The 113,094-nt window shown below is 72.6% G+C and carries 96 protein-coding genes, 2 tRNA genes and 1 pseudogene (1 of these 99 only partly in view); 56 read left to right on the top strand and 43 right to left on the bottom strand.

The genetic code is table 11. From position 1 onward, the window contains the following. Positions 1-124: the end of a Na+-dependent transporter gene (locus L3K22_RS01615; protein WP_263309850.1), read on the top strand. It extends 815 nt beyond the left edge of the window; 124 of the gene's 939 nt are visible here — the last part of the coding sequence; its start codon lies off the left edge, out of view; its stop codon occupies positions 122-124. Between the two features lie 96 nt (positions 125-220). Then, positions 221-2,035, top strand: coding sequence for an ABC transporter ATP-binding protein (locus L3K22_RS01610; protein WP_263309849.1), 1,815 nt, complete (start codon positions 221-223; stop codon positions 2,033-2,035). Here L3K22_RS01610 and L3K22_RS01605 read toward each other — a convergent pair. After that, positions 2,025-2,951, bottom strand: a complete 927-nt coding sequence (locus L3K22_RS01605; RefSeq protein ID WP_263309848.1) for an arsenic resistance protein — start codon at positions 2,949-2,951, stop codon at positions 2,025-2,027. The two genes, L3K22_RS01610 and L3K22_RS01605, sit on opposite strands and share 11 nt — an antisense overlap. Before the next feature lie 91 nt (positions 2,952-3,042). Here L3K22_RS01605 and L3K22_RS01600 point away from each other — a divergent pair, with 91 nt between their 5' ends. From L3K22_RS01600 to L3K22_RS01585, 4 genes and pseudogenes are all read left to right on the top strand, one after another. Continuing rightward, a complete protein-coding gene (locus L3K22_RS01600; protein ID WP_263309847.1) occupies positions 3,043-4,263 on the top strand; it encodes an SPFH domain-containing protein in 1,221 nt (406 codons plus the stop codon). Between the two features lie 31 nt (positions 4,264-4,294). Next, a complete protein-coding gene (locus L3K22_RS01595; RefSeq protein ID WP_263309846.1) occupies positions 4,295-5,632 on the top strand; it encodes a TFIIB-type zinc ribbon-containing protein in 1,338 nt (445 codons plus the stop codon). A gap of 42 nt (positions 5,633-5,674) precedes the next feature. Continuing rightward, positions 5,675-5,995: a hypothetical protein gene (locus L3K22_RS01590; protein WP_263309845.1), complete on the top strand. Its 321-nt coding sequence runs from the start codon at positions 5,675-5,677 to the stop codon at positions 5,993-5,995. After that, a pseudogene (locus L3K22_RS01585) lies at positions 5,995-6,495 on the top strand (FAD-binding protein); the annotation flags it as partial. The gene L3K22_RS01590 and the pseudogene L3K22_RS01585, both read left to right, overlap by 1 nt. A gap of 39 nt (positions 6,496-6,534) precedes the next feature. Here L3K22_RS01585 and L3K22_RS01580 read toward each other — a convergent pair. After that, positions 6,535-7,416 carry an NAD(P)-dependent oxidoreductase gene (locus tag L3K22_RS01580; RefSeq protein WP_263309844.1) on the bottom strand — a complete coding sequence of 294 codons (882 nt, stop codon included), beginning with the start codon at positions 7,414-7,416 and terminating at the stop codon, positions 6,535-6,537. A 71-nt stretch (positions 7,417-7,487) separates the two neighbouring features. Here L3K22_RS01580 and L3K22_RS01575 point away from each other — a divergent pair, with 71 nt between their 5' ends. Both L3K22_RS01575 and L3K22_RS01570 read left to right on the top strand, forming a co-directional pair. Continuing rightward, positions 7,488-8,702, top strand: coding sequence for an endonuclease/exonuclease/phosphatase family protein (locus tag L3K22_RS01575; protein WP_263309843.1), 1,215 nt, complete (start codon positions 7,488-7,490; stop codon positions 8,700-8,702). Then, positions 8,699-9,559, top strand: coding sequence for a sulfurtransferase (locus L3K22_RS01570; protein WP_263309842.1), 861 nt, complete (start codon positions 8,699-8,701; stop codon positions 9,557-9,559). Before L3K22_RS01575 ends, L3K22_RS01570 begins: the two co-directional genes overlap by 4 nt. A 12-nt stretch (positions 9,560-9,571) precedes the next feature. On the opposite strand, the gene L3K22_RS01565 is transcribed toward L3K22_RS01570, so the two are convergent. Then, a complete protein-coding gene (locus L3K22_RS01565) occupies positions 9,572-11,365 on the bottom strand; it encodes an alpha/beta hydrolase (protein ID WP_263309841.1) in 1,794 nt (597 codons plus the stop codon). A gap of 61 nt (positions 11,366-11,426) precedes the next feature. On the opposite strand from L3K22_RS01565, the gene L3K22_RS01560 reads away from it, so the two are divergent. Then, positions 11,427-12,368, top strand: coding sequence for an NAD(P)-dependent oxidoreductase (locus tag L3K22_RS01560; RefSeq protein ID WP_263309840.1), 942 nt, complete (start codon positions 11,427-11,429; stop codon positions 12,366-12,368). A gap of 17 nt (positions 12,369-12,385) precedes the next feature. On the opposite strand, the gene mtnN is transcribed toward L3K22_RS01560, so the two are convergent. Next, on the bottom strand, positions 12,386-13,108 hold the full coding sequence (gene mtnN, locus L3K22_RS01555) for a 5'-methylthioadenosine/S-adenosylhomocysteine nucleosidase (RefSeq protein WP_263309839.1): 723 nt from the start codon (positions 13,106-13,108) through the stop codon (positions 12,386-12,388). 124 nt (positions 13,109-13,232) lie between these two features. On the opposite strand from mtnN, the gene L3K22_RS01550 reads away from it, so the two are divergent. Beyond that, a complete protein-coding gene (locus L3K22_RS01550; protein ID WP_263309838.1) occupies positions 13,233-14,168 on the top strand; it encodes an alpha/beta hydrolase fold domain-containing protein in 936 nt (311 codons plus the stop codon). A gap of 9 nt (positions 14,169-14,177) precedes the next feature. Here L3K22_RS01550 and L3K22_RS01545 read toward each other — a convergent pair whose 3' ends face one another. Continuing rightward, complete coding sequence (locus tag L3K22_RS01545) at positions 14,178-14,885, bottom strand: lysoplasmalogenase family protein (RefSeq protein WP_263309837.1); 708 nt, start codon at positions 14,883-14,885, stop codon at positions 14,178-14,180. A 133-nt stretch (positions 14,886-15,018) separates the two neighbouring features. After that, on the bottom strand, positions 15,019-16,776 hold the full coding sequence (argS, locus tag L3K22_RS01540) for an arginine--tRNA ligase (RefSeq protein ID WP_263309836.1): 1,758 nt from the start codon (positions 16,774-16,776) through the stop codon (positions 15,019-15,021). Between the two features lie 81 nt (positions 16,777-16,857). On the opposite strand from argS, the gene L3K22_RS01535 reads away from it, so the two are divergent. From L3K22_RS01535 to L3K22_RS01500, 8 genes are all read left to right on the top strand, one after another. Further along, a complete protein-coding gene (locus L3K22_RS01535; protein ID WP_263309835.1) occupies positions 16,858-17,277 on the top strand; it encodes a YccF domain-containing protein in 420 nt (139 codons plus the stop codon). Between the two features lie 2 nt (positions 17,278-17,279). Further along, positions 17,280-17,783: a flavin reductase family protein gene (locus L3K22_RS01530; protein ID WP_263309914.1), complete on the top strand. Its 504-nt coding sequence runs from the start codon at positions 17,280-17,282 to the stop codon at positions 17,781-17,783. Beyond that, the gene (locus tag L3K22_RS01525; RefSeq protein ID WP_263309834.1) at positions 17,780-18,715 is read left to right on the top strand and encodes an alpha/beta hydrolase; all 936 of its coding nucleotides are present in this window, start codon (positions 17,780-17,782) and stop codon (positions 18,713-18,715) included. The genes L3K22_RS01530 and L3K22_RS01525 overlap by 4 nt, the downstream gene beginning before the upstream one ends. Beyond that, on the top strand, positions 18,712-20,172 hold the full coding sequence (locus tag L3K22_RS01520; RefSeq protein WP_263309833.1) for an alcohol acetyltransferase: 1,461 nt from the start codon (positions 18,712-18,714) through the stop codon (positions 20,170-20,172). The genes L3K22_RS01525 and L3K22_RS01520 overlap by 4 nt, the downstream gene beginning before the upstream one ends. Next, the gene (locus tag L3K22_RS01515; RefSeq protein WP_263309832.1) at positions 20,169-20,834 is read left to right on the top strand and encodes a DUF6320 domain-containing protein; all 666 of its coding nucleotides are present in this window, start codon (positions 20,169-20,171) and stop codon (positions 20,832-20,834) included. The genes L3K22_RS01520 and L3K22_RS01515 overlap by 4 nt, the downstream gene beginning before the upstream one ends. Positions 20,835-20,947: 113 nt before the next feature. After that, complete coding sequence (locus L3K22_RS01510; protein ID WP_263309831.1) at positions 20,948-22,645, top strand: DUF7937 domain-containing protein; 1,698 nt, start codon at positions 20,948-20,950, stop codon at positions 22,643-22,645. Between the two features lie 49 nt (positions 22,646-22,694). Continuing rightward, on the top strand, positions 22,695-23,993 hold the full coding sequence (locus tag L3K22_RS01505) for a uracil-xanthine permease family protein (RefSeq protein WP_263309913.1): 1,299 nt from the start codon (positions 22,695-22,697) through the stop codon (positions 23,991-23,993). 343 nt (positions 23,994-24,336) lie between these two features. Beyond that, positions 24,337-26,235, top strand: a complete 1,899-nt coding sequence (locus tag L3K22_RS01500) for a BCCT family transporter (RefSeq protein WP_263309830.1) — start codon at positions 24,337-24,339, stop codon at positions 26,233-26,235. A 54-nt stretch (positions 26,236-26,289) separates the two neighbouring features. Here the strand turns inward: L3K22_RS01500 and ocd are convergent, their stop codons facing one another. From ocd to L3K22_RS01480, 4 genes are all read right to left on the bottom strand, one after another. Further along, positions 26,290-27,300 (bottom strand): ornithine cyclodeaminase, encoded by a 1,011-nt coding sequence (gene ocd / locus L3K22_RS01495; RefSeq protein WP_263309829.1) that lies wholly within the window; start codon positions 27,298-27,300, stop codon positions 26,290-26,292. Positions 27,301-27,424: 124 nt separating this feature from the next. After that, positions 27,425-28,447, bottom strand: coding sequence for an alcohol dehydrogenase AdhP (gene adhP, locus L3K22_RS01490; protein WP_263309828.1), 1,023 nt, complete (start codon positions 28,445-28,447; stop codon positions 27,425-27,427). A 109-nt stretch (positions 28,448-28,556) separates the two neighbouring features. Then, complete coding sequence (gene exaC, locus L3K22_RS01485; RefSeq protein WP_263309827.1) at positions 28,557-30,080, bottom strand: acetaldehyde dehydrogenase ExaC; 1,524 nt, start codon at positions 30,078-30,080, stop codon at positions 28,557-28,559. 79 nt (positions 30,081-30,159) lie between these two features. Beyond that, complete coding sequence (locus L3K22_RS01480) at positions 30,160-31,428, bottom strand: sigma-54-dependent transcriptional regulator family protein (protein WP_263309826.1); 1,269 nt, start codon at positions 31,426-31,428, stop codon at positions 30,160-30,162. 237 nt (positions 31,429-31,665) lie between these two features. On the opposite strand from L3K22_RS01480, the gene L3K22_RS01475 reads away from it, so the two are divergent. Together L3K22_RS01475 and L3K22_RS01470 are read left to right on the top strand one after the other, a co-directional pair. Further along, positions 31,666-33,282, top strand: coding sequence for an NAD-dependent epimerase/dehydratase family protein (locus L3K22_RS01475; protein ID WP_263309825.1), 1,617 nt, complete (start codon positions 31,666-31,668; stop codon positions 33,280-33,282). A gap of 212 nt (positions 33,283-33,494) precedes the next feature. Next, positions 33,495-33,647, top strand: a complete 153-nt coding sequence (locus L3K22_RS01470; protein WP_263309824.1) for a hypothetical protein — start codon at positions 33,495-33,497, stop codon at positions 33,645-33,647. 10 nt (positions 33,648-33,657) lie between these two features. On the opposite strand, the gene pulA is transcribed toward L3K22_RS01470, so the two are convergent. Beyond that, positions 33,658-39,558 carry a pullulanase-type alpha-1,6-glucosidase gene (gene pulA / locus L3K22_RS01465; protein ID WP_263309823.1) on the bottom strand — a complete coding sequence of 1,967 codons (5,901 nt, stop codon included), beginning with the start codon at positions 39,556-39,558 and terminating at the stop codon, positions 33,658-33,660. Positions 39,559-39,770: 212 nt separating this feature from the next. Here pulA and glsA point away from each other — a divergent pair, with 212 nt between their 5' ends. The 4 genes from glsA to L3K22_RS01445 are packed head-to-tail and all read left to right on the top strand — an operon-like array spanning position 39,771 to position 43,585. Next, a complete protein-coding gene (gene glsA, locus L3K22_RS01460; RefSeq protein ID WP_263309822.1) occupies positions 39,771-40,805 on the top strand; it encodes a glutaminase A in 1,035 nt (344 codons plus the stop codon). Continuing rightward, entirely contained in the window at positions 40,802-41,281 is a 480-nt protein-coding gene (locus L3K22_RS01455; protein WP_263309821.1) for a GNAT family N-acetyltransferase, read from the top strand. Before glsA ends, L3K22_RS01455 begins: the two co-directional genes overlap by 4 nt. Before the next feature lie 10 nt (positions 41,282-41,291). After that, on the top strand, positions 41,292-42,122 hold the full coding sequence (locus tag L3K22_RS01450) for a DUF5926 family protein (protein WP_263309820.1): 831 nt from the start codon (positions 41,292-41,294) through the stop codon (positions 42,120-42,122). Next, positions 42,119-43,585 carry a glycosyltransferase family 2 protein gene (locus L3K22_RS01445; RefSeq protein ID WP_263309819.1) on the top strand — a complete coding sequence of 489 codons (1,467 nt, stop codon included), beginning with the start codon at positions 42,119-42,121 and terminating at the stop codon, positions 43,583-43,585. The genes L3K22_RS01450 and L3K22_RS01445 overlap by 4 nt, the downstream gene beginning before the upstream one ends. Here L3K22_RS01445 and L3K22_RS01440 read toward each other — a convergent pair whose 3' ends face one another. Further along, positions 43,586-45,580, bottom strand: coding sequence for a hypothetical protein (locus L3K22_RS01440; protein ID WP_263309818.1), 1,995 nt, complete (start codon positions 45,578-45,580; stop codon positions 43,586-43,588). It lies immediately after the preceding gene. A 79-nt stretch (positions 45,581-45,659) separates the two neighbouring features. Between L3K22_RS01440 and L3K22_RS01435 the strand changes: the two genes are divergently transcribed. The 6 genes from L3K22_RS01435 to L3K22_RS01410 all read left to right on the top strand — a co-directional run bounded on the left by L3K22_RS01435 (position 45,660) and on the right by L3K22_RS01410 (position 50,509). Next, positions 45,660-46,064, top strand: a complete 405-nt coding sequence (locus L3K22_RS01435; RefSeq protein WP_263309817.1) for a GntR family transcriptional regulator — start codon at positions 45,660-45,662, stop codon at positions 46,062-46,064. A 34-nt stretch (positions 46,065-46,098) separates the two neighbouring features. Continuing rightward, on the top strand, positions 46,099-46,620 hold the full coding sequence (locus tag L3K22_RS01430) for a GNAT family N-acetyltransferase (protein WP_263309816.1): 522 nt from the start codon (positions 46,099-46,101) through the stop codon (positions 46,618-46,620). A gap of 312 nt (positions 46,621-46,932) precedes the next feature. Then, complete coding sequence (locus tag L3K22_RS01425; RefSeq protein WP_263309815.1) at positions 46,933-48,417, top strand: 13E12 repeat family protein; 1,485 nt, start codon at positions 46,933-46,935, stop codon at positions 48,415-48,417. A gap of 88 nt (positions 48,418-48,505) precedes the next feature. Next, a complete protein-coding gene (gene pheA / locus L3K22_RS01420) occupies positions 48,506-49,483 on the top strand; it encodes a prephenate dehydratase (protein ID WP_263309814.1) in 978 nt (325 codons plus the stop codon). Position 49,484: 1 nt separating this feature from the next. Beyond that, a complete protein-coding gene (locus tag L3K22_RS01415; protein ID WP_263309813.1) occupies positions 49,485-50,024 on the top strand; it encodes a YdeI/OmpD-associated family protein in 540 nt (179 codons plus the stop codon). Between the two features lie 137 nt (positions 50,025-50,161). Next, on the top strand, positions 50,162-50,509 hold the full coding sequence (locus tag L3K22_RS01410; RefSeq protein ID WP_263309812.1) for a hypothetical protein: 348 nt from the start codon (positions 50,162-50,164) through the stop codon (positions 50,507-50,509). A 2-nt stretch (positions 50,510-50,511) separates the two neighbouring features. On the opposite strand, the gene L3K22_RS01405 is transcribed toward L3K22_RS01410, so the two are convergent. Beyond that, entirely contained in the window at positions 50,512-51,666 is a 1,155-nt protein-coding gene (locus L3K22_RS01405) for a diacylglycerol/lipid kinase family protein (RefSeq protein ID WP_263309811.1), read from the bottom strand. A 62-nt stretch (positions 51,667-51,728) separates the two neighbouring features. Between L3K22_RS01405 and serS the strand changes: the two genes are divergently transcribed. Together serS and L3K22_RS01395 are read left to right on the top strand one after the other, a co-directional pair. Next, on the top strand, positions 51,729-53,000 hold the full coding sequence (gene serS, locus L3K22_RS01400; protein WP_263309810.1) for a serine--tRNA ligase: 1,272 nt from the start codon (positions 51,729-51,731) through the stop codon (positions 52,998-53,000). Between the two features lie 94 nt (positions 53,001-53,094). Further along, positions 53,095-53,961: an HAD family hydrolase gene (locus tag L3K22_RS01395; protein ID WP_263309809.1), complete on the top strand. Its 867-nt coding sequence runs from the start codon at positions 53,095-53,097 to the stop codon at positions 53,959-53,961. 90 nt (positions 53,962-54,051) lie between these two features. Here the strand turns inward: L3K22_RS01395 and L3K22_RS01390 are convergent, their stop codons facing one another. Then, positions 54,052-55,032 carry an NAD(P)H-quinone oxidoreductase gene (locus tag L3K22_RS01390; RefSeq protein WP_263309808.1) on the bottom strand — a complete coding sequence of 327 codons (981 nt, stop codon included), beginning with the start codon at positions 55,030-55,032 and terminating at the stop codon, positions 54,052-54,054. A 29-nt stretch (positions 55,033-55,061) separates the two neighbouring features. Next, positions 55,062-56,039, bottom strand: a complete 978-nt coding sequence (locus L3K22_RS01385) for an MDR family oxidoreductase (protein ID WP_259881618.1) — start codon at positions 56,037-56,039, stop codon at positions 55,062-55,064. Positions 56,040-56,283: 244 nt separating this feature from the next. Here L3K22_RS01385 and L3K22_RS01380 point away from each other — a divergent pair. Beyond that, positions 56,284-56,371, top strand: a tRNA-Ser gene (locus L3K22_RS01380). 283 nt (positions 56,372-56,654) lie between these two features. Here the strand turns inward: L3K22_RS01380 and L3K22_RS01375 are convergent. Then, entirely contained in the window at positions 56,655-57,449 is a 795-nt protein-coding gene (locus tag L3K22_RS01375) for a DUF1684 domain-containing protein (RefSeq protein WP_263309807.1), read from the bottom strand. Between the two features lie 216 nt (positions 57,450-57,665). On the opposite strand from L3K22_RS01375, the gene ptsP reads away from it, so the two are divergent. Beyond that, positions 57,666-59,384: a phosphoenolpyruvate--protein phosphotransferase gene (ptsP, locus tag L3K22_RS01370; protein WP_263309806.1), complete on the top strand. Its 1,719-nt coding sequence runs from the start codon at positions 57,666-57,668 to the stop codon at positions 59,382-59,384. 79 nt (positions 59,385-59,463) lie between these two features. On the opposite strand, the gene L3K22_RS01365 is transcribed toward ptsP, so the two are convergent. The 4 genes from L3K22_RS01365 to ku all read right to left on the bottom strand — a co-directional run bounded on the left by L3K22_RS01365 (position 59,464) and on the right by ku (position 62,281). Next, a complete protein-coding gene (locus L3K22_RS01365; protein WP_010550035.1) occupies positions 59,464-59,736 on the bottom strand; it encodes an HPr family phosphocarrier protein in 273 nt (90 codons plus the stop codon). Between the two features lie 345 nt (positions 59,737-60,081). Then, positions 60,082-60,705, bottom strand: a complete 624-nt coding sequence (locus L3K22_RS01360) for a TVP38/TMEM64 family protein (RefSeq protein WP_263309805.1) — start codon at positions 60,703-60,705, stop codon at positions 60,082-60,084. A 95-nt stretch (positions 60,706-60,800) separates the two neighbouring features. Then, positions 60,801-61,112 carry a putative quinol monooxygenase gene (locus L3K22_RS01355; protein WP_070499820.1) on the bottom strand — a complete coding sequence of 104 codons (312 nt, stop codon included), beginning with the start codon at positions 61,110-61,112 and terminating at the stop codon, positions 60,801-60,803. Positions 61,113-61,282: 170 nt separating this feature from the next. Further along, positions 61,283-62,281: a non-homologous end joining protein Ku gene (gene ku / locus L3K22_RS01350; RefSeq protein ID WP_263309804.1), complete on the bottom strand. Its 999-nt coding sequence runs from the start codon at positions 62,279-62,281 to the stop codon at positions 61,283-61,285. A 101-nt stretch (positions 62,282-62,382) separates the two neighbouring features. On the opposite strand from ku, the gene L3K22_RS01345 reads away from it, so the two are divergent. Both L3K22_RS01345 and L3K22_RS01340 read left to right on the top strand, forming a co-directional pair. Continuing rightward, a complete protein-coding gene (locus L3K22_RS01345) occupies positions 62,383-64,887 on the top strand; it encodes an ATP-dependent DNA ligase (RefSeq protein WP_263309803.1) in 2,505 nt (834 codons plus the stop codon). Positions 64,888-65,377: 490 nt separating this feature from the next. Further along, a complete protein-coding gene (locus tag L3K22_RS01340; RefSeq protein WP_010550042.1) occupies positions 65,378-65,581 on the top strand; it encodes a cold-shock protein in 204 nt (67 codons plus the stop codon). 100 nt (positions 65,582-65,681) lie between these two features. Here the strand turns inward: L3K22_RS01340 and L3K22_RS01335 are convergent, their stop codons facing one another. Beyond that, positions 65,682-68,006, bottom strand: a complete 2,325-nt coding sequence (locus L3K22_RS01335) for a family 78 glycoside hydrolase catalytic domain (RefSeq protein WP_263309802.1) — start codon at positions 68,004-68,006, stop codon at positions 65,682-65,684. Positions 68,007-68,100: 94 nt separating this feature from the next. Between L3K22_RS01335 and L3K22_RS01330 the strand changes: the two genes are divergently transcribed. The 7 genes from L3K22_RS01330 to L3K22_RS01300 all read left to right on the top strand — a co-directional run bounded on the left by L3K22_RS01330 (position 68,101) and on the right by L3K22_RS01300 (position 74,536). Further along, positions 68,101-68,811 carry a M50 family metallopeptidase gene (locus L3K22_RS01330; RefSeq protein WP_263309801.1) on the top strand — a complete coding sequence of 237 codons (711 nt, stop codon included), beginning with the start codon at positions 68,101-68,103 and terminating at the stop codon, positions 68,809-68,811. 104 nt (positions 68,812-68,915) lie between these two features. Beyond that, positions 68,916-70,400 carry a lipase maturation factor family protein gene (locus L3K22_RS01325; protein WP_263309800.1) on the top strand — a complete coding sequence of 495 codons (1,485 nt, stop codon included), beginning with the start codon at positions 68,916-68,918 and terminating at the stop codon, positions 70,398-70,400. A gap of 49 nt (positions 70,401-70,449) precedes the next feature. Continuing rightward, complete coding sequence (locus L3K22_RS01320) at positions 70,450-71,067, top strand: biotin transporter BioY (protein ID WP_263309799.1); 618 nt, start codon at positions 70,450-70,452, stop codon at positions 71,065-71,067. Between the two features lie 87 nt (positions 71,068-71,154). Further along, complete coding sequence (locus tag L3K22_RS01315) at positions 71,155-71,829, top strand: DUF1801 domain-containing protein (protein ID WP_263309798.1); 675 nt, start codon at positions 71,155-71,157, stop codon at positions 71,827-71,829. Between the two features lie 256 nt (positions 71,830-72,085). Beyond that, complete coding sequence (locus L3K22_RS01310) at positions 72,086-73,822, top strand: NAD-binding protein (RefSeq protein ID WP_263309797.1); 1,737 nt, start codon at positions 72,086-72,088, stop codon at positions 73,820-73,822. Between the two features lie 41 nt (positions 73,823-73,863). Beyond that, positions 73,864-74,340 (top strand): peroxiredoxin, encoded by a 477-nt coding sequence (locus L3K22_RS01305; protein ID WP_263309796.1) that lies wholly within the window; start codon positions 73,864-73,866, stop codon positions 74,338-74,340. Positions 74,341-74,447: 107 nt separating this feature from the next. After that, a tRNA-Ser gene (locus L3K22_RS01300) sits at positions 74,448-74,536 on the top strand. Positions 74,537-74,596: 60 nt separating this feature from the next. Here L3K22_RS01300 and L3K22_RS01295 read toward each other — a convergent pair. Beyond that, on the bottom strand, positions 74,597-75,397 hold the full coding sequence (locus L3K22_RS01295) for a GntR family transcriptional regulator (RefSeq protein WP_062948624.1): 801 nt from the start codon (positions 75,395-75,397) through the stop codon (positions 74,597-74,599). Positions 75,398-75,662: 265 nt separating this feature from the next. Here L3K22_RS01295 and L3K22_RS01290 point away from each other — a divergent pair, with 265 nt between their 5' ends. The 5 genes from L3K22_RS01290 (at position 75,663) to ppc (ending at position 81,964) form a co-directional block, all read left to right on the top strand. Then, positions 75,663-76,616 (top strand): transporter substrate-binding domain-containing protein, encoded by a 954-nt coding sequence (locus L3K22_RS01290; RefSeq protein WP_263309795.1) that lies wholly within the window; start codon positions 75,663-75,665, stop codon positions 76,614-76,616. Positions 76,617-76,662: 46 nt separating this feature from the next. Then, positions 76,663-77,439, top strand: coding sequence for an ectoine/hydroxyectoine ABC transporter permease subunit EhuC (gene ehuC, locus L3K22_RS01285; protein WP_263309794.1), 777 nt, complete (start codon positions 76,663-76,665; stop codon positions 77,437-77,439). Next, complete coding sequence (gene ehuD / locus L3K22_RS01280) at positions 77,436-78,095, top strand: ectoine/hydroxyectoine ABC transporter permease subunit EhuD (protein WP_263309793.1); 660 nt, start codon at positions 77,436-77,438, stop codon at positions 78,093-78,095. The genes ehuC and ehuD overlap by 4 nt, the downstream gene beginning before the upstream one ends. Continuing rightward, positions 78,088-78,885 carry an ectoine/hydroxyectoine ABC transporter ATP-binding protein EhuA gene (gene ehuA, locus L3K22_RS01275; RefSeq protein ID WP_263309792.1) on the top strand — a complete coding sequence of 266 codons (798 nt, stop codon included), beginning with the start codon at positions 78,088-78,090 and terminating at the stop codon, positions 78,883-78,885. The genes ehuD and ehuA overlap by 8 nt, the downstream gene beginning before the upstream one ends. A gap of 250 nt (positions 78,886-79,135) precedes the next feature. Further along, positions 79,136-81,964 (top strand): phosphoenolpyruvate carboxylase, encoded by a 2,829-nt coding sequence (gene ppc / locus L3K22_RS01270; protein WP_263309791.1) that lies wholly within the window; start codon positions 79,136-79,138, stop codon positions 81,962-81,964. Between the two features lie 189 nt (positions 81,965-82,153). On the opposite strand, the gene L3K22_RS01265 is transcribed toward ppc, so the two are convergent. Genes L3K22_RS01265 through L3K22_RS01255 form a run of 3 tightly spaced genes read right to left on the bottom strand, consistent with a single transcriptional unit; the run spans position 82,154 to position 84,347 of the window. Beyond that, positions 82,154-82,753 (bottom strand): GNAT family N-acetyltransferase, encoded by a 600-nt coding sequence (locus tag L3K22_RS01265; RefSeq protein WP_263309790.1) that lies wholly within the window; start codon positions 82,751-82,753, stop codon positions 82,154-82,156. After that, complete coding sequence (locus L3K22_RS01260; RefSeq protein WP_263309789.1) at positions 82,750-83,856, bottom strand: App1 family protein phosphatidate phosphatase; 1,107 nt, start codon at positions 83,854-83,856, stop codon at positions 82,750-82,752. Before L3K22_RS01260 ends, L3K22_RS01265 begins: the two co-directional genes overlap by 4 nt. A gap of 5 nt (positions 83,857-83,861) precedes the next feature. Further along, on the bottom strand, positions 83,862-84,347 hold the full coding sequence (locus tag L3K22_RS01255; protein WP_263309788.1) for a GNAT family N-acetyltransferase: 486 nt from the start codon (positions 84,345-84,347) through the stop codon (positions 83,862-83,864). Positions 84,348-84,503: 156 nt separating this feature from the next. Here L3K22_RS01255 and L3K22_RS01250 point away from each other — a divergent pair, with 156 nt between their 5' ends. Next, entirely contained in the window at positions 84,504-85,019 is a 516-nt protein-coding gene (locus L3K22_RS01250; protein WP_263309787.1) for an arsenate reductase/protein-tyrosine-phosphatase family protein, read from the top strand. A 54-nt stretch (positions 85,020-85,073) separates the two neighbouring features. Here the strand turns inward: L3K22_RS01250 and L3K22_RS01245 are convergent, their stop codons facing one another. The 6 genes from L3K22_RS01245 to L3K22_RS01220 form a co-directional block, all read right to left on the bottom strand. Further along, on the bottom strand, positions 85,074-86,510 hold the full coding sequence (locus L3K22_RS01245) for a hypothetical protein (RefSeq protein WP_263309786.1): 1,437 nt from the start codon (positions 86,508-86,510) through the stop codon (positions 85,074-85,076). Positions 86,511-87,006: 496 nt separating this feature from the next. After that, complete coding sequence (gene pgm / locus L3K22_RS01240; protein WP_263309912.1) at positions 87,007-88,644, bottom strand: phosphoglucomutase (alpha-D-glucose-1,6-bisphosphate-dependent); 1,638 nt, start codon at positions 88,642-88,644, stop codon at positions 87,007-87,009. 108 nt (positions 88,645-88,752) lie between these two features. Beyond that, the gene (locus tag L3K22_RS01235) at positions 88,753-89,544 is read right to left on the bottom strand and encodes a hypothetical protein (RefSeq protein WP_263309785.1); all 792 of its coding nucleotides are present in this window, start codon (positions 89,542-89,544) and stop codon (positions 88,753-88,755) included. Between the two features lie 71 nt (positions 89,545-89,615). Further along, positions 89,616-90,638, bottom strand: a complete 1,023-nt coding sequence (locus tag L3K22_RS01230; RefSeq protein ID WP_263309784.1) for an inorganic phosphate transporter — start codon at positions 90,636-90,638, stop codon at positions 89,616-89,618. Further along, entirely contained in the window at positions 90,639-91,274 is a 636-nt protein-coding gene (locus L3K22_RS01225) for a DUF47 domain-containing protein (protein ID WP_263309783.1), read from the bottom strand. Positions 91,275-91,574: 300 nt separating this feature from the next. Further along, the gene (locus L3K22_RS01220) at positions 91,575-92,201 is read right to left on the bottom strand and encodes a hypothetical protein (protein WP_263309782.1); all 627 of its coding nucleotides are present in this window, start codon (positions 92,199-92,201) and stop codon (positions 91,575-91,577) included. A 24-nt stretch (positions 92,202-92,225) separates the two neighbouring features. Between L3K22_RS01220 and L3K22_RS01215 the strand changes: the two genes are divergently transcribed. Continuing rightward, positions 92,226-92,876, top strand: coding sequence for a PH domain-containing protein (locus L3K22_RS01215; RefSeq protein WP_263309781.1), 651 nt, complete (start codon positions 92,226-92,228; stop codon positions 92,874-92,876). 86 nt (positions 92,877-92,962) lie between these two features. Here the strand turns inward: L3K22_RS01215 and L3K22_RS01210 are convergent, their stop codons facing one another. Further along, complete coding sequence (locus tag L3K22_RS01210; RefSeq protein WP_263309780.1) at positions 92,963-93,646, bottom strand: hypothetical protein; 684 nt, start codon at positions 93,644-93,646, stop codon at positions 92,963-92,965. 124 nt (positions 93,647-93,770) lie between these two features. Here L3K22_RS01210 and L3K22_RS01205 point away from each other — a divergent pair, with 124 nt between their 5' ends. Further along, positions 93,771-94,937, top strand: a complete 1,167-nt coding sequence (locus L3K22_RS01205; RefSeq protein WP_263309779.1) for an ROK family transcriptional regulator — start codon at positions 93,771-93,773, stop codon at positions 94,935-94,937. Between the two features lie 71 nt (positions 94,938-95,008). Here the strand turns inward: L3K22_RS01205 and L3K22_RS01200 are convergent, their stop codons facing one another. The 4 genes from L3K22_RS01200 to L3K22_RS01185 are packed head-to-tail and all read right to left on the bottom strand — an operon-like array spanning position 95,009 to position 100,588. Continuing rightward, the gene (locus L3K22_RS01200) at positions 95,009-96,424 is read right to left on the bottom strand and encodes an ABC transporter substrate-binding protein (protein ID WP_263309778.1); all 1,416 of its coding nucleotides are present in this window, start codon (positions 96,422-96,424) and stop codon (positions 95,009-95,011) included. A gap of 10 nt (positions 96,425-96,434) precedes the next feature. Further along, complete coding sequence (locus L3K22_RS01195) at positions 96,435-97,382, bottom strand: carbohydrate ABC transporter permease (RefSeq protein WP_053918071.1); 948 nt, start codon at positions 97,380-97,382, stop codon at positions 96,435-96,437. Positions 97,383-97,394: 12 nt separating this feature from the next. Next, positions 97,395-98,309 carry a carbohydrate ABC transporter permease gene (locus tag L3K22_RS01190; RefSeq protein WP_263309777.1) on the bottom strand — a complete coding sequence of 305 codons (915 nt, stop codon included), beginning with the start codon at positions 98,307-98,309 and terminating at the stop codon, positions 97,395-97,397. Positions 98,310-98,341: 32 nt separating this feature from the next. Beyond that, positions 98,342-100,588, bottom strand: coding sequence for an alpha-galactosidase (locus tag L3K22_RS01185; protein WP_263309776.1), 2,247 nt, complete (start codon positions 100,586-100,588; stop codon positions 98,342-98,344). Between the two features lie 94 nt (positions 100,589-100,682). On the opposite strand from L3K22_RS01185, the gene L3K22_RS01180 reads away from it, so the two are divergent. Both L3K22_RS01180 and L3K22_RS01175 read left to right on the top strand, forming a co-directional pair. Further along, a complete protein-coding gene (locus L3K22_RS01180; RefSeq protein WP_263309775.1) occupies positions 100,683-100,805 on the top strand; it encodes a hypothetical protein in 123 nt (40 codons plus the stop codon). Positions 100,806-100,901: 96 nt separating this feature from the next. After that, complete coding sequence (locus L3K22_RS01175) at positions 100,902-102,113, top strand: pyridoxal phosphate-dependent aminotransferase (protein ID WP_010550077.1); 1,212 nt, start codon at positions 100,902-100,904, stop codon at positions 102,111-102,113. A 31-nt stretch (positions 102,114-102,144) separates the two neighbouring features. Here L3K22_RS01175 and L3K22_RS01170 read toward each other — a convergent pair whose 3' ends face one another. After that, complete coding sequence (locus tag L3K22_RS01170) at positions 102,145-102,534, bottom strand: DUF1304 domain-containing protein (RefSeq protein ID WP_263309774.1); 390 nt, start codon at positions 102,532-102,534, stop codon at positions 102,145-102,147. 109 nt (positions 102,535-102,643) lie between these two features. Between L3K22_RS01170 and L3K22_RS01165 the strand changes: the two genes are divergently transcribed. Both L3K22_RS01165 and L3K22_RS01160 read left to right on the top strand, forming a co-directional pair. Continuing rightward, positions 102,644-103,240, top strand: a complete 597-nt coding sequence (locus tag L3K22_RS01165; RefSeq protein ID WP_263309773.1) for a TetR/AcrR family transcriptional regulator — start codon at positions 102,644-102,646, stop codon at positions 103,238-103,240. Next, positions 103,237-103,659, top strand: a complete 423-nt coding sequence (locus tag L3K22_RS01160; RefSeq protein ID WP_010550080.1) for an organic hydroperoxide resistance protein — start codon at positions 103,237-103,239, stop codon at positions 103,657-103,659. Before L3K22_RS01165 ends, L3K22_RS01160 begins: the two co-directional genes overlap by 4 nt. A gap of 92 nt (positions 103,660-103,751) precedes the next feature. Here L3K22_RS01160 and L3K22_RS01155 read toward each other — a convergent pair whose 3' ends face one another. The 6 genes from L3K22_RS01155 to L3K22_RS01130 all read right to left on the bottom strand — a co-directional run bounded on the left by L3K22_RS01155 (position 103,752) and on the right by L3K22_RS01130 (position 111,646). Next, the gene (locus tag L3K22_RS01155; protein WP_263309772.1) at positions 103,752-104,729 is read right to left on the bottom strand and encodes a zinc-binding dehydrogenase; all 978 of its coding nucleotides are present in this window, start codon (positions 104,727-104,729) and stop codon (positions 103,752-103,754) included. Between the two features lie 200 nt (positions 104,730-104,929). Continuing rightward, complete coding sequence (locus L3K22_RS01150) at positions 104,930-106,396, bottom strand: FAD-dependent oxidoreductase (protein WP_263309771.1); 1,467 nt, start codon at positions 106,394-106,396, stop codon at positions 104,930-104,932. Between the two features lie 119 nt (positions 106,397-106,515). After that, the gene (locus tag L3K22_RS01145; protein WP_263309770.1) at positions 106,516-107,436 is read right to left on the bottom strand and encodes a formate transporter FocA; all 921 of its coding nucleotides are present in this window, start codon (positions 107,434-107,436) and stop codon (positions 106,516-106,518) included. A gap of 176 nt (positions 107,437-107,612) precedes the next feature. Continuing rightward, positions 107,613-108,638: a transglutaminase family protein gene (locus tag L3K22_RS01140; RefSeq protein WP_263309769.1), complete on the bottom strand. Its 1,026-nt coding sequence runs from the start codon at positions 108,636-108,638 to the stop codon at positions 107,613-107,615. After that, positions 108,631-110,886, bottom strand: coding sequence for a circularly permuted type 2 ATP-grasp protein (locus L3K22_RS01135; RefSeq protein ID WP_263309768.1), 2,256 nt, complete (start codon positions 110,884-110,886; stop codon positions 108,631-108,633). Before L3K22_RS01135 ends, L3K22_RS01140 begins: the two co-directional genes overlap by 8 nt. A gap of 82 nt (positions 110,887-110,968) precedes the next feature. After that, positions 110,969-111,646 carry an AIM24 family protein gene (locus L3K22_RS01130; protein ID WP_263309767.1) on the bottom strand — a complete coding sequence of 226 codons (678 nt, stop codon included), beginning with the start codon at positions 111,644-111,646 and terminating at the stop codon, positions 110,969-110,971. A gap of 160 nt (positions 111,647-111,806) precedes the next feature. Here L3K22_RS01130 and L3K22_RS01125 point away from each other — a divergent pair. After that, the coding region (locus tag L3K22_RS01125) for a serine/threonine-protein kinase (protein ID WP_263309766.1) at positions 111,807-113,094 on the top strand (1,288 nt) is incomplete at its 3' end.

Raw genomic sequence — 113,094 nt, 5'->3', positions numbered from 1 at the left:
CGCCGTCGGCTTCGTGATGCTCGTGCCCTATGCGCTCGCCGCCGGCTGCGTCCGTCGACGCCGGGCGGGGGAGCGGGCCACGCTCGGGGTGCTGCTGGGGATCGTCGGACCGAAGGACGAGTGAGCAGGCACGAGGGAGCCGGCCGGTTCGCTCAGGGCGTCGCGCCCGGGTGAGGCGGCTCATGGACCGCGCCGCGCCGCCTCCGTAAGGTGGTGGGACGTGGCATCCCTCCTGCGCATCGTGCGCTTCACCCGTGCTCTCGCCCCGCTGTACGCCGCGATCATCGTCTGCTCGGTGCTCACCGCGGCGGCGGCGCTCGCCGTCCCCTTCCTGATCGGGCACGCGACCGACACGGTCGCCGGGGCCGTCGGCGGGCAGACCCCCACCTCCGCCGCCGTGCGCGCCGTGGTGCTGATCGCGGCCGCCGTGCTGGTCGCGGAGCTGTTCAACACCGTCGTGTCGAACATCGGCGGCTGGTTCGGCGACGTGATGAGCAACCGGATGCGCACGATCCTCTCGGTGCGCTACTACGACAAGCTCCTCCACCTGCCCCAGCGCTGGTTCGACGGGGAGATCACCGGCACGATCGTGGCGCGGCTGAACCGCTCGATCACCGAGATCACGAACTTCGCGAAGATGATGTCGAACTCCTTCGCGTCGATGCTGATCACCACGGTCGCGGTGCTCGCGATCAGCGCCTGGTACGCCTGGCCGCTGGCCGCGCTGCTGCTGATCGTGTTCCCGCTGTACGTGTGGCTGACCTCGCTCACCTCCGTGAAGTGGCAGCGGCTCGAGGGGGAGAAGAACGAGCAGGTCGACATCGCCTCCGGCCGCTTCGCCGAGGTCGTCGGCCAGATCCGGGTCGTGAAGTCCTTCGTGCGCGAGCGCTCGGAGCTCGAGGACTTCCGTCGGCGCTTCTGGTCCACCGACGCCACCACCCGCGCCCAGTCCACGCACTGGCACCGCATGGACGTGATCCGCCGCGCGGTGCTGAACCTCGTCTTCTTCGGCATCTACGTGATCATCTTCGTGCGCACGGTCCAGGGCGCCTTCACACTCGGCGAGATGGTGCTGCTGGTGCAGCTGATGAGCATGGCCAAGGCCCCGGTGGAGTCGATGAGCTGGGTGATCGACTCCTCCCAGCGCGCCATCGCCGGGTCCAAGGACTACTTCCGCGTGATGGAGACCGAGGTCGACCCGCGCACCGCCGCGATGCTCGCCCGGGCCGAGGACGACGTGCCGCCGCCGGCGATCGAGCCGGTGCCCGGCGCCCCGGTGGTCCGCTTCCGGGACGTGTCCTTCGCCTACGAGGACGGCGAGGACGTGCTGCACGGGATCGACTTCTCCGTCGCCCGCGGGGAGAAGGTCGCGCTGGTCGGCGAGTCCGGCGGCGGGAAGTCCACGATCGTGAACCTGCTGCTGGGCCTGTACGAGCCCCGCGCGGGCGAGATCGAGGTGGTGGGACGCACCAGCACCGAGCTGCCGTTGGACGAGCTGCGCTCCCGCATCGGCGTCGTCTTCCAGGACGCCTCCCTGTTCTCCGGCACCCTGCGGGAGAACATCGCCTACGGCCGGCCCGGCGCGAGCGACGAGGAGGTGGCCGACGCGGCCCGCCGCGCCAACGCCGACAGCTTCGTGCGCCGCTTCCCCGGCGGCTACGAGCAGGTGATCGGCGAGCGGGGGCTGAAGCTCTCCGGCGGGCAGCGCCAGCGCATCGCGGTGGCGCGCGCGATCCTCAAGGACGCGCCGGTGCTCGTGCTCGACGAGGCGACCTCGGCCCTGGACACGAAGGCGGAGCGGCAGGTGCAGAAGGGCCTGGACGAGCTGATGGAGGGCCGCACCTCCCTGATCATCGCCCACCGCCTCTCGACCATCGCGGCCGTGGACCGGATCATCACCCTCGAGGACGGACGGATCGACGAGATCGGCACCCCCGCCGAGCTCGCCGCCTCCGGCGGGATCTACGCCCAGCTGCTGGACCTGCAGAACAGCGGCGACCGCAAGCGCCTGGCACGGTTCGACATCACCGGCTGATCAGCCGCGGCACCACCCGCACCAGCACCACCATCCCGATCAGCTCGACGAGGGTCTGGGTGACCACGGCCGCGGGGGCGAGCGGGGTCGGCATCGCGAGCGCCAGCGGCAGCACCACGAGCGAGTTGCGGGTCGCGCCGGAGAAGGTCACGGCGGTGGCGGTGGGGGCGTCCAGGCGCAGCAGGCGCGCGATCAGCAGGCCCGCTCCCGTGGCGAGCACGAGGAAGGCCGCGTAGACGGGCACGAGGGCGAGCAGCGCGCCGCCCGCGCCGAGCACCCGCGGGGTCTGCGAGGCGGTGACGGCGAGCAGCACCAGGATCATCAGCGGCACCATCGCCGGGGCGAGGTCGAGGCGGGGGACCAGGCGCTGCAGCAGCGCGGCGGCCAGCAGCGGCAGGAGCACCAGCAGCACGAGCGCCCGGAGGAACGGGGCGGGGTCGATCGCGGCGGTCGCCGCGCCGCCGCCGAGCAGCGGGAGCAGCACCGGCAGCGCCAGGATCTGCCCCAGCATCAGCATCGGGGTCGCGGCCAGGAGCTTCTCGTGCGCGCCGCGGGCCAGGGCCGTGAACACCACGACGTAGTCGATGCACGGGGCGAGCAGCACCAGCAGCGCGCCGAGGAGCAGATCGGGCGAGCCGGCGAGCGGGCGGGTCAGGGCCCACACGATCAGCGGCACCGCGAGCAGGTTCACCGCCAGTAGCGCGAGCAGGAAGCGGGGGCCTGCGAGGGCGGCGCCCAGGCGGGTGAGGGGGATGCCGTGGAAGGTCACCAGCAGCAGCGCGGCGATCGCGGATTCGACGGCGAGCTCGAGGGCAGGGGCGGTGCCCGGCGCCGCGACACCGAGCAGGACCCCGGCCGCGATCGCGGCGAGATAGAGGGGGACCTGTCGGCGCTCGAGCAGCCGCAGCAGGTCCATGGGGGAACTGTAGCCGGGCGCCCAGCGGGCGCCCGGGGACGGGCGGTAGCATGGCCGCGATCACAACGTCGGGGGCGACGAAGGAGCTCACATGGGATTCATCCAGGCATTCAAGGGCGCGGTCGGCGGGATGCTCGCCGATCAGTGGAAGGACTTCCTCACCGTCCCGAACGGGCTGCCGCAGACGGCGGCGCTGTTCCCGGCGGTCCCGCAGGGCACCAACGCCGGCCGCGGCTCGAACACCCGCGGCTCCGAGAACGTCATCACCAACGGCTCGAAGATCCTCGTGCCCCAGGGGTACGGGCTCATCACCGTGGTCGACGGCCGCGCGACGGGCCTCATCACCGAGGCCGGCGGCTACGAGTTCAACGACTCCTCCCCGGACGCCCGCTCCGTCTTCGCGGGCGACGACCTGCTCGCCTCGACCGTGGGCACCTCCTGGGAGCGATTCAAGTACGGCGGACGCCCCTCCTCGCAGCAGCTCGCCTTCTACGTCAGCCTCAAGGAGATCCCCGACAACCGCTTCGGCACCCAGTCGGAGATCTACTGGGACGACGCGTATCTCAATGCGCAGGTCGGCGCGGTCACGCGCGGCTCCTACACGCTGCGGATCATCGACCCGCTGCTGTTCGTGCACAACTTCGTGCCCGCCTCGTTCATCTCCGCGAACGCCCCGGTGTTCGACTTCTCCGACCCCGACAACGCGGCCGGCAACCAGATGTTCCAGGAGGTCGTCGGCTCCCTCGCCCAGGCGTTCTCCCGCTACACGAACGATCCCGACAAGGGCAACCGCATCTCCCGCATCCAGGGCGACTCGGTCGGCTTCGCCCAGTCGCTCTCGGCCGCCGTCGAGGAGGGCTACCGCTGGTCCAGCGACCGCGGGCTCGCGATCGTGAAGACCGCGATCGTGTCGATCGAGTACGACCAGCGCACCCGCGAGCTGCTGGCCGACGTGCAGAAGGCCGACGCGCTCTCCGGCGCCCGCTCGCAGTCGTTCATGAACCAGGCCGCCGCGCGCGGCGTGCAGGCTGCGGGTGAGAACGGCGGCGGCGCGGGACTGGCGATGTTCGGGGCGGGCATGGGCGCCGCCGGCGGGATGGTCAACCCCGTCCAGCCGTGGGCGCCGCCCGGCCAGCAGGGCACCCCGCAGCAGCAGGCCCCCGCCGAGGGGCAGCAGGCCCCGCAGCAGCAGGCCGCTCCCGCGCAGGAGGACCCCGTCGCGAAGCTCGCCCAGTACAAGCAGATGCTGGAGCAGGGGCTGATCAGCGAGGAGGACTACGAGGCGGCGAAGAAGGCCGCGCTCGGCCTCTGAGTCGCGCCCGCACTCCCGGAGCACTCCCTCGATGACCTCGCCCCCTCCGCAGGATCCGCAGGGCCCGCCGTGGGCGCGCCCGCCGCAGCCGCCGTCGGTGACCGACGACGGCGGCTCCGGCGCCCCGATGCTCGGGGACGAGGCCGTCGCGCGCGCCGCCGAGGCCGCCGCCGGCCACAGCTCTGAGCGGATCATCGACACGAGCTCCGGCCGTGACGACGGGCTGAACAAGTGCCCCCGCTGCGGCAGCACCGAGATCCAGTACTCGCTGACCGCGAAGGCGCTGGTGTGCTCGTACTGCCGCCACAGCTGGAACGAGGACATCGCCGAGCAGCGCTTCGGGCTCGACTCCTCGATCGCGGAGCTGCGCGGCCACACCATGGCCTCCGGCACCGCGGACGTGCGCGAGGACCTCACCACCGTGACCCTGAAGTGCCAGGGCTGCGGCGCGGAGATCGTCCTCAACGTCGACCAGCAGATGCAGGCACGCTGCCACTGGTGCCGTCAGACCCTCTCGATCAACTCGCAGATCCCCAACGGCGCGGTGCCGGACGCGGTGCTGCCCTTCCTGCTCACCCGCGAGGAGGCGGTCGAGCGGATCGACGCCTTCGCCGGGAAGCGCAAGACTTTCGCGCTGGGCCGCTTCACGCGGGAGTTCGTGCCCGAGAACGTGATGGGCGTGTACATCCCGTATCTCGTGGTCGACGGGAACATGCACGCCGTGCTGCGCGGCACCGGCGAGGTGACCACCCGCGAGTACACGGTCCGGCGTCGCGTGGGCAAGGACGACTACGTCACCGAGACCTACTACGACGCGGACGTCTACGCCGTCCAGCGCGCCTTCGATCTGCTGGTCGACGACCTCACCGTCGAGTCCGCGAGCCGGTTCGACGCGGACGAGGACCATCAGGCGACCAACAACATCCTCAACGCCGTCCAGCCCTACGACACCGAGAACGCGGTCACCTACAACTCGAACTACCTCAAGGGCTTCACCTCCGAGCGGCGCGACCTGAACATCCAGGACGTCGACGCCGAGGTGGAGGACAAGTTCCTCGCGATCGCGCGGGCGAAGGCCGCCCCCACCATCTCCCGCTACGACCGCGGGGTGCGCTGGAAGGAGGAGGGCGTGGCCGTGCACGGCACCCGCTGGGTGTCGATCTACGTGCCTGTGTGGCTGTACAGCTACGCCGACTCCGCCAAGGGCGAGGGCGCGCTCACCCACTACATCGCCGTCAACGGCCGCACCGGCACCACGATGGGCTCCGTGCCCGTCTCCCATCCGAAGATCTTCGCCGCCTCCTGCGCCGCGGGCACCGTCGCCGCCGTGGTCGGCGCGCTCGCCGGCCTCGCCTACATGTTCTTCTGATGAGCACGCCGACCACGACCGACCACCCCCGAGGAGGCCCGCATGCACCCGCTGCTCGCTGAGATCGCCGCGGACCCGACCGCCGCGATGCTGCTGGCCGACTCCGGGGACGGCGCCGCCGGGATCGCCTTCCCCTTCCTGCTGGGCCCGGCGGTGTTCCTGGGGACCTACATCGGCATCTACCGCTATTACCGCAACCGGGACAAGCGGCACGAGTTCGAGAAGAAGACCGACGTCGCCGTCGGCAATCTCCGCACCGGCGACCGGCGCGTCGGCAGCAACAACCGGCAGAAGAGCCGCACCATGTCCGGCGCCAACAGCCGCGACCATCTCGAACGGGTCCGGCGGATCAGGGTGGAGTGATGGCGGGGTCGGAGGTCGTCGTCGGAGCCGGGCTCTCGGGCCTGGTCGCCGCGACCGAGATCGCCGACGTCGGGCGGCGCGTGCTGCTGCTGGAGCGCGAGGGGGAGCAGGACCTCGGCGCGCAGGCGTGGTGGAGCTTCGGCGGGCTGTTCCTCGTGGACAGCCCCGAGCAGCGCCGCCTCGGGATCAGCGACTCCCTCGAGCTCGCCCGTCAGGACTGGCTGGGCTCCGCCGCGTTAGAGGAGCCCGACGGCTCCGATGATCACTGGCCGCACCGCTGGGCGGAGGCGTACCTGCAGTTCGCGGCGGGGGAGAAGCGCGAGTGGCTGCGGTCGATGGGGCACCGGCTCTTCCCCGTCGTCGGCTGGGCCGAGCGGGGCGACGGCCGAACCGAGGGACACGGCAACTCCGTGCCGCGCTTCCACCTCACCTGGGGGACGGGGCCGGGCCTCGTCGAGCCCTTCGCCCGACGACTCCCCGCGCGGCGCCGGCTCGACCGGCAGGCCGGGCAGGGATCCTGGCCGACCTGCGCTGAAACCTCACTCGCCGGTGCGCTCGGCCTCCGGGAGCAGGATCGTCGAGAAGTCGTCCTCGCCGTGGCCGGCGGCGATCTCCGCGTCGAGCGAGGCCAGGGCGCCGCGCAGCGCGGGCAGGTCGCTGCCGGGACGGGCAATGCCGTCGGACGCAGCGCCGTCAACCGTGTCGATCATCAGCCGGGCGTCCTTCGCGATGGCGTCCGCGGTGAAGTCCCCTCCCTCGGTGCTGCGCTCTTTGCGCACGAACGGGCCCTTCATCCCCGCGATGAACGCGAGCCCCGTGGAGCCGAGCATGTCGAGGGTCGCCTCCGCGGAGGTGCCGGTCGCCTCGCCGAGGGCGAGCGCCTCCCGCAGACCCTGCGCGGAGACGGCCAGCGCCAGGTTCGCCAGCAGCTTCCCGACGGCGGCCTCCCGGCCGGAGCCGACGCCGCGCAGCCGCTCCGGATCCGCCCAGGGGGCGACGAGTTCGAGCACCTGCTCCCGCCGTGCGTCGTCGGGGGTGCCGACGTAGACGCCGAGCGTGCCCTGCCGGGCCGGGCCCAGGGTGCCGACCACGGGCGCACCCACGTAGCTGGGGACCGCGGCGGCGAACTCGTCGGCGTCGGCGGGGGAGACGGTGGTGGTGTCCACCCAGGTCACGCCGTCAGGGATCAGGGACGGGACGATCACCGTCTCGCGCACCGCGTCGGGGCCGAACAGCGAGGTGACGACCAGCTCGGCGCCCGCGACGGCCTCGACGGCGGTGCCGGCGACCGCGGCGCCCGCCTCGGCGAGGCGCTGCGTGCGGGAGGCGGTGCGGTTCCAGACGGTGAGCTCGTGGTCGGGAAGCAGATGGAGGGCCAGCTCGGTGCCCATGCGGCCGGTGCCCAGGAACGCGATTCTCATGCCGCCAGTGTGCCACCGGGCCGTCCACAGCGGCCTGTCGTCCGGTCCCGGGAACGTGCACAATGGAGATCATGACTCCTCGCCTCTCCCGCCGCCGGGCGCTCGTCGCCGCCGCCGCTGCCGGGCTCGGACTGCCCGCCGCCGCCACCGCGGCGGAGCCCGCGCGTCGGGGCGGCGCGTTCCAGACGCTGCGCGCCGCGACCTACAACGCCTCCCTGAACCGCGGCCGTGAGGGGCAGCTGCTCGAGGACCTCGCCACCGGCGAGGACGCCCAGATCCGGGCGGTCGCCGAGGTCATCCAGATCAACAACCCCGACATCCTGCTGCTCAACGAGTTCGACCACGACGACGAGGGCCGCGGCGCGGACCTCTTCCGCGAGAAGTACCTCGAGGTGCCGCAGAACGGGCAGAGCCCCGCCTTCTACCCCTACGCCTTCACCGCCCCCGTGAACACGGGCGTCCCCTCCGGCCTGGACCTGAACCGCGACGGCACCGCCGGCGGCCCGGACGACGCCTGGGGGTTCGGCCAGTTCCCCGGCCAGTACGGGATGGTGGTCCTCTCCCGCTACCCGATCCTCACCGATCAGGTGCGCACCTTCCAGAACCTGCGCTGGGCGGACATGCCGCACAACCTGCTGCCCACCGAGTTCTACGGGCCGGAGATCTCCCCGCAGCTGCGGCTGAGCTCGAAGTCGCACTGGGACGTGCCGGTGCAGATCGGCACGGACGTCCTCCACGTCCTCGCCGCCCACCCCACCCCGCCGAGCTTCGACGGCCCCGAGAAGCGCAACCAGCGACGCAACCACGACGAGATCCGGCTGTGGGTGGACTACCTCCAGCCCGGCCGTCGCTCGCAGTGGATCGTCGACGACGCCGGGTCGCGCGGCGGCCTGGAGCCCAGCGCCCCCTTCGTCATCCTCGGCGACTTGAACTCCGATCCGGCCGACGGCGACTCCTGGCCCGGTGCGATCGAGCAGCTGCTGCGCCATTCCCGCGTCCAGGACCCGAAGCCCACCAGCGACGGCGCCGTCGAGGCGGCCGAGCTGCAGGGCGGCGCGAACGCCGAGCACGCCGGCGAGTCGCGGTACGACACCGCCGACTTCGCCGAGCCCACCCCCGGGAACCTCCGCGTGGACTACGTGCTGCCCGCCCGCGAGCTGCAGATCGCCTCCTCGGCCGTGTACTGGCCGCGCCGGGGTGAGCCGGGCAGCGAGCTGACCGGCAGCCACCCCTTCCCCACCTCCGATCACCGCCTGGTGCGGGTCGACCTGCAGGTGAAGGCGTGAGCCCGATCTCCGCCCCGCTCCTCGACGTCGCCGCGCTGCACGCGCTGATCGACGAGATCGGGCAGGAGGGTCGCCCCCTGGTCCTGCTCGACGTGCGCTGGGCGCTCGACGGCAGCAAGGGCGAGCACGACCACCTCGCCGGGCATCTCCCCGGCGCGGCCTATGTCGACCTCGGCACCGAGCTCGCGGCCCCGGCGCGCCCCGAGGCGGGCCGGCACCCGCTGCCCGACCCCGCGGACTTCGCCGCGACCCTGCGCCGTCTCGGCGTCACCGAGGACTCCCGCATCATCGCCTACGACGACACCGACGGCGGCCCTGCCGCCCGCCTGGTGTGGATGTTGCGCGCCCTCGGCCACGAGGCCTCCGTGCTCAGCGGCGGCCTGCACGCCTGGAACGGACCGCTCGAGAGCGGGCCCGTCACCCCGGAGCCCGGGGACGTGCCGGTGCGGGACTGGCCCGCGGACCGGATCGTGAGCGCCGACGAGGTCGCGCAGCTCGCCGCCTCCGGGGAGGCCGTCGTGATCGACGCCCGCGCCCCCGAGCGCTACCGCGGCGAGGTCGAACCGATCGACCCGCGCGCCGGCCATGTGCCCGGCGCGGTGAACCTGCCCTATGCCGGCAACCTCGATCCGGAGCGGCGCTTCCTTCCCCCCGAGGAGCTGCGGGAGCGCTTCGAGGCGGCCGGCGTCACCGCGGACGGCGAGACCGTCGTGTACTGCGGCTCCGGCGTCACCGCCACCCACGACCTGCTCGCGCTCGAGGCCGCGGGCTTCCCGCGGGTGCGGCTCTTCCCCGGCTCCTGGTCGCAGTGGAGCACGGACCCCGAACGGCCCGCCGTCGTCGGCCCGAACCCCTGAGCCCCTTCCGGCTCACGCTCCCGGGTTGATCTCCCGGATCGCCGCGATGATCTCGCGGTGCCGGCGTCGCTGCGCGGGATGCTGCTCCTCGGGCACGTCCTGGCCCAGCACCGCCGCCCAGATCGGGACCATCTCCTCGTGGTACGAGTGGCCGTGCCCGCCCGGCGCCGCGATCGACAGCGGCATGTCCGAGGCGACCTGCCAGAAGGTGATCCAGGGGAACCATCGCATCGCCGGGGTGACGTCGTGCCCCACCCGCTCCTGGAGCCACGCAGGCTCCCGCCACAGCAGCGAGGGGTCGAACCACACCACCGGGTCCGAGGGATGCTGGGCGAAGACCACGCGCGGGCTCTCCCACGGCACGTACAGCCCGCCCCAGTAGTTGCGGTCCAGGTCGCGCGGTCGGGTGACCACGCGGACGTGCCGGCCGTCGTCGATGATCGGCGCGACGGCGGGGGAGCCGGGCCGTGCGCGCTTCGTCAGCTGCTCCCACAGCGGCGTGAAGCTCGGGGTGCCGGTCCACACCGCCCCGTCGACCGTGCGCAGCAGCTCGGGCAGGTCGCGGAACGCGGCGGTGCCGCCGAAGGCGCCCAGCGACTCGCCCGCCACGTACAGGCGCGGACGCCGCTGGGGCGGGAGCTGCGCCATCCGGCGCCGCACGCCCTGGACCAGCAGCGCGCCGGCGCGCTGCGGGGAGCGGCGGTCGGCGAGATAGGTGAGGGGGCTCGGGAAGTACGAGTACTGGAGGGAGGCGGTCGCGCAGTTCCCCGCGGTGAGGAACTCGATCGCGGACAGCGACCACTCCTGCAGCCAGCCGGTGCCGGTCCCGGTGAACAGCACCAGCACCTCCCGGTCCCAGGCGCCGGTGCGGTCCAGCTCCGCGATCACCGCCTCGACCGTGTCCTCGAGGGTGCGGGAGCCGGACTTCGCGGCGTACACGCGGATCGGCTCGGCCGCCTCACGGCCGACGGTGCGGGAGATCGTGGCCGCCTCCGCGCCGGCGGAGACGATCTTGCGGCCGGGCGCGCCGAGGGACTGCCAGGTCTCCAGCGATCCCGGCCCGCCCGAGCGCAGCGCGGAGGTGGGGCGGGGCACGTCGGGGGAGATCAGCCGGTTCGCGGCGTCGGCCCGTTCGATCATGCCCTCGAGCACCCGCCCGCGGATCAGCCGGTCCACCACCACCGCGACCGTCGCGGCGGTCAGCAGTAGCGAGGCGACGCCGACCACACGCGCCGGCAGGTAAGGGCGCAGCAGTGAACGGTAGAAGCGCGCGGTCGCGACGGTGGACCGGGCGGCGAGGAGCGCGGCGAGGGAGAACCCGGCGCCGGCCGCGGTGCCGACCAGGTGCGTGGCGAGGTTCTTGGGCTCCTGGTGGACCAGAAGGCTGATCTCCCGCTGCCGCATCACCCCGCGCACCCACGAGTAGGCGGTGATGCCGACGAGGGCGCACGCCCCCGCCCAGCGGGCGCGGCGGCGATGGTCCGGGGCGATGTCCACCTCGAGGCCGATCGCGGCGCCGGCGCGGCGCACGGCACGGCCCGCGATAGTGCCGGCGGCGTAGCCGTAGACCTCCGACAGCCCGATGTTCGCCGCCCACATCCACCAGGTGCGGGGCAGCAGGCTCGGGGAGGTCGAGATCCATGCGGTCAGCGAGGCGCCGAGGAATCCGCCGGTGTCCAGCGGGGCGGCGATCGCCGAGCGGCGCGCCCCGCGCCGCGCCCGACGGGTGGTGCGGCGCAGCGCTCGCGCGGCGCCGCCGGTGAGGCCGGTCAGGGAGGACAGTGCCGAGGCGGGGCCGAAGCGCATGGGGGAAGGCTAACGGAGGACCCCAGTCAGGCGCGATGCGCTCCCTCCGTACCCTGGTGCCATGAAGATCCTGCTTCCCGACACCATGCCGCTGGACCCGACGCTGCCGGAGGGCTGGGAGGCGGTCGTGGTCGACGCCCGCGCCGAGATCCCCGCCGCCCACCACGACGCCGCCGCGCTCGTGGTCTGGGGCTCCTCCCGCCGCCATCTCGCCTCCGCCGCCGCGGACCTGCCGCAGCTGCGGCTCGTGCAATCCCTCGCCGCCGGGGTAGAGGGGATCCTCGCCGCCGGCTTCGCCGACGACGTCGTCGTCGCCACCGGCGCGGGCCTGCACTCGAGGACCGTCAGCGAGCACGCGCTCGCCCTGCTGCTCGCCCTCGTGCGGCGACTGCCCGAGGCGGGCGAGGCGCAGGCGCGGCACGTGTGGAGCGGCGAGCTCGGCGGCCTGCAGCCCCTGCACCCCGAGGGCCGGCTCACCACGCTGCTCGGCGCGCGCGTGCTGGTCTGGGGCTTCGGCAGCATCGGGCAGACCCTCGCCCCGATGCTGCAGGGCCTCGGCGTCGAGGTGCGCGGCGCCGCTCGCAGCGCCGGCACCCGCGCGGGCGTCGAGGTGATCTCCGAGGCCGATGTGCCCGCTGCTCTGCCGGACACCGACGTGCTGGTGAACATCCTGCCCGCCACCGAGCGCACCGCCGGGATCGTGGGTCGCGAGGTGCTCGCCGCGCTGCCGGACCACGCGATCCTCGTCAACGTCGGCCGCGGCGCGACCGTCGACCAGGTCGCGCTGCGCGAGGCGCTCGAGGCGGGGACCCTCGGCGCGGCCGCTCTCGACGTCACCGAGCCCGAGCCGCTCCCGGAGGGCGATCCGCTGTGGGAGGCGCCGCGCCTGCTGATCACCCCGCACGGCGCAGGAGGCCGGCCCGTCGGCGCCGACGAGCGGATCGCCGCGAACCTCCGCGTCCTGGTCGAGGGCGGCGAGGTGCTGCACCCGGCCGCGCGCTGACGCCGCGCCGGGGCGCCTCAGCCGGCGAGATCGGCGGCGAGGCGCTCGACGGCCCGGGCCGAGGTCTCCGCGACCACGTCGATCTCGAGGTGGAACTGCTGACCGGCGGCGGGACCGCACAGGTCCGAGACGGCGCGCAGCGCCACGAAGGGCACGCCGAGCGCCCCGGCGGTGCGGGCGGTGGCGGTGGTCTCCATGTCGGCGCTGAGCGCGCCGGGGAACCGCTCCCGCATCGGGTCCGCCAGCGGGGCGGTGACGAAGGCGTCGCCGGCGAGCATCAGCCCGCGCCGCACCGCGGCCGCCTCGGCGCGGGCGGCGCGCTCGGCCCGGTCCGCCCAGGCCGTCTCGGCCACGATCCGCTCGGGCCCGCCGGGCAGCTGCCCGGGGGCGTAGCCGAAGGCGGTCGCGTCCGCGATCGACCAGGCGAAGGACTCGCCCACGATCACGGTGCCGACCTCCACGTCGGCGGCGAGACCGCCGCAGGAGCCGGCGGCGACCACGAGGGCGGGGGAGAGGGTGAGGATCCCCCAGGTCGCGGCCGCGGTCGCGGCGGCGACGCCGATGCCGGTGGTGACCACCACCGCGTCCGTGCCGGCGAGACGACCGCGGACGGCCGCGACCGGGGCGGGGAAGGGGACCTCGACCGGGGCGGGGTCCTCGAGGCGGGAGGTCAGCGGTGCGGCCTCCTCGGGCATCGCGACGAGGACCAGCAGGGGAGCGGGGGCGGAGGTCTCAGGCATGCTCGAAGCGTACCGGCGGAACGGAGCCCGGCCGGTGCCGCTCCCGCACCGTCCAGGCGGGTTCGTTAGTCTGGGCGGACCGGCACAGAGGCGGCCCGAGCGGCCGCGGACAGGAGGGCAAGCGATGGGTCGCATCCGAGACGCCGTGGTGACGGGGGCTCGCGCCGCCGCGAGGATCCCGATCCCCTCCGCCCTCACCCATCAGGCGCTGCGCGAGGCCCGCAGCCCGCAGCCTCCCTCGCACGTGCTGAAGTCCCATGCGATCGAGCAGGAGATGATCGGCCGCACCCGCACCGTGTGGCTGGACCGCCACCACCGCGGCAACGGCCTGATCATCCACCTGCACGGCGGCGCCTACGTCTCGGGCCCCTTCACCAGCGACTGGGCCTGGCTCTCCCGCCAGGTCGAGGCGCAGGACTGCGCCGGGCTCATGGTCGACTACCGCAACGCCCCCGACCACCAGCACCCCGTCGCCCGGGACGACGTCGAGGCGGTCCTCGCCGCGCTCGCGGCGGACGGACGGCTGGGCGAGGGCCGGTGGGTCCTCAGCGGCCAGCACTCCGGCGGCGGGCTCGCCGTGGTCGTCGCGCGGCGACTGGTCGAGCAGGAGTCCGAGGCGCTCGCGCCGGTGCCCGCCCCGGCCGCGATCGTGCTGATGTCGCCCTGGCTGGACCTGGAGCTGTCCGCCGCGTGGATGAGCGAGACGGACCAGTCCGATCCGGTGCACGAGCGGCGCCTGCTGCGCGATGCGGCCCGCCGCTACGCCGGGCGCACCCCGCTGGACGATCCGGACCTCTCCCCGATCAACCGGGGCCTGGAGGGCCTGCCGCCGCTGCACCTGAGCGTCGGCCAGAAGGACCTCTTCGCCTCCGACGCGCGGGTCGCGCGTCTCCAGCTCGAGGAGAACGGCGAGGAGGTCGCCTATCGGGAGATCGGCGGCCGCCTCGGTCTGCAGCTGATCCCCCGCAAGGGCGAGGACATCGAGCGGCTGCACCGCGAGCAGTCCGAGCTGATCGGCCGTGCCCTTGGCCGGAAGGATCAGGAGGGCCGGCAGGGCTGAGCGGCCCCGTCAGCCCTCGAGAATCACGAGCGAGGGGGCGGGGGCGGCGACGGTCCAGCGGTGCCGCGGCATCGCCTTCACCAGCCCCGCCACGAGCAGAGCGTGGCCCACCAGGTAGGTCAGCATCACCAGCTCCGTGCTGAACGCGATCGCGGCGCCGGCCAGGAACCAGTCCATCCCCAGCAGCGAGCTCGACAGCAGGAACAGGGTGCCTCCCGTCCAGGTCAGGCCGTTGCCGCCGGCGGAGAGGAAGGCCATCGTCGCCAGCGCCACCGCATAGGCGGCCACCATCGGCAGCAGGGAGCCGGCCCCGTCCGCGCAGGCGACGAACAGCCCGATCACCACGGCGCCGTAGGGGATCGCGAGCGCGATGCGCATCGGGTCGCGGGAACGGGTCCACAGCGGCACGAGGGCGGCCGAGTAGCAGATCAGCGCGCCCAGGAAGCCGACCACGGCGAGCATCCCGCTGCTCTCGACGGGGACCTGCCCCACGCTGTCTCCGATCCATGCGCAGACCAGGGCGCCGAGCATGAGCCCCGTCGTGCGGGAGCGGTACGGGGCCGCGGTGAGCACCACGGCGATGAGCAGCGGGGCGAACATCGGCTGGGTGATCCGGCCGATCAGATCCGCGTCGGCCAGGAGCGCGCCGAGGTGGACCAGTGCGAGGAGCGCATAGGCCCCCCACAGGGCGCGATGGGCCGAGCGGATCGTGGACACCGTCCCAGCGTAGGAAGCAGATCCTGGCTCTGACCAGGGATCGACCGCCGGACTGGGGCACGTTTGGGTAACGGCGGACACGGTTCGGTCACGACCGGGGAGGGATGTCCGAATTGCCGCGCCGGGGGTGCCCTCACATCTGCTGCGGCGCCTCCACCCCGAGCGCGTCGAGGCCCTCGACGAGCACCCGCTCGGCGAGCTGCGCGAGGGCGAGACGACCCGCGCGCACCTCCGCGTCGTCCTCCTTGAGGATCGGGGAGGCGTCGTAGAACGCGGTGAACGCCTGCGCGAGGGAGAAGAGATAGGCGCACAGTCGGTGCGGCTCGTACTCCGCGCCGACGGAGGCGAGGACCGGGCCGAACTCGAGCAGCTGCAGCGCGAGCGCCCGCTCCGCGTCGTTGACGACGAGCGGCGCGTCCGCGGCGGTGACGCCGGCCGTCTCGGCCCGTCGGCCGATCGAGCGGATCCGGGCCACCGCGTACTGGAGATAGGGCGCGGTGTTGCCGGTCAGCGCCAGCATCCGGTCGAGGTCGAAGGTGTAGTCCGAGTCGTGCGCGGTGGAGAGGTCTGCGTACTTCACGCCGCCGATCCCGATCGCGTGCGCGATCTGCTCGCGCTCCTGGTCGGAGAGGTCGGGGCGCAGCTCGTCGATGACGGTGCGGGCCTTCGCCACGGCCTCCTCCAGCAGCGCCATCAGCCGCAGCGAGGCGCCGGAGCGGGTGCGCAGGATCTTGCCGTCCTCACCGAGCACGGAGCCGATCTTCACATGGGTCGCCTCGACCTCGTCCGGCAGCCAGCCCGCCTCCCGCGCGGTGGCGAACACCATCCGGAAGTGCAGCTCCTGCGCGGTGCCGACGACATAGGCGATGCGGTCAGCCCCGAGGTCCCGCACGCGATGGCGGATCGCGGTGAGATCGGTGGTGGCGTAGCCGTAGCCTCCGTCGGTCTTGCGGATGATCAGCGGCAGCGGCTGCTCGTCGCGCCCCGTGAAGCCCTCCGGGAACACGCACAGCGCCCCGTCGGAGATCCGGGCGATCCCGGCGGCCTCCAGATCGTTGCAGGTGGTCTCGAGCTGGTCGTTGTAGGTCGACTCGCCGGCGAGGTCCTCGTCGGTCAGCGTCACGTCCAGCATCTCGTAGATGCGGTGGAAGTACTCCTTGGACAGCCCCACCAGGTGCCTCCAGATGCGCAGCGACTCGGCGTCTCCGGACTGGAGGGTCGCCACGCGCCGACGCGCCCGCGCGGCGAAGCCGGATGCGCCGTCGGCGGCGGCCTCGGAGGCGTCGAACTTCGCGCGCGCCGCCTGGTAGAAGGCGTTCGGGTCGGTCTTCAGCAGCTCCGCCTCGGCGCTGTCCTCGCCCACCTCGAGGAGGTGCTCGATGAGCATCCCGAAGGGGGTGCCCCAGTCGCCGATGTGGTTCTGGCGCACGACGGTGTGGCCGAGCTTCTCGAGGGTCCGGGCGATCGAGTCGCCGACGACGGTGGTGCGCAGGTGGCCGACGTGCATCTCCTTGGCCACGTTCGGCGCCGAGTAGTCGAGCACCACGGTGTCCGGGTGCTCGGGAGCGGGCACGCCGAGCCGGGCGTCGGCCGCGAGCTCGGCGGCCTGCGCGGCGACCCAGTCGGTGCGCAGGCGGATGTTCAGGAAGCCGGGACCGGCGATCTCCGGGGTCTCCGCCATGTCCGAGAGGTCCACGGCCGCGAGGATGTCCGCGGCGATGTCGCGGGGCTTGCGGCCGAGGCGCTTGGCCAGTCCCATCGCGGCGTTGCACTGGAAGTCCGCGAACTGCGAGGGGCGGATGATCGGATCGGCGTCCGCGAACTCGGGCCCGAAGGCGGCGGCGAAGGCGGACTGGAAGCGCTCGGTCAGCGCGATCTCGGGAGCTGGCATGGCTCCCAGAGTAGTGGCCCTCCCGCACGGTCGGGGGACAGCCCCCTGGCCGCGGACAGCAGCGGTGCCTACCCTGGCCCCATGCGTTCCCTCCTGAGCCTGGTCCTGAACATCATCTGGCTGCTGACCGCCGGCTGGTCGCTCTTCCTCGGCTATCTCCTCGCCGGGATCCTGGCCTGCCTCCTCGTCCTCACGATCCCGTTCGGACTCGCGTCCTTCCGCATCGCGGGCTTCGTGATCTGGCCCTTCGGCCGCGAGGTCGTCGACACCGGCCGCAGCGGCGCCGCCGGCACGATCGGCAACGTGGTCTGGTTCGTGATCGCCGGCTGGTGGCTCGCGCTCGGCCACGTCGTCACCGCGCTCGCCCAGGCCGTCACCATCATCGGCATCCCGCTCGCGTGGGCGAACCTCAAGCTGATCCCCATGACCTGCTTCCCCTTCGGCAAGGAGATCCTCGACGCGGACTCGGCCCGCGCCCGCATGCTCCCCACGGCGCGGTGAGCATGGCGCATCACGGCGTCGACCAGGACGAGTACCGCCGCCTCAGCGACCTGCTCGCCGTGGGCCTGGCCGTGGTCAGCACCCGGCAGGGGCCCCACGACCTGCTCGTCACCGTCGACTCCTATCTCGACATCTCCTACGACCCGCCGACGATGGGTCTGGCCCTGTACGGACTCTCCCGCGCCGCGGAGGCGGTGGAGGAGGCGGGCCACTGCTGCCTGAGCCTGCTCGCCGAGGACCAGCAGGCGCTCGCCGACCGCTTCGGCACCCCCGGCGCGCCGCTGCAGGGGATGCTCGCCGGGATCGAGGCGGGGCGCACCGCCGACGGGGACGCGATCCTCCCCGGCGCGCTCGCCCACTTCGCGCTGCGCATCGAGCAGGGCGTCGACGCTGCCACTCACCGCCTCCTGATCGGTCCCGTCGTCGAGATGGGACAGGGCGGTGGCGGTGCCGAGGCGGGCCCCGCGATCCGCTTCGCGGGGGAGAAGCGGGAGCTGCGGCCGTGAGCGCCCTGCTGCGCCTGGCCCTGCGCGCGGTCGCCCGGGCCGGCCGCTTCGACGTCCGCGAGGACTACCAGCGCGTCCGCACCCTCCAGCGGCGTCTGGCCGCACTGCCGACGGCCCGCTACCGAACCCCCACCTGGGACACCTTCTCCGACGCCCCCGACGGGCACCGCGTGCCGGTGCGGGTGTTCGCGCCGACCGAGCGGCGCCGCGAGGACCTGCTGCTGTTCTTCCACGGCGGCGGCTGGGTCACCGGCGACATCGAGAGCTACACCCCCGCCTGCGCCACCATGGCGGACCTCACCGGCTGCCACGTCGCCTCCGTCGACTACCGCCTCGCCCCCGAGCACCCCTTCCCCGCCGGGCTCGAGGACTGCTACGGCGTCGCACGCGGCCTGCTGGAGGACCCGGGCCGGGCGGGTCTGACGGACCCGGACCGGATCGTCCTGGTCGGAGACTCGGCGGGAGGGAACCTCGCTGCCGCCGTCTCGCTGCTGCTGCGCGAGAGCGGCCACCGCGTCCCCTCGCGCCAGATCCTGCTCTACCCGGTCACCCACTACGACCACGACCCCGCCACCTCCCCCTTCGAGTCCGTGCGCCGGCTCGGCGACCGCTACCGGCTCACCAGCACGGAGGTCCAGGACTATCTCGACCTGTACGTCCCGTACCCCGCGCTGCGCCGCAGCCGCCTGGTCGCCCCGCTGATGGCCGAGGACCTCTCCGGGCAGCCGGACACCCTCGTGCTCAGCGCGGGCCTGGACCTGCTGTGCGACGAGGGGGAGGCCTACGGCCGGGCGCTCGCCGAGGCCGGGAACCGGGTGCGGGTCCATCGCCTCGAGGAGGCGCTGCACGGGGTGATCACCCTGCCCCGCTTCGCGCGCCCCCTGAGGGAGGCGTACGAGGTGATCGACGAGTTCCTGGAGCAGGGGCCGTGAAGCTCTCCCTGCCGGTCCGGCGACGGCACTGGGTGCGCCTGGACAACGCCTCGAACATCTTCCTCGCCGCCCGCAGCGACGTGGACACCAAGGTCTTCCGCATGGCCGCCGAGCTGGACCACGAGGTCGACCCGGCGCTGCTGCAGGAGGCCCTTGAAGCGACCTACGAGCGCTTCCCGCTCTACCACGCAGTGCTGCGCCGCGGCGTGTTCTGGTACTACCTCCAGGACAGCGACCTCCGCCCCGTCCTCGAACCGGAGACCGAGCACACCTGCGCCCCGATCTACCAGGCCGACCGCCGCACCCTGCTGTTCCGCGTCGTCCACCATCGCCGCCGGGTGAGCCTCGAGGTGTTCCACGCCCTCTCCGACGGGACCGGGGCGCTGTGGTTCCTGACCGCCCTGCTGGAGGAGTACTGCCGTCGCCGCTTCGCCCCCGAGGACACGGCCGACGCGGCGGGCTCGGTCGAGCCGGAGGTCCACGAACTGGCCGCCGACTCCTTCGCCCACCACTTCCGTCGGCGCACACGGGCCGAGCGCGCCGCCCGGGCGCGGGAGGAGCAGGAGCGGGCCGCGCACGAGGAGGAGTTCAGCCGCGAGGCCGCCTCCGCGATGCTGCGCGCCGGGGAGGAGGAGCCCGAGATCGCGGAGGAGCCTGCGGGAGAGGAGACCGACGCCCCCGACCCGGCCCCGCCCGCGCCGCGACGGGTGCTGCGCCTGCGCGGCACCCGCACCCCCGACCACCGCACCCGCGTCCTCGAGCTGACGATGCCCGTGGCGCCCGTGCTCGCCCTCGCGAAGGGGGAGGGCGTGGCGATGTCGATGTTCCTCACCGCCGCGTTCTTCGAGGCGATCCGCCGCACCGGCGTGCTGGAGCGGGACGCCCGCGGCGCCCGCACCCTCGCCGCCTCGGTGCCGGTGAACCTGCGCCAGTTCTTCCCCTCCGACTCGGCACGCAACTTCTTCGCCACGATCACCGTCTCCCACACCTACGGCGCCGGCGGCGACTCCCTCGGCGAGGTCGCCCGGCAGCTCCAGCAGGACTTCGGCGCCCAGGCGCGGCCGGAGGCGCTCGAGGGGAGGCTGCGCCGCCTGATCCGGGTGGAGCGCGCTCCGCTGGCCCGGATCGTGCCCCGCCCGCTCAAGGACGTGCTGCTGGGGCTGGCCAACCGGGCGAACAACCGCTCGCTCACCGTCGCGATCTCGAACCTGGGCCGGGTGACGCTGCCCGAGGCCGCCGCCCCGCACGTCGGCCGGATGCTCTTCCACGTCTCCGCCGCCCGGCCCCAGTTCTGTGCCATCTCCCACGCCGGCCTGCTCACGATCTCCTTCACCTCGCCCTTCGTGGAGACGGAGCACGTGCGGGAGTACGCGCGGATCCTCACCGAGGCCGGCATCGAGGTGTCCGTGGCCGCGTCCCGGACCACCGAGGCGGAGCTCGCGGAGGTGGGGCGATGAGGAGATGCCCCGACTGCGCGGTCGGCGTCGAGGGGGAGTGGACCCGCTGCCCCCTGTGCGCGGCGACGCTCGAGGGCACCGCTGCGCCGAGCCCCTATCCGGCGGTGCCGCTGCGCTTCCGGCGCCGCCGCGTGCTGCGCGTGCTCACGCTGACCTCGCTGGCGGTGATCGCGCTGTCCTTCCTCGCCCAGCTGCTGTTCCGTCCCGAGGAACAGGGCCTGGGGGCGCTGCGCTCGGTGTGGCTGGGCGTGGTCGCGACCTGGCTGGTGGTGCTGGTCGCGGTGGGCAAGCGCCGCAACCTCGCGAAGTTCATCGTCTATCTCGTCGCGCTCGCCGGCGGCGTCTGCGTGTACTGGGACTACCTGACCGGCTGGGACGCCTGGTCCCTCACCTTCGTGGTGCCGATCCTGTGCGCCGCCTCCCTGATCGGACTGGTGATCACGGTGCGGGCGGTGCGGATGCAGGTGGGCGACTACATCGTCTATCTCGGGCTGACGGTGCTGCTGGGGCTCACCCCGATCGTGTTCCTGGCGCTGGGCTGGGTGGGCACCGTGATCCCCTCGGCGATCTGCGGCGGTCTGAGCGTGCTCTCCATCGTGCTGCTGCTGACGGTGCGCGGCGGCGCGGTGCGGCACGAGCTGGCCACGCGCCTGCACCTGTAGCGAAGATCCCACGGCGCGCCGACGGTCCCTGCGCCCCCGCGCTCCCTAGGATGCGAGGGGCAGACTTGCGCCCGGGCGGCCGTCCGGGCGACGAACAGCAGGAGAGAAGGTCGATGGACAGGGATCCGCGCTCGGAGGAGGACCAGGACGCCGACTGGATCTTCGCCATCGACGACCCCCACAGCCTCCCCACCGACCGCCTCCCCGGCCGCGAGGAGTTCGACCGCTACGCCCAGCCGCTGCTGGCACGCCGCGGGCAGGGCCCGGCGCTGCCGGACCGAGACCGCCCCGGCACCGAGCCCGACGCGGTCACCGGCGCGATCCCCGCGGTGGAGGGCGAGGAGGACGGCTCCGACGGGACCGACGACGACACCGTCGCCCCGCTCGCCCGCCCCCGCGTCGTCTCCTATGCCCGCTCGGGCACCACCCCGAACGCCGAGGACGACGAGATCCCGATCGCCGGCTTCCAGCTGCCGGAGCGCTTCAAGGACCTGGGCCTGTTCGACGCGCTGCGCGACGTGCTCGCCCTGATCTGCCTCACCTCCGCCCTCACCACCACCTTCACCGTCGCGGACAACCCGGTCCTGGATCTGCTGGGCCGGATCTCGATCGGCGTCGCGCTCGCCGCGCTGGTCGCCGTCCACGCCCTGCGCTGGATCCCCGCCGCGCCGCCGCTGCGCGCGATCCGCACGCTGCGCGTGGCGGGCATGGCCCCCGCCCTCGTCATCGCCCTGCTCGTGCTCGGCGCCGACCTCGTGCTCTCCCTCCCGGTGCTCTTCGCCCCCCTGCCCGACGGGCCCCCCGTCGGGATCGGCGTCGGCGTCTCCCTGCTGCTGCTCGGCGCGATCCTCGGCATCGAGCCGCGCGCCCACGAGGGCTATCTCCCGCAGGAGCGGGCTCGCCGCGCCGCTCGGCGGCTGCTCCTCGGGGTCGGGATCGCCGCGGCCGCCGCGCTGCTGCTGGCGCTGGTGATGATCGTCGGCCGCCTGTTCACCACCGGCTGGGCGTTCTCGCTGATGACCTTCGCGAACACGCTGATCTCCACGCTGCTGCTGGCCGTGGTGCTGGCCTCCGCGCTGCGCCGGGAGCGCTCCTGGTACGTCTTCTCCACCGCCGTCGTCGCCGCTCTCGCGGTCGGGGCGTTGGCCGACAACACCCTCGGGCTGCAGTTCGCCGCCCCGATCAGCGTCGCTCGCGGCTTCGTCTACCTGCCATTCCTCTTCGCCGCGCTGGGGCTGATGGTCTCCCGCTCCTTCGTGCGCTCCATGCCGCTGTCCTTCCGCCGCACCGACTGGCTGGTGTACTCGGTGCGCGCCCTCGAGCTCAGCGCCCTGATGCACTCCGCCGCGGTGCTGTGGCACCTGATGGGCGCCCTCGCGGCGACCTCCGTGCCCCGCCCCGGCGGCCCCGTCCTGCACCTGGTCGACGCCGCGGTCTGCGCCTGCTTCGTGCTGGTCTCCGTCTTCGGCCGCACCGCGCTGCTCTCCCGTCCCGCGGTCAGCGCCCGAGCCAGCGGGGTCGTCGCCTCGCTCGTCCTGGTCGTCGTCGGCTTCCTCGACGTCATCGTGAGCTCGATCGCGACCGCGAGCGGCGCGGGCCTGACCACCGGCGGCGTCGCCCTCGTGCTCGGCATCGCCACCGCGCTCATGCTCACGGTCCCCGCCCCCGTGCGGGACGAGTTCGGCGCCCCGGACATCACCCGCATGTTCGCCGACTTCCGCGCCCGCGACAACGGTCGCGTCTCCCTCCTCGACCTGGTCCCGGACGTCACCGAGGCCACCGCCGAGCGGAAGACCTTCCCCGGCCGCTGACCGGCCCGCCGTCCCTCCCCACCCCTGGAGAACCATGTTCCGCTAGAGCCTGCACGGAGACGGCCGCACCGTCGCCTCCGACGCGATCGTCCTGCCCGAGGAGCGGCTCGCCTGGCCGCTGACGATCGGGATCGGCGCCCAGCACGTCATCGCCATGTTCGGCGCGACCTTCCTGGTCCCGGTCATCACCGGCTTCCCGCCCTCGACCACGCTGCTCTTCTCCGGCCTCGGCACCCTGCTGTTCCTCACGATCACGAAGAACCGGGTGCCCAGCTATCTCGGCTCCTCCTTCGCGTTCATCGCCCCGATCACCGCCTCCACCCAGGCCGACTCGATGGGCGCCGCGCTCGGCGGGGTGCTCGTCACCGGCGTGCTGCTGGCCCTGCTGGGCCTGCTCGTGCAGCGGATCGGCACGGGCTGGATCGGCCGGCTCATGCCGCCGGTGGTGATGGGCTCGATCGTCGCGCTGATCGGCCTGAACCTGGTGCCCACCACGTACCAGAACAACTTCTCGCAGGCCCCGGTCACCGCGACCCTCACCCTGATCGCGATCCTGCTGTGCACCGCCCTGTTCCGCGGACTGCTGGGACGCATCAGCGTGCTGGTCGGCGTGGTCGTCGGCTACCTGATCGCGCTCGCCCGCGGCGAGGTCGACTTCACCGCGGTGCGGGAGGCGGCCTGGCTGGGTCTGCCCGAGTTCCACCACCCGGAGTTCAACCTCGGCCTGATGCCGATCTTCCTGCCCGTGATCGTGGTGCTGCTGGCGGAGAACGTCGGCCACGTGACCAGCGTCGGCACCATGACCGGGAAGAACCTCGACCACATGGTGGGGCGCACCCTCTTCGCCGACGGCGCCGCGACCGCGCTGTCGGCCACCTTCGGCGGCTCGCCGACGACCACCTACGGCGAGAACATCGGCGTCATGAGCGCGACCCGCGTCTACTCCACCGCCGCCTACTGGGTCGCAGGCCTGGTGGCGATCGGCCTGTCCCTCTCCCCGAAGGTCGGCGCGCTGATCAACACCATCCCACCGGGCGTGCTCGGCGGCGTGACCTTCGTGCTCTACGGGCTGATCGCGATCGTCGGCTTCCGCATGTGGATCGACGGGAAGGTCGACTTCGCCCGCCCGAAGAACCAGCTCACCGCCGGCGTCGCCCTCGTCATCGCGATCGCGGACCTGCACTGGGAGGTCGGCGGCTTCGCCTTCACCGGCATCGCGCTCAGGACCGTGGCGGCGCTGGTCGTCTTCCACGGCATACGCGGGATCGGCCGCCTGACCGGCACCGAGCGCGGCCCGGCCGACGGGCGCGCCGACCAGGATCGGGCGCCTGCTCGACGCCGGCGATGAGGCGCGACTGGAGCGCACCGGCGTGCTCGCGGTCGGGGTCGTCGGCTTCGTGGGCCTCGTCGCCCTCGCCCGAGTACCCGCCGGGCTCATGGTCCCGCTGATCGAGGCGCCGTACCTGGCGTGGCTGCTCTGACGCTCGCGAGTGTGATGCGCCACGTGTCCGGGGTCGGGCATGTGAGTTCCCCGACCGTCGCGACGGACGGCGCAACAGCGCGTGGAAGCGTGCTGAACTGCGCAGATGCCGGTTGTCCGACCTTCGGACTCCGGATCGGCCTGTTCTCTCCATACCCCGGGCATCCTGCACAGTTGGTGGGAATCCGATAATCGACAAGAAGGGACCGCTATGAGCAGCTCAGGTCACGGCCAGGGAGCGGAGGCGCCCGCGCAGGGCTCCGACATCTCCGCATGGCCCGAAGAGCTCCCCAGGACCGTTCATCTTCCCCGGTCCCAGCAGATCGCCACCGACGACTCCGACGACGAGATCACCGAGAAGCTGCGCCGACAGGGCGCGCGCATCAGCAAGGGCACGATCGCGCCGGCCGTGTTCTGGCCCGCGATGGTCGTCGTGCTCGGCGTCGCGCTGCTGGCGATCGTCTTCCCCGAGACCTCCGGATCGGTGATGGAGAAATCCCAGAACTGGATCGTGGCGAACCTCGGCTGGTTCTACATGCTGGCCATCGGCATCTTCGTCGCCTTCGCGATCATCGTCGCGCTGTCCCGGTGGGGCTCGATCCGGCTCGGCCGTGACGACGACGAGCCCGAGTTCGGGCTGATGTCGTGGTTCGCGATGCTGTTCTCCGCCGGCATGGGCGTGGGGCTCGTCTTCTACGGCGTCGCCGAGCCGCTCGGCTACACGACGAACAGCCCCAAGCCGGGCTGGGACGTCGAGGGCGCAGAGGCCTCGGGCCTCGCGATGGCGCAGACCTTCCTGCACTGGGGCCTGCACCCCTGGGCCGCCTACGCCGTGATCGGCCTGGCGATCGCGTACGCCATGCACCGCCGCGGCCGTCCCGTCTCGATCCGCTGGGCCCTCGAGCCGATCTTCGGCGACCGGGTGAAGGGTTGGATCGGCGACGTCATCGACGTGCTCGCGATCTTCGGCACCGTCTTCGGCATCGCGACCTCGCTGGGCCTCGGTGCCCAGCAGATCGCCGCCGGCATGCAGGTCATCGGCCTGGTCGACGAGGTCTCCACGAACTTCCTGGTGATCCTGATCGTGGTGATCACCTTCATCGCGACCCTCTCCGTGGTCTCCGGCGTCGGCGTCGGCATCAAGTGGCTCTCCAACGGCAACCTGACCCTCGCGGGCCTGCTCGCCGTCGCGGCGCTGCTGTTCGGCCCCACCGTGTTCATCTTCCAGAACTTCGTGGAGTCCCTCGGCATCTACCTCAGCGAGGTCTTCCACCTGACCCTCGACGTCGGCGCGTATACCCGCTCCGAGGAGGCGCAGAGCTGGTTCGCCGGCAACACCCTGTTCTACTGGGGCTGGTGGATCGCCTGGGCGCCGTTCGTCGGCGTGTTCATCGCCCGCATCTCCAAGGGGCGCACCGTGCGCCAGTTCGTGGCCGGCGTGCTGCTGGTCCCCACCCTGGTGGGCATGATCTGGTTCTCGATCTGGGGCGGCAACGGCCTGTTCCGCCAGTGGTTCGGCACCGGCGACCTCGGCGACATCACCGCCGAGGAATCGATGTTCCGCATCTTCGAGCAGTTCCCCGCCACCCAGCTGCTGTCGGTGCTCGGCATCATCGTGGTCGCGGTCTTCTTCATCACCTCCTCGGACTCCGGCTCGCTGGTGGTGGACATGCTCGCCTCGGGCGGCCATCCGAACCCGCCGATGTGGTCCCGCGTGCTGTGGGCGCTGCTGGAGGGCCTGCTCGCCGCGGCGCTGCTGCTCTCGGGCGGCCTGACCTCCCTGCAGGCCGGCTCGCTGATGACCGCGCTGCCGTTCAGCGTGATCCTGCTGCTGATGTGCGTGGCGCTGGTGAAGGCGCTGAGCCTGGACCGGGCGGTGCTGGCCGAGCACGAGCGCCTCGCCCGCCTGGAGCGGGTCACCGCGCACATCACCGACGAGGTGAGCCGCACCCACGCCTCGACCGACGAGATCGCCTCGCTGGTCGACGACCGCATCGACTACCGCCTCACCCGCACCCGCGGCGGCATCGGTCGCGGCGGTCACCGCACGCGGGTCGAGGGTAGGAAGAGCGCGCCCAGCGCGCCGAGCGCTCCGCCCGCGGAGGACTGACCCTCCCGCCTCCCGTGCCGACGGCCGGCGCCCTGCTGAGGGCGCCGGCCGTCGTCATGTCACGAGGGAGAAGAGGTCCTTCGGGTCGTCGGGGTCGGCGACGAGGTCCACCCATCCCAGCAGGTCCGTGCCCTCGGTCGCGTCCAGCGCGCAGCGCAGCGCCGAGAAGTCCCCGAGCGCGAAGCCGACGGAGTCCAGCACCGTCACCTCGGCGTCGGAGGTGCGGCCCGAGGCGTCCCCGGCGAGGATCCGCCACAGCTCGGTGACCTCGACGTGGGCGGACAGCTGCTGGATCTCGCCCTCGATCCGGGTCTGCGGCTCGTACTCGACCACCACCCGCGCCTCCTCGAGGATCGTCGGGTCCAGCTCGGTCTTGCCCGGGCAGTCGCCGCCGATGGCGTTGAGGTGCATGCCGGGACGCACCTGCTCGCTGTGCAGCACCGCGGCCCGGGCCTTGTCCGCCGTGCAGGTGGTGACCACGTCGGCGCCCTCGAGCACGTCCTCGATCGAGCTCGCGGCGTGGATCTCGAAGCCGAGCGGGACGAGATTGCGCCGCACCTTCTCCACCGCCGCCTCGTCGAGGTCCAGCACGCGCAGACGGTCGATCCCGAGCACGGTCCGCATCGCGAGCGCCTGGAACTCGGCCTGCGAGCCCGCCCCGATCAGGGCGTGGACGCGGGTGCCGGGCAGGGCGAGCTCGCGCGCGGCGAGCGCCGATGTCGCGGCGGTGCGCAGCGCGGTCAGCAGCGTCATCTCGGAGAGGAGGATCGGGTAGCCGTTGTCGACGTCGGCGAGCACGCCGAAGGCCGTCACGGTCTGCAGCCCGCGGGCGGGGTTGTGCGGGTGGCCGTTGACGTACTTGAAGGAGTACAGCGATCCGTCGCTGGTCGGCATCAGCTCGATCACCCCGTGCGGGCTGTGGCTGGCCAGTCGCGGGACCTTCTCGAACTCCTCCCAGCGCAGCAGGTCGGACTCCAGGTATCGCACCATCCCCGCGAGGATGTTCTCGAGGCCGTCGCGGCGGATCCAGCGGACGGTGCCGGGGACGTCGAGCAGGTGAGGCATCGTTCTCATCTCCTGTCGGGGGGCGCGTCGTCGCGCGGGGGTCGAGGAGTGCTCCACCCCCAGCGTAGGCCGGCGGGCGGGCCGACCGGCGCGGAACCGGTCGACCCGCCCGTCGGCGGCGTGCTCAGTACTCGATGACGACGCGGCCGTCGATCTTGCCCTCCTTCATCTCGCCGATGATCTGGTTGATGTCCTCGAGCGAGCGGCGCGAGTAGGTGGGGTGGATCTTCCCGGCCGCGTAGAACTCGATCGCCTCGGCGAGGTCCTGGCGGGTGCCGACGATCGAGCCGCGGATCGTCAGGCCCTTCAGCACGATGTCGAAGATCGGGGCGGGGAAGTCGCCCGGGGGCAGGCCGTTGAACACGATGGTGCCGCCACGGCGGGTCATCCCGATCGCCTGCCCGAAGGCCTTGGGGTGCACGGCGGTGACGAGAACGCCGTGGCTGCCGCCGACCTGCTCCTGGATCGCCTCGACCGGGTCGACCTGGTTCGCGTCCACCACGACCTCCGCGCCGTGCTTGGTGGCGAGGTCGAGCTTCTCCTGGGCGATGTCCACCGCGATCACGCGCATGCCCATCGCCACCGCGTACTGCACCGCGATGTGGCCGAGTCCGCCGATCCCGGAGATCACGACCCACTGCCCGGGCTGCACCTCGGTGCGCTTGAGACCCTTGTAGACCGTCACCCCGGCGCACAGCACGGGGGCGATCTCGTAGGGGTCGGCGCCCTCGGGGATCCGGGCGGCGAACCTGGTCTCCACCAGCATGTACTGCCCGAACGAGCCGTCGACGCTGTAGCCGCCGTTGTTCTGCTCCTCGCAGAGGGTCTCCCAGCCGGTGCGGCAGTACTGGCAGTCGCCGCAGGCGCTCCAGAGCCAGGCGTTGCCGAGCAGGTCGCCGACCTGCACGTCGGTGACGCCCTCGCCGACCTTCACGACGGTGCCCACGCCCTCATGGCCGGGGACGAAGGGCGGGGACGGCTTGACGGGCCAGTCGCCCTCGGCGGCGTGCAGGTCGGTGTGGCACACGCCTGAGGAGATCAGCTTGACGAGAGCCTGGCCGGGGCCGGGCTCGGGCAGCGTGTACTCCTCGACGGACAGGTCCCGTCCGAACTCGTGGACGACGGCGGCGGTCATGGTGGTGGTCATCTCGTGCTCCTTGGTCGGCCCGTTCTCGGGCAGGGGGTGAGGGCGGGCCGTCGACAGAGCGTCGAGGGGCCGCTGCGATGGTGGGATGGATGCTGCGGGGAGGGTCGGCTCAGAAGAAGCCGAGCTTGTTCTCCGAGTAGGAGACCAGGAGGTTCTTGGTCTGCTGATAGTGGTCGAGCATCATCAGGTGGTTCTCGCGGCCGATGCCGGAGGACTTGTAGCCGCCGAACGCGGAGTGCGCCGGGTAGGAGTGGTAGTTGTTCACCCACACGCGACCGGCCTGGATCGCGCGACCCGCGCGGTAGATGGTGTTCTGTTGGCGGCTCCACACGCCCGCGCCGAGCCCGTAGAGGGTGTCGTTCGCGATCGAGATCGCCTGCTCGTAGTCGCTGAACCGGGTCAGCGCCAGCACCGGGCCGAAGATCTCCTCCTGGAAGATGCGCATGGAGTTGTCGCCCTCGAAGACCGTGGGGGTGACGTAGTAGCCGCCCGAGAGGTCCCCGCCGAGGTCGGCGCGCTCGCCGCCGGTGAGCAGCTTCGCGCCCTCCTGCTTGCCGATGTCGAGATAGGACAGGATCTTCTCGAGCTGGTCGTTGCTGGCCTGCGCGCCGATCATGGTGTCGGTGTCCAGCGGGTCGCCCTGCTTCGTGGCCTCCACGCGGGCGATGCCGTCGGCGACGAAGGAGTCGAAGATGCCCTCCTGCACCAGGGCGCGCGAGGGGCAGGTGCACACCTCGCCCTGGTTCAGGGAGAACATCGCGAAGCCCTCGAGAGCCTTGTCGTAGTACGAGTCCTGCTGCGAGGCGACGTCCTCGAAGAAGATGTTCGGGCTCTTTCCGCCGAGCTCCAGGGTGACCGGGATGAGGTTCTGGCTCGCGTACTGCATGATGAGCCGGCCCGTGGTGGTCTCGCCGGTGAAGGCGATCTTGGCGATGCGCTTGTTCGAGGCGAGCGGCTTGCCGGCCTCGGCGCCGAAGCCGTTGACGATGTTGACCACCCCGTCGGGCAGCAGGTCGCCGATCAGCTCGACGAGCACGAGGATCGATGCCGGCGTCTGCTCGGCGGGCTTGAGCACCACGCAGTTTCCGGCGGCGAGGGCCGGGGCGAGCTTCCACACCGCCATCAGGATCGGGAAGTTCCAGGGGATGATCTGCCCCACCACGCCCAGCGGCTCGTGGAAGTGGTAGGCGACGGTGTCGTCGTCGAGCTGGGAGAGCGCGCCCTCCTGGGCGCGGATCGCGCCGGCGAAGTAGCGGAAGTGATCCACGGCCAGCGGCAAGTCGGCGTTCAGCGGCTCGCGGATCGCCTTGCCGTTGTCCCAGGTCTCGGCGACGGCGAGCATCTCGAGGTTCTCCTCTATGCGGTCGGCGATCCTGCCCAGGATCACCGCGCGCTCGGCGACCGAGGTCTTCCCCCAGGCGGGGGCGGCGGCGTGGGCGGCGTCGAGCGCGAGCTCGATGTCCTCGGCCGTGGAGCGGGCGACCTCGGTGAAGACCTGGCCGGTGACGGGGGTGGGGTTCTCGAAGTACTCGCCCTTGACGGGCGGCACCCACTGCCCTCCGATAAAGTTCTCGTAGCGGGGCTTGAAGGTGACCTTCGAGCCCTCCGTGCCGGGGTGTGCGTAGACAGTCATGGCGTTCCCTTCGGTGCGATCGCGGACGGTCGGTACCGCTGAATGTAACCCGCGTCACGTTGCACGAAGGTTGCGAGGCTCAGCCCTTCTCGCCCCGCAGCTCCTGCGCCCGGGCCGAGGCCGCGGACCGTTCGGGCGCATCCGGCGCGGCGACCTGCAGGATCGCCATCAGCACGTCGAGATCCTCCGCCGCCTCGGGACGCTGCGCGTACCCCCATAGCTGCTGCGGGGTGCCGCGCTCGAGCACGAGCTCGCGCAGGTGATCGCCGGTCCGAGCACGCAGTCGGCGGATCTCGGGCGCCTCGGAGTCGGGCAGCAGCTCGCCGGGGGAGGCGGCGAGGGCGGCGTCGAGGTCGCCGCGGTCGAGGGCGGAGCGGGTGCGGCGCAGGTCGGAGTCGACCTCGCCCAGCAGACGGTAGGGACGCGAGGCGATCTCGAGCGTGCTCGCCTCGGCGAGGACCCGGCGCAGCCGCACCACCTCCGCGCGAACGGTCCCCTCGGCGGAGGCGGCGCCGTGCACCTGCTCGGCGAGCTCCGCCCCGCGGACCCCGTCGGCAGACAGGTGCAGCAGGGTCAGCAGCTCGGCGTGCCGCCCGCCGAGCACCACCTCCTGCTCCCCGCAGCGCAGCAGCGGTGGTCGTCGGCCGGTGAGCAGCAGATCCGCGCCCTCGACGCCCGGAAGATCGGAGGCGGGAGCCTGCCGGCGAAGCTCCTCCTGGACGGCGCGGGAGGTCGCCGCGAGCAGCGGCAGCACGAGCGGGGCGACGGCATCCGCGCTGCCGGTCACGTCGAGGACCCCGACGGTGCGGCCGGTGTCGGGATCGAGCACCGGCACGGCACTGCAGCTCCAGGGGTGCACCGCCTCCTGGAAGTGCTCGGCCCCGACCACCTGGATCCCGGACCCGGTGGTGAGCGCGAGCGCCGGGGCGGAGGTGCCCATCGCGCCCTCGGACCAGTCGGCGCCGGCGGCGAAGCCCATCGCATCGGCCCGGGAGGTCACGGAGGACCGGCCCTCGACCCAGAGCAGCCGGCCCTCCGCGTCGCCGAGCGCGACCACGAGCCCCGCCTCGACGGCCGGCTCGATCAGTCGCGAGCGCAGCAGCGGCAGCATCGCGGAGAAGGGATGCGCGCGGCGCGCCCGGGCGAGCTCGTCGCCCTCGAGCACGGCGCGTGCGGTGTCCGTGCCGTCGGGCAGCGCGGCCAGCGAGCGTCGCCAGGAGTCCAGCACCGGGGCGCGCACCGGCCACGGCGTCTCGTCGGGGACGCTCTGAGCGCGCAGATCCTCGTGCGCTCGCCGCAGCTGCGCCTGGTAGTCGGAATCCGTCGGCGACCAGTCGGTGACGGTCATCCTGCCTCGCTCACGATCCACCTCGTCGTCGTTCGTGCCACAGGTGCGATGACGGTACCCCGGCGGGGGAGGGGTCGCAACGAGATCCGGCGCGGCCGGACACGGGTCCGGGAGAAGACCGAGCGGTCGGCGTCCGAGCCCTTCCCTTCTCCGTGCGGTCCCGGCGACCTAGGTTGGGAGGAGACCGCAGGTGCCATCGCCCCACCGCGTACTCGGTGGGCAGAGGAGGAGCACGCCATGAGAGTCGCCGTCATCGGAGCCACCGGGAACGTCGGGACCGAGGTGCTCGCAGCCCTCGCCCGCCGGCCCGAGGTCACCTCGGTCCTCGGAATCGCGCGGCGTCTCCCCGTGCGCACCGAGGAGCCGTACGCGAGCGCGGAGTGGGCCGCGATCGACATCGGGGGCGCGACGCCTGCGCAGGAGGCGATCGCCGAGCTCACCGAGGCGCTGCGTGGAGCGGACGCCGTCATCCATCTCGCCTGGCTGATCCAGCCCAACTCTCACCGGGAGCTCCTGCGCCGGGTGAACGTCGAGGGGACGGCGCACGTGGGCCGGGCCGCCGCGGAGGCGGGGGTCCGCACCCTGGTGGTCGCCTCCTCGGTCGGTGCCTATTCTCCGTCCCCGGGACGGGAGGTCCGTGACGAGTCGTGGCCGACGGGCGGCGTGCGCACCTCCCACTACAGCGTGGACAAGGTCGCCCAGGAGCAGGTCCTCGACGAGATCGAGCGTATGCACCCCGCGATGACGCTCACCCGCCTGCGCCCCGCGCTGATCTTCCAGGGGGACGCCGGCTCCGAGATCCAGCGCTACTTCCTGGGCCGATGGATGCCCGTGCAGCTGCTGCGCGCCGGGCGGCCGCCGCTGCTCCCGCTGCCGCGCGGGCTGCGGATCCAGGCGGTGCACGCCCGCGACGTCGCCGAGGCGTACGCCGCCGCGGCCGTGGCAGAGGTGCCCGGCGCCTTCAACATCTGCGCGGACGACGTGCTCGACGTGCGGGACCTCGCTCACCTCGTGGGCACGGGGCGAGCGATCGAGCTTCCCGTGCCCGCGGTGCGCGCCGCGCTCGCCACAGTGCACCGCGCAGGTCTGGTCGCCGCGGACCCCGGATGGCTGGACATGGGCATGAACGTCCCCGTGATGGACAACGCCCGCGCCGACCGCGAGCTGGGCTGGCGGCCCCGTCACAGCGCCGCCGACGCCCTCTCCGAGCTGCTCGAGGGGATGGCCGACGGCCGGGGCACCGGCTCGGTGCCGATGCGTGCGCGCGACAGCCGACGGGCGCGCCTCGCGGTCGACGGGACCTCCGCGGGCGAGGGCGCGGGCGGCGACGCCGGGGCCTCGCCGCGGATCGACACCGGGCTGCTCGGGCTCTACCTCTCCGACCACCTCACCGGGGCCGCCGCCGGCGCAGCCCGCATCGACCGGATGGCCGCCGACTTCGTGGACACGCCCGTCCACCCCGTGCTCTCTTCGATCGCCGAGCAGATCCGTGCCGAGCGGCGCTTCCTCCACCAGCTCATCGACGACCTCGGACTGCGACGCCGGCGCTACCGGCAGGCCGCGGCCCGGCTCGGCGAGCATGCGGGCCGTCTGAAGAGCAACGGGCGGCTCGTCGCGCGCTCCCCGATGACGATGGTGCTCGAGGCGGAGCTGATGCGCAGCGCGGTGATCGGCAAGCGGGGCAGCTGGCTCACCCTCGCCGACAACGCCCAGGAGCTCGGACTGGACGAGGAGGGGTTCCGCGAGCTCGCCGAGCAGGCGCTGCACCAGTTCGAGCAGCTCGAAGCGGTCCACGCCTACGCCCGCCGGCGCGCGTTCCGCACCGACCGCGGGACCTTCGACCCGCCGGAATGAGAGGGACGCGGCGCAGAGCGGTGCGGTCGGTGCGTGACGAGCGCACCGACCTCCCTGTACCTCGACCGTCTCACCGCAGCGCTGTCCATGGCGACGGGCTCCGCCGCGCCGCATGACGCGATCCCGGACTCGGCATCCCGGAGGATGATCCGTCCTGGAGCGGACGCGCCGAGGCCGTCGACGAGGTCTTCGCCTCCCACGGCTTCGACCCCGTGGGCGACGCGGGCCGCCGCAGCGGCGCCCCCGCCTACGGCTTCGACACGACACGCCCCGACGGCGCACGCCTCCAGCTGTACTCCGTCCCCGGCTCCACGGTGATCCGCCTGTCCGGCGTCCCCGTGGAGCCGTCGGAGTACGACGGCTGAGCGCTCCCGCTCACCCCTCGCCCGAGGCGCGCCCCTTCGCCTTGCCGTTCGAGTGAGCGGGCGGGCCCTGCTCCCCGGCGTGCCCGGGCTTCCCCGGCTGCCCGGCGTGCGCCGGCGGGCCCGTGCGCTTCCCGTCCTCGCCCGTGCCCTGCTCGGCGACGAACACGGCGACGGTGTGCGCGGGCACGCTCACGGTCCCGGTCTCCGCGTCCCAGCTCGCGCCCTTGACGACCTCGTCGGCGCCGCTGGCCTGCACCTCGTGCAGCTCGTACCCGAGTCCGGCCATGTGCTCGATCTGCTCGGTGAGCGGCTCGTCGGAGGCGTTGAAGACGGTGACCGCGCCGTCGAGCGCCGGGTCGACGTCGGGGCCGACGGTGTCGTCGATCCGCATCACGAGCAGGCCCGGGGTCGCCTCGGGACCGGCGTTCGGGAAGGTGACCTTCTGGCGGATCAGCTCCGCATCGCCGAGGGTGAACAGCGGCGTGGAGGAGCGCAGGCGCAGCAGGTCCAGGGTGACCTCGCTGCTGGACGCGATGTCCTCGGGGGCGGGGTTCTTCGCCGGGTCCTCGAGCATCGGCACCATCAGGTCCCACGCCTCGCCGTTCTTGCCCTCGGGCGGCAGGCCGTTCGCGTACCCGCTGTCCTGCTCGGTCCAGTCGATGGCGTTGAAGTGGTCGCCGGAGTCGTAGCTGTCGCGGTCCAGGGACTTCGAGCGCATCAGGTCGGTGCCGCCGGCCCAGAAGGAGGGCGACTGCCCCAGCGCCACGGTCGCGAGCGAGAGCGTGTTCATCCGCACGCGCACGTCCATGGGTGCGTCCTGCGGCAGCTTCCACACGTTCATGTCGTACAGCGCCTCGTTGTCGTGCGCGTCGACATAGTTCACGGTCTCCTCGGGCGCCGTCGCATACCCGGCCGGGGCGCCGTTGTAGTCCAGCTGATCGCCGCGCACCACCTCGCCGGTGGAGCCGAGCAGCTCGTAGTCGGCGAGGTTGCCCGCCATCCCGAGCCGGATCAGGTCGGTGCGGTGGCGCAGGTCGGTCAGCTGCTCGGCCTCGCCCACCTCGGCGTGGCCGTTGGGCATGGTGGCGAGCCCGTTGCCGAAGCCCTGGGAGGTGCGCTTGTCGGTGTCGAAGGGGCTGCCGCCGTGGACGGCGTCGCGCAGCCGGTCGTTGAAGGTGCCGATCGAGGTGCCGCCCAGCTGCCCCTGCGTGGCCTGGGTGAAGCGGGCGTTGCCGGCGACCTCGCCGAAGTCCCAGCCCTCGCCGTAGAGGTAGATGCCCTTGCCGTCCACGCCGTCGGACTCGAGGGTCAGCTCGTCCAGCGCCTCGCGCACGGCGAGCATGTTCTCGCGGCTGTGATGGCCCATGAGGTCGAAGCGGAAGCCGTCGACGCCGTAGTCCCGCGCCCAGGCCACGGTCGAGTCGACCATCAGCTTCTGCGCCATCGCGTGCTCGGTGGCGATGTTCGAGCAGCAGGTGGAGTTCTCGACGCCGCCTGCGAGGTCCAGGCGCTGGTAGTAGCCGGGGACGATGCGGTCGAGCACCGAGCGCTCGGACTGCCCGTGCGCGGCGGTGTGGTTGTACACCTGGTCGAGCACGACCTGCAGGCCCATGCCGTGCAGCTCGCCCACCATGGCACGGAACTCGCGGGTGCGCTCGCCGCCGACCTGGTGGCCCTCGGTCGCGTACGAGCCCTCGGGCGCCATGTAGTGCAGCGGGTCGTAGCCCCAGTTGTAGGCGTCCTCGCCCGCGACGGCCGCGACGGCCTCCTGCTGCGCGGGGGAGGCGGGGCCGGCGTCGGCGGGGATGTCCGGGCGCAGCTGCGCGGCGCGGTCCTCCTCGATGGTGGCGATGTCGAAGGTGGGCAGCAGGTGCACGGTGGTCATGCCCGCCTCGGCGAGCTCGGCCAGGCGCGCGGAGCCCGCGGAGTCCGGGTGGCCGACGGCGGCGTAGGAGCCGCGGATCCCCTCGGGCAGCGCCTCGTCGCCGGCGGAGAAGTCCCGCAGGTGCATCTCGTAGATGGTCTGGTCGGCGAACTGCGCGACCTCGGGCGCGGGCGTGTCGGTCCACACCTCCGGCGCCCAGCGCGGGTCGTCCAGGTCCACGAGCACCGAGTGTGTCGAGTTCACGGTCAGGCCCACGGAGTACGGGTCGGTGACGACGTTGGTGACGACCTGGTCGAGGGCGGGCACGTACACCTCGACCGCGAACGTATAGGCCTGGCCGGTCCAGTGCTTCCTGCCCTCGAACGTCCACGCGCCGTCCGCGCCGCGCCGCATCGGGTACGTCCGCACGGGGTCCGACGGGGCGGTCGCCTCGTCCGCCGGGCCGTGCAGCTGCAGGGTGACGGAGCGGGCGGTCGGCGCCCACAGCGCGAGGCTCGGCGCGCCGTCCTCCCAACTCGCGCCGAGCTGCTGCTCCGCGGCGGCGTCGGCGTAGAGCGCGTCGAGCACGCCGGGGATCTGCAGCCCGGTGAGCACCTCGAGTCCGTCCGGGCCGTGCTGGGCGACGACCAGCTGGCCGCGCAGCGCCTTCTCGAGCACTCCGCGCTCGAGCTCGGGCAGGTCGAGGGCGAGGCGGCCGGACAGGTGCGCGCGGCCGACGAGCTCGTCCTCGGCGAGGCCGCCGTCCCGCAGGGTCAGCTCGCCGAGGCTCTGCCCGCCGGTGACCTCGTCGCCGTCGGCGGAGATCCCGCCGCCGGGTGCGGTGAACAGCTCCCAGCGCGTCGCCTCCGCATCGGTCACGAGGTCCGCGGGCCAGGCGATCGTGTCCGCGTCGACGAAGTGGGCCAGCTGCTTGCCGGAGCTTGCGGTCAGCGAATCGGAGGCCTCGATGGTCAGCTGATGGGTGGCCGGGTCGTAGCTGAAGGTCACGATCTCTCCGTCCTGGGTGGAGAGGGTGTGGTTGGCGCCGTCGAGCACGCCGTCCACGCCGTAGTTCTCCGCCCACGATCCCCCATGGGCGACCTTCACCTCGTAGGACCCGCGGGGCAGGTCCTCGGTGGAGAAGGTGTAGATCCCGTCGCCGTCGGCGTCCTGCATCCAGGTGCGCATGCACCCGGGCATCCAGTCCTCGGGGCAGCCGAGCGCGGCGTTCATCGAGCCGGGGAGGGTGAGGAAGGGGCCCTGGGCGCTGTTCTGCACGACGTGCGTGACCGGGTCGTACCAGAAGGTGAGCGGCCCGCCGTCGTGGGTGTAGGTGATGTCGCCGCCGCCGGGCACACCGCCTGCGCCGTAGTTCTCGTCCCAGCTGCCGCCGATGGCGACCTTGAAGGCGTAGTCGCCGGCGGGCACGTCGAAGGTGCCGGTGTACTTGCCGGAGTCGGCGTCCAGGTCCAGCTGGGCGGAGGTGCAGTCGGGCTGCCAGTCGCCCGCGCAGCCCATCGCCGCATTGTGCGAGCCGGGCAGGGTCACCGTCTGCCCGTCGACCTCGCCGCCGCTGTTCCCGTCCTGGGAGCCGGTCGCGGAGAGGTCCGCGCCCACCACTGCGGTGACGGAGTCCGCCACGCGCTCGCCGCTCGCGTCGGTGGAGACGGCGCGGTACTCGATCAGGGTGCCGACGGGCAGGTCCGCCACGTCGTGGAAGATGCGCGGGGTGTCGTCCTCGGCGGTGCCGAGCGGGGTCCACGCCGTCTCACCGGCCGCCCGCCAGCTGAAGGAGGTCTCGGCCCAGCGGTCCTGGGCCACGGTCGCGGAGATCGGGGCGTGTCCCTCGACCTTCCCGCCGTCGGCCAGATCCAGGGTGATCGCCTGCGCGTCACCGGCCGGCGCGACGGGCTGATCGGCCACCAGGACCGCCGCGCCGAGCGAGGGGATCGTGAGCTCGAGGGTCCCGTCGGCCGCGGCGGTCACCGGGGCGCTTTCGCCGTACAGCGGCGCGTAGGTCGCGCCCGGGGTGAGGGCGGTGAGGGTGACGGTGCGCTCCTCGGGTGCGTTGTTCAGCGCCACCAGGTGCTCGATCTTCTCGTCGCGGTCCACGCGGGAGAAGGCGTAGACGCCGGCGCCGTCCTCGGCGTACAGCTCGATCTGCGCGCCCGTGGACAGCGCAGGCGTCTCGCCGCGCAGTGCCGCGAGCTCGCTGATCAGCGGGTACAGCTGCGCCTCGGTCGAGAAGTGCTCGCCGCTCCCGTACGGGGTGCCGTCGATCAGGGTGTCGTCGAGGTAGGACGGCACCTGGCTGGCGAACATCGACTGACGGGCGTCCTTGTCGTTGCCGTCGCCCACGAAGCCCTGCTCGTCGCCGTAGTAGATGACGGGCTGGCCGCGGGTCAGCAGCATGGTCTCGTGCGCGAAAGCGGCGCGCTCGTCGAGCCGGTCGGAGCTGCTGAGCAGGTTCCCGATGCGGCCCATGTCGTGATTGCCCACGAAGGTAGGCAGGTCCGCGGCGGAGGAGTCGGCGGTCGTGTAGTGGTCGTCGGCGGCGAACAGCCCGGCCATGCCCTGCGCGGTGTAGCCCTTGGCCCAGTTGGTCGCGGAGGCCTGGTAGGCGAAGTCGAGCACCGAGTCCATCTCGGTGTCCCGCACGTAGGGGGACAGCAGCGTCGCGTCGGCGTCGTACACCTCGCCGAAGGTGAAGAACTGGTCCCCGGCCGGGGTCGCGGCCTGGTGGTCGACCAGGGCGGAGGTGAAGGTCTGCCAGAAGGCGAAGTCGACGTGCTTGACGGTGTCGATGCGGAATCCGTCGATCCCGAAGTCAATCCAGGTGGTGTAGATGTCCGTCATCGTCTCGGCCACGCGCGGGTCTTCGGTCATCAGGTCGTCGAGGCCGTCGAAGTCGCCGAAGGTGACGGACTCGCCTTCCCACGTCGAGTTGCCGCGGTTGTGGTACATCGTCACGTCGTTGAGCGCCTCGGGGACCATCACTCGGTTCTGCTCCGAGCGGACCGGGGTGTAGGGGAACGAGGTCTCCGCATCGAAGGCGGGGAAGTCCGGGGACTGGGCGAGCGCCGTGACGTCCACCGGGTTCCCGTCCTGGTCGAGGTAGGGGGCGGTGGCCTGGTCGACGTAGCCGTACTCGCCCTCCTCGTAGTCGATGAGGTCCGCGGTGTGGTTGGTGATGATGTCGAAGTACACCTTGATCCCGCGCGAGTGCGCGTCCTCGATCAGCGCCTTGAGCTCCTCGTTGGTGCCCAGATGCGGGTCGATGGTGGTGAAGTCGGTGATCCAGTAGCCGTGGTAGCCGGCGCTCGCGTCGGCGCCCTCGCCCTGCACGGGGTTGTTCGTGAAGGACGGGGTCAGCCAGATGGCGCTCATCCCCAGGCCCTCGATGTAGTCGAGCTGCGAGTGGAGCCCGGCAATGTCCCCGCCCTGGTAGAAGCCCTTGTCGGTGGCGTCGAAGCCGTGGTCGAGGCGGTCTCCCTCGAGGCCGCCGGTGTCATTGCTCGGATCGCCGTTCTCGAAGCGGTCGGTGAGCACGAAGTAGAAGGTCTGCCCGCCGCCGGGATGGCGGTAGGGGGCCGCGGCGAGCTCGTCGTCCGCCTCGGTGTACTCCCCGCCCTGCTCGGCCAACGCGACGGACAGCCGCGAGGTCTCCGCATCGAAGCGGAAGGTGATCTCGGCGGGCGCGGCGACGGCCAGCGGGATGTTGTCCTCCCCGCCGTCCAGGCCGTAGGCCTCGTCCCAGCCGCCGCCGAGCGCGGCCTTGACCTCGAACTGCCCGGCAGGCACCTCGAAGGTCGACTCCCACTGCCCGGCCGTGTCGGTGGGGGAAAGGGCGGTGGCCTCGCAGGCCGGGTCCCAGTCCTCGCCGCAGCCCAGCTCGTCCTGCAGGGAGCCCGTGAGCACCGGCTGCCCGGGGCCGACGGCGTGCACGAGCGGGGCGGTGCCCAGCATCGTCGCCGTGCCCATCGCCAGTGCTCCGGCGATCGCGAGCAGACGGGTTCTCATCGGGCGGGCGGAGGGCTGGATCGACATGCGGGGACTCCTCTGTCCGGGCAGCAGCGTCGACCGGGGCCGACGGGAGAGGCAGGCGGTGCGGAGCACCCGGCCTGCAAGAACTTGCAGTGCATCTGCCGCTCCTGTGCGGCCGACGCGTCAAACACCGTAGGCGGGCCAGGTCGCATGCTCAAGGGAGCCCGCGAAACCTGCAAGAACTTTCAGGGCGGTGGGGGCGGTACCGTCGAGGAGTGACCAGCGCACTCACCACGTACCTCGACCGGCTCACCACGGCACTGTCCACGGCCACCACGGACATCGACCCGCACGCGGCCCAGGTGGACCGCGGCATCATCGGCGGCGCCGAGACCGACGGCGAGATCCCCTCCCTCTCCTTCCTCTCCGGCGCGCGCGAGGACCACCTCGGCGTCGCCGTCTGCACGATCGACGGGGAGATCACCGCCGCCGGCACCGACCACGCCTTTCCGATGCAGTCGATCTCCAAGGCCTTCGCCTACGGCGCCGCGATCGACCTGCACGGCATGGAATACGTCGACGCGGTGGTCGACGAGGAGCCGACGGGGGAGGAGTTCAACGCCCTCAGCCTCGACCCGTACACCAAGAAGCCGAAGAACCCGCTGGTCAACATCGGTGCGATCCGCACCCACGCCATGCTCGGCACCACCCGGGAGGAGCGCACGCAGCGGCTGCGCGCGGTGCTCGACGCCGCGGCGGGCCGCCCGCTCGCCCCGCACGAGGTGACCTGGCGCGAGGAGCTCAAGAGCGCCGACCGCAACTACGCGCTGGCCCACATGCTGCGCGCCGCCGGCTCGATGACGGAGGACGCGATCGAGGTGGTCGACGGCTACATCGAGGGCTGCTCGGTGCTCACGACCGTCACCGACCTCGCCGTCATGGCCGCGACCCTCGCCTCCGGCGGCACGAACCCGCTCACCGGCCAGGAGGTGTTCTCCCGCGTCGCCGCCCGCCAGGTGCTCTCGGTGATGCTCACCTGCGGCATGTACGACAACGCCGGCGACTGGGTCAGCGACGTGGGCCTGCCGGCGAAGTCCGGGGTGGGCGGCGGGATCATCGCGGGCCTGCCCTCCCGCTTCGGGGTCGCGAGCTATGCCCCGCAGCTGGACCTGCACGGCAACTCGGTGCGCGGCACGCTCTTCTTCGAGCGGCTCAGCGCCGACTTCGCCCTCCACATGCTCGACGGCGTCGAGCCGCGCGACCTCGAGGAGTGCGCGCGCGAGCTGATGGACGCGGGGACGCACCCGTGAACGAGGTGCGGGAGATCGACGCCTCGGAGTGGGAGACCTGGCGCGCGCTGCGCCTGAGAGCGCTGCGCGAGGACCCCGACGCCTTCGCCAGCACCCTCGCCACCACCCTCGAGCGGGAGGCGCGGGACGGGGAGGCATACTGGCTCGGGTACTTCTCCCGGCCCGGCCCAGCCCTGATCGCCGAGGTGGATGGCGCCCCGGTCGGGTTGGCGCGAGTGGTGGTCGAGGACGGCCCCGCGCACCTCTACTCGATGTGGGTCGCGCCCGAAGCGCGGGGGAGGGGCGTCGGCGCACACCTGATCACGACGGCTCTCGAGTGGCTCGCCGCGCACCACCCGGGACGCACACTGCGCCTCGAGGTGGTCGAGACCAACCTCCCCGCCCGCCGCCTCTGCTCCCGCTGCGGCTTCGCCGTCGTCGGCCCGAACCCCGAGGACGCGGCCGAGATCGTCATGGAGCACGTTCCCGATCGGTAGACTCCCCGCCATGAGTTCCCCTTCGCGCAACGAGCTGGTCCGTCGCCCCTTCGAGGGCCTCCCGAACGAGCAGGACCTGGTCGCGATGCGCCAGCTGATCCCCGCGGCGACCATGTCGGCGAGGACCACCGAGGAGTACGGTGCGGTCGACGTCGAGCTCGCCACGATCCTGCCGATGGCCTGGCCCGCCGTGCGCCGCACCGACGGCACCGTCACCGTCGGCGTGCAGGCCCCGTTCCCCGGCGGCGACCTCTCCCGCGGGCTCGGCCAGGCGATCCGTCAGGCGGTCGCGCTCGAGCCCGGCAACCCGATCACCTCCGTCACCCTCGAGGACGACTCCCCGCGCCTGCAGGACGTGCTGGACCTCTCCGGCGACTTCGCGATCCAGGTCCAGGACACCTTCGAGTTCTGGCTCGACCCGAGCGCCGAGCGCACCGGCGAGATCGAGCAGGCGATCACCCAGGCGAACGACTCGATCATGCCCACCCGACCGGTCGAGGGCCTGCCCCACGCCTACTGGGTCGACGCCGGGCCCAAGGAGCACGTGCGCTGGGTGCTGGACGCCGACGAGGACCGCGTCATCGACGCCGTCACCCGCCTGCACGCCCGCCGCGAGTCCGCGCTCTGCGAGGGCGCGAAGTACGTCGGCTCCTTCCGCGCCGAGGGCCTGTCGATCCCCGTCTGGGACCTGCCCAAGGGCGCCGGGGTCGAGGCCGCGGAGGCGGAGGCGGAGGCGTTCCGCGCCCGCTTCGAGGAGGCGCTGACCTCCACCGAGCCGCTCACCGCGATGGAGCGTCGCGCCCGGGGCGGCATCGTCGCCCGTCAGGTGACGCTGCGATGAGCGCCGCGGGGCCGCTGACGGCGCACCGCCCCGAGCGGGTCGCCGTCGTGATCCCCGCCAAGAACGAGGCGGAGCGGATCGAGGCGACCATCGCGTCGGCCCGGGGGATCCCGGGGGTCGACCTGGTCGCCGTCGTCGACGACGGCTCGTCCGACGCCACCTCCGCCGTCGCGATGGGGGCCGGCGCCCTGGTCGTGCGGCACAAGACCAACCGCGGCAAGGCCGCGGCGATGGCGACCGGCGCGCAGATGGTCGCGATCCAGGAGGGCGCCGAGCGGGCCGACGGCGGGGAGGGCTTCTCCGAGGAGCTGCACGCCGAGCCCCGCTCGCCCGGGCACACCGGCCCGCTGCCCGTGATCGACGACCGCGACGCCGTCCCGCGCGCCCTGCTCTTCCTCGACGCCGACATGGGCGAGAGCGCCGCCGCCGCGCAGCCTCTGGTCGAGGCGGTCCTCGGCGAGGGCGTCGACATGGCGATCGCGCTGCTGCCGCCGCAGTCGGGCGCCGGCGGGATGGGCGTCGTGGTGCGCACCGCCCGCCGCGGCATCCTCCGTGCGACCGGCTGGGAGGCGACGCAGCCGCTGTCCGGCACCCGCTGCATCACTCGCGAGACCTGGGACGCCTGCCAGCCCCTCGCCCCCGGCTGGGGCGTGGAGACCTCGCTGACGATCGACGCGCTGACCGCCGGCTTCTGGGTCAAGGAGATCCCCGCCGACCTCCACCACCGCGCCACCGGCAACGACCTGCGCGGCCGCCTGCACCGCGCCGCCCAGCTGCGCGACGTGCTGCGCGCGCTCGCCCGCACGCGCCACCTGAGCCCGGAGATCGAGGGGGCCGACGAGGAGCAGGGCGCGGGGGAGAAGAAGCCCGCAGGCCTGCCGGCCGCCGCGCTCGAGCGGGAGGAACCCGTGGCGTCGGCCCCGGCAGAGACTCCGGAGCGCGAGGCGGCGGAAGAGACGGCGTCGACCGAGCCGGAGCCCGGGTCGGCGGCCCCGTCGGCCGGGACCCCCACCCCGCTCCCCACCGGCCGTCCCGACCACGACGAGGCGAAGGTCTGGGCCGGCCTCGCGGAGCCTGACGAGCCGGACGCCGAGCTCGCCGAGCAGCGACGGCTCACCCTCGCGGACCTTCCCGTCGACGGCGAGTTCTCCGACGACGAGACCCGGGCGCTGGGCGATGTGGATCCGGCCGAGCTCGACGCGCTGCTGCGCGCCCTGAAGGTCGAAGGCGACTTCGCGCCCGACGACATCGTCTATCTCGCCGGCACCGATCTCGAGCAGCTCGCCGAGCGCCTGGACGCCGCGCCCGTCGAGGGCCGCTTCGAGCCGGCGCACGCGGTCATCATCGCCTCCCACCTGCAGGTGGGGAAGCCGGAGCTCCCCGCCCCGCTCACCGCGCCGCTCACGCCCGAGGAGTACACCTCCCTGGTCGTGCACGCCGCGGTCGATGCCGAGAACAGCTGATCAGACGCGCTGCTCCGTCGTCCCGTCGGCCGGGAGCGGATCCGGCAGCGTCGGCGGCAGCAGGGCGAGCCAGATCCCGAGCATCGCGGCGATCAGCACCGGCCCCGTGTCGTTGACGGCGTAGCCCACCCACGCCCCGACCACGAGCGCGATCCGCACCCGGTGCGCGACCGGATGGGCCGCATCGAGCGCGGCGAGCCGCCGCCACCGGATCCGGCGCGGCATGAGGATCGCGATCGAGGCGAGCACCGCGAGCACGAGCACCAGCCCGAGCGCCCAGTACCCGGTGGCCATGGCGATGTTCTGGGCGAGCTTGCGCACGATCACGGAGAGCAGCTCGCCGCTGAGCAGCTCGTCGATGAAGCGCCCCAGGTGGGTGCGGTCCTCGGGCGGGCGCAGCCAGTCCAGGAAGGACACCGACAGCACCGCCGCCGCCCCGCCGACGCCGAGGGCGAGCACGTGCCAGACCCGCAGCCGGATCCCGGAGACGAGCAGGGCGAGCAGGCCGAAGGCCGGGACCGTGGCGAGGCCAGAGCCGAAGTCCGCACCCATCGACGGCGCGACGCACACCGCGGCGACCGCGAGCCCGACGCCGACGGTCCACAGCACCCGCGCCCGGGGCGTGCGCACCGCCGTGAACAGGCACAGCAGCGCCATCATCGCCGCGGCCAGCACCATCCCGAAGAGGTGGTTGGACAGGCCGTAGAAGCGCCCGCCCGAGATCGGCTGCGCCCCGAGCGGGGAGGAGAGCTGCAGTCGCGATCCGAACGCGGACTCGGCCAGGATGATCCCTGCGACCAGCGCCGCGGAGACGCCGACGGGGCCGAAGCGGCTGCGGCGCCAGGGCCCGGCGAGCACGAGCACGGAGAGCACCGCGCACCCGCCCCACACCACGCCCGCCAGGGCGAGCGTCGGGCTGTCCGACCGCCACCACGGCACCAGCGAGGCGCACAGCCCCACCGGCAGGGCGAGCGGCGCGACCGACGCGAGCGCCCGGCCGACGGCGGCGAGGCGCCGGCGTCGGGCGAGCGCCGGGACCAGCACGATCACGAGGCCGATCACGCCGAGCGCGAGCCAGGACCCGAGCGCGGGGACGGTCGCGGCATCCACCAGCCGGGCCGCCTCGGAGCGGTCCCAGGCGAGCTGCTGCGCGTCGTCGCTGTCGGTGCCGCGGAAGGGCTGGCCGGGGATCAGCCCGTCGGCGCTCGCGTCGTGGGAGGAGAGCACGGTCGCGACCACGTCGGTGATCATCACGACGCCGGTCTGCTTGGTGGCGCCGGAGGTGAGGGCCTGGCCGGGCAGGGCGGTGTCCATCGCGACCTGCAGGCCGACGGTGCGGGAGGCGACCGCGCCGGTGCGCTCGACCTCCTCGGGATGCTCGGGGTCGGTCGCGGCGACGGAGACCAGCAGGGTGCGCGGCAGGTCCGCGGCCTCGCAGCCGCCGAGGTCCTCGAGCGCCGCGGCGACGGCGCCGTCGAGCTCCGTGAGCGCCTGCTCGCGCGAGGGGTCGTCGTGGTCGGGTACCGACGGGGCGATCAGCTCGACCACGTCCCCGTCCTGGAGCGCGCCGGCGACGGCGGCGGGGGCGTCGGTCTCGGTCACCACGCCGGGCAGCAGCTCCCACTGGTCCGTCGGCGGGGTGGGGATGCCGCTGGTGCGCGGCGCCTTCTCGGCCAGGCCCCGGTAGCCGGTGTGCAGCGTCTCGAGCCCCTGCCGCTTCGTGGAGACGACGGTGGTGGAGGTGGTGTTCATGGCGCCCACGCCGGAGCGGTCCGCCAGGCACTGCAGCGTCGGCGTGCTCTCTGCGTCGATGTCCTCCCAGGTCAGGCCCGCTGTCGCGATCACCAGGCGCACGGGTGCGTCGGCCTCCGCGCCGCCGTCGGCCCGTGCGGAGGCGCCCGGCAGCAGCGCGAGCGCGGCGAGGAGCGCGAGCAGCATCACCCGGAGGGTGCGGGCGACGGGCAGGGAGGCGGAGCGGGCAGGGGAGGCGGGCACGCCCCGATGCTACGGGGCGCTCCTCGACACCGGCCGTGACGTGCACGAGGCCTCCACTCCCTCCGCCTATCGTGTCCTCATGCCCTCACCCCAGCCCCCGTACGAGCAGGTCCGTCGCGAGATCGTCGAACAGGTGCGCGGCGGCGAGCTCAGGCCCGGCGACCGCCTCCCCGCCATCCGGGCGCATGCCGCGGACCTCGGCCTCGCCGCCGGCACCGTCGCCCGCGCCTACAAGATGCTCGAGGAGGCGCAGATCATCGTCACCCGCCGCGGCGCGGGCACGACGATCGCTCCCGGCGCTGTCGCGAATGCCGAACGGGAGGCCGAGACCGCCGAGCGCGAAGACGGCGGCCCCGTCGACGCGGCGCTGCTTACCCTGTTCGCCGGCCCCGTCGCCGAGGCCCGCACCCGCGGCGCTCGCGACGTCGAGATCCTCGCGACCGTGCGGGCGGTGCTCGCGGGGGAGAGCGCGGGCGGGCAGTGAGGCGGTCCAGGAGTCGGTCGTCGAGCCGCGCGGCGTGAGGACCCGCCTCGAGCGCCTGGGCCCGGCGCATGCCGAGGAGATCCTCACCGGTCAGGACGAGGCGCTGGCCAGGGAGATCATCGGCCGTCCCTGGGACCGGGAGCGCCTCGAGGAGTTCCTCGCCCGCTGCGCGCACTGGCGCGAGGACGGCCCGGTGGTCGAGTTCGCCGCGCTCGAGGGGGGCAGCGGTCGGCTGCTCGGCGGGGGAGGGCTGAACCGGCTCGCGCCAGGGCTCGGACCGGGCCAGGTGGCGCTGACCTACTGGCTGCTCGCCGGTGCCCGGGGGCGCGGCCTCGGGGTGCCGGTCGCAGAGGCACTGGCCGACCGGGCGCGGGACCTGCCTGCAAGGCGCGGGACGACGAGGTCCGAGGCCGTGCTCCTGATCGCCCCGGACAACACCGCCTCGCAGAGCGTCGCCCGCACTCTCGGCGCCCGGCCGACGGGCGAGCTCGTCCCGCACCCCGCGGGCGGCACCTGTCGGGCGCAGCGCTGGGTGCTGGATCTGCGAAAGAGCTGACCTCGATCAGCGCTTCGACCTCTCCTCCACATCCCGCACGCTTCCCCATCTCCCGTCGGCCTGTGGCGGTCGCACACTTCGAATGTCAGGGTGGGTCCGTAGGCTGATCACCAGCTGGAACACCCACAACAGCGTCATCGACGACGAGTCCACGAGGAGGTGGGGGCGATGACCACGACGGACCACCGCTCCGTGGCGTCTCCCGCCTCTGCGCGGTCCCCGCGCAGCTCGTCGGCCGGACCGTCGGCCTCCCGCGCTCCCGCCTCACGCGGCCCTGTGCCGCTCACCGCGACGGCCCCTCCCCGTGCCCGCGTGCGGGCACGTGCTCGGCTCACCGAGGACTCCCTGCTGCGCCGCGGCGGCGTCGAGCCCGGCGCCGACGCTCGCACCATCGCGCGCCTGCTCGAGGAGGAGCGGGAGGACTCCCGGCGCCACGCGCGCCGGCTCGCCGACCTCGCCCCCTTCTGGATCGATCACGAGGACCCCGACCTCGACGACGACCGCGAGGAGCGCAGCCTCGCCGTCGCGATCGCGACCCGCACCACCACCGCGATCGCCTCCTATCGGATCGCGGACGCGCATATCGCCGTCACCGAGATGCCTGCGACCTTCGCACGACTCACCGCCGGGGACATGCCCGTCGAATGGCACACGCGCATGCTGAAGGCGGTCCGCGACCTCACCGCCGTCCAGCGCGCCCAGGTCGACGAGATCGTCGCCTCCTGGGATCTGGCCTCTGTGCCTGCGGACCGCTTCCGTGACGAGCTGCGCCAGCTGCGCTCCTGGTTCGACCGCGAGATGAGCGCCCCGCGGCCCGAGTCGCTGCGCGACGTGTCCCTCGAGAACTCCCTGCACGACGACGGCGCCGCCTGCCTGCGCATCACCGGCCCGATCCCCGAGATCCTCGATCTCGCCCGGCGCCTGGACCGCTCCGCGAAGACCGTCCAGACCCGGCAGCGCCGCGCCCTCGAGGAGGGCGAGCCGATCCCCTTCGACCTCGACGGGGAGGTGGCCCGTGACGGGAAGGCCATGAGCCAGGCCGCGCTGCGCTACGCGATCCTCCTGCGCACCGAGCTCGACACCGGCGGGGTCGAGGTCCCCGCGCCGCGGCACCGCGTGAACGTCGTCGTCCCCGTGCTCACCCTGATGGGCCTCAGCGACACCCCGGCCCTGTACGACGGGATCCACCCGCTGCCCGCGCAGATGGCCCGCGACCTCGCCGCCGCCGAACCCGTCTGGCACCGCGTCCTCGCCGACCCCGCGGACGGCGGATTCCTCCCGCTGCCCGCCGAGCGCTACCGCCCCTCCGCCGAGCAGGTGGAGCATCTGCGGCTCCTGCACCCGCGCTGCGCCGCCCCCTGCTGCACGCACACCACCACCGACGACGCCGAGAACGACCACATCGAGGAGTTCGACCACGCCGATCCCGTCCGCGGCGGACCGACCAGCCTCCACAACCTCCACCGCCTCGACTGGAGGCACCACGATCTCAAGACCGCCGGGCGCATCGATCCCGAGCGGGAGCCCGACGGAGCCACCACCTGGACGGTCGGCTCCCCGGCCCTGATCACCACCCGCGTCGCACCACGTGGTGACCTCGCCGCGCCCCACCACGCGAAGGCGCTCATGGAGTCGTGGGAGGAGTTCTGCTGGCACCGGGACCTCGACCAGATGCAGGCGAACGGCGAGATCGACCGGATCATGCAGGAATGGGGACCGGCGGACCCGCTCCACGACCCACCGCCCGAACCCGACGACGAGAGCCGGCAGCGCTGGGAGCAGGACCCGCCGTTCTGAGACGGGGGACGCCCTGCCCGTCTCTGCCCAGCTCGGCCACCATGATCGGGCTCCGCGCCGGGCATCGGCACCCGAGTACCCTTCCTCCATGCGGTACGGATTCCTCGGTCCCGAGACGACCTTCACCCACCAGGCACTCCTCCAGGCGCTCACCGAGATCCCCGAGGAGTTCCGGGCCTCCGAGCCCGAGCTGGTGCCCTTCGCCTCGGTCGCCACCGCCACCACCGACCTGATCGCCGGGGACATCGACGCGCTCATGGCTCCGATCGAGAACTCCGTCGAGGGCGGCGTCTCCGGGACCCTCGACGTGCTCGCCGCGACCGACTCCATCACGATCGTCGCCGAGCAGACCGTGCAGATCACCTTCGTGCTCGCCGCCCGCGAGCAGACCGCGCTCGAGCAGCTGACCACCGTCTCCTCCCACCCGCACGCCCAGGCGCAGGTGCAGGGCTGGCTGCGCAGCAACGTGCCCGGCGCGAACATCGCCGCCGCCTCCTCGACCGCCGCCGCGGCCCGCGACCTCGCGAGCATGAGCGAGGACGAGGCCTGGGGCCGCGCCGCGGTCTGCTCGCCGCTGGCGGCGGAGCACTTCGGCCTCACCGTCCTCGCCGAGGGGATCGAGGACCATGCCGGCGCGATCACCCGCTTCGTGCTCGTCACCCGCGAGGGCCGGATCCCCGCCCGCACCGGCTCGGACAAGACGACCGTCGTGATCCAGCTGCCGCACAACCGCTCCGGCGCCCTGCTCGAGGCGCTCGAGATCCTCGGCTCCAACGGCGTGAACATGTCCCGGATCGAGTCCCGGCCCGTCGGCGACTTCCTGGGCCGGTACTCCTTCTCCCTCGACCTCGAGGGGCACATCGAGGACCGGCGGGTCTCCGCGGCGCTGCGCTCCCTGCACCGGCTCTGCCCGGTGGTCCACTACCTCGGCTCCTACCCGCGCGTCGACGGCGAGCAGCCCGAGGTGCGCGAGGACTTCGCCGACCACGCCTACGACGAGGCGCACGACTGGCTCGAGCGCCTGAGCGGCATGATCACCCCCGCCGACCCGACCACGGAGATCTGAGATGGCCCCGAGGACCCCCGTCACCGTCACCGGCACCGGCCGGGTGCGGGCGATCGACGAGCGGCTGATCCTGCCGCTGCCGCAGGAGGCGAGCGCGCAGCTGCCTTCCCGCGGGCAGGTCGCCGTGCATGCCGTGCTCGGCGGTCACGAGCGTGACACCGTCGTCGAGCCCGACGGGCGCAAGGGGCACTGGCTCGACCTCGACGCGGAGCTCGTCGGCGCTCTCGGCGCGAGCGAGGGCAGCACCGTCGAGTTCACGCTCACCAGCACGAAGGACTGGCCCGAGCCGGAGGTCCCCGCCGACCTCGCCGCCGCGCTCGAGGACGCAGGCGATCTCGCGGAGACCTGGCCGTCGCTCACCCCGATGGCGCGATGGGAGTGGGTGCGCTGGGTCGGCTCGACCCGCAGCGAGAGCACCCGCGCGAAGAGGGTCGACGTCTCCATCGACAAGCTTCGCAACGGATCGCGCCGCCCGTGCTGCTTCGACCTCTCCTCCTGCACCGACCCGGAGCTCGCCCGCAGCGGCAAGCTGCGGGAGTGAGCGGAACGGTGGCAGTGCTGCATCGCCGCAGTTCGCGACGTGATCTCGCGGCCTTCGCCGTCTTCTCAGGGGTCGGCCTGGTCCTCGGCGGCTGCGGGCTCCTGCCCGGGCGTCGAGGACGGGAGATCGAAGTGGCCGTGAGCTCCGGACTCGTCGATGCCGTCATGGCGGTCGACGAGGATCGCGAGCCGCGTGACGTCGCCGCGGCCATCGGCGGCGAGTTCGCCTGGGACCGCTTCACCGTCTACACGATCGGCACGCCGGGGGAGAGGATCAACGAGGAGTCCGGGGTGATCGTCGAGCCCGGCGAGCACTACACCACGCAGGAGATCCTCTACGTCTTCCACCGGGACGGCGTCGCCGTGCGAGGCGTGCCGCTGCCCTTCGAGAACCTGGCGTACGGGGCAGGGACCTGGTGGGGTCCGCGCACGCGGATCCTCTGGGACGACGAGTGGGGCACGCATCTCGAGGACCCCGACGCCTGAGCTCAGGACTTCGAGGGGTCCGTGCTCTCCGGGACCCGCAGCCGCAGCACGCCGGGATCGACGGCCGCGATCAGGTGCGTCGCCTCGATGTCGGTGTCCCCGTCGAGCTGGACGGGCTGCGCCTTCGCCGTGGTCACCCGGATGCCGGTGGTCAGATAGCGCTCCATCGTGGAGAGCTTCGGTCCCACCTTCGGCACGAGCTTCGGGTTGATCACCTGGGTGGCGACCTGGCTGAAGCCCGCCGCGCCGCGCCAGCCGGCGACGACCACCTCGAGGCGGCCGTTGTCGATCGTCGCGTCCGGCATCAGCACGAAGCCGCCGGGGAGCTTGCCGACGTTGCCCAGCAGCACGGTGCGGGCCTTGTGGGCGTGGCGGGTGCGGTCGGGCAGCTCGACGACGACGTCGACCGAGCGGCCGAGGATCGTGCGGACCCCGCCGAAGACGTAGGCGACCCAGCCGATGCGCTTCTTCATCCGCGGGTCGGTGTAGCCGATCATCTCGGCGTCGGCGCCGAAGCCCGCGATGACCAGGAAGATCTGCTTCGGCGCGGACTGCGCGGTCGCGGGGGAGTCTCCATAGCGCAGCCAGCCGACGTCGACCTGGTGGTCCTTGCCGGTCAGCGCCGCGACCATCGCCGCGGCCGGGTCCTCCAGCGGGATGTCGACGTTGCGGGCCAGGAGGTTGCCGGTGCCGGAGGGGATGATGCCCATGCGCGTCTCGGTGCCGGCGAGGACGGAGGCGACCATCCGCACGGTCCCGTCTCCGCCCGCGGCCATGACCAGGTCCGCGCCGTCGGCGACCGCCTGCTCGGTCTGTCCGCGACCGGGGTCGTCGATCGTGGTCTCGTAGAACTCGACCTCCGCGCTCTCGACCCGCTCGACGACCTCGGAGATCCGTCGGCGGAACTCGTCGGTGCCCTCGAACTTCGAGGGGTTCAGCACCACGGCGATGCGGCGCAGGCGCCCCGGGGTGTGCGCGTCCTCGTCGTCGTCGGACGGCTCCTCGGGCGCGCTGGTCCGCGAGGCCGCCGCGGCCTGGAGGCCGGAGAGCTCGCGGCGGTGCCGGCCGAGGCGTCGCAGCACCACGACCAGCAGGACGACGGCGATGATCGTGGTGACCACCGAGGCGATGCTCAGCAGAAGCAGGGTCAGATCCATGTGCCCACAGTAGCGGCGCGGCCCCGCCGCGATAGGCCCGCGCACGCAGGTACCCTGGAGCAATGATCGATCTGCGGCTCCTGCGAGACAATCCCGACGTCGTCCGAGCGGCCCAGCGGGCCCGGAGGCGCGACGCCTCCACCGTCGATGCGGTGCTCGAGGCCGACTCCCGCTGGCGCGAGGCCACCTCCGCCTTCGAGTCGGCGCGCGCCGAGCAGAAGGCCTTCGGCAAGAAGGTCTCGCAGGCCACGGGCGAGGAGAAGCAGGCGCTGCTGGCCGAGGTCAAGCAGCTCGCCGCCGACGTGAAGCGGCTCGAGGCCGAGTCCGGCGAGGCGCTCGCCGTCCGCGATGCGGCTCTGCGCGAGATCCCGAACCTCGCCGAGGGCGCCCCCGAGGGCCTCGAGGAGGACTTCGTCGTCCGCGAGACCGTCGGCGAGATCCCGAGCTTCGACGTCGAGATCAAGGACCACCTCGAGATCGCCGAGGGCCTGAAGGCGATCGACATGGCCCGCGGCGCGAAAGTCTCCGGCGCCCGCTTCTACTTCCTGCGCGGCGTCGGCGCGCAGCTCGAGCTCGCGATCCTGAACTCCGCGATCGACCAGGCCACCAAGGCCGGGTTCACCCCGATGATCACCCCCACCCTGGTGCTGCCGGAGTCGATGGAGGGCACCGGCTTCCTCGGCGAGCACGCCGACGAGGTCTACCACCTCGACAAGGGCGACGACCTCTACCTCGTCGGCACCTCCGAGGTGGCGCTGGCGAGCTACCACAAGGACGAGATCCTCGACCTCTCCGGCGGCCCGATCCGCTACGCCGGCTGGAGCGCCTGCTATCGCCGCGAGGCCGGCAGCTACGGCAAGGACACCCGCGGCATCATCCGCGTGCACCAGTTCCACAAGGTCGAGATGTTCTCCTACTGCCGCATCGAGGACTCCTGCGAGGAGCATGAGCGGCTGCTGGACTGGGAGCGGGAGATGATGGCGCGGATCGACGTGCCCTACCGCATCATCGACACCGCCGCCGGCGACCTCGGCACCTCCGCCGCCCGCAAGTACGACTGCGAGGCCTGGATGCCCAGCCAGAACACCTACCGCGAGCTGACCTCCACCTCGAACACCACCCAGTTCCAGGCGCGACGGCTGAACATCCGCGAGCGCACCGAGGACGGACTGCGCCCCGTCGCCACCCTCAACGGCACCCTCGGCACCACCCGCTTCATCGCCGCGATCCTCGAGAACCACCAGCAGGCCGACGGCTCCGTCGTCGTGCCGGAGGGTCTGCGGCCGTATCTCGGCGGGCGCGAGGTCTTCGAGGTCGTGGGCGGCGCTGCCTGAGATGCCCTTCCCCCGACCCCTGAAGCGACTGCGCGAGGCTCTTCGTCACCGACGGTTCACCCGTTCGTCGGCGGCCGATGGCACACTGCCGCGCATGGGCGCCTCCCTCACGACCACCGACCGCACCGCCGCGCGGGAGCGTCTGGCCGAGCACCTCGACCGGCTCGACGGGAAGGCGCTGCTGATCGGCCTCGACGTCGACGGCACCCTCGTCGACCACGACGGGCGGATGACCCCGGAGATGCGGGACGCGCTGCGCGGCGCCGCAAGCACGCACACCGTCGTCATCGCCACCGGCCGCTCCCTCGGCGCGACCCTGCCGATCGTCGAGGCCGCCGGGATCACGCGCGGCTACGCCGTGTGCTCCAACGGTGCGGTGACCGTCGAGATGGACCCGGAGGCCGAGGGCGGGCACCGCATCGTCGACACCCGCTCCTTCCAGCCCGGGCACGCGCTGCGCACGCTGCGCGAGGTCGCCCCCGACGCGCACTACGCGGTCGAGACGGCCGACGGCGGCTTCCACTCGACCACCGGCTTCCAGGACGCGAGCTTCGGCGTCGAGGCGACCGAGACCGCGCTCGACGACCTCATGGAGCTGGAGGCGGTGCGCGTGGTCGTCCACGTCCCCGACCTCTCCCCGCAGGAGTTCTCGAAGGTCATCGCCGAGTCCGGGGTGCACGGCGTCGAGTACTCGATCGGGTGGACCGCCTGGCTGGACATGGCCGCGCCCGGCATCTCCAAGGCCAGCGCCCTCGAGGTGATCCGCGACCGGCTCGGCATCGAACGGCGGGCGACCGTCGCCGTCGGCGACGGCTTCAACGACACCGAGATGCTCACCTGGGCCGAGGTCGGGGTCGCGATGGGACAGGCGCCGCAGGGCGTGAAGGACGTCGCCGACGTCGTCACCGGCACGATCCACGAGGACGGGACCGTGCTGGTGCTGGAGCGCTTTCAGCACTGACGACGCGTGCGGATCCAGACCTCGGAGGTGAGCTGCCGAGCGATCAGGACGGAGCGGCCGCGATCAGGAGCCGGATGAGGAGCTGATCGCTCATGCGCTCCGACGGCGGCGCCCCCGACGGTGCCCGTCGGCTGACTCCTCGACCTCCAGGATTACCTTGCCCAGGTGACCGCCGGTGCGGAGGATCTCGTGGGCGCGAGCGGCCTCGGCCAGCGGGAGCCGCTCGTGGATCGGGATCTGCAGCTCCCCGGAGGCCAGCAGCGGCCAGACCAGGTAGCGGGTCGCCTCGAGAATCGCGGCCTTGTTCTCCACCGGGCGTGACCGCAGCGTCGAGCCGATCACGCGGGCGCGCTTGGCCATCAGCTGCCCGATCGGCAGCTCGCCGCTCGCACCGCCGAGCGTCCCGATGATCACCAGGCGGCCGCCCTCGTTGAGCATCGCGACGTTGTCGGCCAGCGCCGAGCCGCCGACGACGTCGAGGATCACGTCCGCGCCGCCCGCCTCGCGCACCGCGGCGGGCAGGTCGATGATCCGGCGGTTCCACGCCTGGTCGGCGCCGAGCTGGGCGACGATCGGCAGGGCGTCGTCGCTGCCGACGGTGGTGAGCACACGGGCGTCCATGCCCTTCGCGAGCTGGATGGCGACCGTGCCGATGCCGCCCGTGCCGCCGTGGACCAGGACCGTCTCGCCCTCGCGCATCCCCGCCTCGAGCACCAGGTTCGACACGACCGTCGCGGCGGCCTCGACCATCCCGGCCGCATCGATCAGACCCATGCCCTCCGGGGCTGGCAGCAGCTGCGCCTCGGGGACCGCGACGACCTCGGCGTAGCCGCCGCCGGCGAGCAGGGCGACGACCTCCTCGCCGGTGTCGCGGCGTCGGCCGGAGACCTCGAGGCCCGGCAGCTCGGAGGCGCCGGGCGGGGGCGGGTACTGGCCCGCGGCCTGCGCCACATCGGCGCGGTTCACACCCGCGGCGACGACGTCGACCAGCACCTCGCCGGGGCCGGGAGTGGGTTCGGGCAGCTCGGCGAGCTCGAGCTCGCCCTCGCCGACGATGGTGATCGCGCGCATGGTCCTCTTCTCGGTCGTCGGGCTCGCCGTCATCGTCTCACCTCGACGACGGTGCGGCCGCGGACCTGGCCGGCCAACACCCGCTGCGCGGCGGGGATCGCGTCGGCGAGGCCGATGGTGGTCGTCATCGAGTCCAGCAGGGCCAGGTCGAGCTCGCTCGCCAGCGCCGCCCAGGCCCGCTCGCGCAGCGGCAGCGGGCACTCGACGGAGTTGATGCCGGCGAGGGTGACGCCGCGCAGGATGAACGGCAGCACCGTCGTGGGCAGGTCCGGTCCCTGCGCGAGGCCGAAGGCGGCGACCGTGCCTCCCCATGCGGTCTGCGCGAGGACGTTCGCGAGGGTCGTCGAACCGACCCCGTCGACCGCGGCGGCGAAGCGCTGCGACTGCAGGGGACGGCCCGCCTCCTCCGACAGCTCGCGGCGGTCCACGACCTCGGCGGCGCCGAGGGAGCGGAGGTACTCGCCGTGCTCCTCACCGCGGCCCGTCGAGGCGATCACGCGGTGGCCGCGACCGGCGAGCAGCGCGATCGCGACCGAGCCGGCGCCGCCGGAGGCGCCGGTGACCAGCACGTCCCCGTCGGCCGGGGCGAGGCCTGCGTCCTCGAGTCGCAGCACGGCGAGCATCGCGGTGAAGCCGGCGGTGCCGAGCGCGGCGGCGCGCTGCGGGGTGAGGGCGTCGGGCAGATGGACGAGCGCGTCGGGCCGCACGCGGGCGCGGGTCGCGAAGCCGCCGTGGCGGGACTCGCCGATCCCGTCGCCGTTCAGGACGACGGCGTCGCCGGGGGAGAAGCGGGCATCGGCGGACTCCGTCACCGTGCCGACCAGGTCGATGCCCGGGATGAGCGGGTGGGCGCGGGCGATGCCGTTGCCGGCCAGGGCCATCGCGTCCTTGTAGTTCAGCGAGGAGAACTCCACGTCGAGCGCCACCTCGCCGGTCAGCAGGGACTCGTCGGCGTCCTCCAGGAGGCGCGGTGCCGCGCCCTCGGAGTCGATCAGGATCGCGCGCATTCGAGGCTCCTCACGGTCGGGCATCACGGTCGGCACCAGCGTATGCCCCCGACCCCGATCCTGACCTCGACCCGGACCTCGACACCGATCCCGCCCTCGACGTCGCGCCGTGGCCGTGATCACCGTGATCGGCGCGGCCTCCGCCGGCGTCTGGCTGCTGCTGGTGCGCCGCACCCAGACGCGCTGAGCGGTCGGGGCGCGGTCCGGCCGGACGGTAGACTTCCGCGGGTGCCTCCGGGCACCGGGAGGGTTGTCAGAGCGGCCGAATGAGATGGTCTTGAAAACCATTGTGCAGTGACCCTGTACCGCGGGTTCGAATCCCGCACCCTCCGCTGACCTGCGCTTCTAGTGTCCGTCGCAGGGGAAGAGTCCCGCGGGGGCGGGCGACGTCGTGGTGAGGGGGAACGTGGCCGAGGTCAGGTATCGCGCGATGCGGGTCTGGTGGGTCCGGGCCGCGCTCGGCGTGGTCTTCGTGCCCGTCTCGCTCCTCATGCTGGGCAGCGGCGCCATGCTGCTGAGTACGGAGTCCGTCGCCGGGGTGCTCGGGTTTCTGCTGTGCCTGTCCCTCGTGCTCTTCATCGGCCTGGTCTCGGCACCCTCCGCTGACCTGCGCGCTCAGCGGTTCGTCGGCTCCACGCGGCGCTCGCCGGCACGGACCGGGACCGGCAGGTGGTTGCCCTCCGGCGGGCGGGGGCAGGTCGCCGAGGTGCTGAAGGCCGAGGGGAAGTTCAGCGCCCGGTTCAGGTCCACCTCGATGCGGTCCCCGTCGATCCGCGCCTCCACCTGACGCCAGTCCGCGCTCTCCGTGCCGGAGGTCTCGTCGGTGAACACGAGGGTCGAGCGGCCGGTCACCACGAGGTCCACGTTCCGCCCGCCGACCGTGAAGCGTGCGATGCCGGGGGAGGGGACCTCCGAGGTGAGCCAGGGCAGGACCGAGCCGACCGTGACCTCCGCCGGACGCGGGACGAAGGTGCCGGTCAGCACCGCGTCCGGGTCGTGGTCGAAGGTCGGCACGCCCTCGAAGGCGGTGCGTCGCGGGGCCGACGGGTCCAGCAGGCGCAGCCCGATCCGGTCGCCGCGGCGGATCACGTCGATCTGCACGTCCTCGCCGAAGCAGGCCAGGCGCACGTCGGCGGCCGCGCCGACGGTGACACGAGTGTGCTCGCCATGGTGCTCGACGAGCGCCTCGGGGGCGTCCGCCAGCAGCTCGAGCGCCTCGCCCTCCCACTCCGCCTCGAGCACGTCGCCCTCGCGCCGCCAGGTGCCGGGCACGCCCTCGATCTCGCGCGCCCCGTCGGCCGGGTCGATCCAGTGCAGTCCCACCTGGGAGAGGATCCCGTGCGGCGCCGCGAGGCCGCGGTCGCGACGGACGCGGAAGGCGAGGAAGTCCTCGGGGGCGGATGCGGTCATGGGAGCCTCCTGCAGGTCTCGGACGGGACGCTCGCAGTCTGCTCCCTCTTACCCCGCACGTCGAGGGCCCGCGTCATGCGCGGTCATCCGCCGAGGCCGTCGACCTCCGCGGACTCCCCGCAGTCGCCCGGCTCCCCGGACTGAGCCTGCCCTCCCTCCGCCGCGTAGCATGTGCGCCAACCAGGAGCATCCGGCCGGATCGAGGAGATGACGACGATGGTGCAGTACACAGGTGTGGCAGTGAGCCCCGGACGGGTGATCGGCACCATCCGCACGATGGCCCCGCCGGTCGCCGAGCCCGCGGCCGACGCGACCCTGCCCGAGGGCGCCGATGCGCAGGCCGAGTCCGAGCGGATCCCCGCCGCGGCCGCCGCCGTGCAGGCCACTCTCGCCCGCCTCGCCGAGCGCGCGAACGGCGATGGGAAGAAGATCCTCGAGGCGACCGCGCAGATGGCCGCCGACCCCTCCCTCATGCAGACCGCCCAGGGACTCGTCCTCTCCGGCGGGAAGACGGCCGAGCGCGCCGTGTGGGAGGCCGGCGACCAGGTCGCCTCCATGCTCGAGAACCTCGGCGGGTACATGGCCGAGCGCGCCACCGACGTGCGCGACGTGCGCGCCCGCATCGTCGCCGAGCTGCGCGGCGAACAGGCCCCCGGCATCCCCGAGGTCGACGAGCCGTTCGTGCTCACCGCCATCGACCTCGCCCCCGCAGACACCGCCACCCTCGACCCCGCTCGGGTGCTCGCCCTGGTCACCTCCGACGGCGGGCCCCAGTCGCACACCGCGATCCTCGCCCGCCAGCTGGGCCTGCCCGCGATCGTCGCCGCGAAGGGGATCCACGAGTTCTCCGACGGCACCGAGGTGTTCATCGACGCCGGCTTCGGCACCATCACCGACGAGGTCACCGAGGAGCACCAGCGCCTCTCCCAGGCGTGGGCCGAGCTGCAGCGCAACCCCCTGACCTACGAGGGCGGGGGAGGGGTCCTCGCCGACGGGACCCGCGTGCAGCTGCTGGCCAACATCGGCGGCGCCAAGGACGCCGAGAAGGCGGCCGCCGCCCACGCCGACGGCGTGGGCTTGTTCCGCACCGAGTTCCTGTTCCTGGACCGCGAGGACGAGCCCGGCGTGGAGGAGCAGACCGCCGCCTACGCGGAGACGTTCGCGCACTTCCCGGGCAAGAAGGTCGTGGTGCGCACGATCGACGCGGGCGCCGACAAGCCGCTGCCCTTCCTCACCGACGCCGACGAGCCCAACCCCGCCCTCGGCGTGCGCGCGTATCGGACCTCCTGGGAGAAGCGCTCGGTGCTGACCAATCAGCTCGACGCGATCGCCGCCGCGGCGAGGAGCACCGAGGCGAAGCCCTGGGTGATGGCGCCGATGATCGCGACCGTCGACGAGACCGAGGACTTCGTGGGCCTGTGCCGCGAGCGCGGCCTCGAGCCGGCCGGGATCATGGTCGAGACCCCCTCGGCCGCGATCATCGCCGACCGCCACCTCGCCGCGTCCGACTTCGCCTCGATCGGCACCAACGACCTCACCCAGTACACGATGGCCGCCGACCGCCAGCTCGGCTCCCTCGCGCACCTGAACTCGCCCTGGCAGCCCGCCGTGCTCGCGCTGGTGAAGGCCACCTGCGACGGCGCCCGCGCGGCCGGCGGCGACCCCGAGGCGTTCGGGGAGAGCGCGAACAAGCCCGTCGGCGTGTGCGGCGAGGCGGCAGGCGATCCCGGACTCGCGGTGGTGCTCGTCGGCCTCGGCGTGAACTCGCTGTCGATGACCCCGCGCTCCCTGCCGGCGGTCGCGAAGGTGCTCTCGACCGTCACCCTCGAGCAGGCCAAGGACCTCGCCGCGAAGGCGCTCGAGGCCCGCACCTCCGAGGACGCCGTGAGCCTGGTCCGCGCGAACCTGCCGATCCTGGGCGAGCTGGGGCTGTGAGAGGCTGACCGGCCCGGACGCGGGAAGGGCGCCCCACCGTGACGGTGGGGCGCCCTTCTGCATCGGGCGAGGCTCTCGCTCACTCCTCGGCGTCGAGGTCCTTCTCGAGCAGGTCCGCGAGGGCGTTGACCGACTCCTCGGCTCCCTCGCCCTCGGCGCGGAGGGTCACCTCGTCGCCGTGACCGGCGCCGAGGGTCATGAGCATCAGCATGCTCGAGGCCTGCACGGCGCTGCCGCCGGCCTTCTCGATGGTGACGGTGGCCGGCTGCTGCGCAGCGGCCTGGGCGAAGATGCCGGCGGGGCGGGCGTGGAGCCCGGAGGCGCTGGCGATCGTGACGGTGCGCTCTGCCATGGTGGATGCCTTTCGATCGGGTGGTCCCGCGGCCGCGGGCCGCGGGCGAGAAGTCGGGGACGGCTCGGGCGGGGTGCTCAGTCCGTGTGACGCGAATATACCGGGGACGCGATCCGCTCGCGCACCTCGGCGTACAGGGGGTGGGACGGCCCGAGGCCGGTGATCTTCGCGGTGGCGGCGTCCGGATCGGTCCTGACGCGCGGGCCGGGCGGCTCGCTGCGGCCGGTCGGGGCCGTGCCCTCTCGAGGAACCGTGGGCCTGCTCCGTCAGCGTGCCCCGCAGTCCAGACCCGGACCGGGCTCGGACGGCGGTCGCCGGTCCTGGGTCGTGCGAGGTGAGCGGGGATCAGACCGCGTCGGCCGACTCGTCGTCCTCGACCGTGACGGCACGGGTCGCCCGCCAGCGCCGGTACGACACGACGGTCAGGACGAGCACCACGACCCAGGACGCCACCACGACGGCGCCGTGGAACACGTCCGGGGCGGCGAGGAAGGCGCCGATCGCGATGAGGGAGACCTGGCCGGGCAGCGCCGAGAGCGCTGTGGCCAGCAGGAACTCGCGGCTCGTGATGCCGAGCGCGCCGCTGCCGTAGTTCACCGGCCAGTAGGGGATCCCGGGCATCAGCCGCAGCGTGCACACCGCGTAGAACCCGCCGCCCTCGAGGCGCTCCTCGACGACCTCACGGTGCGAGCCGAGCGCCCGCATCACCGTCTCGCGGCCCAGCGCCCGGGCGAGCCAGTACGCACCGAGGCAGCCGGCCGTCACCCCGATCATCGACAGGAGCGTGCCGGGACCGAGGCCGAACAGCATCCCGCCGGCGACCGCCATGATCGTCACGGGGATCGGCGTCAGCGCCACCAGGGCGTAGAGGGCGATGAAGGCCAGTGGTGCCCAGGCGCCGAAGTCGTCGATGTCCGCGCGCAGCTCGTCCAGCGAGGGCAGGCGCACGTTCAGCGCGAGCCACAGCATCGCCAGCGACGCTGCGACGAGCGCGACGTTGCGCGCGATGGAGCCCCAGGGCGTGCTGTCCCGCTCCGCCCCGGGGCTCGTGCGCTCGGAGGTGCTCAGAGGGCGCCCTGCGACTCCGTCCCCGCGGGGATCGGGGTCATGCGGGTGACGGTCGCGGGGCCCTCGATGAGGTCCGCGATGTCCGCGCGGAGGATCTTCACCTGGTCACTCTCGCCGTGGACGTCGAGGTCCTCGACCGTCGTCCACTTCTCGATCATCGTCACGGTGCCGTCCTCGGCGTCGTGGATCGCGTAGAGCTCGCAGCCCTTCTCGGTGTGGACGGCCTCGATGCCGCGGCGCATGGCCTCCGCGAGCTCCTTCTGCTTGCCGGGCTTGGGTTGGAAGACGGCGGTGACGACGACGGTCATGGGAACTCCTCGGGGTGCAGGAACACTGATCGTCCCCCATGGTGCCGTGCTCGACTGAACCGTTCCACCGCGTCCCACGCGGTCAGTCAGCCGTGCTCCTCGGCGGACGATGTCCGCGAGGCGGAGCCCTCGAGTGCAGGCGTGGCGCTCCTCCCGGTCACAGCGCGGCCTCACGCGGACTTCTTCGAAGCGCCTGATCTCTTGGCGGTACCGGACTTCTTGGTGCTGCCGGATTTCTTGCCGCCGGGCTTCTTGGTGCTGCCGGATTTCTTGCTGCCGGGCTTCTTGGTGCTGCCGGATTTCTTGCTGCTCGACTTCTTGCTGCCCGACTTCTTGGTGCCGCCCGACTTCTCTCCGTCGTCGCCCGCCCCTGTGTCGCCGCCGCGGCGCCTGCGCACGCTGCGCTCGAGGGCGTCCATGAGGCTGATGACCTTGCCGCCCTCCTCCGAGTCCTCCCCGGAGCTCTGTTTCCCGAAGGTCGCGTCGGTGTCGACCGTGTCGCCTTCCTCCAGCTTCGCCTCGAGCATCCGGCGCAGCTCCGCCTGGTACTCGTCGGTGAACTGCTCGGGATGGAAGTCGTCGCTGAACTGCTCGACCAGCGCGGCGGACATCTCCATCTCCTTCGCGGAGACCTTCGACCTCGAGGGGCCGAAGTCGACGTCCTTGAGATCGGTCGGCCAGCGCAGGGTCTGCAGGGCCAGCAGGTCCTCGTGCACCCGGAGCACGCCCAGGCGCGTCTTCGTCCGCAGCGTGAAGGTGACGATCGCGGTGCGCTCGGTCTCCTCGAGGGTCCTCCGCAGCAGCACGTAGGCCTTCGAGGAGCGGCCGACGGGCTCGAGGAAGTACGAGGTGCCCAGCAGGATCGGATCCACCTGGTCCGAGGGCACGAACTGCACCACGTCGATCTCGTCGTTCTCCTCCGCCGGGAGGGCATCGAGCTCCTCATCCGTGAGCACGACGGTCTTGTCGCCGTCCTCGTAGGCCTTGTCGATGTGCTCGAAGTCGATCTCCCGCCCGCACACCTCGCAGCGCCGCTCGTAGCGGATCCGCCCGTGGTCGCCGTCGTGCACCTGGTGGAAGGAGATGTCGTGCGAACGTGTCGCCCCGTAGAGCTTCACCGGCACGTTCACGAGTCCGAAGGTGATCTCACCGCTCCATATCGCACGCATGCCCCATGACACCACGCGGTGCGGCGCGCCGCCAGGAACGAACGGTCGGCGCCGCGGCCCGGCGCGTGACGGATCCCGTGATCCGGGGCACAGTGGGGGCCATGGCCACTCGAGAGCAGCAGGTGGAGATCGAAGGGCGCAGGCTGAGGCTGTCGAACCTCGACAAGGTCCTCTACCCGGCCACGGGCACCACCAAGGGCGAGGTGATCGACTACTACCACCGCATCGCCCCGGTGATGGTCCCGCAGGCGACGCGTCGCCCGGCGACGCGCAAGCGCTGGGTGGACGGGGTGGGCACCGCCGAGTCGCCGGGCAAGGCGTTCTTCCGCAAGGACCTCGAGGACCACGCCCCCGACTGGATCCCACGCGCCGACATCCAGCACAGCGACGGCGTCTCCACCTACCCGCTCGTGGACGAGACGGCCGTCCTCGTCTGGCTCGCCCAGCTCGCCGCGCTCGAGGTCCACACCCCCCAGTGGCGCTTCGACGCGGACCTCGAGCCCGCACGCCCCGACCGGATGGTCCTGGACCTCGACCCCGGCGAGGGGGCCGGGCTGGCGCAGTGCGCCCGTGCGGCGGCCTGGTGCCGCGAGATCCTCACCGACATGGGTCTCGAGAGCTTCCCGGTGACCTCCGGCTCCAAGGGCATCCACCTCTACGCGCCGCTGGACGGCAGCGCGAGCTCCGAGGAGGTCGACCAGGTCGCGCACGAGCTCGCCCGAGCTCTCGAGACCGACCACCCCGAGGAGGTGATCAGCACCCAGTCCCGTTCGAAGCGCACCGGCAAGGTCCTCGTGGACTGGTCGCAGAACAACGGCAAGAAGACGACCGTCTGCCCGTACTCCCTGCGCGGACGCCTGCGGCCCACCGTCGCCGCCCCGCGCACGTGGGAGGAGATCGAGGACCCCGCGCTCGCACACCTCGAGATGGCCGAGGTGCTCGAACGGGTCGAGGGCGGGATCGACCCCCTCGCGCCCCTCGGGCAGGACGAGGAGGGCGGCGCCGCGTCGACCGGGCGAGCCCGCGACCGGCTCGAGGTGTACCGCTCGAAGCGCGACCCCGAGCGCACGCCCGAGCCCGTCCCCGCCCCCGACGTCGGCAGCGCCGCCGCGCAGGAGGCGCTCGAGGACGCGGAGCCGATGTTCGTCGTCCAGGAGCACCACGCCAGCCGCCTGCACTGGGACTTCCGCCTCCAGCACGAGGGCGTGCTGGTCTCCTGGGCGGTGCCCAAGGGGCCGCCGCTCGAGACGGGCGTCAACCGCCTGGCCGTGCAGACCGAGGACCACCCGCTCGAATACGGCACCTTCGAGGGCACCATCCCGAAGGACGAGTACGGCGGCGGCGACGTCACCCTCTGGGACACCGGCACGATCGAGATCGAGAAGTGGCGCGAGGGGCGCGAGGTGATCGTGGTCTGCCACGGACGGCCCGACGGCGGGCTCGGCGGCGTGCCCCGACGCTTCGCCCTCCTCCACACCGGCGGCATGGGCGGATCGCGCCGCTCCGAGGCGGCGCAGGAGAAGGCCGAGGCGAACTGGCTGCTGCACCTGATGAAGGACCAGCCCGAGGCCGACGGCGCAGAGGGACCCGGCCCCGCCCCCACGGGGACCTCGGAGGACGTCGAGATGGGCGAGCCGATCGCGCCGATGCTCGCCACCCTCGGGAGCCGGGAGGACATCCGCGAGGAGGACGAGTGGGCCTTCGAGATGAAGTGGGACGGGGTGCGTGTCATCGCGACCGTCCTGGGCGACCGGGTCCGTCTGACCAGCCGCGGCGGCAAGGACCTCACCGTCACGTTCCCCGAGCTGGCCGAGCTCGTCGACGCCGTGGCGCCGCCCCTGCGGGAGGCGGGGGAGACCGTGCTCGACGGGGAGATCGTGGCCCTCGACGGCCGTGACCGGCCCTCCTTCTCCCGCCTCCAGCAGCGGCTCGGCCTCACCCGGGAGCGCGACGTCGAGCGGGCCCGGAAGGACGTCGAGGTCCACGTCATGCTCTTCGACCTGCTCGTGCAGGGAGGCGACTCGCTGCTGCGCACCCCCTACCGGCAGCGGCGCGAGGGGCTGTTCGAGGCGGTGCACGCCACCGACCACGTCCAGCTGCCGCACGCCGATCACGGCGACGTGGACCAGGCGATCGCCCTGTCGAAGGAGCTCCAGCTCGAAGGGGTGATGGCGAAGACGGAGAGCGGCGTCTACCGGCCGGGCAAGCGCACCCGCACCTGGATCAAGCTCAAGAACGCCCGTCACCAGGAGGTCGTGGTGATCGGGTGGCGCCACGGCAAGGGGGAGCGTTCCGGGACGATCGGTTCCCTCCTGGTCGCCGTCCCCGACCCGAGCGGGGATCTGCACTACGCCGGCCGCGTGGGCACCGGGTTCTCCACTCGCGATCTCGAGGAGATCGCGGGCTGGCTCCGCTCCCGCTCCCGGAAGACCCCGCCGGTCGACGACGTCCCCTCCGCGGACCGGCGCGATGCGGAATGGGTCCGCGCCGACCTGGTGGGGGAGGTGCAGCATGCCGAACGCACCGACGACGGCCGGCTGCGCCATCCCGTGTGGCGCGGATGGCGCCCGGACAAGCGGGCCGAGCAGGTGCGGTGGGAGACATGAGGGGGGCCGGGCCCATGGCGGGGTCTCCTGGATCACACCCGGGCCCCCGCAGCCCCGCCGATGACGTAGTCTTAGCGTGCACGGCGCAGGATGCCTCCCTCGGGGGCGACCGACGACGGTCGCGCATCACCGACGAGACAGGGACTCCATCACCTCCTCCGCACTGCCCACGAACTCCTCTCCGCACCATCCCCGGTCGCTCGCAGTCCCCGCCGAGCGCTCCGCTCCCGCCCGGCTCCGAGCCGATGCCGACGCCCCTGTCGCCGCGCTCGCCGGAGGGGCACCCACGGCCTCCGGGCCCCAGAACGGCCGCATCGGCGACGTCACGTCGTCGGCCGCGGCTCAGGCGGCCCCCGTGGCCGCCCCCGCAACCCGCCACGACGACCACACCGGTCGCCGTGCTCCCGGGATGCTCCCATCCGCGACGGCGCCGCCGTCACGGATCTACGGGTCACGGACCGTGACTCACGACAACGAAGGAAATACCGCCATGGCTACTGGCATCGTCAACTGGTTCAACTCCGACAAGGGCTACGGCTTCATCGCCCCCGAGGACGGCTCCGCTGATGTGTTCGCGCACTTCTCCGCGATCGTCGGCACCGGCCGTCGTGACCTCGAGGAGAACCAGCGCGTGGAGTTCGACGTCGAGCAGGGCCCCAAGGGCCTGCAGGCGACGAACATCCGCGCTCTCTGAGCTTCCGCACCACCTCGACGCCCGTCGTCCCGGCACCTGCCGGGGCGGCGGGCGTCGTCGTTCCCGGGGGAGCCGCGCAGCGCCCGCGTCCGCGGCGCGGTCACCAGCGGAGCAGGTGCTCTCCGGGGCCGAGCTCCTGCGGCGCCGCCGTGCCCGGCTCCTGCGGGAGCACGACCGTCGCGCGGGTGCCGTCCGGAACTGTGAGGGCGAGGGTGCGGGCCTCGCGGTCGAGGTCCAGGGCGATCTCGCCGGAGTCCGTCGCGCGGGTCATCGCGATGCGGCCGACGGGGACGTCCGGGTCCGGGGCGACGACGAACTCCTCCCAGCCCTCGGCGCCGCGGCGCAGCCCGGCCACGTGCTCGTGGAGCCAGGTCACGGGCGTGCCCATGAAGTAGTGGGAGTGCGAGCGCGGCTGCTCCCACATCTCCGCGAAGGTCGAGTTGCCGGCCTCGAGCCAGGCCCGCCAGCCGGGCGCTGTCGGATTCGAGAGCACCCGCCACGCGAGCGCTCCGTGGCCGTGCGCGGAGAGCACGGGCAGGAGGAAGCGGACCCCGAGGTGGCCGCAGTCGTGGTGGTCGCCGCGGGCGGTGAGGTCATCCACCAGGTGCGCCACGACGGCGTCCACCTGCTCGGGCGGGACGATGTCGAAGGCCAGGGGGAGGATGTTCGAGGTCTGGCGGTACGTGCTCGTGCCGGGCTCCGCGGCCGTGCCCGGGTCGCGGTAGAGGCCGCGGGCCGCGTCGAGGAAGACGGAGTTCACCGCCTGCTCGAGGGTGGAGGCGTCGGTGCGCAGCGCATCCGGGGCGGGGAGGTCCGCGTCGAGCACCTCGCTGGCCGCGCTCGCCGCCTCGATGGCGTGGGCGAGCCTGCGCAGGGCGTGGGCCACCAGGAGCGTGCCCGACAGGCGTCTGTCCTCCGGGGCGGGGCCCGTGCTGCCGGGGGAGAGGTCATCGCCGAGCACCGAGGAGATCAGTCCGTCCTCGTCCTGTCGATCCAGCTCATGGGCGAGATACCGGGCCGCGGCCGCAGCATGTCGGGTGACGAGGTCCGTCTCCCCGTACTCGCACACCATCTCGTCCAGCAGCACCGGCAGCAGGCACGTCCATTCCGGGGCGGGGGAGAGCTCCTCGTAGCCCCAGCCGGGGCTCGGGGAGATCACCGCGAGGGAGCCGTCGGCCCGCTGGCCGTCCACCTGGTCCTCCAGCCACTTGCGCAGCATCCGGCGCATGTCGAAGCCTGTCGTCATCGCCGCGAGCGACGTCAGCGCGTCCCCCGTCCAGCCGTTCTTCTCCTGGCTCGGGGTGTCGGTGGGGACGTGGTGCATGTTGTTCAGCAGCGAGGCGCGCATCGCGCTGTCCATCGCCTCGACGTGCGCGTCCGAGCTGGTCAGCGTGCTCGCCGGGCGCAGGTCGGCATGGGCGAGGATGCCGGTGACCTCGAGCCGGGCGAGCTCCCCCGGCGCCGTCTCGATCTCGACGTAGCGGAACCCCTTGTAGGAGTGGCGCGGTGCGAAGGAGCGGGCGAAGGCGGGCTCCAGCCGGAGGCGGTCCTCCTGGAAGCGACCGGTCTGCACGTGCTCGTTGCGCGCATCGACCCGGCCGTCCTCCCGCAGCTTCTCCGCGTGACGGGCGACCAGCAGCAGCGGCGGGGCGTCGGCCGGGATGTCCTCGCGCAGCGAGAAACGGCACCAACCGGCGATCACCCGGCCCATGTCCAGCACGGTGCGGGTGGGGGAGGAGGAGACGACCGCGGGCGTGATCTCCTCCTGCTCCCGGATCAGCTCCTGGACCTGTCGGACCATCATCGGCTCAGGGACCTCGCGGCCGTGTCCGCCCCGTCGGGCGCCGCGCCGGGAGGACGCCGCCAGCACCGGCGCCCAGTCCGAGTCGTCGTAGCCGGGGAGCAGCCAGGCCTCCGGGTCCTCGACCGGGGCGAAGGTCTCGCCCTCGTACATCGAGTCGAAGGCCACCGGGCCCGGGCGGGTGCGCCAGTCCTGGCCGGTGGCGACAGCCCGGGAAGAGCCGTCGGCCTGATGCATCCGCAGATGCGCCCAGGCCCGCACCGGACCCCGCCAGGGCGCCAGGTGCCAGCGCCACTCGTTCAGGGTGGTCATCGCATGGAAGCCGCGTCCCAGCTCGATGCCCAGCACGTTCTCGCCTCGGTGCAGCAGCGCGCCCACCTCGAGCTCCCGCACCTGGAGGCGCGCGCGGGGATCGGTGAGGCCGGGGTCCAGACGTGCATCGTCCACCTCGGCGCCGTTGAGCGCGGCGCGGAAGGTGCCGAGCCCCGTCACCAGCAGGCGGGCCGAGACCGGCGGAGAGACCAGCGCGAAGGACAGCCGCAGCAGCGGGTTCTGCGGGTCCTCGCCGGGGGCGGTGATCCAGGACGCGAGCGCGGGGTCGATGCGGTGATCGCGGGGAGACATGCGGTGCCACCTGATCCTGGGGTCCTCGACGACGGGTCACGCCAGTCTTCCACGCTCCCAGCGGCCTCCGGGGCAGCGGTGCCACCATGGCCCGATGGACATCGGCGAGATCCTCGACGGAATCGGAGGGCGCCTCGCGCCCGGACCCGTCCCCGACGACGGGCCCTGGATCCTGCTCGCCCTGGCCGTCGCGACGCTCGCCGTGGTGGTGCCGCCGCTGTGGCGGCTGCTGCGCCCCGGCGTGACGATCGTGCACGAGCTCGGCCACGCCGCCGTCGGGATCCTCATGGGCCGGCGCTTCACCGGCTTCGTCGTCTCCGCCGACATGTCCGGCCACGCCGTCACCGTCGGCCCCCGCCGCGGGATCGGCCGGATCCTCTCGACCTGGGCCGGCTATCCCGCACCCGCGGTCCTCGGCGCGCTGCTGGTGCAGATCGCGCTGCACGGCTGGGCGCGCACCGCCCTGTTCGCGGCGCTGGTCGTGCTGGTGGTCTCCCTCGTGTTCACCCGCTCCGGCCACACCGTCCTCGCCGTGCTCGCCAGCGCCGCCGGGATCGGCGCGCTGTGGTGGTGGGGCAGCCCCGCGCTCACCGCCCTGCTCACCCTCGCCGCCGGGGTGTTCCTGCTGCTGGGGGCCTGGCGCCACCTCGGCTCCGTGCTCCGCCGGGGCGGCCGGCAGGACGACCCCGGCCAGCTCGCCCAGCTCACCCCCCTCCCCGCCGCGCTGTGGAACCTCAGCTTCGCGCTCGTGATCGCGCTGGGCAGCTGGTGGGCGGGCGCGACACTGGTGGATCTGCTGCGCTGAGGCCCGCCGAGATCTTCCTCGCCCCGGAGCGCGGCCGCCGCGATGGCGCGCGCAGGCGGCGAGGGTGAGAATCGGGGAGTACCCGCGACGCGGAGGTGTGGAGCATGGACTGGACGAGCTGGATCGGCCTGCTGGACGCCCAGGACTCGTGGATCGCCCGCGAGATCGTGCAGCGGGGCGTCGCGGCGGTGTACGTCCTCGCCTTCCTCTCGACCTTCCACCAGTTCCCGGTGCTGCTGGGGGAGAAGGGGCTGCTGCCGGTGCCCGCATTCCTCGCACGGGCGGGGGACCGGGCCGGGCCCACGCTCTTCCGCCACGTCCCCTACAGCGATGCGCTGCTGCGCGGGATGTGCTTGCTGGGGATGCTGCTCGGGCTCGCCGTCGTGCTCGGGCTGCCGCAGCAGGGGCCCGCATGGAGCATGCTCGCGGTGTTCGGGGCGATGTGGGTGATGTACCTGTCGATCGTCTCCGTGGGACAGATCTTCTACGGCTACGGCTGGGAGTCGATGCTGCTGGAGTGCGGGGCGCTCATGGGCCTGCTCGGCTCGCACGCGGTCCCGCCGCCGCAGCTGATGATCCTGTTCCTGCTCTGGCTGCTGATCCGTCTCGAGTTCGGCGCCGGGATGATCAAGATGCGCGGGGACCGCTCCTGGCGGGACCTCACGGCGATGGACCACCACCACGAGACCCAGCCGATGCCGGGCCCGCTCAGCCGCACCGCCCACCTCATGCCCCGCTGGTGGCACCGGGCCGAGGTGCTCGGCAGCCACGCCGTCCAGCTCGGGATCATCTGGCTCGTGCTCGCCCCGCAGCCGATCGCGTCCTTCGCCGCCTGCGCCGTGATCGCCACCCAGCTGTTCCTGGTCATGACCGGGAACTACGCCTGGCTGAACTGGCTGACGATCCTCGTGGCCTGCGCCGCGATCTCCGATGCGTTCTGGCGCTGGCTGCTCGGAGGCCCGTTCCCGGGGTGGAGCTGGTTCGGGGTGCCGCTCGGGGCCGACGGCGGCGGCGCGGGCGCGGAGGTGTCCTCGCCGCTGTGGTGGACGGCGCTGGTCGCCGCCGCGTTCGCCCTGCTCGCCGTGCTCTCCAGGAAGCCGCTCGCGAACCTGTTCTCCTCGCACCAGCTGATGAACGCGAGCTTCGACCGCTTCCACCTCGTGAACGCCTACGGCGCCTTCGGCTCGATGACCGAGCGGCGGTACGAGGTGATCATCGAGGGGACCGAGGACGCCGCGGGGCAGGAGGCCGCGGAGGCGACCTGGCAGGCCTACGAGTTCCGCGGCAAGCCCGGCGACCTGCGCCGACCTCCCCGCCAGGTCGCGCCCTATCACCTGCGACTCGACTGGCAGATGTGGTTCCTCGCGCTGCGGCCCGGCGCCGAGCCGTGGTTCGTGGCGCTGCTCGAGCGGCTCGCCGACGGGGACCCCGGGGTGCGCCGACTGCTCGCCCGCGACCCCTTCGACGGCCGAGCGCCGACGGCGCTGCGCGTGCGGTACAGCCTCTACCGCTTCGCCCGCCGCGAGGAGCGGAGCGGCGGCGGCGCACGATGGGTCGCGACGGACCTCGGAGTGATCGCGCGGCGGTGAGTGCGTACCCTGGGACCTCGCCGTAGCTTTCCAGCCTCCGAGGAGTCCCATGTCCGCGATCGCCGTCCCGGCTCGCCGTCCCGTCCTGGCCGACGCCCTGGCCCCGCACCGCACCCTGCTGCGCGACGCCCTGCTGGTCCTCGCCGGCGCCGCGGTCGTCGCGGTCCTCGCCCAGGTCACGATCCCGCTGCCGCTCGTGCCGATCACCGGACAGACCCTCGGCGTGATCCTCGTCGGCGCGGCGCTGGGCTCCCGTCGCGGGGCGATCTCGCTGGCGACCTACATGGCCGTCGGCCTCGCCGGAGCGCCCGTCTTCGCCGAGTTCTCCGGCGGGCCCGCGATGGTCCTCTCGCCGAGCTTCGGCTTCGTGCTCGGCTTCATCCCCGCCGCCTTCGTCGCCGGCTGGTTCGCCGAGCGCGCCTGGGACCGCCGCCCCGTGCTCGCCATGACCGGTTTCGTCGCCGCGAGCGTCGTGCCCTTCCTCGTCGGCGTGCCGTACCTCGCGATGATCCTCAACGCCGTCCTCGGCGCGGGCGCCGACCTCGGCGCCGTGCTCGCCGCGGGCCTGTGGCCCTTCATCCCCGGCGGCCTGGTCAAGGCCGCGCTCGCCGCGCTGCTGATCCCCGCCGCGTGGAAGGGTGTGCGCGCCCTCGACGAGCGCCGCTGATCCCCGGCGGTCCTGCCCGCCGCACCGTCCCGAGCCCCGCGGCCGACGCCTTCCCGTCGGCCGCGGGGCTCGGTCATACTCCCTGCCATGAGCGCACCGAGCACACCCATCAGCGACGTCCCCGGCGTCGGCGCTCCCGCTGCCCGCGCCCTCGCCGAGCAGGGGATCACCACCGTCGACCAGCTCGTCGGTCGGGACTGGGCCGAGCTCGCCGAGCTGCACGGGGTGGGCGCCGCCTCGGGCAGGCGGCTGCAGGCCCTGCTGCTCGAGCACGGCGAGGGGATGGCGAACCCGCCTGCGCCGGACCGCGGCCGCACCACGGTCACCCGGGGCGCGACCGGGAAGAGCGCGAAGGACATCACGACCCGCGCCACCTCGACGGACCCGGCCGACTACGTCGACGGCCTTGAGGGCAGGCGGCGCGAGGAGGGAGCGCGGCTGCTGGAGCTCTTCGGCCGCGCCACCGGCGAGCAGGCCACGATGTGGGGTCCGAGCATGATCGGCTACGGCGAGGTGCACTACCGCTACGCCACCGGCCGGGAGGGCGACACCTTCCAGCTCGGCTTCAGCCCTCGCAAGGCCGACCTCGCCCTCTACGGCATCCAGGGCTTCCCCCGCTCCGACGAGCTGCTCGAGAAGCTCGGCAAGCACCGCCGCGGGGTGGGCTGCGTGTGGGTGAAGAAGCTGCCGGACATCGACGAGTCGGTGCTCGAGGAGCTCGTCGCCCATGCCTGGCAGAGCGGGCCCGGCACCGCGTGCTGAGCCCGCACCCCTCGGGTCGGCCGACGGGGCCAGCACGATGAAGGCGATATCGTGGAACATCGCCAGGCCTAGCCGGTCGATCAGGGTGAAGGCGATCTGGTCGGCCGCGCCCCTCCGGGCGCCGGGCGGGGTGGGGACGAGGTGAGGCTCGGCTCAGGCATCGCGAGCGGGGTCGCCCTCGGCCCGCCATGGGCCTACGATTCGAGCGGCCGCGACCGCGCGGCCGCAGGAGACCGACCGGAGAGCGAGGGCAGCCATGGGCCAGACGGCGCGCGAGCGCCGACGTGCGGAGCGGCATCCGTTCGTCGGCCGACGCTCCAAGGCGGGATTCGTGATCCTCGGCGTCGGGGCGGCGATGGTCATCGCCCATGCCGCGGGCTTCAAGCTGCTCATGCACCTCGAGGGCGACGAGCACTCCTGGCCGAGCGCGATCTACTGGACCATCACCACGATGTCCACGCTCGGCTACGGCGACATCACCTTCGACGACGACGAGGGGCGCCTGTTCTCCCTCTGGGTGCTGCTCAGCGGCGTGGTCTACATGCTCGTGCTGCTGCCCTTCTTCGTGATCCAGTACCTGGTCACGCCGTGGCTGGACCATCGCCGCGCCACCCGCACCCCGCGCAAGGTCGCCCCGGGGGTCAGCGACCACGTGCTGCTGGTCGGCTCCGACGCCGTCACCCAGGCCTTCGCCGCCCGCGCCGAGCGCTCCGGCATCCCCGCCGTGATGCTGCTGGAGGACGCCGTGAAGGCGGGGGAGCTGCACGACCAGGGCCGGCAGGTCGTCGTCGGTCCCCTCGACTCCGCGTTCACCTATCGCAACGCGGGCGCGGCACGGGCGCGGCTGGTGATCTCCACCCTCTCCGATCACGCCAACACCAACGTCGCCTTCACGGTGCGCCAGGCCGCCGCCACCGTGCCCGTGGCCGTGACCGCCTCGAAGCCCGCCTCGGTGGACGTGCTCGACCTCGCCGGCGCCGACCACGTGCTCGAGCTCGGGCAGGTCCTCGGCCGCGAGATGGCCTCCCGCGTGCTCGGCTCCACCGGCCGCGTCCACGCGATCGGCACCATCGGCGACACGATCATCGCCGAGGCCGCGGCGCGCGGCACCGAGCTGGTGGGGAAGCTCCTCGGCGAGGCCGTCGAGATGCAGCGCTCCCGGGTGCGGATCCTCGCCGTGCTGCGCAAGGGCCGGCTGCGCGCGATGACCCCGGACCTGCGGATCACCGACGGGACCGTGCTGGTCCTGGCGGGCACCGCCGAGGACCTCGCCCAGTACGACCGCCGGTTCCAGTGCGGCGAGGTCTCCGAGGAGCAGCCGGTCGTGATCGTCGGCGGCGGGCGCGTGGGCCGCGCCGCCTCCCGGGCACTCAGCGACGGGGGCGTCCCGAACACGATCGTCGAGATCGAACCGGGCCGGGTCGAGAACTCCTACTCGGTGCTCGAGGGGACCGCGAGCTACGCCGTGGTCCACGGGGACGCCGCCGACCAGCGGATCCTGCGCCGCGCCGGCCTCGAGCACGCCTCCGCCGTGCTGGTCACCCCGCGCGACGACGACCTGAACGTCTACCTCACCCTGTTCTGCCGGCGCCTGCGGCCCGAGCTGCAGATCGTCTCCCGCGCCACCTACGAGCGCAACGTCGCCACCCTCTACCGGGCCGGGGCCGACGGGGTGCTCTCCTACGCCACCATCGGCGCCACCGACCTGTGGAACCACGCCGGCTTCAGCCACCGCGTGCTGCTGGCCGAGGGCAACGAGCTGTTCCTCGCCCCCTGCCCGGCCTCCCTCATGCGCCGCCCCCTCCGGGACGACGAGGTGCACCGCCGCACCGGCTGCGACATCGTCGCGGTGCTCGAGGCGGACGGCACCCTCGGCTACGACACCGAGTCGATCCCCGCTTCCTCCGAGGTGCAGCTGCTCCTGCTCGGGGACCGCCACGCCGAGCGGCGCTTCCGCGAGACCTATCTGGGCCGCCGTCTGCGCCGTCGCTAGGCTGGGCGTCCTGCCCCGCCCCTGACCCGTTTCGGAGGATCATGTCGCCCGCCCCCGTGAAGCTCGCCGTCGGCGATGCCGCCCCCGCCCTCGACCTGCCCACCGCAGGCGGCGGGAGGGTCACCCTCGAGGACCTCCGCGGAGCGCCGGCGCTGCTGTGGTTCTATCCCGCCGCGAACACCTCGCTGTGCACCAAGCAGGCCTGCGACCTGCGCGACAACCACCGAATGTTCCTCGACGCCGGCTACCGCGTCATCGGGATCTCGCCCGATCCGGTCCCCGAGCTCGATCGCTTCGTCGCCGAGCAGGACCTGCCCTTTACCCTCGCCTCCGACGAGTCCCACGAGGTGATGACCGCCTACGGCGCCTGGGGCGAGAAGAACATGTACGGGAAGATCGTCCAGGGCACGATCCGCTCGACCTTCGCGATCGACGAAGCGGGCGTCCTCACCTTCGTGAAGCACCGCGTGGGCACCCCGAAGCACATCGCGCTGCTGCAGGAGAAGCTCGGCCTCTGAGCCGCGGGCGGGCAGGGGGAGGTGTGACGCGAACCGCTCCGCCTCGCTTTGGCGCACCCCGCTCGCTCCCGTATGCTGGCTCGGCGTGCCGCGACACCGCGGCGCCAGGAGACGTGGCAGAGCGGCCGAATGCGCTCCCCTGCTAAGGGAGTAGGCGACTACAATCGCCTCGGAGGTTCAAATCCTCTCGTCTCCGCCGAAAAGGCCCCTCACCAGCGATGATCTCGCCGGGAGGGGCCCTTCTCGTGTCCGGCCCTCACAGGGCCGGCGACTCGCCCTCCAGGGTGGTCCACTCCGGCCCGTCGGACTCCAGCAGGTCCGGGTCGCGCACCAGGTCCTGCTCCTCCTCGTCCCCGCGCAGCCGTGCCGCGAGCGCCCGCAGCGACTCGCGCAGGAGCTTGCGCGCGGTGGAGGCGTCGCCGGCCTCGAGCGCGGCGACGAGCTGCTCATGGGTGTCGGTGAGGTCCGCGCGCACGCCGTAGCCGCGAGGATCGGAGAAGGTGCCCATGCGGGTGAGGATCACGATCGTGTTCATCGCCGTGACCAGGAACCGGTTGCGGGAGATCTCCGCGAGGCGCTGATGGAGGTCGAGGTCGGCGTTGCCCGCCTCGATCACCTCGCCCGCCGCGAGCGCGCGACGGGTCCGCTCCACGCACTCCCGCAGCGGGAACAGCAGCGCCGGGATCTGCTCCTCGTCGCCGTCGGCGCGCAGCGCGGCCACGTGCTCGGCGACGTTGGTCGCCGCCTGCATCTCGATGCCGAGGCGGTAGTCGATGAAGTCCGACAGGGTGCCTGCGTCCATCGTCGTCACGAACAGGCCGCGGCCCGGGATCTGCGTGAGCAGCCCGTCGCGCACCAGGCGCTGGCACGCCTCGCGCAGCGAGGAGCGGGAGATGCCCATCTGCTTGGAGACCTGGACCTCGGGGATGGTGTCCCCGGGGCGGAGGTCGCCGACGAAGATGGCGTTGCGCAGCTCGAGCTCGGCCTGGTCGATGATCGAAGGACGACGGATCGGCTGCATCATCGGCAGCCGGACGGAGTCCTGACGAGGGGGCATGGGTCCTCCTGTGACGGTGCGCCGCCGGTGGGCGTGCGAGGACACCATCATCCGTTCCCTCCCCGCCCCGGCGCACGCGCAGAGGGAGTCATCGCTGTCACAGTCACGGGCGTCGCGGAAGGATCACGACCCCATCACAAAAGAGCCGCAGGTCGTGGACGACTGTCGATCCACCGGTACGGTGACCAGGAATCCGATATCCAGAGATCCGATTGTCCGACACGACGAGCGTGCACGGCAAGGATCTCCCGGCGAGAGGGAAACCATGCAGATGGGCCGCACGACGCACCGCAGCACGCACGACCGACGAACCTTCTTCCGCGGCACGGGCCTGGTGCTCTCCGCCGCGGCCCTGGGCGGCGGGCTCGCCGCCTGCAGCCGCACCAGCACCGGCGGCGGCGGCGAGTCCGGCAGCGACGGCGGCGGTGGTGGGGACCTGCTCAGCCGTCTGCAGGATGCCGGTACCATCACCGTCGGCTTCGCCGGCGAGGCGCCCTACAGCTTCGAGGAGGGCGGCGAGGTCATCGGCGCGACCGTCGCCCTGCACCGCGAGATCTTCGGCGAGCTCGGCATCGACACCGTCGAGGGCAAGCTCACCGACTGGGGCTCCCTCATCCCCGGCCTGAACGCCGGCCAGTTCGACGCGGTCAGCGCCGGGATGTCGATCCTGCCCGACCGCTGCGCGCAGGCCGCCTTCAGCGAGCCCGAGTTCCAGTACACGACCGCGCTGATGGTCCCCGTGGGCAACCCCGAGGGTCTCGAGACCATGGACTCCTTCGTGGACTCCGGCCTGACCGTCGCGACGATGGCCGGGGCGGTCGAGTCCGACTACGTCGCCGCCCTCGAGCTCGACGCCATCGAGGTGGGCGGCCCGCAGGACGGCGTGGACGCGCTGAAGTCCGGCAACGCCGACGCCTTCGCCCTGACCGCCATCTCCCTGAACTACCTCGCGGACAACACCGTCGACGACGTCGAGGTCACCGAGAGCTTCGTGCAGGAGATCGACGGCGTGAAGCAGGTCGGCGCCGGCGGCACCGTGTTCCGTCAGGAGGACACCTCGCTGCTGGACGCCTACAACGAGAAGCTCGCCGAGATCATCGCCGATCCCGAGCGGTACCTCTCCATCGTCGGCGAGTACGGCTTCGGCGAGCAGGAGCTGCCGCCCGAAGAGATGACCGCCGAGATCCTCTGCTCGGGCGATCTCTCCTCCCTGCAGTGAGCCTCGCACCCTTCCACGACGCCCCGGCGCGTGAGGCGAGGTGCCGATGGACGGCGTGATCGGCTTCTTCCAGGACCTCGGGCCGAACCTGCAGATCCTGTTCGACCGCTCGCCGCAGATCCTGCAGGGCCTGCAGATCACGGTGCTCGCGACGATCCTCGGCGGCCTGCTCGCGCTGCTGATCTCGTTCGTGTTCGGCATCGCGCAGGTCGTGAAGTTCTCCGCGGTGCGCGTGGTCGCGCGCATCTTCGTGGAGTTCTTCCGCGGCACCTCGCTCGTGGTCCAGCTGTTCTGGCTCGCGTTCGTGCTGCCGCAGCTGCCCTATCCCTTCGGCTTCCAGCTCGAGCCGCTGCTCATCGGCGTGCTCGCGCTGGGGCTGAACTACGGGGCCTACGGCGCCGAGGTGGTGCGCGGATCGATCGGCTCGGTGCCCAAGGGGCAGTACGAGGCGATCAGCGCGCTGAGCCTCAGCCCCGCCCGTGGCATGTTCCGGATCGTGATCCCGCAGGCGTGGGCGCTCATGCTGCCCTCCCTGTCCAACCTCTGGATACAGCTGCTCAAGGGCAGCGCGATCGTCGGCACCGTCTCGCTGTACGACCTCTTCTTCCAGGTCGAGCAGGTCCGTGACCGGACGGGCACCTGGTTCGCCTATCTCTTCGCGCTGCTGGCCTACTACCTGATCGCCTGGGTCATCGTGATCATCATGAACGGCCTGGAGATCCGAGCGAAGCACAAGATCGGACGCGGCCCCGCCCTCAGCTCCTCCTGGCGCGCGCTCTTCCAGGCGCCCGGAGCGAACACCAAGGAAGGAGCCGTGGCATGAACCCGTCCTCGTCCTGGTGGGACTGGAGCCACGCCGCCGCCGTCCTGCCCTCGCTCCTCCTCGAGGGCCTGAAGATCACGCTGATCGCGACGGTGCTCGGCACCCTCATCGCGCTCGTGCTCGGCCTGGCCGTCGCGATCATCCGCCGCACCGCCCCCACCGCGATCGCCACGCCCTTCACCTGGGTGGTGGAGTTCATCCGGATGACGCCGCTGGTGGTCCAGCTCGTGTTCGCGAACCTCGTGCTCTCGCAGTACATCGACTCGACCCTCGCCATCGGCATCTGGGTGCTCGGCATCCACTACACGACCTACATGGCCGAGGTGTACCGCGCCGGCATCGACTCGGTGCCGACGGGCCAGTGGGAGGCGGCCACCGCGCTGTCCCTGCCGCGACTGCGCACCTGGCGGGCGATCGTGGTGCCGCAGGCGATCCGCAACACCCTGCCGGCGCTGGGCAACTACGCGATCTCGATGTTCAAGGAGACCCCGTTCTTCGTGGTCATCTACATCCCCGAGCTGGTGCGGGTCGCGCAGAACTACGGCTCGACCTACTTCCGCTACACCGAGGCGATCACGCTCGCGGGCCTGGTCTTCCTGGCCGCCAGCTATCCCACCTCCCTCCTGATCCGGAAACTGGAGAAGAAGCTTGCCTGAGAACACTGCCGCGCCCGATCCCGGGACCGCGCCCCACATCGAGTTCCGCGACGTCCTGAAGCGGTTCGGGGACAACACCGTGCTGAAGGGCCTGGACTTCACCGTCGCCCGCGGGGAGCGGGTCACCCTCATCGGGCCCTCCGGCTCGGGCAAGACCACGATCCTGCGCCTGGTGATGACCCTCGAGGAGCTCTCCGGCGGGTACATCCACGTGGGCGGCGTGCCGCTGCAGTACGAGGAGCAGGGCGGGAAGCGGGTGCGGATCCCGGACAAGCGCCGGCGCCGCACCACCACGGACATCGGGATGGTGTTCCAGCACTTCAACCTGTTCCCGAACATGACCGTGCTGGAGAACATCGTCGAGGCGCCGATCCACGTCAAGGGACTCTCGCGCGCCGACGCGGTCTCGAAGGCCGAGGGGCTGCTGGCGAAGGTCGGGATGCAGGAGAAGCGGGACATGAAGCCCTCCCAGCTCTCCGGCGGCCAGCAGCAGCGCGTCGCGATCGCCCGCGCGCTCGCGATGGACCCCGAGATCCTGCTGCTGGACGAGGTGACCTCGGCGCTGGACCCCGAGCTGGTGGGGGAGGTGCTCGGCGTGCTGAAGGACATCGCCGCGGAGACCGACATCTCGATGCTCATCGTCACCCACGAGATGCAGTTCGCCCGCGACGTCTCCGACCGCGTGATGATGTTCGACCAGGGCTCGATCGTGGAGGAGGGGCCGCCGGAGAAGATCTTCTCCGACCCCGCGCATCAGCGCACCCGCGACTTCCTCCGCGCCGTGCTCTGAACGCAGGAGACCGACGGGACGGCACGCCCGTCGGCCGCGTCCTTCCGTGCCCCGGCCGCCCTCGTCGGACGCCCCGGATCTCGCCGCGCCGGCCTGTCGGCTCGTGTCCGCCCAGTGAGGACCGGGGCGCCCCCGGCGGGAGCGCCTGTAGTCTGTGCCCGTTCGTTCCGCGCCGACGCGGTCGCCCTGAGCGCGCCTTCGGCGCGTCGGCAGGCGGCCGTCCGTCGGCGTGCCGACCCCAGGAGGCCCTGTGCCACATTCCGACGCCATCGCCGTCCCGACCCTGACGAGCGAGTTCCCCGTCGTCGGCGACGACCCCCATATCGACGCCCCGCTGCGGGCGACGGTCCGCCGTCTCTCGACGTTGCTGGGCCGTACCCTGGCCGACCAGCACGGCCAGGAGATGCTCGACCTCGTCGAGCAGGTCCGCAAGCTGACGAAGGAGGCGAAGTCCGCCGACTCCGAGGCCAGCGCCCAGGACGTCCAGGCCCGCCTCGGCTCCCTGCCCATCGAGCAGGCGACGGCGCTGACCCGCGCGTTCACCCAGTACTTCCTGCTGGCGAACGCCGCCGAGCAGGTCTACCGCGTCCGCGCCCTCGACGAGCGGCCCTCGAGCGAGTCGTGGGTGCCGCGCACCGTGCGCGCCGTCCACGAGGAGCTCGGCGCCGAGGGCCTGCAGAAGGCCGTCGACTCCCTCGACGTGCGCCTGGTGTTCACCGCGCATCCCACCGAGGCCTCGCGCCGCGCCGTGCTGACCAAGCTGCGCCGCATCTCCGACCTCCTCGCCGAGGAGACCGACGAGGACACCCCGGAGCGTCGCCGCCAGGACCGCGACCTCGCCGAGCTGATCGAGACGCTCTGGCAGACCGACGAGCTGCGCCGCTCCCGTCCCACCCCGCAGGACGAGGCCCGCAACGCCCTGTATTACCTGCGCCAGATCTTCCGTCAGACCATGCCGGAGATGCTCGACGACCTGCGCGAGGAGCTGCGCGCCCACGGCGCCGACCTGCACGACGGCCAGGTGCCGCTGCGCTTCGGGTCCTGGATCGGCGGCGACCGCGACGGCAACCCGTTCGTGACCGCCGAGGTCACCCGCGACGTGCTGAAGCTGCAGGCCGAGGCCGCGATCGACGTGTCGGTGGAGATCATCTCGGACCTGATCCTCGAGCTCTCGGTCTCCTCCGAGTTGACCGGGGACGACGAGGAGCTGCGCGCCAGCCTCGCCGAGGACCTCTCCCACGACTCCGAGGTCGACAGCACCCAGCAGGAGATGTACGACGAGGAGCCCTACCGGCTCAAGCTCGGCGCGATGCGCTCCAAGCTCAGCGCCACCCGCGAGCGGATCCGCTCCGGCGAGGCGCACGTCCACGGCGCCGACTACGGCGACACCGAGGAGCTGCAGGATGACTTCCAGGTCCTGCGCGCGGCGCTGCGTCGCCACGGCGGGCGCCGCGCCGCCGACGGGGCGCTCGCCATCGCCCAGCAGGTCCTGGCCGCCTCCGGTCTGAATCTCGCCGCTCTCGACGTGCGGGAGCACTCCGAGAAGCACCACGAGGTGGTCGCGCGTCTCTTCGACCGCGTCGGCGAGCTGGACCGTCCCTACACCGAGCTCGACCGCTCCGAGCGCACCACCGTGCTCTCCCGCGAGCTCGGCAGTCGACGCCCGCTGGTGGGCTCCGCGATCACCGAGGACGAGTCGATCCTCGACGACGCGACACGCACCACCTACGGGGTGTTCCGCGAGATCCGCGACGCGCACCGCCTGTACGGCACCTCCGTCATCGAGACCTACATCATCTCGATGACCCACGGCGCCGACGACGTGCTCGCCGCCGCGCTGCTCGCCCGCGAGGCCGGTCTGCTCGACCTCACCGGTCGCGAGGAGAAGCGCGCCGACCTCGGCTTCGTGCCGCTGCTGGAGGAGGTCTCCGAGCTGCGCCATGCCGGCGAGATCCTCGAGCAGCTGCTCTCGGACCCGTCCTACCGGGAGATCGTGCGCCTGCGCGGCGACCGCCAGGAGGTCATGCTCGGCTACTCCGACGGCAACAAGGACGCCGGCGTCATCACCAGCCAGTGGGAGATCCACCAGGCCCAGCGCGCCCTGCGCGACACCGCGGCCCGGCACGGCGTCACCCTGCGCCTCTTCCACGGCCGCGGCGGCTCCGTCGGCCGCGGCGGCGGCCCGACCTACGACGCGATCCTCGCCCAGCCCTACGGGGTGCTCGAGGGCGAGATCAAGTTCACCGAGCAGGGCGAGGTCATCTCCGACAAGTACATGCTCCCCTCCCTCGCCCGGGAGAACCTGGACCTGTCGCTCGCCGCGGTGCTCGAGGGCTCGGCCCTGCACACCGCCCCGCGCACCCCGGAGAAGACTCTCGAGCGCTTCGGCGAGGTGATGCAGCACGTCTCCGACGCGGCGTTCGCCCGCTACCGCACCCTGGTGGACGACGAGAACCTGCCCGAGTACTTCGTCTCCTCCACCCCCGTGGAGCAGCTCGGCGACCTGAACATCGGCTCGCGCCCCTCCAAGCGCACCACCTCGGACAAGGGCCTGGACGGCCTGCGGGCGATCCCGTGGGTGTTCGGCTGGACCCAGTCGCGCCAGATCGTGCCCGGCTGGTTCGGCGCCGGCTCCGGCCTGAAGGCCGCGCGCGAGGCCGGCCTCGAGCCGGACCTGCACGAGATGTACCGCTCCTGGCACTTCTTCCGCACCGTCATCAGCAACGTCGAGATGACGCTGGCGAAGACGGACATGCAGATCGCGGCGCACTACGTGCACTCGCTGGTGCCGGAGAACCTCTGGTACCTCTTCGACCGCATCCGCGAGGAGTACGAGCTCGCGGTCTCGGAGATCGAGCGTCTCACCGGCGTGCTGAACCTGCTGGACAACCAGCCGATCCTCAAGCGGACCCTCGCCGTGCGCGACCGCTACCTGGATCCGATCTCCTACATGCAGGTCGCGATGCTGCAGCGGGTCCGCGCGGCGAAGGAGCGGGGCGAGGAGCTCTCGCCCGAGCTGCAGCGCGCGCTGCTGACCACCATCAACGGCGTCGCCGCGGGCCTGAAGAACACCGGCTGAGCCGGCGGCACGTCACCCCCGGGCCGCGTCCTCGCGGCGGCCGACGGGGCCGGGAAGGGCAGACGCCCCGCCCGGCCCCGTCGTCATGTCGGTGTGCTGTGTGCTGTGTGCGCTGTGCGGTGCGCAGGCCGCCGCACCGGCCGGGTGCTCGCGATCGGTGCTTCGTGCTCCGGGGATCGGGCGCCGGGCTCAGGCGGAGGGGTAGGCGACCCGGTCCTCGACGGGCAGCGGGCGCTCCATGATGTCCATCCCGAGTCCCTCGACCTTCAGCAGCGCCGCATCGCCCGCGAAGGGCACGGCCTGCCCGGTGCCGGTGAAGCCGTGCCGTTCGTACCAGCGGTGCAGCTCGGGGCGCGACTGGAGCACCTGGATCATCAGCACGTCCACCCCGTCGGCCGCGAGCGAGGCCGCCTGCGCCTCCAGCAGACGCCCGCCGAGCCCCGCGCCCTGCGCGGCGGGGTCGACCGCGAACAGCCCGAGCTCGGCCCGGACCGCTCCGTGCTCGTCGGGCGCCTCGCGGCGGGTGTAGCAGCATCCGAGCACGCGCTCGGCGGAGCGTCCATGCTCGAGGCCCGTTCCTCCGTCGTCCGCGCCGTTCCCGTCCCCGGTCGCGACCAGCAGCGTCACCGCGGGGTCGGCGAGCATCGCACGGACCTCCGCGGTGTCGGTGCGGTGGCCGTCCACGAGGTGCGCCTCGGTGGTCCAGCCGCCCTGGCCGCGGTACGCGGCCTGGACCAGCTCCACGATCCGGGGGACGTCCGACTCGGCGGCGGGTCGCAGGGAAATCACCGGGACATCCTCCCGTGTCGCTGCAGGGCGGCGAGCAGACCGTGGCCGTTCGGGGCGGCGAGGGCGAGCGGTCCCCGACCGCCGGGGCTGGAGCCGACCAGCGGGCGCAGGGTGCCGTGGGCGAGGAGCTGCTCGGGCTCGGTGAGCTGGCGGATCAGGATCGACTCGACGAGCTCCGGGTGCCGCTCGGCGAAGGCGGCGTAGAGCGAGGGGTCGTGCTGGCCGTCGTCGCCGACGAGGATCCAGCGGACGTCCGGGTACGCGGCGGCGAGGCGCTCGAGCGAGCGCGACTTGTGCTCGGGGCCGGAGCGGAAGAAGCCGGTGTGGGTGGGTCCCCAGTCCGTCAGCAGCAGCGGCCCGTCCGGATAGCCGTTGCGGTAGAGGAAGCGCTTGAGCACGGGGAACACGTTCCACGCGCCCGTGGACAGGTAGAACACCGGCATGTGCGGGTGCTCCCGCGCCAGGCGCTGGTACAGCATCGGCATCCCGGGGACGACCTGGCGAGAGGACTGATGGACCACGAAGGCGTTCCAGAAGGCCAGCAGGGGACGGGGCAGCCAGGTGACCATCACGGTGTCGTCGATGTCGCTGACCATGCCCACGCGCGCCTCGGGCGGGACGATCGTGACGTCGGCCGCGACCTCGTTGCCGGGGACCGTCCACAGCACCGCCTGGTGCACGCCGGGGCTCAGGGACACCTCGAGGATCGCATCGACGATGCCGGAGCGGTCCGCCCGCACCGTGAACTCCTCGCCGCCGAGGCGGATGTGGACGGTGCGGTGCGGCGCGACCTGGCTGGTGAAGTTCCGCCAGCCGCGCACCGCGACGGTCCGCATGTCATGGACGGGCTGGTCGTGGAAGTCCGCGGAGGTGCGGGGGGAGGCGTACAGGACCTTCGCCAGGACCCGTGCCTGCGTCGCCGAGCCGTATCCGTGGAAGGGCTGCAGGCGCAGGTCCCAGTGCAGACGGCGCAGGGTGCTGCCGACGAGGCGGTTCTTCACGTCCTCTGCGCGCGCCGCCCAGTGGGGACGGTCGGAGCCCACCCCGGCGGCGTCGTGACGCAACGCGGAGCGGGCGGAGAAGAGGGGCGCGGGGATGCGCACGGGCCTCAGAGGCCGCGGGTCATCTTCAGCCAGGCGCCATCGGGATCGTCCTCGACGATCTGCCAGCGCTCGCCGCTGTCGGAGAAGCCGAGGCTCTCGTAGAGGGCGCGGGCGCCGGTGTTCTCGGGGCCGACGTAGAGGGTGACAGTGTCGGCGCCGTCCTCGCGGGCCCACTCGAACACGGCCTCCGCGAGGCGGCCGGCGATGCCGGAGTGGCGCGAGCCAGGGGTGACCCACATGGCCTGCAGCTCCCGCTCGTTGGCGGGGGAGTCGTCCTCCTGGCGGACGGCGACGACCGCGACGGGCTGATCACCTTCGACCGCGAGGAACCAGGCAGCGTCCGAGACGCGCTGCTCCCAGACGGAGTCCTCGTAGGTGGACTCCTTCTCCCAGCTCTGCCCGAAGGCGCCGGGGTCCGTGCTGAGCGAACGGAGTCGGATCTCCCGCACGAGCGACCAGTCCTCGTCGTGGGCGCGGATGATTTCGGCCATCGGTGTCCTCCTGAGCCGTGGTGGCGTGGTCACGGGCGTGATGCCCTGGCGATCATGCTCTCGTGCTGACCCGAGAACCGCATGCACTCCGCCTCACAGTGTACGGCGATCGGCGGTTCCACGCTCCCACCGCCTGGAGGTTGACACAATGGGGGGATGAAGCCGCTACGACTCCTCACCGTGTGCACCGGCAACGTCTGCCGCTCTCCGGCCGCCGCGGTGGTGCTGCGCCGCGCCCTCGAGCTCGAGGGCCTCGACTCAGAGGTCGAGGTCGGCTCGGCCGGGACCACCTGGGAGGTGGAGGGGATGCCGATGGACGACCGGATCGAGCTCTCGCTGGAGCGCGCCGGCTATCCGCGTCCCTTCGAGCACACCGCCCGCACCATCCACCTCACCGAGCTGATGGCCTGGGATCTCGTGCTGGCGATGACGCCCGAGCACGCCCAGACCATGCGTCGCATGGCCGATCAGGCCCCCGAGGGCGCGACGCCGCCGTTGATCACGATGTGGCGCGCCTTCGAGCCCGGGGCGGAGGAGCTCGCGGAGATCGAGCTCGCCGTCGAGGACCCCTGGTACGAGGGGCAGGCGGCCTTCGACCGCACCGTGAAGGACATGGAGCGTGCCGTGCCGGGGATCCTGGAGCGCGTGCGCGAGCTGCTCGCCCAGCGCTGAGCGGTGGAACCCTCGCCCGGCGGCGGCGCGCCTGTCCGGCCGTGGGCCGACGGGTCAGCGGCGGTGGTTGCTGCGGCGCGAGTGCCAGGTCGCGCCGACGAAGCCGGCGGTGGTGAGGAAGCCGATCGCGAGCGCGGCGATCAGGACCTGACGCATCTGGCCGAAGGCCGTGTTCGAGTCGTCGGAGATGGCGTTGAACAGGCGCACCACGGGGCCGCCGTCCCCGGAGGACGTGGGCTGCGCGGCCTGCGGCGCCGGAGTGCTGGGCTCCTCGGTGCCGACGCCGGCGAGCTCGGTCTCCCCAGCGGTGCTCGACTCGGCGGTCGTCTCGGGCTCCTCTACCGGGGTCTCGGCGGGAGTCTGCGGGGTCGGCTCGGGGGCCGGCTCCGCGGTGGGCTCGGGGTCCTCGCTCGGCGGGGGAGCGGGGAGCGGCTGTGCGCGTCGCTCGGGCTCGGGGGTCGGCTGCGCGGGCGTCGACGGCTCGGACATCCCCGGGGTGGCCGAAGGGCTCGCGGTCGGAGTGGCTCCGTCGTCCGGAGTGGCGCCGTCGTCCGGCGTGGACTCGTCCTCGGTCTTGTCGCCGCTCCCGCCGCCTGTCGAGGTGTCATCGCCCTCGTCCGTGGTCTCCTCGCCGGTCGGCGTCTCCGACGCGTCGTCGGAGTCCCCGTTATCGGTGGAGTCGTCCCCGGGCGTGGTGGGGCAGTTGCAGGGGCAGTCCGAGGCGTCGCCGTCGTTGTCGTTGCTAAGGGTCGGGCTCTGGGAATTCTGGGGCTTAGCCGCCGTGCTCTGCTGCGCGATCGGGCGGGGGACCAGAGCACCCTTGACAGTGCTCACGGGCTCCTTCTCGGAACCGTCTTCCTCGGGGTCGTCGACGGCGTCGCCGTCGCAGGTGGCGGAGTCGTCAGGGGCCGTCTCCGTCTCGGTGGAGTCATCCGTGGGCGTCTCGGTGGTGCCGTCCGTGCCGCCGGTGTTCTTGGGTGCCTCGGATTCCGTCGTTTCGGGCTTCGTCGTCGTGGGCGTCCCGCCCCCCGTGTCAGAGGCGGGAGGGCTCGAGGCCGTGGGGCCCTCGGACTGGTTGCCCCCCGAGAGCTCGGGCTCCTCGGCCTCGGGCTCCACCGGTGGCTGCTCGGACTCCTCGGGCGGCTGTTGCGGTGCCTCGGACTCCTCGTTGTTGCTCGAGGGGTCGTCCTCCTCGTCCTCCGGGGTCTCCTCGGCAGGGGTCTTCGAGTCCTCGCGCTGTTCGGAGGGCTCGCCACCCTCGGGGGAGGCGACGCCCTCGGCGGGCTCGGAGGGGGTGGTGAGGGTGATGGTGGCCTCGGGCGCGATCGGCCCGTCCACGGTGGCCGTCGCGGGGCCGTCGCCCGCGGGTGTGACGTCCGTGCTCTCGGCGGCGTCGCCGGTCCCGTCGGCGAGAGCGCTGGTGGTGGCGAAGGGGAGAGCGGTCAGGGCGAGGGCGGCAGAGGCCGCGCAGACGCGTGTCCGCAGTCGCATGTCCTGCCCCCTCTCCGTCGTTCTCTCCGCGCGCGAGCGCTGCGGTCGGTGTGCTTACCGGCGGGTCCGACGGAGCACACTACCCTACTGATCCTTTACCTACCCATCCCATGGTTCACGGGCTCTTTGGGTCGCGCTAGGGGCGTGTGGACGGCGCCACCGCCGGGTGACATACCTCAAATTGGGGAGCGCTTGACCATTCCTTTGCCGCGCGGAGGCTGCGGTCGTTGCTGAAACGTTACGGACCTGCAGGTCGGCGCCGGGTGTTCGAAAGCCTCAGCGCGCGTCGACGGACGGCGCGAGAGCGTCGCGCCGTCCGTCGACAGCATCGGGGGAGGGGTGCGGGGGATAGGGGGCGAGGGCCGGGATGTGGAGGAACGGTCGGCCAGAAGCGGTGCGGTCGCAGCGACCGCACCGGGGCCGGGGAGCGGACAGCCGCTCCCGCGGCGTCGCGCGGACCGTCCGCTCCACCCCTGCGCTCGGTCCGCCCCTGCGCTCAGTCCGCGAGCGCCCCGTCCACGAGGTCCTTCGCGGCCTGCTGCACCTCGGCGAGGTGCTCCTCGCCCTTGAAGGACTCCGCGTAGATCTTGTAGATGTCCTCGGTGCCCGAGGGGCGCGCCGCGAACCAGGCGGACTCGGTGGACACCTTCAGCCCGCCGATCGCACCGCCGGAGGGGGCCTCCGTGATCGCCGAGACGATCGGCTCGCCTGCGAGCTCCGTCGCGGTCACCTGCGCGGGGCTGAGCGCCTTGAGCTTCGCCTTGGCTTCGCGGTCCGCCGGTGCGTCGGTGCGGGAGTAGGCGCTGCTGCCGAACCTCTCCACGAGCTCCGCGTGCAGGGTGCTGGGGGAGCGCCCCGTCACCGCGAGGATCTCCGAGGCCAGCAGCGCGAGGATGATGCCGTCCTTGTCGGTGGTCCAGACCGAGCCGTCGCGGCGCAGGAACGAGGCGCCCGCGCTCTCCTCGCCGCCGAAGCCGACCGAGGAGTCGATCAGGCCCGGCACGAACCACTTGAAGCCCACCGGCACCTCGAACAGCTCCCGGCCGAGGTCCGCCACGACGCGGTCGATCAGGCTCGAGGAGACCACCGTCTTGCCCACCTTCGCACCCGCCGGCCAGTCCGGGCGGTGCGCGAACAGGTAGGTGATGGCCGTGGCCAGGTAATGGTTGGGGTTCATCAGGCCGCCGTCCGGGGTGACGATCCCGTGGCGGTCCGAATCCGCGTCGTTGCCGGTGGCGATGTCGTACTCGTCGCGCTTCTCCAGCAGCGACGCCATCGCCCACGGGCTCGAGCAGTCCATGCGGATCTTCCCGTCGCGGTCCAGGGTCATGAAGGACCACTGCGGGTCGACGGCGGGATTGACGACGGTGAGGTCGAGGTCGTGCATCTCGCCGATCTCGGCCCAGTAGTCCACCGCCGCGCCGCCCAGCGGGTCCGCGCCGATGCGCACGCCCGCCCGGCGGATCGCCTCGAGGTCGACCACGCTCGGGAGGTCCTGCACGTAGGTGCGCAGGTAGTCGTAGCGGGCGGCGTCCTGCAGGGCCTTCTGTCGTCCGTGCCGGCGCACGCCCTTGAGCCCGTCGCGCAGCAGCTCGTTCGCGCGGTCGGCGATCCACGAGGTCGCCTCGGTGTCCGCGGGACCGCCGTGGGGCGGGTTGTACTTGAAGCCGCCGTCGCGCGGCGGGTTGTGGCTCGGGGTGACGACGATGCCGTCGGCCCGGCCGGGATCGTTCGCCGCCCGGCCCCGGTTGTGGACCAGGATCGCGTGCGAGACCGCCGGGGTGGGGGTGTAGCCGTCGAGCGCGTCGACCTGGGCGGACACGTCGTTGCCCGCGAGGACCTCGAGGGCCGTGTCGAAGGCGGGGCGCGAGAGGGCGTGGGTGTCCCGGCCGATGAACAGCGGGCCGCGGATGCCCTGCGCCGCTCGGTACTCGGCGATCGCCTGCGTGGTCGCGGCGATGTGGTCCTCGTTGAACGCGACGTCCAGCGAGGAGCCGCGGTGCCCGGAGGTGCCGAAGGAGACCGCCTGGTCGGGATCCGCGGGATCCGGGTGGAGGTCGTAGTAGGAGTCGAGGAGCGCGTCGACGTCGACGAGGTCCTCCTGCTGTGCCTTCTGGCCTGCACGGGGGTGCATGATCACCACTCCATCCTCGGTAGCTGGGGCTGATCGCCACTCTAGGTCCTTCGAGGGCACCGCAGCACAGGAGCGCCGGGAGTGAGACGGCGGCGGGTCGGCAGGACCTCAGGCGCGGCGGGAGCGGACCAGCAGCACGATCCCCACGATCGTCAGCACCAGGCCCGCCAGACCCGCGACCACGCCGATGATCGGACCGATCACCAGCGGGGCCATCATCCCGAACAGGCTGTAGGGACCCAGATGGGCAGGGGCGTCGGTGCCCGTGCAGGAGATCGTGGCGGTGGTGTCCTGGAGGGAGGCGACCCCGAGCACCTGCACGTACTCCTCGCCGTTGCCGAAGGTGGTCGCGGTCGAGCTCGGCACCGTGGTGACCGCCCCGGGATCGGAGCCCTCCGCGGTGCACTCGGCCGTGGCGGCGTCCGTCGCGGGCACGTAGACGATGACCATCTCGTTGGCGGACAGCTCGAGCGTCGCCGTGCTCGCCTCCATCGGCGTCGGCCCCTCGGACGCATCGCCGACGAGCGAGCCGAGGGACCACACGATCCCGACGATCGTGGCGGCCGGGGCGATGACCAGCAGGAGCACAAGGCCGATCACGAGCGGCAGCACGCCGCGCCGGCGCCCGGAGCGGCCGGACCGCCCGGGACCGGGGGCCGAGGGGTCGCCGGCGCGCGGGGCGGCGAGGGCGCTCGGCGGCAGCGCACCCGTCTGCGGGCCGTCGGCGAAGGAGGTCCCGTACGAGGCCTGGTCGTACCCCTGCTGCGGTGCCTGGCCGTCGGGGTCGTGGGCCGGGGCGCCCTGCTGCGGGTCCGCGCCCGGACCGGGCGTCGTCGGCCCCGGCAGCCCGAAGCTCGGACGCTTCCTCGGGGCGGGCGTGGTGGACTCACCGTCGGACATCGGCTCCCTCTCGGATCGGCTCCGCTCAGGATAGTGGTCCCGCCTGCACGCGGGCCGGGCGGCCACTCCGCTCAGAGGCCGGGCAGCTCGAGCACGACCCCGAGCAGGGCGGCCCCGACGACCGCGCAGGCCAGCGGGGTCACCAGCCAGATCAGGAGGATCTCCCGCGCGACCGACCAGCGCACGGTGCGCCGGCCCCGGGCGACGCCGGCGCCGATCACGCTCGAGGCCAGCGCCTGGCTGGTGGAGACCGGGGACTCGAGCCCGAACACGCCCAGGGACATCGTCAGCGCCGCGGAGGACTCCGCCGCCAGGCCCTGCGCCGCCGTGAGGTCCGTGAGCCGGCGGCCCAGGGTGCGGATGATCCGGTGCCCGCCCATCAGGGTGCCGGCGCCCACGGCGACCGCGACCGTGCTCATGAGCACCATGGTCGTGGTCCCGGACAGGTCCGTCCCGGCGCTGCCCAACGCGATCACGACCACCGCGAGCGGGAGGCGGGCATCGTTCAGGCCGTGACCCGCCGCGACCGTGCTCGCCGAGAAGGTCTGCGCGAACCGGATGTGGCCGGGGCCGAGCAGCTCGGACCGGGCCAGGCGCAGGATCAGCTGCATCAGCAAGTACGCGACCGTCGCCGAGATGACGGGGCCCACCACGGAGACCGCGAGCATCAGTCCCAGGCGGTCCCAGGCGGCCGAGGTGCCAATCACGAGGGAGACGCCGAAGGAGGTGCCGAAGAACGCGTGCCAGGTCGAGGCCGGCAGCCCCATCCACCAGGTCAGCAGGTCCCAGAGGAAGGTGCCGAGCATGAGCACCAGCAGCGCCGCGCCCAGCGTGTCGGGGCGGGCGGCGAGCTGCTCGACGATCGGGCCGAGGCCCAGCAGGCGCACCGCCCACGGCACGGTCATCACCAGCAGCGCCATCCCCAGCAGTGCGCCGAGGGTGTTGAGGATCGCCGCCGCCCACAGCGCCGAGGAGGCCTTCAGCGCACGGGTCGTGATGGTGGTCGAGATGGCGTTGGAGGCGTCGTGGAAGCCGTTCATGTAGGCCACGATCAGCGCCAGGGCCACCACCAGCGCGAGCAGCAGCGGCGTCACTCAGGCGTCCTTGATCCGCAGCAGGTCCGCGATCCGCGCCGCGCGCTCCTGCAGCGTGATCGTGTGGCGGATCGACTCGGAGACGTCGTGCAGGGGGAGCAGCTCCTGGGTGGAGCCGCCGCGCTTGTACAGCGCGCCGAGGGCCTGCCGCACGAGGCGCTCGCCCTGACGCTTGAGCTTGCGGATCTGGACGTAGTAGTCGCCGAGGTCCTGGGTGTCGTTGAGCTTCCAGGACGCGGCGACGGTGAGCTCCGCGGCGCGCTCGATCCCCTTGGCCGCATCCAGCAGCGGGGTGGGCAGCGTCCCCACCCGGGAGACGACCAGCAGCTCGCCGGTATGCTCCATCGCGTCGACCACGTCGGCGAGCGTGAGCGAGAAGTCGTAGAGCAGCTCCGCCTCGTAGGGGGTGATCAGCGAGTGCGCGAGACGCTGGGCGATGCGGCGGCACAGCTCCTCGGCGACCGTGGACTGCTCGTGCAGCGTCGGCGCTATGCGGGTGCGCTCGCGATAGCCGTTGCCCAGCAGCTTCGAATGGGTGTCGGCAGCCTGGACGAGAAGCTCCGCGAGCTCGGAGAGGAGATCGCTGAGGGGGCGCTCCGTGCGGGCGGGGAACAGTCGGGAGAAGAACTGCACCACTCGCGTCGCCTCCTCGCGCCGTGGGCGCCTGAACGCCTCGCGGTCCGTGCGGTCGGACGCAGGCTCCTGCTCGTGATGCTGAGGCGCCGGACCGGGATGCGCCTGTCGGCGCGAAGGCCGCTCGAAGCGGCAGATGTTGGAGCCCGGGGCAACCGCGGCCCGGCGCTCGCCCATCGTAGAGCACGGGCCCCGAGACGGTGCAAGCACCGCCCCCGGGGAGTATGGCGAGGACCTCAGTCCGTGCAGATCACAGCGCCCGACGGGCACCGGCCGACGGGGTGGCGGCCGCGTCTCGGGGCGTCAGTCGAGGCGTCCCTCCTCCGCGTGCCGGCCCGCCTCCGTGAGCTCCTCGCCGGTGCGCAGCAGCCGTTCCGCCTGCCGGGTCCGCTCCTCGCCGGGATCCTCGTCCGCCAGGTGCGCCGTGCCGTGGGCGAGCAGCGTCGCGACCGCCCCGGCGCGCCGCAGGGCGAGGCCGAGATCGCCGGTGAACGCGCCGCGCAGGATGTCGTCCATCGTCTCCTGCACCTGGGCCACCTCCGGCGGCTCCGCGAAGCCCGTGAGATAGCGCAGCCCGGGGACGGTGCGGGAGCCGGCCCGGTAGCGTCGGGCGACCTCGTCGCCGCTGCGCTGCACCCAGGTGTGCAGCACGTACAGCCGCCACAGCGCCCCGGGCAGGGTCGAGGCGGGCGCGGCCGACCACAGCGCCGCCAGCTCCGTCAGCCCGTCGTCGGCCGCGAGCGCGACGACCCGCCGCACCACCTCCGGGTCGGAGCTGTGGAACACGCCGTCCAGCAGCGCCCGGGCCGAGTCGTGCGCGAGATCCATCGAGGTCGCGGGATCCGGCTCCCCGGGGATCGACGCGGCGACCGAGGGATACATCGCGGCGGGACGGCGGAAGCGAGGGGCGGAGGAGTCGTGCGAGGACATGCCCCGCACCCTACGCTGGGTGCCATGACCATCCCTCGCCGGCTCGGCCCCGAGACCGGGCCGCGCACCGCGCTGCCCGACTACTCCCGCAGCAGCGCGACCGTCGAGCGGATGGTCGCCGCGCTCGATCCGGCGCGCACGGGCCGCGGCCGGGGACGGGTGCGGGCGCTGCTGCCCGCGCACGCCACGCGGGACACCGCCGTGCGCGCCGTCGTCGCGGCCGCGCTGCTGGGCACGGCGCTGGTGAGCGTGCTGGGCACGGTGCTGCTGCTGGGTACGGTGCCGGACGGCCGCTCCCCGGGGCTCGGACTGCTGGTGGTCGTCGGGGCGCTGGGCGCGCTCGCGCTGGTGCTGGGGCTGCTGGGGGTCCGCTTCGGGATCGTGGCGCTGGGCACGGCGCGAGCCCGGGTCGAGATCTCCGCGGACGGGCTGCGGGTGGTCGGCCCGGTGCGGCGCCGGGACGTGGCCTGGGAGCGGATCGCGGCGATCGAGTCCCGCGTGGTGCATCCCGTGCACTGGCTCACCGCCGCGCTGCGCCTCGAGGACGGCACCAGGATCGTGATGCCCGCCTTCGACCGTCCCGTGTGGACCTACACTCGGCCCTCCGGGCAGGACATCCGCGCGTTGCGCACGGAGCTGCACCGGCGCCGACAGGCGGGGCCCGGGCGGCGCTGAGAGGCCAGGGGCCGACGCGCGCACGGCGTCCGCGAGCCGGTCCGGGACCGGCCGGCGGACGTCGCCGACCAGGTCGTGGCCCGCGTTCAGGCGGCGGGCGCCGCGCTCGTGCCGTCCTCCCACAGCCCGCGCACGACCTCGGGCAGCTGCGCGGCCGTGACCTCTGAGACCGTCAGCACGCCCTGATCGTCCAGCGGCAGGTGGCCGAGGCGCCAGGAGCCGTCGGCCTCGACGTGCACCATCAGCGGCACCGGATCGGCGGGGGAGGAGATCTCGGTGCGGCGCAGCGAGATGGTGCGCTCGGCGCTGTCCTCGAGGAAGGCCAGGACGATGTCGGAGACCGAGGCGGGCACGTGCGCGGCGTCGGGCAGGGCCGAGAGCACGAAGGAGTCCAGCTCGTCCTGGGTGAGCATGAGGATCGCGTCGTTCGCCTTGATGATGAAGGCCATCCGCATCGCCTCGCCCTCGGCCAGCGCGATCCCGAGCCAGCGGTCCGCGGCGGTCAGGGCGCCGGCGATGACCTGGCCCTCCTCGCCCAGCAGCCACTGGCCGTCCGCGGACCGCTCCACCTTCCCGCGGGCGCGCAGCCCCGAGGTGACCGCGGCCGTGACGAACTCGCGCGCCTGCTCCGGGGCGCTGCGCAGCCCGATCTGCTCGCGCGTGATCCGCGCGTTCTCGGTGTCGCGCAGGCCGAGCATGAAGTCGATCTCGTAGGCGGTGTAGATCGTGACCTCGGGACGGTCGGTGCCGGCGCTCGCGGACTCGCTCATCGGTGTTCCCCCTCGGGCGTCGTGGAGCCGGCCGCCTCCTGCGGCGGCCGGGCGCTGCTGTCGACGAAAGCATCGCAGATCGGGCCGGGAGGGTGCGACCTGCTCCCGCCGCTAGACTCGCGGGATGCACGGGGAGCAGCGCGAGTACGCGGAGCACGTCACGGCGGTGCCCGACCTCGGCGGCACCAGCGCCCGGGCCGTGTACCGGGACCTGCTGCGCTTCGGCCCCCGCTCCCGCCGCGATCTCACCGAGCGCCTCGGCCTGTCCGCGCCGACGGTCACGCGCGTGACCCGCGATCTGCTCGAGGCCGGCCACCTCCACCCCCTGGACACCGTGGCGCTCGCCAAGGGTCGCCCCCAGCAGCCGCTGGACATCGAGGAGAACCACGGTCCCCGGTTCATCGGGGTCAAGGTCACGGCCGACGAGGTCCACGTCGTGGTCACCACCGCGCGCGGCAACGCTCTCGAGGAGCTGGTGATGCCGCTGCCGGACACCTCCGCCGAGGCGGTCGCGGAGGCGGTGGTCGACCCGGTCCTCGCCCTCGCCGGCGCGCATCCGCACGTGGCCGGGGTGGGCGTCAGCATCGGCGGCCGCGTCGCCGACCGGCGCCGTGTGGACTCCTCCTGGATCCTCGGCTGGGAGCACCCCGTCGACCTCGCCGACCGGCTCGAGGCGCGCCTCGCCCTGCCGGTCACCGTCGACAACGACATCGCCGCCATGATCCACGGCCTGAACTGGTTCGGGATCGGCCGCGCCTATCGCACCTTCGCGGTCCTCACGATCGGGGTCGGCGTCGCGATCGGCACCGTCGTCGAGGGGCGGCTGCTGCAGGGCCGCTCCCATCTCGCGGGGCTCACCGGCCGCCTGCCCGTCGCCGCACGGGAGGACGGCGCCCCCGAGCCTTTCTGGCGCTCGGCGCGGACCGCCGCGGTGGTCGAGGCGGCGCGGGAGGTCGGGGTGCTGGGGGAGGGCGAGGGCGTCGAGCGCCTGCGGGCCCGGCTCGCGGCCGGCGACCCCGCCGCCCGCGCCCTCAGCGCGGACCTCGCCCGCACCCTCGCGCGCGCCGCCGCCGCCGTGGTCGCCGTGGTCGACCCCGAGGCGATCGTGCTCGGCGGGGAGACGATCGACCTGGTGCTCGCGGCCGACGGGGAGTTCGAGCGGACCCTGCGCGCCTCGCTCCCCATCGCGCAGCAGGACCTCGTCCTGCGGGAGCTCGGCGGGGACTTCGATCAGTGGGCGCGCGGCGCCGCGGTCATCGCGATCCAGGAGTTCGTCGGCGGCGAGGTCTGAGCGACCCCGCCGCCGACCCCCCGGCTCCCGTGCATCGGAGCCCGGGCATGGACGTCACGTGGACGCCGCCGTCACTCGAACAGCGCGTTGACCCGCGCGTTGTAGGCCGCGAAGTCCGCGCCGTCGATCCGCCGCATCCAGCACTGGTCGAAGGCCGGCTGCATGATCGACATGATCGCGGCGGAGTTCTCCACCAGCGGGTACCGGCCGGTCTCGCCCTCGGCCACCCGGTCCGTGAACGGGGTGACGTCTAGGCCCCGCTCTGCATAGGCCGCGATCGCGGTCTCCGTGCCCACGTCGGTCGCGGGGAAGAACGGGGCGCGCTCGCCGATGATCCGCTGCGCCTCGTCGGAGGCGAGGAAGGCGATCAGCCGCGCCGCCTCCTCCTTGTTCTCCGACTGCGCGGCGATCGAGTCGCCCAGGCCGTTGAACATCGACATCGGGGTGCCGATCGGCCCCGTCGGCAGCGGAGCGATCCCGAGGTCGACGCCCTCGAGGTTCGACCAGGTCGTGATCATCCACGACCCGGCCAGGCCCAGCGCCGCCTTCCCGGACTGCACCTGGGTCTGGACGGGGCTGGAGTCGCCGAACATGCCGAAGGGCGGGAAGAAGCCCTTGTCCACGAGCCCGAAGAACCAGTCGATCGTCGCCGCGAAGCGGTCGTCGTCGTAGTGGAAGGTCGTGCCCCAGGTGTCGGCGTCGGTGAAGGTCCAGCCGGTCGAGAAGGCGAAGGCCGACCAGGTGGACTGGCCGACGTAGTCGATGCCGGCGTCGGCGCCCATGCCGTAGCGCGCGATCCGCATCGGGTCGAATCCCTCCTCGTCGCCGCGCACGCCGTTCTCGTCGATCGTGAGCCGGGCGAGCAGGCGCTCGAAGGAGCCGCCGTCCTCGGGGTTCCAGTCCAGGCTTGCGAGGTCGTCCTCGGTCAGCCCCTCCTTCTCGAGCATTCCCTTGTCGTACATCACCGCGATGGTGTCGTAGTCCTTCGGGATGCCGTAGCGCTTCCCGTCCTGGCCGGTCCACAGCTCCTGCAGGCCGTCCTGGAAGCGGTCGGCGGTGACGTCGACCAGCGGTGCGAGATCGTCCAGCGGTGCGATCACGCCGAGGCTGACGAACTCCGGGAATCGCGCCAGGTGGTCGGCGAAGGCGTCGGGGCCGGCACCGGCGACGAAGCCCGCGGTGAGCTTCGTCCAGTAGTCGTCCCAGCCGAGCTGGGTGATCCGTACGAAGACGTCGGGGTTCTCGGCCATGAACGCATCGATCGCGGCGGAGTAGGCGGGCAGCTGGTTCGCGTCCCACAGCCAGTAGTCGATCTCGGTGGCGCCGGGCGGGGCGGCGCTCGTCCCGCAGGAGCTGAGCGCGACGGTGCCCGCGGCGCCTGCGGCGAGCGCCGCCGTGCCCGTGAGGAGCCGGCGACGGCTCAGCCCTCGCGGAGGGGTGCCGGCGGGGGAGTCGGAGGGCGGGAGGGGAAGGCGGTTCTGTGTCATCTCGGGCACCTCACTTGATCCCGCTGAAGCCGATGGAGTTCACGATCTTCTTCGCGAACAGGGCGAAGAGGATCAGCATGGGCGCGGCCGCGACGAGGGTCGCCGCCATCAGCCCGGACCAGTCCGGGCCCGTGCCCGGGGCCTGGGCGCGGAAGACGCCGAGCGCGACGGTGAGCACGCGGGACTGGTCGGTGTAGGAGACCATCAGTGACCAGAAGTACTCGTTCCAGGCCGTCATGTAGGTCAGCAGCGCCAGCGTCGCCAGCGGCGCCGAGGAGATCGGCAGGATGAGCGTGAAGAACACCCTCGCCTTGCTCGCCCCGTCGATCAGCGCGGCCTCCTCGACCTCGCGCGAGATGTTGTTGAAGAACTGGCGCAGGAAGAAGATCGCGAAGCTCGAGATGAACAGGGTGGGGAGCATGATCCCCAGCAGCGTGTCCACCAGGCCCAGGTTCTTGATCAGGATGAAGTTGGGCAGCAGGGTGAAGATCTGCGGGATCATCAGCGAGCCCAGGAAGATCAGGAACACGGTGTCCCGGCCGCGCCAGCGCAGGCGCGAGAAGGCGTAGGCGGCCATCGCGCAGGAGAAGGTCTGGACCACGGTGATCGTGGTCGCGACGATCACCGAGTTCAGCAGGTAGCGCCAGAAGGTGATCGAGGCGCCGGAGCCGCCCTGCGAGATCGCGGTCTCGACGTCCTGCAGGCCGAAGACGCGCTCGAAGCCGCCCGTGTTCAGGCCGACGGGCAGGAGGCTGCCCGGGTCGGTGGCCAGGGCGTTGTTGCTGGACAGCGCCGTGCGCAGCATCCAGTAGAAGGGGAACAGGGTGATCAGCAGGAAGATCACCATCACGGCCCAGGCCGCGATCCTCCCCCAGGGGATGCTGCGGCGGTGCCGGGGCGCGGGGCGGTCGGCGTCGGTGCGCGGCGCGCTGTCGGGCCGCTGCGTGGTCGTGGTCATCGCGCTGTCCTCTCAGTCCAGGTCCGACTGGCCGGCACGGCTCATCCAGTACTGGGCGAAGGTGATCACCATGAGGATCACCAGCAGCGCGACGGACAGCGCCGAGGCGTAGCCGAACTCGTACTGGGCGAAGGCGTTCTCGTAGATGTACATCTGCAGCACCTTGGAGGCGTCGGCGGGACCGCCCTGGGTGGTGACCGAGATGGTGTCGAAGACCTGGAAGGAGCCGATGATCGTCATGATCAGCACCAGCGCCAGGATCGGGCGCAGCAGCGGCAGGGTGATGCGGCGGAACATCGCGATCTCCCCGGCGCCCTCGGTGCGTGCGGCCTCGTAGAGGTGGGCGGGGATCGACTGCAGGCCCGCGAAGAGCAGCAGCGCCGTGTAGCCCATGTGCCGCCACACGTTCACCAGCGCGACCGTCGGGATCACCCAGGTCTCGCTCGCCCAGAAGGCGATCGGGTCGAAGCCGATCCACTGCAGGAGCATGTTGAAGATGCCCAGCTGGGTGTCCAGGATCCACAGGAACACGATCGCGGCGACCACGTTCGAGACCAGATAGGGCGCCAGCACCAGCGAGCGCAGCACGGTGGACTGGGTCAGGCGCTGCATGAGCACCGCGATGACGAGCGCGACGAGCGTCTGCACGCCGATGTTGATGAGGACGTACAGCAAGGTCACCCGCAACGAGGTCCAGAAGATCGGATCAGCCAGCAGCTGCCGGTAGTTGTCCAGCCCCACCCACTCGGGCGGGGTGAGGGTCGTGTACTCCGTGAGGGAGTAGTACAGGCCGGTCAGCAGCGGCCAGACGAGGAACACCAGCAGGCCGACCGAGGCGGGCGCGATGAACAGCAGCGCGAGCTTCGTGTCGTCCTTCCGGCGGCGCCTCGTCGGGGCCGACCGCGTCGACGTCGTCGCGGTGGACATGGGTGCCTTCTTCCGTGGTGGTGGGGGACGGGTCAGCGGGACGCGCCGGCGGCGCTCTCGCGGGTCAGGGACAGCAGCAGGCCCTGCTCGGGGTCGAGCAGGGGAGCGGCGAGGCCGGCGACGGCCAGCGCCGCGCCGGGCAGCACCGCCCCGTCCGCCTCGAGCACGCGGGCGAGCCAGGACGGGGGCGTGAGATGCGAGGGCGGGCCGCTGGGCAGCAGGGCGCGCACCCGGTAGGCGGCGGCGGGATCCAGGCCCGGCAGCACCAGGCGCGGGTGCTGGGCGGTGTCGGCCCGGCCGACGGCGCTCAGCGCGAACAGCGCCTCGCCCTGATCGGGGGAGACCACGCCCTGCAGCCACAGGGGGCTCTCGCCGCGGTCGGCGCGCACGAGATCGCCCGTGAACAGCAGCTCGCGGCGCTCCTTGTAGAGCGTGATCCAGGCGGTGAGCTCGGCGAGCTCCTCCTCGCTCGCGGCGGCGAGGTCCCACTCGATGCCGAGGTGGCCGATCAGCGCCGAGTGGGCGCGGAAGCCGAGGGTGTGCAGGCGCCCGGTGGTGTGGGAGCGGCCGGAGGCGATGTGGCTGCCCATGAGCTCCAGCGGGATCAGCTGCGAGGTCCAGCGGTGCATCTGCTGGCGTTCGAGCGGGTCGATGCAGTCCGAGACCCACACCCGGTCGGTGTGCTCGAGCACGCCGAGGTCCACACGCGCACCGCCCGAGGCGCAGGCCTCGATCTCCAGGCCCGGGTGGGCCGTGCGCAGCTCGTCCATGAGGCGGTAGGCGGCGCGGGTCTGGTCGTGCACGGCGGCCCGGCCCGTGGCGCGGGTCGCGGACTCCAGCAGGTCCCGGTTCTGGTCCCACTTGATGTAGCCGATCTCGTGGGCGCCGAGCAGGGCGAGCATCTGGTCGCGCACGTGCGCGTACGCCGCGGGGATCGACAGGTTCAGCACCTGCTGGTTCCGCGAGCGCAGCGGCATCCGCTCGGGCGAGGGCGCCATGATCCACTCGGGATGCGCGCGGGCGACGTCGGAGTCCTCGCTCACCATCTCCGGCTCGAACCAGATCCCGAACTCCATGCCGAGCGCCCGCACGTGGTCGATCAGCGGGCCGAGCCCGTCCGGCCACGCCTCGGGAGAGACGACCCAGTCGCCGAGGCCGGAGGTGTCGTCCCGGCGGGAGCCGAACCACCCGTCGTCCAGGACGAAGCGCTCGACGCCGAGCGCGGCGGCGCGGTCGGCGAGGTCGGTGAGCCGCTCCAGGTCGTGGTCGAAGTAGACCGCCTCCCACACGTTCAGGGTGACGGGGCGGCGGGCGTCGACGTGATGGGGGCGCGAGCGGAGGTGGCGGTGGAAGCGGGCGGCGACCTGGTCGAGGCCGTCGCCGTAGGAGGCGTACAGCCACGGGCTCTCGTACGTCCCGCCCTGCTCGAGGGCGACCTCGCCGGGCAGCAGCAGCTCGCCGCCGCCGAGCAGGCGCTGGTCGGAGCTCGTGCGCTCGGCGAGGTGGCGGTGATTGCCGGAGAAGGCGGTGTGCACCGCCCACACCTCGCCCTCGCGGAAGCCGAATCCGGGCCGGCCGGCGTGGAGCAGATGGGCGGAGTCCGCTCCGGTGCGGCCGCGTCGGTTCTCCCGCAGATGGGTGCCGACGGTGAAGGCGCGACGCTGCGGGGTGCGCTCCTTCGTCCAGCGACCCGCGAAGTCCAGCAGCTCGTCGGCCGTGGCGGGGACGGGGAGGGAGAGGGTGAGCTCGTCGAGGCGGTAGGGGCCGGTGCCGGTGTTCGTCAGGCGGGTGCGCAGGCGCAGCAGGCCCGTGGGCAGCAGATCGAGCTCGAGCAGGACCGCGAGGCCCTCCTCCGGGTCCTCGAGGTCGATCTCGACGTGCGCCGCACCGGTCTCGGCGTGCGCGCCCGTCAGCGGCGTCCCGTCGATCCGCAGGCCGCGGGTGATCAGGCGCGGGGTCCAGCCGGAGCCGTCCGGGCGGGAGCCGGCCAGCCCCGGGCGCCCGAGCCAGCCGTCGGAGACCTGGGGGAGGAGGCCGACGCGCACCGGGACGTCCACGAGGTTCTGCGGGACCGGCGGGGTCGTCGCCTCGCACAGCGCATCCATGCCCTCTGGCCCGAGGGCGCCGAGAGCACGGCCCCAGTGCGCGATCGCGGGGACGCGCCCGTCGGTGACGTCCAGCAGCACGGAGACCCCGCTCGCGGCGAGGTGGACGCGGTGAGCGGCCCCGGGGCGGGGCACGGTCACGTCGCGGTCGGGTGCGGCGGGCTGCGGGGACATCGACGACCTCCGGTCTGCGGCTCTGTGTGCTGTCGCGGACGGTCGCCGAGCGGCGGCGCGACAGCGCGACGGATTAACTATAACCATGAAAGTAATGTCCGTCGAGAGGTCGCCCACCGCCCCGGTCCGACAGGGTCGGGCGTGTCTCGCGGTGCTGCTGGTGCTCTGGGGCCTGGACCTCCCCGTCGGTCCGGGCAACGGCATCCGCCTGGGGTGAGCGGCGCCGGCGGGCGGGGCGGTGCGAGACGGCTCGGCGTCGCCGCGCCTGCGGCGATACCCTGTCGCCCACCCCAGAGAAGGCCAGGAGCCCCGCATGATCTTCACCCAGTCCTCCAAGCTGCGCGACGTCTGCTACGAGATCCGCGGGCCGGTCCCCGCAGAGGCCGCCCGCATGGAGGCCGAGGGCCACAAGATCCTCAAGCTCAACATCGGCAATCCCGCCCCCTTCGGCTTCGAGGCGCCCGACGAGATCCTCGTGGACATGATCCGGACCCTGCCCACCGCGCAGGGGTACTCGGACTCCAAGGGCATCGTCTCCGCCCGTCGCGCGGTCGCGCAGTACTACCAGACCAAGGGCATGCCCGGCATGGGGCTGGACGACATCTACCTCGGCAACGGCGTCTCCGAGCTGATCCAGATGACCTGCCAGGCCCTCGTAGACGACGGCGACGAGGTGCTCGTCCCCGCCCCGGACTACCCGCTGTGGACCGCCTCGATCGCGCTCGCGGGCGGACGCGCCGTCCACTACCGCTGCGACGAGGAGCAGCAGTGGTGGCCCGACGTCTCCGACATCGCCGACAAGGTCACCCCGCGCACCAAGGCGATCGTGGTCATCAACCCCAACAACCCCACCGGCGCTGTCTATCCCGAGCACGTGCTGCGGGAGATCGTCGAGGTCGCCCGCAAGCACGGGCTGATGATCCTGGCCGACGAGATCTACGACAAGATCCTCTACGACGACGCGGTCCACACCCACATCGCGAAGCTCGCCCCGGACCTGCTGACCATCACCTTCAACGGGCTGTCCAAGGCATACCGGGTGGCGGGCTTCCGCGCCGGCTGGATGGCGCTGTACGGGCCGAAGGAGCATGCGGCCAGCTTCATCGAGGGCCTCGACGTGCTCTCGAACATGCGCCTGTGCCCGAACGTCCCCGCCCAGCACGTGGTCGCCACGGCGCTGGGCGGCTACCAGAGCGTGAACGAGCTGCTGCTGCCCGGCGGCCGCCTGCGCGAGCAGCGGGACGTCGCCTACGAGGGCCTCAGCGCGATCGACGGAGTGAGCGTCGTGAAAGCCTCGGGGGCGCTGTACATGTTCCCGCGCATCGACCGCGAGATGTACCGCCTCGAGGATGACGAGCAGTTCGCCTACGACCTGCTGCGCTCGAAGAAACTGCTGGTCAACCACGGCACCGGCTTCAACTACCCCGAGCCCGACCACCTGCGCCTGGTGACCCTCCCGCAGGCCGACGTGCTCGCCGACGCCGTGGACCGCATCGCCGACCACCTCGCCTCGATCCGCCGCTGAGGGCGCCCGGGCGCCCCGCGGACGGGGAGGGTCAGAGCAGCAGGCCGATCGCCGTCGCGAGCACGGCCAGCAGCGGGAGCGCGCCCTGCTTCACGGCGGCGGCGCGGTGCGCCGGGGAGCTCAGCAGCAGCACGGTCGCGGCGGCGAGCATCGACCCGGTCCCGGCCAGCAGCAGGGTCGCCCCCACGATCGTCGTGCCCACGAGGACGAGCACCGCGCCGAGCGCCGCGAGCACGGCGAGGAACAGGTTGTAGAAGCCCTGGTTGAAAGCCAGCTCGCGGGTTGCGGCGACCTCGTGCGGACTCTGCTCGCCGAACACCTTCTGCGCCTGCGTCCCGCCCCATGCGAGTGACTCCAGACGGAAGATGACCACGTGGAGAGCGGCCGCGGCGAGGGCCAGGATCGAGCCGAGGGTGAGCATCGCGACCTCCGAGCTCGATTGGAATGATCGTTCCACTATAGTGGGTCGTGCCCGGCGCCGACAGTCCGGGTGAGGAACGACGACGAGCAGGCAGCGAGCAGGAGGGGTCATGGGACGACAGTCCGCCTTCGTGCGGGAGGACACCGTGCGCTCCGCCCGCGACGTGTTCTGGAGCGAAGGGTACGAGGGCGCCTCCATGGTGAGCCTCCAGCGGGCCACCGGACTGAACGCCAGCAGCATCTACCATGCCTTCGGCTCCAAGCGCGGTCTGTTCGACGCCGCGATCGCGGACTACCTCGAGCGTGTCGTCCGCCCCGGGCTCGCCCCGCTTTGCGCGCCCGAGGTCGCCCCCGATGCTCTCGAGCGCTACTTCCTCGCGGCCCGCGCGCTGTTCGCGGACCCGTCCGGCCGCACCCTCTCCGACGGATGCCTGCTGGTGAACACCGCCTGCTCCGGGCTCGCCCGGGACGACGGGATCGCCGAGGCCGTGCGCGCCTATCGCGCCGAGCTGCTCGCCGCCTTCACCCGCGGCGTGCAGGCCCGACGCCCCGACCAGTCGCCGCAGGAGCGCGCGCAGCTCGTCGAGACCTGCGTCGCGCTGCTGATCAGCGCGCTGGTCATGACCCGGGTGGACCGGGATGCGGCCACCGCCGCGATCGACTCCGCCCTCACCGCACTCCAGAACCAGGAGCAAGGACACCCATGAAGCCCCTCTACACCACCGAAGCCCTGGCCACCGGCGGCGGCCGCGACGGCCACGTCGATGTCGCCGAGTCGGATCTCGCCTTCGACCTCGCCGTCCCGACCGCCATGGGCGGCACCGGCGCCGGCGCCAACCCCGAGCAGCTCTTCGCCGCCGGGTACTCCGCCTGCTTCCACTCCGCCCTGCAGGCCGTCGCCCGGCAGCAGAAGGTCGCGATCGACGGCTCGAGCGTCGGCGCCCGCGTCACCATCGGCTCCGAGGAGTCCGGCGGCTTCTCGCTCGCCGTCGAGCTCGAGGTGGTCATCCCGGAGCTCGACCACGACACCGCCCAGGCGCTGGCCGACGCCGCGCACCAGGTGTGCCCGTACTCGAACGCCACCCGGGGCAACATCCCGGTAGTCGTCACCGTCACCGACGACTGACCGCCCCGCGTCCTGCCGGCAGGCGTCGGGCAGGTGCGAGGAGCCCCGGCGGGATCGATCCCGCCGGGGCTCCTCGTGCTGCGGCATGCTGCTCACGGGCGCAGCAGCACCTTGCCCTGTCGGCCGTCGGTCAGCGTGGCCGCCACGGCGGCGGCGACCTCCTCCAGCGGGAAGGTGGCCGCGACCGGCAGGGTGACCTCGCCGGAGAGCAGGCCGGAGAAGATCTCGCCGATGAGCCGGCGACGCACCTCCGGCGCCATCTCCGCCGAGACCCGGGAGCCCCAGAAGCCCTCGACCTTCAGATCGCGGAAGATGATCGGGCCCGAGGGGAGCGCCATGGTCGAGTCGCCCATCGCCCCGAAGACCACCAGGCGACCGCCGTCCCCGAGCAGCGAGAGCACCTGGCCCGCCGCCTCGCCGCCCACGGAGTCCAGCCCCGCTGCGACGCGCGCCTCTCCGATCAGCGCACGCGCCTGCTCCTGCCAGTCCTCCCGATCGGTGGCGACGACGTCCCCGATGCCCTGCGCGGCGAGCTCCTCGACACCGCTGCCGCGCCGCACCAGGCTGATGACGCGGATCCCGCGCAGCCGAGCGAACTGCGCGACGAGGCGGCCGACGGCCCCGGTCGCGGCGTTCTGCACGAGCACCTCGCCGGGAGCGAGGTCGAGGTGCTCGAGCAGGGAGACGGCGCTGAAGGGCATGGCCAGGAGCTGGGCGGCGGACTCGTCCGGCAGCTCGGCCGGCACCGGGACCAGCGAGGAGGCGGGGGCGGTGAACAGCTCCGCCCAGGCTCCGGTGATCCCGGTCGCCGCGACACGGTCGCCGACGGCGTAGCCCTCGCCGCCCTCGCCGAGCGCCTCCACCACCGCGACGGCCTCGCTGCCGGCGCCGGAGGGCAGCGCGGGGCGGACGCCGTAGGAGCCGCGGATCGTCCACAGGTCGTGGTGGTGGATCGGGCTCAGCGACATCCTCAGCAGCGCCTCGCCGGCGGCCGGAACAGGGGCATCGGCCTCGGCGGTGCGCAGGACGTCGGCGGGATCGCCGAAGCGGTCGTAGGTGATGGTGAGCATGGGATCGCCTCTCGATTGTGGAACAATCATTCCACTATAGCGGCGGGGTGCCTGCCTGCACCGTGCGCGGGCCGCGCTGTTCCGGGTCTCACAGCCGCGGCCGCGAGGGCGCCGGGGGATGCAGAAGGGCCGGGGGACGGGACCGGTGCTCCGGTCCGACCCCCGGCCCTGCGGCGGGGTGCCTGCTGCTCGTGCGCGGCTCAGGCGTGCGTGGGCTGCGGTGCGCCCTCGCGGGAGACGCGCACCATCTCCTCGCGCTCGACGACCTTGATGCGGGCACGGGGCTCGCCGTCGGCGTCCACCGCGGCGGCGCCGAGGCTCTTCTCGTGCTCGTCCAGCGCCATCCAGCCGTCCCAGGTCGTGTACTGCACGCCCCGGTCCTCGAGCAGGCGCAGGATCGCGTCGTCCTCCCGCTCGGGGGCGGGGGAGAGGCGACCTGCCTCGATGTCCTCGAGCAGGCAGGTGATGGTCTCGATCGCGTCGGACTTCGTCGCGCCGATCAGGCCGACGGGGCCGCGCTTGATCCAGCCGTTGGTGTAGGCGCCGGGGATGACGGAGCCGTCGGCCTCGGTGACGCGGCCGGCCTGGTTGAGGATGACGCCGCGACGGGCGTCGTAGGGCACGCCCGGCAGCTCGGAGCCGTGGTAGCCGACGGCCCGGTAGACGGCGCCGAGGTCGTAGTCGACCATCTCGCCGGTGCCCACGAGCTCGCCGTCCTCGTCCAGGCGGGTCCGCTCGAAGCGCATGCCGGTCACCCGGCCGTCCTCGCCGAGCACCTCGACGGGGCGGTGCCAGAAGTGTATGTGGAGGCGGCGCTGGACCGGCCCGCCCTCGCGGTCCGTCGGCTCCTCGCCGGCGGCCTCGCGGCGCTGCTGCTCCTCGAGCCAGCCGACGAAGGTCTGCACGACCTGGTCGGTGCGCTTGTCGGCCTTGATGGCCTCCCACTGCGCCTCGGTGATCTGCTCGAGATCGCGGGGATCCATGACGACCTGGAGGCCCTTGGGATGGGCGAGCTCGCGCGCCTCGAGCGGCGAGAACTTCGTCTGCGCGGGGCCGCGGCGGCCGAAGACGTGCACGTCCGTCGTGCGTGCGGCCTGCAGGCCCTCATGCACGTTCGCCGGGATCTCGGTGCGCAGCAGCTCGTCGGCGCTCTTGGAGAGCACGCGGGCGACGTCGAGGGCGACGTTGCCGTTGCCGATCACGGCCACGGACTCCGCGTCGAGCTCCCAGGTGCGGGGGTAGTCGGGATTCCCGTCGTACCAGGCCACGAAGTCGGCCGCGCCGTGGGAGCCCTCGAGTTCGATGCCGGGGATCCGGAGGTCCGCGTCCTTGAGCGCGCCGGTCGCGTAGATCACCGCGTCGTAGTGGGTGCGGAGGTCCTCGGCGGTGAGGTCGGTGCCGAACTCGACGTCGCCGAGGAAGCGGATGTCACCGCGGCCGAGGATCCGGTGCAGGGCGGTGATGATGCCCTTGATGCGCGGATGATCGGGGGCGACGCCGTAGCGGATCAGGCCGAACGGGGCGGGGAAGCGGTCGAACAGGTCGATGCTGACCTCGAGCTCGCCGCTCTTGACCGGGGCGGAGCGCAGCAGGGTCTCTGCGGCGTACACACCGGCGGGGCCGGAGCCGATGACGGCCAGGCGGAAGGGCTGCTGGGAGGAGGACATCACACCTCGGTCTCGTGGCGCCGTGGCGCCGGGTCGCAATGATTTCCGCACCACTCTATACGCGGAATTCGTCATCACCCCGGTCACTGTGAGCCGCTCGACGCCACGACCGGCGGCTCTCAATCCTTCGCGAGGTCCTCTGCGCCGCGGCGGTGGATCGACCAGAAGTACGCACCGACCAGCACCGCGCCGCCGACGATGTTGCCCAGCAGCACGGGGATGAGGTTGTCCCAGATCGCAGCGCCGACCGTGATCGAGGAGTAGCCCCCGAGCGACTTCCCGGCCTCGGTCAGCGCCTCGCCCTCCCAGAAGCCGGCGCCGGCGCCGTACTTGATCAGCAGGCCCATGGGGAGCATGAACATGTTCGCGACCGAGTGCTCGAAGCCGGTGGCGACGAACAGCGCGACGGGGCCGGCGACGGCGAGGATCTTGTCGGCGACGGTCTTGCCGGCCGTCGCCGCCCACACGGCCAGGCACACGGCGAAGTTCGCGAGCACGCCGAGGAAGAAGGCCTGGTGCCAGTCGTGGGAGACCTTCGCCTGGGTGGTGTCCAGCACCACCATTCCCCAGGCGGAGCCGTTGGTGGCGTGGGTGCCGGCGAGGAGGACCAGCAGCGCGACCGTGACCGAGCCGATCAGGTTGCCGCCCGCGGAGACGCCCCAGTGGCGCAGCATCTGCCCGGTCGTGATCCGGCGGGACAGGCGCGGCATGGAGGTCATCGTGGTGCCGGTGAACAGGTCGGAGCCGCTGATCACCACGAGGCCCAGGCCGACGGAGAAGACGACGCCGCCGATCAGCTTCGCGATCCCGACCGGCCACTCGCCCATGCCCTGCTGCGAGGTCACCATGAACACGAAGCCGAGCGCGATGAAGGCGCCGCCGCTGAGGGACGCGAGGAACATCTTCCCCAGCGGCGCCGTCGCCTTCGCGAACATCGCGTCCTCGAGTGCCTTGGTGAGGGGCTTCGGAGCGGTCGCGGCGGTGGACGGTGCGGGCGCCGGCGCGGCGGCCGCGCGGGGTTCGGGAGCTGGGGAGGTCATCGGAGGAGGTCCTTCGCTGGAGACGGGTCGGGGGCCGTCCCCGCGCTGCGAGGGGACGGAGGTCTGGTGGTCGGCCGCCGTGCCGCGCGGTGCGGCACGAGGGGAGCCGGGCGGGTTCCCCTGCGGTGACCAGGGGTCAGGGTACGCCCGGTCCGTCGCGGGGGAGGGGACCTTCGTCAGTCGGCGGACTCGGTGCCCGCCGTCTCGGGCACGACGCCGACGGCGACCCTCAGGGTGCTGCTGGCCCCGGGCGGGCCGACGACGATCCCTTTCAGCGGCGGCACGTCGGCGTAGTCCCGGCCCCAGGCCGTGGTGACGAAGCGCTGGTCCACGAAGGTGCGGTTGGTGGGGTCGATGTCGACCCATCCCGTGCCGGGCACGAGCACGCTCAGCCAGGCGTGCGAGGCGGCCGAGCCGATCATCTCCCCGGCCGGCTCGGTGCCCAGCGCCCCGCCGGCCGACGGGGCGGTGCGCAGGTAGCCGGAGACGTACCGGGCGGCGAGCCCCGCCTCCCGCACCGCGGCGACTCCCACATGGGAGAAGTCCTGGCAGACGCCGTGCCGAGCCCCCAGCACCTCCTCGAGGGTGGAGGTGACGGTGGTGGCCGCGGAGTCGTAGGTGAACTCGGTGTGGATCAGCGCCGTCAGCTCCGCGAGGCACTCGCCGACGGCGCGTCCCGGCCGGAACACCTCGGCGCTGATCTCCCGGGCGGCGGTCCCGCCCGGGACCCGCGGGGAGGGGTGGACGAAGTCGAGGCTCGCCCCGGGCATCGGCGCGCCCCAGTGCTCGGGGGTGCACTGCTCCCAGGGGCGGGACATCGGCTCGAGCCCGTAGCGGCGCTCGGCGACGGAGACCCGGGCGTGGGAGTGCACGTCGAGCTGCTCGTGCGGGGCGTCGACCAGGAGGTAGGTCGAGGAGTTCCCGTAGAAGTCGGTGTGCGCGGTGAGGCGGGCGGGTGCCGGATCGACGACCACCTCGTGCGAGAGCACGCGCTGGTGCGGGGTGGCGCGCGGCTCGACGTGGGCGCGGCCGTAGTTGCGGGTGACCGGCTTCGCGTAGCGGTAGGAGGTGAGGTGGTGGACCCGGTAGTGCACCGGGTCCAGGGCGGGGGCGTCCTCCTGGCGCAGCGGGATCAGCGGCCGCGCGCCGTGAGGGGTCGCGCCGTCCTGTCCGGGCCGGGCGTCGGGTGCGTTCTCAGACATCGTCGACCCCCCATCGCGAGGTGGATTCCGAGGCGCGGAAGAAGCGGTCCTCGAGGGCGGTGGCGAGGGTGCGCAGGGACTCCGTCGCCGCGTCGATCTCCGCCAGCAGCGCGGTGGGCGCGTCCTCACCGGCGGGCGCGCCCGGCAGCGGGCGCAGCAGCTCGTGCGGCTCCCAGGCGGCGAGGCGGGTGCGCAGCGCCGACATCGGTGCGCGCAGCTCGGGGGAGGGCGCGGTCTCGGGCAGCCGGTCCAGGGCCTGGCCGAGGCGGTCCAGCTGGAAGGCGAGCGAGCGCGGCAGCGTGGTGTCGCTGAGCAGCAGCTCGACCAGCAGCTCCGGCTGCACGGCGGCGTGGAAGGAGCGGCGGTAGGAGGCGCCGGACTCGGTGATCAGTGCGACCGCGTTCGCGATCCGCTCCTCCGCGGCGCGGCCGCGGCGATGGCCGAGGGCCGCGCGCAGCAGCGCCAGCAGGCTCATCGTCCGCTCGATCTTGCGGCCGATCTCGGTGAGGTCCCAGCCGAGGTCGCGGGGCATCGCGTCGGCGACCGCGCCGGAGAGGGTCAGGCAGCCGTCGACGATGTCGGTGAGCCACTGCTCCAGCGGGCGCGGGTCCACGCTCCCGCCGCGCACCTGGAGCCGCATCCGCGTGATCACCGGCCACACGTCATCGGAGATGAGGTCGCGCAGGGTGCGGGTGGTGTGGGCGAGCGAGGCGGCGGACTGCGCAAGGGAGCCGGGTCTGCCGACGTCCCCCAGGAGGCTCTCGATCTCCAGCCGCACCGCTTCGCCGTCGCGCAGGTCCAGGTCGAGGAAGCCGGGATAGGTGGTGGTCACCTCGGTCACCGCCCGCAGCAGCACCGTGCGGGCGGTGCGGGCGCTGCGGCTGTGCTCGGCGTCGAGGTCGTTGGAGGTGTCCAGCACGGTGCGCAGCAGGCGGGCGGTGGAGTCGACGCGCTCGAGATAGCGGCCGAACCAGAACAGGTCCGAGCCGACCGAGCGGGTCATCGTGGGGTAGGCGGAGACGCTCGCGCGCCGCGACGCCGGCTCCGTGGCCGGACGGCCGGTCGGCTCCTCGTCGGGGACCGCGGACGTGTCAGGGACGGCGACCCACACGTCCTTGAGCGCCTCGGGGCCCTCGTCGGCCGTGCGCGCGATCCCGCCGGGCAGCACCTCGAAGCCGTCCTCGGTCCCCATCACCAGCAGGCTCAGCGTCACGGGCCGTCCCGTGAGCTCCTCGCCGCCCGACGGGTCCAGGGAGGGCCACAGCGCAGGGGCGGCGTCCGCGGGTGCGGGCCGCAGCTGCAGGTCCTCGTGCAGCATCTGCCGGCACAGGTCGGGCAGCGCCGCGCGCAGGGTCGGGTTCTCGAGCAGGCCCGCGCCCAGCGGGTTCAGGATCTCCACGTCGCCGCAGCGCGCCGCCTCGACCAGGCCCGTCACCCCGCCCAGCGGCGTCGGCCCGAGGTCCAGGGGGTCCAGCAGCGGCGAGGGTACCAGCCGCAGCACCGCGTCGACCGGCTCGCCCGGGGCGGAGGCGAGGCCCGACAGGCGCAGGGTCACGGCGCCAGCACCGGCGCGCAGGTCCCCGACCGACACCGTCGGCGCGCCCAGCAGGTTCGCCAGCCAGCTGTGGTCGAAGGCGGCCAGTGGCTCCTCCGCGTCCTCGAGGAGCACGACGGGGCGCCCGGCGCGCCCCTCGGCCCGGGTGCGCTGATGGAAGGACGTGCGCAGCGTGTCGAAGAAGGGGTGGAGACGGCGCATCTCCGTGTTGCGGTACAGCGACGGCGCGCTGCGGGAGAGCACCCGCCGCAGCTCCAGGGTGAGGCCCGCGCCGCGGGGGACGTCCACCGCGTCCTCGTGCACCACCCAGGCGCCCTCGGCGGTGCGGGAGACGGTGGTGCTGACGGCGAAGAGGTGATGGGCGCCGCGGGCGGGGATCCCCACCGCCGGGCGCAGGTAGGCGAGATCCGCGAGCAGCTCGGCCGCCGGTGCGACCTCGGTGTCGAGCACGGTGCGCGGTCCGTACAGGTCCGCGTACAGGGCGTCCAGCAGCCGCACCCGCTGCACGAGCCCCGCCGACAGCTCCGCCCAGGACTCCGCGTCCAGCACGACGGGCACCGGGTCGAGGGCGGGGGACGGGGCGGAGACGTCTGCCGCGAACATCGTCGCGGCGCTCGCCGCCGCCCGCCGTCGACCCGTGGGGCCGAGGGCGGTGAGCTCCTCGGCCAGGGCCTGCGGATGCGTGATGGTCACCTGGACATCGTAGACACGCCGCCCGGACGTGCGGTGACGGCGGGGCCGAGCGGTCGGCCCCGCCGGGTCGCCGCGGGCACGCTCAGGAGGCGGCGACCACCGGCGCGCCCTCGGAGGGCTGGACGACGACGAAGCCCGGGCCGTGGAAGCCCAGCTGGAAGGACTCCCCGGAGCCGCGGCCGATCAGCGAGCCCATCTTGAAGTCGTTCTTGATCTGCGGCTGGAGGTTCGCGGACCAGCACACCGCGGCCTGCGGATCCACGAAGGTGGGCTGCTGGGAGCAGTCCAGCAGCATCGGCGGCCCGTCGGAGGTGACCGCGACCATCCCCTGCCCCTGCAGGAACAGGTTGAACAGGCCGCCGGCCATGAAGCCCGCCCCGCCCAGCGAGCGGATGTCCCACTGGATCGAGGAGTCGAAGGCGAGCATGTTGCGGGTGTTGAGGGTCAGCGCGTCGCCCTCCAGCTGGAGCAGGAAGACCTCGTTGTTCTGGCGGGCGAAGAAGATCTCGCCCTGGCCGCGGGTGCGCATCATGTTCCCGCCCTCGCCGGTGGCCATCTTCTTCAGCAGCTTCATGCCGCCGCCGGAGCCCTGGTAGGAGAAGTCCATCTGCCCCTGGTAGGCGACCATCGCGCCCGCGGCGGAGATGATCTCCGGGGCCTGCGGGTTCAGCGCGCACCGCAGCATCTTGGAGGACTGCAGCGCCCATCGGTCGTCGGTCTGGCGCTCCTGGTTGGAGGCGTCGAACAGGTTCGAGCGCATGGCCCCTCATCTCGTCGGTCGACCGGCATCGGTCGATGGATTCCCTGCGACGCCCACCGCGCCGCGGTGGGATCGTCTCACGTCCGGTGCCGCGTGGGGACCCTGTGGGGGTGCGGTGAAGCCGCCGCTCGCCTGTGCAGGGCCTCGTAGCATGGGACCCATGTCCGACTCGCGCACGCCCCGACGACCTCCGGCCGCCAGCGATCCGCGGCTGGAGGCGCTCGCCGAGGACTCCGGCTACGAGGTGCTGAGGCGGATCGGCGCGGGCGGGATGGGCATCGTCTATCGCGCGCACGACGCCGACGGGAACGACGTCGCGATCAAGATGCTGCGCCACGAGATCGCCGACGACCCCCGTGCGAGGGAGCGGCTGGCCCGCGAGGTCGCCGCCCAGCAGCGGGTGCGCAACGACAACATCGTGCGGATCCTGGACGCGGAGCTGGAGTCCTCCGACGCCTTCGTGGTCACCGAGTTCGTGCCCGGGCCGACGCTCGAGGACGCGGTGCGCGCGCACGGCGGCCTGCACCCAGAGGCGGTGCGCGAGGTGGGCCTGGTGCTGGGGGAGACGCTGCGGGTCATCCACGAGGCGGGCGTGATCCACCGCGATCTCAAGCCCAGCAACGTGCTGCTGCGCGGCGCGACCGAGGGGGACCTCTCGGGCTTCGACCCCGACGGGGACGGCCTGGACCCCGTGATCATCGACTTCGGCATCGCGATCGCCGCGGAGGAGTCGCGGCTGACCTCGACCGGCCTGGTGATGGGCACAGCCGCCTATCTCGACCCGGAGGTGGTGCGCACCGACCGCACCGTCGAGGCGGGGGACTGGTGGTCCTGGGCGGCGATGCTCGCCTTCGCCGCGACCGGGCGGGAGCCCTTCGGCACCGGACGGGCGGACCTCGTGTTCCTGCGCGCGGAGCGCGGGGAGATCGACATCGACGGCGTGCCCACCGAGCTCGGCGACTGGCTGCGCTCGGCCCTGTGCGCCGACCCCGCCGAGCGCGCGACGCCCGAGGAGCTGCTGGCGCGCCTCGCCGAGCTCGACCTGGACCGCTACGACGACCCCGGCGACACCGAGGCGTTCGAGGCCGGTCCGCGCACCGCGGTGCTGCCCGTCCTCGGGGCGGACGGAGCCCCCTCGGCCGGCGCCGCGACCCCGACGGACGAGGTGGAGGGGAAGGGCGCCGAGGGCGCGACCGAGGCCCTGCCGGCCGGCGACGCCGCGACCGAGGCGCTGCCCCGCGTCGCGGACGCGGGCGAGCAGCCCACGGAGACCCTGCCCCGCTATGCGACCCCGGACGATCCGCCCACCGAGGTGATCCCGGTGACGGGCACGCCCACCCGGGCGCTGCCCGTGGTGCCGCCGTCGGCCGGGCCCGTCGGAGCGGCGGGCCCGTACGGCGCCGCGCCGCAGGACGCCTCGCCCTACGGCGCGGCCGCGTCGCCAGATC

This window comes from Brachybacterium atlanticum, assembly GCF_025669985.1.
Classification (GTDB): Bacteria; Actinomycetota; Actinomycetes; order Actinomycetales; family Dermabacteraceae; genus Brachybacterium; species Brachybacterium conglomeratum.
The sequence above is the reverse complement of the archived record's forward strand: the minus strand, read 5'-3'. Positions and strand labels throughout refer to the sequence as shown.

What these genes read in the sequence shown, in the direction of transcription:
- L3K22_RS01190 (WP_263309777.1), bottom strand. Translation starts at nt 98,309, where the DNA reads ATGTCCACCGCGACGACGTCGACGCGGTCGGCCCCGACGAGGCGCCGC.
- ocd (WP_263309829.1), bottom strand. Translation starts at nt 27,300, where the DNA reads ATGCCTCACCTGCTCGACGTCCCCGGCACCGTCCGCTGGATCCGCCGC.
- L3K22_RS01200 (WP_263309778.1), bottom strand. Translation starts at nt 96,424, where the DNA reads ATGACACAGAACCGCCTTCCCCTCCCGCCCTCCGACTCCCCCGCCGGC.
- L3K22_RS01390 (WP_263309808.1), bottom strand. Translation starts at nt 55,032, where the DNA reads ATGCGCGCGATCACCATCGTCGGCGAGGGCGAGCTCGAGCTCGCCGAG.
- L3K22_RS01215 (WP_263309781.1), top strand. Translation starts at nt 92,226, where the DNA reads ATGACCATCCCTCGCCGGCTCGGCCCCGAGACCGGGCCGCGCACCGCG.
- L3K22_RS01325 (WP_263309800.1), top strand. Translation starts at nt 68,916, where the DNA reads ATGGACTGGACGAGCTGGATCGGCCTGCTGGACGCCCAGGACTCGTGG.
- L3K22_RS01365 (WP_010550035.1), bottom strand. Translation starts at nt 59,736, where the DNA reads ATGGCAGAGCGCACCGTCACGATCGCCAGCGCCTCCGGGCTCCACGCC.
- L3K22_RS01575 (WP_263309843.1), top strand. Translation starts at nt 7,488, where the DNA reads ATGACTCCTCGCCTCTCCCGCCGCCGGGCGCTCGTCGCCGCCGCCGCT.
- L3K22_RS01295 (WP_062948624.1), bottom strand. Translation starts at nt 75,397, where the DNA reads ATGCCCCCTCGTCAGGACTCCGTCCGGCTGCCGATGATGCAGCCGATC.
- L3K22_RS01130 (WP_263309767.1), bottom strand. Translation starts at nt 111,646, where the DNA reads ATGCGCTCGAACCTGTTCGACGCCTCCAACCAGGAGCGCCAGACCGAC.
- L3K22_RS01450 (WP_263309820.1), top strand. Translation starts at nt 41,292, where the DNA reads ATGAGTTCCCCTTCGCGCAACGAGCTGGTCCGTCGCCCCTTCGAGGGC.
- L3K22_RS01550 (WP_263309838.1), top strand. Translation starts at nt 13,233, where the DNA reads ATGGGTCGCATCCGAGACGCCGTGGTGACGGGGGCTCGCGCCGCCGCG.
- L3K22_RS01145 (WP_263309770.1), bottom strand. Translation starts at nt 107,436, where the DNA reads ATGACCTCCCCAGCTCCCGAACCCCGCGCGGCCGCCGCGCCGGCGCCC.
- L3K22_RS01375 (WP_263309807.1), bottom strand. Translation starts at nt 57,449, where the DNA reads ATGACCGCATCCGCCCCCGAGGACTTCCTCGCCTTCCGCGTCCGTCGC.
- L3K22_RS01170 (WP_263309774.1), bottom strand. Translation starts at nt 102,534, where the DNA reads ATGCTCACCCTCGGCTCGATCCTGGCCCTCGCCGCGGCCGCTCTCCAC.
- pheA (WP_263309814.1), top strand. Translation starts at nt 48,506, where the DNA reads ATGCGGTACGGATTCCTCGGTCCCGAGACGACCTTCACCCACCAGGCA.
- L3K22_RS01210 (WP_263309780.1), bottom strand. Translation starts at nt 93,646, where the DNA reads ATGAGCGAGTCCGCGAGCGCCGGCACCGACCGTCCCGAGGTCACGATC.
- ku (WP_263309804.1), bottom strand. Translation starts at nt 62,281, where the DNA reads ATGCGTGCGATATGGAGCGGTGAGATCACCTTCGGACTCGTGAACGTG.
- serS (WP_263309810.1), top strand. Translation starts at nt 51,729, where the DNA reads ATGATCGATCTGCGGCTCCTGCGAGACAATCCCGACGTCGTCCGAGCG.
- adhP (WP_263309828.1), bottom strand. Translation starts at nt 28,447, where the DNA reads ATGACCACCACCATGACCGCCGCCGTCGTCCACGAGTTCGGACGGGAC.
- L3K22_RS01405 (WP_263309811.1), bottom strand. Translation starts at nt 51,666, where the DNA reads ATGGATCTGACCCTGCTTCTGCTGAGCATCGCCTCGGTGGTCACCACG.
- L3K22_RS01385 (WP_259881618.1), bottom strand. Translation starts at nt 56,039, where the DNA reads ATGCGCGCGATCCTGATCGACTCCGAGGGCGCGGCACCGCGCCTCCTG.
- L3K22_RS01535 (WP_263309835.1), top strand. Translation starts at nt 16,858, where the DNA reads ATGCGTTCCCTCCTGAGCCTGGTCCTGAACATCATCTGGCTGCTGACC.
- L3K22_RS01445 (WP_263309819.1), top strand. Translation starts at nt 42,119, where the DNA reads ATGAGCGCCGCGGGGCCGCTGACGGCGCACCGCCCCGAGCGGGTCGCC.
- L3K22_RS01335 (WP_263309802.1), bottom strand. Translation starts at nt 68,006, where the DNA reads ATGTCTCCCCGCGATCACCGCATCGACCCCGCGCTCGCGTCCTGGATC.
- L3K22_RS01480 (WP_263309826.1), bottom strand. Translation starts at nt 31,428, where the DNA reads ATGACCGTCACCGACTGGTCGCCGACGGATTCCGACTACCAGGCGCAG.
- L3K22_RS01150 (WP_263309771.1), bottom strand. Translation starts at nt 106,396, where the DNA reads ATGTCCTCCTCCCAGCAGCCCTTCCGCCTGGCCGTCATCGGCTCCGGC.
- L3K22_RS01345 (WP_263309803.1), top strand. Translation starts at nt 62,383, where the DNA reads ATGGCCACTCGAGAGCAGCAGGTGGAGATCGAAGGGCGCAGGCTGAGG.
- L3K22_RS01415 (WP_263309813.1), top strand. Translation starts at nt 49,485, where the DNA reads ATGGCCCCGAGGACCCCCGTCACCGTCACCGGCACCGGCCGGGTGCGG.
- L3K22_RS01320 (WP_263309799.1), top strand. Translation starts at nt 70,450, where the DNA reads ATGTCCGCGATCGCCGTCCCGGCTCGCCGTCCCGTCCTGGCCGACGCC.
- argS (WP_263309836.1), bottom strand. Translation starts at nt 16,776, where the DNA reads ATGCCAGCTCCCGAGATCGCGCTGACCGAGCGCTTCCAGTCCGCCTTC.
- exaC (WP_263309827.1), bottom strand. Translation starts at nt 30,080, where the DNA reads ATGACTGTCTACGCACACCCCGGCACGGAGGGCTCGAAGGTCACCTTC.
- L3K22_RS01255 (WP_263309788.1), bottom strand. Translation starts at nt 84,347, where the DNA reads ATGGCCGAAATCATCCGCGCCCACGACGAGGACTGGTCGCTCGTGCGG.
- L3K22_RS01595 (WP_263309846.1), top strand. Translation starts at nt 4,295, where the DNA reads ATGACCTCGCCCCCTCCGCAGGATCCGCAGGGCCCGCCGTGGGCGCGC.
- L3K22_RS01310 (WP_263309797.1), top strand. Translation starts at nt 72,086, where the DNA reads ATGGGCCAGACGGCGCGCGAGCGCCGACGTGCGGAGCGGCATCCGTTC.
- L3K22_RS01510 (WP_263309831.1), top strand. Translation starts at nt 20,948, where the DNA reads ATGGACAGGGATCCGCGCTCGGAGGAGGACCAGGACGCCGACTGGATC.
- L3K22_RS01245 (WP_263309786.1), bottom strand. Translation starts at nt 86,510, where the DNA reads ATGCGACTGCGGACACGCGTCTGCGCGGCCTCTGCCGCCCTCGCCCTG.
- L3K22_RS01330 (WP_263309801.1), top strand. Translation starts at nt 68,101, where the DNA reads ATGGACATCGGCGAGATCCTCGACGGAATCGGAGGGCGCCTCGCGCCC.
- L3K22_RS01250 (WP_263309787.1), top strand. Translation starts at nt 84,504, where the DNA reads ATGAAGCCGCTACGACTCCTCACCGTGTGCACCGGCAACGTCTGCCGC.
- L3K22_RS01475 (WP_263309825.1), top strand. Translation starts at nt 31,666, where the DNA reads ATGAGAGTCGCCGTCATCGGAGCCACCGGGAACGTCGGGACCGAGGTG.
- L3K22_RS01355 (WP_070499820.1), bottom strand. Translation starts at nt 61,112, where the DNA reads ATGACCGTCGTCGTCACCGCCGTCTTCCAACCCAAGCCCGGCAAGCAG.
- L3K22_RS01360 (WP_263309805.1), bottom strand. Translation starts at nt 60,705, where the DNA reads ATGCTGTGGCTCGCGCTGAACGTGCGCCTGCCCTCGCTGGACGAGCTG.
- ehuD (WP_263309793.1), top strand. Translation starts at nt 77,436, where the DNA reads ATGAACCCGTCCTCGTCCTGGTGGGACTGGAGCCACGCCGCCGCCGTC.
- pgm (WP_263309912.1), bottom strand. Translation starts at nt 88,644, where the DNA reads ATGCACCCCCGTGCAGGCCAGAAGGCACAGCAGGAGGACCTCGTCGAC.
- L3K22_RS01565 (WP_263309841.1), bottom strand. Translation starts at nt 11,365, where the DNA reads ATGCGCTTCGGCCCCGCCTCGGCACTGTCCTCCCTGACCGGCCTCACC.
- L3K22_RS01605 (WP_263309848.1), bottom strand. Translation starts at nt 2,951, where the DNA reads ATGGACCTGCTGCGGCTGCTCGAGCGCCGACAGGTCCCCCTCTATCTC.
- L3K22_RS01500 (WP_263309830.1), top strand. Translation starts at nt 24,337, where the DNA reads ATGAGCAGCTCAGGTCACGGCCAGGGAGCGGAGGCGCCCGCGCAGGGC.
- ehuC (WP_263309794.1), top strand. Translation starts at nt 76,663, where the DNA reads ATGGACGGCGTGATCGGCTTCTTCCAGGACCTCGGGCCGAACCTGCAG.
- L3K22_RS01305 (WP_263309796.1), top strand. Translation starts at nt 73,864, where the DNA reads ATGTCGCCCGCCCCCGTGAAGCTCGCCGTCGGCGATGCCGCCCCCGCC.
- L3K22_RS01290 (WP_263309795.1), top strand. Translation starts at nt 75,663, where the DNA reads ATGCAGATGGGCCGCACGACGCACCGCAGCACGCACGACCGACGAACC.
- L3K22_RS01195 (WP_053918071.1), bottom strand. Translation starts at nt 97,382, where the DNA reads ATGACCACGACCACGCAGCGGCCCGACAGCGCGCCGCGCACCGACGCC.
- mtnN (WP_263309839.1), bottom strand. Translation starts at nt 13,108, where the DNA reads ATGCCTGAGACCTCCGCCCCCGCTCCCCTGCTGGTCCTCGTCGCGATG.
- L3K22_RS01165 (WP_263309773.1), top strand. Translation starts at nt 102,644, where the DNA reads ATGGGACGACAGTCCGCCTTCGTGCGGGAGGACACCGTGCGCTCCGCC.
- L3K22_RS01340 (WP_010550042.1), top strand. Translation starts at nt 65,378, where the DNA reads ATGGCTACTGGCATCGTCAACTGGTTCAACTCCGACAAGGGCTACGGC.
- L3K22_RS01180 (WP_263309775.1), top strand. Translation starts at nt 100,683, where the DNA reads ATGTCCGTCGAGAGGTCGCCCACCGCCCCGGTCCGACAGGGTCGGGCG.
- L3K22_RS01235 (WP_263309785.1), bottom strand. Translation starts at nt 89,544, where the DNA reads ATGTCCGACGGTGAGTCCACCACGCCCGCCCCGAGGAAGCGTCCGAGC.
- L3K22_RS01220 (WP_263309782.1), bottom strand. Translation starts at nt 92,201, where the DNA reads ATGTCCTCGCACGACTCCTCCGCCCCTCGCTTCCGCCGTCCCGCCGCG.
- L3K22_RS01205 (WP_263309779.1), top strand. Translation starts at nt 93,771, where the DNA reads ATGCACGGGGAGCAGCGCGAGTACGCGGAGCACGTCACGGCGGTGCCC.
- L3K22_RS01140 (WP_263309769.1), bottom strand. Translation starts at nt 108,638, where the DNA reads ATGTCTGAGAACGCACCCGACGCCCGGCCCGGACAGGACGGCGCGACC.
- L3K22_RS01600 (WP_263309847.1), top strand. Translation starts at nt 3,043, where the DNA reads ATGGGATTCATCCAGGCATTCAAGGGCGCGGTCGGCGGGATGCTCGCC.
- L3K22_RS01435 (WP_263309817.1), top strand. Translation starts at nt 45,660, where the DNA reads ATGCCCTCACCCCAGCCCCCGTACGAGCAGGTCCGTCGCGAGATCGTC.
- L3K22_RS01580 (WP_263309844.1), bottom strand. Translation starts at nt 7,416, where the DNA reads ATGAGAATCGCGTTCCTGGGCACCGGCCGCATGGGCACCGAGCTGGCC.
- ptsP (WP_263309806.1), top strand. Translation starts at nt 57,666, where the DNA reads ATGGTGCAGTACACAGGTGTGGCAGTGAGCCCCGGACGGGTGATCGGC.
- L3K22_RS01515 (WP_263309832.1), top strand. Translation starts at nt 20,169, where the DNA reads ATGAGGAGATGCCCCGACTGCGCGGTCGGCGTCGAGGGGGAGTGGACC.
- L3K22_RS01395 (WP_263309809.1), top strand. Translation starts at nt 53,095, where the DNA reads ATGGGCGCCTCCCTCACGACCACCGACCGCACCGCCGCGCGGGAGCGT.
- L3K22_RS01530 (WP_263309914.1), top strand. Translation starts at nt 17,280, where the DNA reads ATGGCGCATCACGGCGTCGACCAGGACGAGTACCGCCGCCTCAGCGAC.
- L3K22_RS01155 (WP_263309772.1), bottom strand. Translation starts at nt 104,729, where the DNA reads ATGCTCACCATCACCTACGACCGCTTCGGCGATCCCGCCGACGTCCTG.
- L3K22_RS01175 (WP_010550077.1), top strand. Translation starts at nt 100,902, where the DNA reads ATGATCTTCACCCAGTCCTCCAAGCTGCGCGACGTCTGCTACGAGATC.
- L3K22_RS01315 (WP_263309798.1), top strand. Translation starts at nt 71,155, where the DNA reads ATGAGCGCACCGAGCACACCCATCAGCGACGTCCCCGGCGTCGGCGCT.
- L3K22_RS01560 (WP_263309840.1), top strand. Translation starts at nt 11,427, where the DNA reads ATGAAGATCCTGCTTCCCGACACCATGCCGCTGGACCCGACGCTGCCG.
- L3K22_RS01590 (WP_263309845.1), top strand. Translation starts at nt 5,675, where the DNA reads ATGCACCCGCTGCTCGCTGAGATCGCCGCGGACCCGACCGCCGCGATG.
- L3K22_RS01160 (WP_010550080.1), top strand. Translation starts at nt 103,237, where the DNA reads ATGAAGCCCCTCTACACCACCGAAGCCCTGGCCACCGGCGGCGGCCGC.
- pulA (WP_263309823.1), bottom strand. Translation starts at nt 39,558, where the DNA reads ATGTCGATCCAGCCCTCCGCCCGCCCGATGAGAACCCGTCTGCTCGCG.
- L3K22_RS01185 (WP_263309776.1), bottom strand. Translation starts at nt 100,588, where the DNA reads ATGTCCCCGCAGCCCGCCGCACCCGACCGCGACGTGACCGTGCCCCGC.